70 protein-coding genes and 2 pseudogenes (2 of these 72 cut by a window edge) are annotated in these 115,343 nt (G+C 69.3%); 29 read left to right on the forward strand and 43 right to left on the reverse strand.

The features are described from left to right. The 5 genes and pseudogenes from AOM45_RS04275 to AOM45_RS04285 all read right to left on the reverse strand — a co-directional run. Nucleotides 1-481: the beginning of an XRE family transcriptional regulator gene (locus AOM45_RS04275; RefSeq protein ID WP_030472350.1), read on the reverse strand. Its footprint begins 1,751 nt before the window's first position; the window shows 481 of its 2,232 coding nt (coding positions 1-481); its start codon is at nt 479-481; the stop codon falls past the left edge of the window. 1,058 nt (nt 482-1,539) lie between these two features. Then, nucleotides 1,540-2,583, reverse strand: coding sequence for an ABC transporter permease (locus tag AOM45_RS53995; RefSeq protein WP_428829545.1), 1,044 nt, complete (start codon nt 2,581-2,583; stop codon nt 1,540-1,542). After that, a pseudogene (locus AOM45_RS54000) lies at nt 2,575-3,084 on the reverse strand (ATP-binding cassette domain-containing protein); the annotation flags it as partial. The pseudogene AOM45_RS54000 and the gene AOM45_RS53995, both read right to left, overlap by 9 nt. A gap of 114 nt (nt 3,085-3,198) precedes the next feature. Beyond that, a pseudogene (locus AOM45_RS54005) lies at nt 3,199-3,705 on the reverse strand (FHA domain-containing protein); the annotation flags it as partial. Next, entirely contained in the window at nt 3,702-5,498 is a 1,797-nt protein-coding gene (locus AOM45_RS04285) for a protein kinase domain-containing protein (RefSeq protein ID WP_081902643.1), read from the reverse strand. The gene AOM45_RS04285 and the pseudogene AOM45_RS54005, both read right to left, overlap by 4 nt. A gap of 216 nt (nt 5,499-5,714) precedes the next feature. On the opposite strand from AOM45_RS04285, the gene AOM45_RS04290 reads away from it, so the two are divergent. Both AOM45_RS04290 and AOM45_RS04295 read left to right on the forward strand, forming a co-directional pair. Beyond that, nucleotides 5,715-8,528, forward strand: coding sequence for a tetratricopeptide repeat protein (locus tag AOM45_RS04290; RefSeq protein WP_156094293.1), 2,814 nt, complete (start codon nt 5,715-5,717; stop codon nt 8,526-8,528). Between the two features lie 155 nt (nt 8,529-8,683). Continuing rightward, nucleotides 8,684-9,427: a hypothetical protein gene (locus AOM45_RS04295; RefSeq protein WP_156094294.1), complete on the forward strand. Its 744-nt coding sequence runs from the start codon at nt 8,684-8,686 to the stop codon at nt 9,425-9,427. A gap of 109 nt (nt 9,428-9,536) precedes the next feature. Here AOM45_RS04295 and AOM45_RS04300 read toward each other — a convergent pair whose 3' ends face one another. The 4 genes from AOM45_RS04300 to AOM45_RS04315 all read right to left on the reverse strand — a co-directional run bounded on the left by AOM45_RS04300 (nt 9,537) and on the right by AOM45_RS04315 (nt 15,053). Further along, a complete protein-coding gene (locus AOM45_RS04300) occupies nt 9,537-12,662 on the reverse strand; it encodes a family 78 glycoside hydrolase catalytic domain (protein ID WP_051784524.1) in 3,126 nt (1,041 codons plus the stop codon). A gap of 135 nt (nt 12,663-12,797) precedes the next feature. Further along, on the reverse strand, nt 12,798-13,043 hold the full coding sequence (locus AOM45_RS04305) for a hypothetical protein (RefSeq protein WP_035913164.1): 246 nt from the start codon (nt 13,041-13,043) through the stop codon (nt 12,798-12,800). Next, a complete protein-coding gene (locus AOM45_RS04310) occupies nt 13,036-13,575 on the reverse strand; it encodes an RNA polymerase sigma factor (RefSeq protein WP_201779885.1) in 540 nt (179 codons plus the stop codon). Before AOM45_RS04310 ends, AOM45_RS04305 begins: the two co-directional genes overlap by 8 nt. After that, the gene (locus AOM45_RS04315) at nt 13,572-15,053 is read right to left on the reverse strand and encodes a sodium:solute symporter family protein (RefSeq protein WP_051784526.1); all 1,482 of its coding nucleotides are present in this window, start codon (nt 15,051-15,053) and stop codon (nt 13,572-13,574) included. Before AOM45_RS04315 ends, AOM45_RS04310 begins: the two co-directional genes overlap by 4 nt. Nucleotides 15,054-15,170: 117 nt before the next feature. Here AOM45_RS04315 and AOM45_RS04320 point away from each other — a divergent pair, with 117 nt between their 5' ends. The 3 genes from AOM45_RS04320 (at nt 15,171) to AOM45_RS04330 (ending at nt 17,881) form a co-directional block, all read left to right on the forward strand. Continuing rightward, a complete protein-coding gene (locus AOM45_RS04320; protein WP_030472359.1) occupies nt 15,171-15,371 on the forward strand; it encodes a DUF3311 domain-containing protein in 201 nt (66 codons plus the stop codon). Further along, nucleotides 15,368-15,697, forward strand: a complete 330-nt coding sequence (locus AOM45_RS04325) for a hypothetical protein (protein WP_030472360.1) — start codon at nt 15,368-15,370, stop codon at nt 15,695-15,697. The genes AOM45_RS04320 and AOM45_RS04325 overlap by 4 nt, the downstream gene beginning before the upstream one ends. A gap of 87 nt (nt 15,698-15,784) precedes the next feature. Then, nucleotides 15,785-17,881, forward strand: a complete 2,097-nt coding sequence (locus AOM45_RS04330; protein WP_035913166.1) for a carbon starvation CstA family protein — start codon at nt 15,785-15,787, stop codon at nt 17,879-17,881. On the opposite strand, the gene AOM45_RS04335 is transcribed toward AOM45_RS04330, so the two are convergent. After that, nucleotides 17,873-20,581 carry an AfsR/SARP family transcriptional regulator gene (locus AOM45_RS04335; RefSeq protein WP_063757162.1) on the reverse strand — a complete coding sequence of 903 codons (2,709 nt, stop codon included), beginning with the start codon at nt 20,579-20,581 and terminating at the stop codon, nt 17,873-17,875. The two genes, AOM45_RS04330 and AOM45_RS04335, sit on opposite strands and share 9 nt — an antisense overlap. Nucleotides 20,582-20,653: 72 nt before the next feature. Between AOM45_RS04335 and AOM45_RS04340 the strand changes: the two genes are divergently transcribed. From AOM45_RS04340 to AOM45_RS04350, 3 genes are read left to right on the forward strand one after another with little or no spacing between them, the layout of a single operon-like run. Next, the gene (locus AOM45_RS04340) at nt 20,654-21,043 is read left to right on the forward strand and encodes a RidA family protein (protein ID WP_081902645.1); all 390 of its coding nucleotides are present in this window, start codon (nt 20,654-20,656) and stop codon (nt 21,041-21,043) included. A gap of 13 nt (nt 21,044-21,056) precedes the next feature. Continuing rightward, nucleotides 21,057-22,610 (forward strand): PPE domain-containing protein, encoded by a 1,554-nt coding sequence (locus AOM45_RS04345; RefSeq protein WP_030472364.1) that lies wholly within the window; start codon nt 21,057-21,059, stop codon nt 22,608-22,610. After that, nucleotides 22,607-23,377, forward strand: coding sequence for an ESX secretion-associated protein EspG (locus AOM45_RS04350; protein ID WP_030472365.1), 771 nt, complete (start codon nt 22,607-22,609; stop codon nt 23,375-23,377). Before AOM45_RS04345 ends, AOM45_RS04350 begins: the two co-directional genes overlap by 4 nt. Nucleotides 23,378-23,413: 36 nt before the next feature. On the opposite strand, the gene AOM45_RS04355 is transcribed toward AOM45_RS04350, so the two are convergent. From AOM45_RS04355 to AOM45_RS04380, 6 genes are all read right to left on the reverse strand, one after another. Further along, the gene (locus AOM45_RS04355) at nt 23,414-25,279 is read right to left on the reverse strand and encodes a DUF1996 domain-containing protein (RefSeq protein WP_030472366.1); all 1,866 of its coding nucleotides are present in this window, start codon (nt 25,277-25,279) and stop codon (nt 23,414-23,416) included. Nucleotides 25,280-25,503: 224 nt separating this feature from the next. Beyond that, entirely contained in the window at nt 25,504-27,765 is a 2,262-nt protein-coding gene (locus AOM45_RS04360; RefSeq protein ID WP_030472367.1) for a cellulase family glycosylhydrolase, read from the reverse strand. Nucleotides 27,766-27,938: 173 nt separating this feature from the next. Continuing rightward, on the reverse strand, nt 27,939-30,701 hold the full coding sequence (locus tag AOM45_RS04365; protein WP_063757163.1) for an immunoglobulin-like domain-containing protein: 2,763 nt from the start codon (nt 30,699-30,701) through the stop codon (nt 27,939-27,941). 158 nt (nt 30,702-30,859) lie between these two features. Beyond that, nucleotides 30,860-32,137, reverse strand: a complete 1,278-nt coding sequence (locus AOM45_RS04370; protein ID WP_030472369.1) for an ABC transporter substrate-binding protein — start codon at nt 32,135-32,137, stop codon at nt 30,860-30,862. A gap of 20 nt (nt 32,138-32,157) precedes the next feature. Beyond that, nucleotides 32,158-32,370, reverse strand: coding sequence for an ROK family protein (locus tag AOM45_RS04375; RefSeq protein ID WP_156094295.1), 213 nt, complete (start codon nt 32,368-32,370; stop codon nt 32,158-32,160). 565 nt (nt 32,371-32,935) lie between these two features. Then, a complete protein-coding gene (locus tag AOM45_RS04380; protein WP_059362212.1) occupies nt 32,936-50,476 on the reverse strand; it encodes a hypothetical protein in 17,541 nt (5,846 codons plus the stop codon). Between the two features lie 2,323 nt (nt 50,477-52,799). On the opposite strand from AOM45_RS04380, the gene AOM45_RS04385 reads away from it, so the two are divergent. After that, a complete protein-coding gene (locus tag AOM45_RS04385) occupies nt 52,800-53,216 on the forward strand; it encodes a hypothetical protein (RefSeq protein ID WP_156094296.1) in 417 nt (138 codons plus the stop codon). Here AOM45_RS04385 and AOM45_RS04390 read toward each other — a convergent pair. Next, nucleotides 53,213-54,919: a WXG100 family type VII secretion target gene (locus AOM45_RS04390; protein ID WP_051784527.1), complete on the reverse strand. Its 1,707-nt coding sequence runs from the start codon at nt 54,917-54,919 to the stop codon at nt 53,213-53,215. The genes AOM45_RS04385 and AOM45_RS04390 overlap by 4 nt on opposite strands. A gap of 13 nt (nt 54,920-54,932) precedes the next feature. Continuing rightward, complete coding sequence (locus AOM45_RS04395) at nt 54,933-55,457, reverse strand: YbaB/EbfC family nucleoid-associated protein (RefSeq protein WP_236703120.1); 525 nt, start codon at nt 55,455-55,457, stop codon at nt 54,933-54,935. A 202-nt stretch (nt 55,458-55,659) separates the two neighbouring features. Between AOM45_RS04395 and AOM45_RS04400 the strand changes: the two genes are divergently transcribed. Beyond that, nucleotides 55,660-56,958 carry a jacalin-like lectin gene (locus AOM45_RS04400; protein ID WP_030472377.1) on the forward strand — a complete coding sequence of 433 codons (1,299 nt, stop codon included), beginning with the start codon at nt 55,660-55,662 and terminating at the stop codon, nt 56,956-56,958. Here the strand turns inward: AOM45_RS04400 and AOM45_RS04405 are convergent. Then, nucleotides 56,955-57,569 (reverse strand): hypothetical protein, encoded by a 615-nt coding sequence (locus AOM45_RS04405; protein ID WP_051784528.1) that lies wholly within the window; start codon nt 57,567-57,569, stop codon nt 56,955-56,957. The genes AOM45_RS04400 and AOM45_RS04405 overlap by 4 nt on opposite strands. Nucleotides 57,570-57,616: 47 nt before the next feature. Between AOM45_RS04405 and AOM45_RS04410 the strand changes: the two genes are divergently transcribed. Next, entirely contained in the window at nt 57,617-58,276 is a 660-nt protein-coding gene (locus AOM45_RS04410) for a TetR/AcrR family transcriptional regulator (protein WP_201779886.1), read from the forward strand. Nucleotides 58,277-58,283: 7 nt separating this feature from the next. Here the strand turns inward: AOM45_RS04410 and AOM45_RS04415 are convergent, their stop codons facing one another. After that, complete coding sequence (locus tag AOM45_RS04415) at nt 58,284-59,798, reverse strand: discoidin domain-containing protein (RefSeq protein ID WP_030472380.1); 1,515 nt, start codon at nt 59,796-59,798, stop codon at nt 58,284-58,286. A 148-nt stretch (nt 59,799-59,946) separates the two neighbouring features. On the opposite strand from AOM45_RS04415, the gene AOM45_RS04420 reads away from it, so the two are divergent. Next, a complete protein-coding gene (locus tag AOM45_RS04420; RefSeq protein WP_030472381.1) occupies nt 59,947-61,398 on the forward strand; it encodes a family 43 glycosylhydrolase in 1,452 nt (483 codons plus the stop codon). 51 nt (nt 61,399-61,449) lie between these two features. Here AOM45_RS04420 and AOM45_RS04425 read toward each other — a convergent pair whose 3' ends face one another. Further along, nucleotides 61,450-62,457 (reverse strand): LacI family DNA-binding transcriptional regulator, encoded by a 1,008-nt coding sequence (locus AOM45_RS04425; protein ID WP_030472382.1) that lies wholly within the window; start codon nt 62,455-62,457, stop codon nt 61,450-61,452. A gap of 253 nt (nt 62,458-62,710) precedes the next feature. On the opposite strand from AOM45_RS04425, the gene AOM45_RS04430 reads away from it, so the two are divergent. Together AOM45_RS04430 and AOM45_RS04435 are read left to right on the forward strand one after the other, a co-directional pair. Beyond that, complete coding sequence (locus tag AOM45_RS04430) at nt 62,711-64,945, forward strand: rhamnogalacturonan lyase (RefSeq protein ID WP_236703123.1); 2,235 nt, start codon at nt 62,711-62,713, stop codon at nt 64,943-64,945. Nucleotides 64,946-64,956: 11 nt separating this feature from the next. After that, nucleotides 64,957-65,952 carry an SGNH/GDSL hydrolase family protein gene (locus AOM45_RS04435; protein ID WP_030472384.1) on the forward strand — a complete coding sequence of 332 codons (996 nt, stop codon included), beginning with the start codon at nt 64,957-64,959 and terminating at the stop codon, nt 65,950-65,952. 21 nt (nt 65,953-65,973) lie between these two features. On the opposite strand, the gene AOM45_RS04440 is transcribed toward AOM45_RS04435, so the two are convergent. From AOM45_RS04440 to AOM45_RS04460, 5 genes are all read right to left on the reverse strand, one after another. Continuing rightward, nucleotides 65,974-67,128, reverse strand: coding sequence for a right-handed parallel beta-helix repeat-containing protein (locus tag AOM45_RS04440; RefSeq protein ID WP_081902646.1), 1,155 nt, complete (start codon nt 67,126-67,128; stop codon nt 65,974-65,976). A gap of 212 nt (nt 67,129-67,340) precedes the next feature. Next, entirely contained in the window at nt 67,341-69,104 is a 1,764-nt protein-coding gene (locus AOM45_RS04445; protein ID WP_030472386.1) for a rhamnogalacturonan lyase, read from the reverse strand. Between the two features lie 167 nt (nt 69,105-69,271). Further along, nucleotides 69,272-71,950, reverse strand: a complete 2,679-nt coding sequence (locus AOM45_RS04450) for a cellulose binding domain-containing protein (protein WP_030472387.1) — start codon at nt 71,948-71,950, stop codon at nt 69,272-69,274. 181 nt (nt 71,951-72,131) lie between these two features. Beyond that, entirely contained in the window at nt 72,132-74,972 is a 2,841-nt protein-coding gene (locus AOM45_RS04455) for a glycoside hydrolase (protein ID WP_051784529.1), read from the reverse strand. 1 nt (nt 74,973) lies between these two features. Continuing rightward, on the reverse strand, nt 74,974-76,386 hold the full coding sequence (locus AOM45_RS04460; protein WP_030472389.1) for a BNR repeat-containing protein: 1,413 nt from the start codon (nt 76,384-76,386) through the stop codon (nt 74,974-74,976). A 241-nt stretch (nt 76,387-76,627) separates the two neighbouring features. Between AOM45_RS04460 and AOM45_RS04465 the strand changes: the two genes are divergently transcribed. The 6 genes from AOM45_RS04465 to AOM45_RS04490 all read left to right on the forward strand — a co-directional run bounded on the left by AOM45_RS04465 (nt 76,628) and on the right by AOM45_RS04490 (nt 84,951). Beyond that, nucleotides 76,628-80,293 carry a glycoside hydrolase family 2 TIM barrel-domain containing protein gene (locus AOM45_RS04465; RefSeq protein ID WP_236703125.1) on the forward strand — a complete coding sequence of 1,222 codons (3,666 nt, stop codon included), beginning with the start codon at nt 76,628-76,630 and terminating at the stop codon, nt 80,291-80,293. 275 nt (nt 80,294-80,568) lie between these two features. Beyond that, complete coding sequence (locus AOM45_RS04470) at nt 80,569-82,101, forward strand: amino acid adenylation domain-containing protein (protein WP_051784531.1); 1,533 nt, start codon at nt 80,569-80,571, stop codon at nt 82,099-82,101. Next, nucleotides 82,098-83,330 (forward strand): FNR domain-containing protein, encoded by a 1,233-nt coding sequence (locus tag AOM45_RS04475; protein ID WP_030472392.1) that lies wholly within the window; start codon nt 82,098-82,100, stop codon nt 83,328-83,330. The genes AOM45_RS04470 and AOM45_RS04475 overlap by 4 nt, the downstream gene beginning before the upstream one ends. A 10-nt stretch (nt 83,331-83,340) precedes the next feature. Further along, nucleotides 83,341-84,114 (forward strand): enoyl-CoA hydratase/isomerase family protein, encoded by a 774-nt coding sequence (locus AOM45_RS04480; protein ID WP_030472393.1) that lies wholly within the window; start codon nt 83,341-83,343, stop codon nt 84,112-84,114. Then, on the forward strand, nt 83,996-84,631 hold the full coding sequence (locus AOM45_RS04485; protein ID WP_308202519.1) for a sigma-70 family RNA polymerase sigma factor: 636 nt from the start codon (nt 83,996-83,998) through the stop codon (nt 84,629-84,631). Before AOM45_RS04480 ends, AOM45_RS04485 begins: the two co-directional genes overlap by 119 nt. Then, nucleotides 84,628-84,951, forward strand: coding sequence for an anti-sigma factor family protein (locus AOM45_RS04490; RefSeq protein WP_030472395.1), 324 nt, complete (start codon nt 84,628-84,630; stop codon nt 84,949-84,951). Before AOM45_RS04485 ends, AOM45_RS04490 begins: the two co-directional genes overlap by 4 nt. Nucleotides 84,952-84,971: 20 nt before the next feature. Here AOM45_RS04490 and AOM45_RS04495 read toward each other — a convergent pair whose 3' ends face one another. The 8 genes from AOM45_RS04495 to AOM45_RS04530 form a co-directional block, all read right to left on the reverse strand. Continuing rightward, on the reverse strand, nt 84,972-85,685 hold the full coding sequence (locus AOM45_RS04495; RefSeq protein ID WP_236703127.1) for a cupin domain-containing protein: 714 nt from the start codon (nt 85,683-85,685) through the stop codon (nt 84,972-84,974). Further along, entirely contained in the window at nt 85,679-86,560 is an 882-nt protein-coding gene (locus tag AOM45_RS04500; RefSeq protein ID WP_030472397.1) for a DUF6807 domain-containing protein, read from the reverse strand. The genes AOM45_RS04495 and AOM45_RS04500 overlap by 7 nt, the downstream gene beginning before the upstream one ends. After that, nucleotides 86,542-87,624, reverse strand: a complete 1,083-nt coding sequence (locus tag AOM45_RS04505) for a Gfo/Idh/MocA family protein (RefSeq protein ID WP_030472398.1) — start codon at nt 87,622-87,624, stop codon at nt 86,542-86,544. Before AOM45_RS04505 ends, AOM45_RS04500 begins: the two co-directional genes overlap by 19 nt. After that, nucleotides 87,621-88,928 (reverse strand): ABC transporter substrate-binding protein, encoded by a 1,308-nt coding sequence (locus AOM45_RS04510; RefSeq protein ID WP_035913172.1) that lies wholly within the window; start codon nt 88,926-88,928, stop codon nt 87,621-87,623. The genes AOM45_RS04505 and AOM45_RS04510 overlap by 4 nt, the downstream gene beginning before the upstream one ends. Before the next feature lie 15 nt (nt 88,929-88,943). Further along, a complete protein-coding gene (locus AOM45_RS04515; RefSeq protein WP_030472400.1) occupies nt 88,944-89,852 on the reverse strand; it encodes a carbohydrate ABC transporter permease in 909 nt (302 codons plus the stop codon). After that, the gene (locus AOM45_RS04520; protein ID WP_030472401.1) at nt 89,842-90,765 is read right to left on the reverse strand and encodes a carbohydrate ABC transporter permease; all 924 of its coding nucleotides are present in this window, start codon (nt 90,763-90,765) and stop codon (nt 89,842-89,844) included. The genes AOM45_RS04515 and AOM45_RS04520 overlap by 11 nt, the downstream gene beginning before the upstream one ends. Nucleotides 90,766-91,015: 250 nt before the next feature. Beyond that, the gene (locus tag AOM45_RS04525) at nt 91,016-92,899 is read right to left on the reverse strand and encodes a phosphatase PAP2 family protein (protein WP_030472402.1); all 1,884 of its coding nucleotides are present in this window, start codon (nt 92,897-92,899) and stop codon (nt 91,016-91,018) included. A 115-nt stretch (nt 92,900-93,014) separates the two neighbouring features. Next, the gene (locus AOM45_RS04530) at nt 93,015-94,985 is read right to left on the reverse strand and encodes a hypothetical protein (protein ID WP_051784532.1); all 1,971 of its coding nucleotides are present in this window, start codon (nt 94,983-94,985) and stop codon (nt 93,015-93,017) included. Nucleotides 94,986-95,320: 335 nt separating this feature from the next. On the opposite strand from AOM45_RS04530, the gene AOM45_RS04535 reads away from it, so the two are divergent. The 5 genes from AOM45_RS04535 to AOM45_RS04555 are packed head-to-tail and all read left to right on the forward strand — an operon-like array spanning nt 95,321 to nt 103,686. Beyond that, the gene (locus AOM45_RS04535) at nt 95,321-96,277 is read left to right on the forward strand and encodes a carbohydrate ABC transporter permease (RefSeq protein WP_030472404.1); all 957 of its coding nucleotides are present in this window, start codon (nt 95,321-95,323) and stop codon (nt 96,275-96,277) included. After that, entirely contained in the window at nt 96,267-97,103 is an 837-nt protein-coding gene (locus AOM45_RS04540) for a carbohydrate ABC transporter permease (RefSeq protein WP_030472405.1), read from the forward strand. The genes AOM45_RS04535 and AOM45_RS04540 overlap by 11 nt, the downstream gene beginning before the upstream one ends. A 29-nt stretch (nt 97,104-97,132) precedes the next feature. Beyond that, the gene (locus tag AOM45_RS04545; RefSeq protein ID WP_030472406.1) at nt 97,133-98,434 is read left to right on the forward strand and encodes an ABC transporter substrate-binding protein; all 1,302 of its coding nucleotides are present in this window, start codon (nt 97,133-97,135) and stop codon (nt 98,432-98,434) included. A 4-nt stretch (nt 98,435-98,438) separates the two neighbouring features. Next, entirely contained in the window at nt 98,439-102,545 is a 4,107-nt protein-coding gene (locus AOM45_RS04550) for a glycoside hydrolase family 38 N-terminal domain-containing protein (RefSeq protein ID WP_201779887.1), read from the forward strand. Between the two features lie 40 nt (nt 102,546-102,585). Further along, complete coding sequence (locus tag AOM45_RS04555) at nt 102,586-103,686, forward strand: aldose epimerase family protein (RefSeq protein WP_030472408.1); 1,101 nt, start codon at nt 102,586-102,588, stop codon at nt 103,684-103,686. A gap of 17 nt (nt 103,687-103,703) precedes the next feature. On the opposite strand, the gene AOM45_RS04560 is transcribed toward AOM45_RS04555, so the two are convergent. Both AOM45_RS04560 and AOM45_RS04565 read right to left on the reverse strand, forming a co-directional pair. Next, nucleotides 103,704-105,704, reverse strand: a complete 2,001-nt coding sequence (locus AOM45_RS04560; protein WP_030472409.1) for a neutral/alkaline ceramidase — start codon at nt 105,702-105,704, stop codon at nt 103,704-103,706. Between the two features lie 25 nt (nt 105,705-105,729). Further along, nucleotides 105,730-106,590: an EamA family transporter gene (locus AOM45_RS04565; protein ID WP_236703128.1), complete on the reverse strand. Its 861-nt coding sequence runs from the start codon at nt 106,588-106,590 to the stop codon at nt 105,730-105,732. 68 nt (nt 106,591-106,658) lie between these two features. Here AOM45_RS04565 and AOM45_RS04570 point away from each other — a divergent pair, with 68 nt between their 5' ends. Next, on the forward strand, nt 106,659-107,549 hold the full coding sequence (locus AOM45_RS04570; RefSeq protein WP_081902647.1) for a LysR family transcriptional regulator: 891 nt from the start codon (nt 106,659-106,661) through the stop codon (nt 107,547-107,549). Here the strand turns inward: AOM45_RS04570 and AOM45_RS04575 are convergent. After that, nucleotides 107,500-108,234 carry a DUF1963 domain-containing protein gene (locus tag AOM45_RS04575; RefSeq protein ID WP_030472412.1) on the reverse strand — a complete coding sequence of 245 codons (735 nt, stop codon included), beginning with the start codon at nt 108,232-108,234 and terminating at the stop codon, nt 107,500-107,502. The genes AOM45_RS04570 and AOM45_RS04575 overlap by 50 nt on opposite strands. Nucleotides 108,235-108,284: 50 nt before the next feature. Continuing rightward, nucleotides 108,285-109,730: an argininosuccinate synthase gene (gene argG / locus AOM45_RS04580; RefSeq protein WP_030472413.1), complete on the reverse strand. Its 1,446-nt coding sequence runs from the start codon at nt 109,728-109,730 to the stop codon at nt 108,285-108,287. Between the two features lie 330 nt (nt 109,731-110,060). Between argG and AOM45_RS04585 the strand changes: the two genes are divergently transcribed. Continuing rightward, nucleotides 110,061-110,807, forward strand: coding sequence for an NPP1 family protein (locus AOM45_RS04585; RefSeq protein ID WP_236703130.1), 747 nt, complete (start codon nt 110,061-110,063; stop codon nt 110,805-110,807). 3 nt (nt 110,808-110,810) lie between these two features. Here AOM45_RS04585 and AOM45_RS04590 read toward each other — a convergent pair whose 3' ends face one another. Next, nucleotides 110,811-111,482 (reverse strand): TetR/AcrR family transcriptional regulator, encoded by a 672-nt coding sequence (locus AOM45_RS04590; protein WP_156094298.1) that lies wholly within the window; start codon nt 111,480-111,482, stop codon nt 110,811-110,813. A 93-nt stretch (nt 111,483-111,575) separates the two neighbouring features. Here AOM45_RS04590 and AOM45_RS04595 point away from each other — a divergent pair, with 93 nt between their 5' ends. Then, the gene (locus AOM45_RS04595; RefSeq protein ID WP_030472416.1) at nt 111,576-112,301 is read left to right on the forward strand and encodes an SDR family oxidoreductase; all 726 of its coding nucleotides are present in this window, start codon (nt 111,576-111,578) and stop codon (nt 112,299-112,301) included. Beyond that, nucleotides 112,301-113,173, forward strand: coding sequence for an SDR family NAD(P)-dependent oxidoreductase (locus tag AOM45_RS04600; RefSeq protein ID WP_030472417.1), 873 nt, complete (start codon nt 112,301-112,303; stop codon nt 113,171-113,173). Before AOM45_RS04595 ends, AOM45_RS04600 begins: the two co-directional genes overlap by 1 nt. Nucleotides 113,174-113,264: 91 nt before the next feature. Here AOM45_RS04600 and AOM45_RS04605 read toward each other — a convergent pair whose 3' ends face one another. The 4 genes in view from AOM45_RS04605 to AOM45_RS04620 are tightly spaced (at most 23 nt apart) and all read right to left on the reverse strand, a layout consistent with a single transcriptional unit that may run on beyond the window. After that, nucleotides 113,265-113,984, reverse strand: coding sequence for a polysaccharide deacetylase family protein (locus tag AOM45_RS04605; RefSeq protein WP_030472418.1), 720 nt, complete (start codon nt 113,982-113,984; stop codon nt 113,265-113,267). Next, a complete protein-coding gene (locus tag AOM45_RS04610) occupies nt 113,981-114,478 on the reverse strand; it encodes an MOSC domain-containing protein (protein WP_030472419.1) in 498 nt (165 codons plus the stop codon). The genes AOM45_RS04605 and AOM45_RS04610 overlap by 4 nt, the downstream gene beginning before the upstream one ends. Next, nucleotides 114,457-114,954 carry a peptide-methionine (S)-S-oxide reductase MsrA gene (gene msrA / locus AOM45_RS04615; RefSeq protein ID WP_035913179.1) on the reverse strand — a complete coding sequence of 166 codons (498 nt, stop codon included), beginning with the start codon at nt 114,952-114,954 and terminating at the stop codon, nt 114,457-114,459. The genes AOM45_RS04610 and msrA overlap by 22 nt, the downstream gene beginning before the upstream one ends. Before the next feature lie 23 nt (nt 114,955-114,977). After that, nucleotides 114,978-115,343, reverse strand: the end of a protein-coding gene (locus AOM45_RS04620) for an AI-2E family transporter (protein WP_081902648.1). Its footprint extends 780 nt past the window's final position; only the last 366 of its 1,146 coding nucleotides appear in the window; its start codon lies off the right edge, out of view; it ends in the stop codon at nt 114,978-114,980.

Below are 115,343 nucleotides of genomic sequence, written 5' to 3' on the forward strand. Positions count from 1 at the left end.
GCGCCTCGGCTGCGTGTCCGCCCAGATCGAGATAGGCACACCCGTCCGGGAACGAATCCGCCACGGTCCACGCCGCCTGCAGCGCGAGTGCGGTCTTGCCCGCACCCGCGAGTCCGGTCAGCGCACAGGCGACACCGCCCTGCTCGCCGGAGAGGAAAGCGGTGATGTGCGCCAGCTCCGCGGAACGGCCGACGAAATGCCGTGTGGACTGCGGCAGCCCGCTCATGGTGGCGGCCAGCTGACCCACCGACCGCTTGCGCGGGCGGTCACCGGCCAGTTCCACCAGCGCGCCGTTCGCTTTGAGCGCGTTGTCGCAGGCCTGCGCGAACTCGCGGTTCACCACGGCACGGCCCGTCTCGACCTTGCTGAGATAACCCTTGCTGTAGTGGATCAGAACGGCGAACTGGGACTGGGACAGCCCCGCCGAAAGGCGCAGCCGCCGCAGCTCACCACCGAAAAGGGACAACTCCGCTACTGCCATGGATTGATGATGCCTCACCCGACAGTGAGAAAGAATACCGTTGGAGGTTCCGACCGGAAGCTTCACCCGGCGGCCGGAACATCACCGCCCCGCTCAGATCAGGACGAGCACGAGCTGGAGGAAGTCAACGACGAGGACGAAGTGCGTGTGCATGGCTCTGTTACCTCCTGGGTCGCCGAGGAAGGCTGCGGAAGTGACGTGGAACCGAACCAGGCGCCGAGGACGAGTCCTACGACGAAGGCCAGCACAACAGTTCTGCACAACGCGGAGACCGACATGAAAATGTTCATCTCACACCTCCACCTGCACCCACTGACCGCTCTTGTTCCTCTTCTTCATCAGCTTTTGCTGACACCAGAAGCTTCGCTCGTCGGCAGACCGGAAAGAAGTGGTTTCCCGTGACCAGGATCAGCGGGAAACCCTGGAAACAGACGCTGAACAGACTCTCGGATGCTCCCCGCGGCAAGAGATGCGGGTCGGCCTCGGCACCTCGACGCCGAGCCCAGGACGAGCGCGACTCACTCGTGCAGGACACGGATCTGGCAGGTCGGAGGCTCTCGGCTCGCCAGGACCGTCATACCTGTCCCGTGGCGACCTCGTCCTTCTCGTGGCTTGGCTGACCACCGCGACCAGCGCACCGAGCCCACCCTGCGTGGCGAACCAGGGTCGATCGACCTTTTCCAAACAACAGCACGGCGCACGTAGGGTGGCGACCAAGCGAACAAGTGAGTTTCAGGGTGCGTCCGCGACGCCTGGATCCATTTCCCAGGAACTGGAACAACAGCACCGTGTCGACGAACTGCCAGTAACGACCCTAAAGGCGAAACGGTATGCACGCAGCCGCTCACCTAAGGTCATGAACATGAATTCTTCGTGCGCTCTTCACTTTCGCGATCACGGAAGCGATTCCGCCCTGCGCAAACGTCAAGGTGCCACACAAATCATTTGTTTTTGCACGCCAGATTCACCCAGGACCACCCTACTGGCACTGCCCCGAAAGTAACGTCCGCGATCCCACTTCAAATCTGTCCTGCGGAATCACTTCAACCGAAAGAGGGTCACTCAGGCCGGAGCCGGCCCACTCGGCGCACGAGCAAAACGGCGAGCGGAATCGCCATCACGAGCAGGACACTTGTGGAGAGCAACCACCACTGCGGCTCGTGGAGCCACAACGGCTCCGCCGGCACTCCGGGCACGCGCGAACGAACGTCCACAGTGGATGCCCCGGCGGCGTACCCCCATCGCGCAGGCGCCAGCCAGGACAGTTGCTCCAGCACCGGCCGATCGGTCACCGGGATCATCCCCCCGCACAACACCAATTGCGCCATGACCAGCACGACCAGCAACGGCATGACCTGCTCGGAGGACTTCACCCATGCCGACACGACCAGTGACAGCGCGCAGGACGCGAAGGCGGTGAGCCAAACCGCCACGATCAGTTCGACCGTCTGGTGACCGAGCAGGACGGCGTCCGCCGGCCCCGGTTTCACCGCCAGCGTGCCGACCACCAGCAGAACCGCCTGCACGGCAACGATGAAGCCGAACACCAGCAGCTTGCTCAGCCCGTACGCGGGCGGCCGCAATCCGGCCGCACGTTCGCGCAGGAAGATCGCCCGCTCCGCGACGATCTCCCTTGCGCCGCAAGCGCCGCCGGTGAAAGCCGCGCCGACGAACAGCAGCACGAGCATCTGCGTCGGTTCGGTGGGATCGGCCGCTCCCGGTGGTCCCAGTCCTGCCTCGCCCGGCACGGCCATTGCGAGACCGGCGAGCAACAACGGGATGAGCAGGAGAAACGCCGCGTAGCCGGGATCGGCCAGGATGAGCCTTGTGTGCCGAGACACCAGCGTCGAAAGCTGGCGCCACACCGTTCTCGGGGTGGTGGCGGCCGGTGGTCCGCTTGTGGCTGTCCGCCGTTGGGGAGCGCCGGCCCTGATGGGTGCCGGCCGGCCCGCGGCAGCTTCGAAGATGTCGGCCCAACTGGCCGCTCCGAACCGGATGCGAAGATCGTCGGGAGCACCCAGGAAGAACGGTACGCCGCCAGGCGCCAGCACCAGGATCCGGTCGCATTGAGCGAGGTTGTCGGGGTTGTGGGTCACGACCACGACTGACCGTCCCGCGTCCGCGACAGCGCGCAAGGAGATCATGATCTGCTTGTCCAGCCATGGATCCAGACCAGAGGTCGGTTCGTCGAGCAACAACAACGGTGGCGATGTCAACAGTTCCATCGCGATCGACACGCGTTTCTGCTGTCCTCCAGAGAGCCGACGCACCGTGGTCCGCGCTTGCGAGGTGAGATCCACCTGCTCCAGCGCTGCGGCAACTACGTCGTCGCGTTCACGCCGCGTGGTGTCGGCGGGCAACCTGAGCTTCGCGGCGTAAGCGAGTACGCGACGTGCACTGAGCCGGACGTGCATCACGTCCTTCTGCGGTACGACGCCGATCCGTTCACGGACTGCCGGGTGCTCGTGCACGTCGAGCCCGTCGTACCTGACGTGACCGTGCGTGGGCACGAGCGTACCGGTCAGCACCTTCAGCAACGTCGACTTGCCCGCGCCGGACGGACCCACCACCGCGACGAGTTCACCTGGCCGAACGTCCAGCGACACTCCGGAGAGCAACGGCTTGCCGCTGGGCAAGGTGAACCCGACGTCGTCCACAACCAGGTGTTGCTTCGCTTCCGGCAACGGCGTGAGCCCGACCGGTGTGACCAGAACGTCCGTGGAACCGAAGGTGAGCACGTCGCCACAGGACACCACGGCGTCGGCCGCGAGGGGTTCGCCGTTGTGCAGTACCGGATTCGCGCTGCCCAGATCGGACAACCGCCAGCCGTCGCCGCTGTACCGCGCGGTCGCGTGCCGCCGTGACACCATCGGGTCAGCGAGCACCAGGTCGTTGCCGGCCGCCCGGCCGATGCTGATCACGCCGCTGGGCGGTCCGGCGGTACCGCAGCGGAACACCACCACCACCGCGTCCGCCAGCCGCACCACGAGCTCGCCGTCGATGCGCTGCTCATGCACCTGGCGCCCATCCACCCAGGTACCGCCGGAGCTGCCGTGGTCACGCAGCACCCATCCGTTGTCGTACTCGACCCGCAGGTGGTTGCGCGACACCGCCGGGTCGTCGACCACCACGTCGCTCGCCGCACCGCGCCCCACGAGCACCTTCACTCCCGGCGGGAACGTCCACGACCGGCCGCCCGACGACACCTCCAACTCGGCTGTCACCGGGACGTCGTCGTGGTCGTCGACACCGTCGAGGCCGCGGGCAGCCCGGAGGTGGGAATCTCCCTGGCCAGGCCCAGCAACTTCGCCTCTCCGAGGGCGAACGTGCTCGCCCCGCACGTCTTGTCACCGCTCGTCACCTGGTACTGGAACTTGAGCCGGAGAACGCCGGTGAGATCGAGATCAAGTGGAACGGTCGAGCCGAATCCGACCGATGTGCTGGAGATCAGTCTGCCGTCGGCCAGCACCTCGAGCTGGACCTTCAACGCGGTGCTCTCCGAGTTGTCACTGATGCCCGCGGAGGCGACGAACCTCCGGTAGCCCTTTGAGAGGTTGTACTCGGCGGCATACGTCCTCGTCGCGCAGTAGTAGGAGCCAAAGCTCGTACCGAGTGAATGCACGTACTGCTTGCCCCCCATACCAACGACGAACGCATCTCCCGACGTACTCCAGCTCCCGGATGAAAGCGGCTGCGAGTCGAGGTGGACAACCACCCCGATGCGAGCCACAACCAGCTTCGCGCTGTCCCCGACTGGTTGCCCGGCAGCAGGTTCCTGGCTGAGCACCGAGTCCGGCGCCGCCTTCTCGTCGACCTGGTCGACGATCTCCACCTTCATCGACCTGGGCAACGCGTCCTTCGCCGCGCTGACGTTCTTGCCGACCAGGTCCGGCATCGTGGTGATCCTGACCTCGCTGGAGGTCGTGGTGGTCAACTCGGTGGTCGTCGTGGTGGTTCTGCTCCCACCGGTCGGAGTCGCGGCAGCCGCGCCGTTGCCGGAACTGTTCTCCTTTGCTGACATCAACGCGTAGGTACCACCCGCACCGCCCAGCAGAACGGCGATCGCGGCCAGAACGGGGAGGACTCGGCTTCTGCGTTTGGCAGGTGCGGAGTTGGAGGTGTTCGGCACGCGCAGCACCGTTTCGTTGTCGTTGCCGTGATTCAACGGGATGGCCGCGGGTGGCAGGTCGAGACGGGTGCCGACCGGCGCGTTCACCAACCGCGAGGAGAGGTTCAGCAGCACCGCAGAGACGAGTTCCGCTGACTGCGGCCGCATCGCGGGGTTCTTGTGCAGCAGGTTCGCGATGACGTCCCACAGCTCGTCCGGAACGCTGTTCGGCCGCCCGGGGGCCTTCTCACAATGGTCGCGCAACACCTGGAACACCGAGTCGCCCACGAACGGCGTGACACCGCAGCACAGTTCGTACAGGACGATCCCGAGCGAGTAGAGATCGGCAGCCGGGGTGACGTCCTTGCCGTCGACCAGCTCGGGCGCCACGTAGTACGGCGTGCCCGCGAGCATCGTGCTGCGACCGACCTTGGACGCGTTCGCCATCTTGGAGATGCCGAAGTCGGTGAGCCTGGGCGTGGAGGAGTCCATGAGGACGTTTTCCGGCTTGACGTCGCGGTGCACGAACCCCGCCAGGTGCACGCTGTGCAGGGCGTCCGCGATGCCCGCGCCGATGCGGGCGACCTCGGCCGGCAACAGCGTGCCCCCTGCGGCGTTGAGGGTCGTGCGCAGGCTGCCGCCCCGCACGAGGTCCATCACGATCGCGGCCGTGTTGCCCTCCACCACGAGATCGTGAACGGCGACGAGGTGCTGACCCCGCAAGCTGGTCAGGATCGCCCGCTCCTGGTGGAACTTGGCGATGAAATCCGGATCGTCGACCAGGTCGGGACGCAGCAGTTTGAACGCGTAAGGCGTGCCGCCCTCGTCCACACCCTCGTACACCTGGCCCATCGCGCCGGAACCGAGGAGCTCGCCCAGCGTGTACCGACTCCCCAAAGGTCGCCTCATGCGCCGAAACCTCACTTTTCCCGTGAATCGTGAACGACGAGCGTAGGCGTCCACCCCCAGGCCGTAGTTGACAGAACCGGGACAGTTCCCTGTCGCATTCTGCGGCGCGCTGAACCCTCAACCCAGCGGATTCATCCAGGACAGAAAAGTGACAATTCCTCGGTGGAAGCACGACAACGCCGGTCATGTGCGCGGGGCGACCGATACCGTTCTCGCGTGGAAGCCCGTTATGACGTGTTCCTGTCGTTCAGCGGCGACGATCGGCCGCGCGTCATGGAGCTGTACGAGGCACTGAAGGTGGATGGACTGCGTGCGTTCATCGACGAACGCGGCATCCGGTACGGCCACGGCGTCTCCGCGGAGATCACGACGGCGCTGCGCGGCTCGAAGACGATGCTCGTGTACTACTCGGCTTCGTTCCCGCAGCGGTCGGCGTGCCAGTTCGAGCTGCGGTACGCCTACCTCACGGCGTTGCGCGCGGGTCAGGTCGAGCAACGGATCCTGGTGGTCAACCCGGAGGATCCGGCCACGGACCACCTGCTCCCGCTGGAGCTCAGCACCAACCGGTATGTGAGGACCTGGCAGTCGAAGCGCGAACTCGCCGCCCTGGTGGCGCTGGTCCGGCAGAAGGCGCAGGCGCTGGACGGCCCGTTCCCCGGCATGGACTTCGGCGCTCCGCCACCGGTGCACCACCGGAAGTTCGAACCGACGGTGAGCTTCGTCGGCCGGTACCGCGATCGGTGGGCGCTGCACTCGGCCCTGCACCGCGGCGACCACCCGCTGATGAACCCCGTGACAGGACCACAGGTGGCTTCGCTCACCGGGATGACCGGCATGGGCAAGACCTCGCTCGCCAAGGTCTACGTGCACGACTACGGGTTTCTTTACCCCGGTGGCATCTACTGGACCGACCTCACCGGCGCGACCCGTCACGCCGACCGGGTGCGGGCGGTGCACACGGCGCGCCTGCGCGAGCTCGCGGAGCACGTCGACCGCCCACCGGGTGGCTTGACCCGCCGTCAGCTGCTCGGCTGGTGGAGCCGGTACCTGCAGGACCGGCCGGGTCACAAGCTGTGGGTGGTGGACGCGGTACCGCCGGGCACACCGGACGACGTGATCGCTGAGCTGGTCCCGGACGTCCACGCCGTGCACACGTTGCTCATCGGGCAGCAGGAGCTCTCCCACGGCATCGCCGCACCCGTGCGACTCGGCGGTCTCATCCCCGAGGACGGCCGCGAGCTCTTCGAACAGCACCATCCTCCGGTGGGTGACGAGGTCGACGCCGTGAAGACGGTGGTGGCACGCCTCGGCGGACACCCGTACGCGATCCGGTTCGCCGCGACGGGGGCTCGGGGCCGGCACGGGCTCTGGCACCTGCGCGACCGGATCGACCACCTGACCTCCGACGCCGGGGTGCTCGACCGCGCCCTGGCGATGACCCGTGAGGTGGTCGAACACCGGGACGGTCCCGAACGCACCGTGCTCGTCCTGTCAGCGGTCTGTGCCGCTGAGCCAATACCGGCGGCGTTGATCAGGGAGGTCGTCGGGGCGCTGGAACCGTTGGCGCTCGCCCGCACGGCCGCGGTGCTGACCAAGCTGGACCAGGACCGGCTAGTCACCCAGGAAGACACGTCGTGGCAGGTGCACCAACTGGTGCGCGAGGCGATGTCGCAGAGCGCCGGCCAGGACGAGCTGGGCGCGGTCGCCGTGGTCGCGGCACGTCAGCTGCTCGCACTGGCCAGTACGGGCACGGCCGATCTGGCTCCGCACGCACGCGCGTTGCTCTGCCGAACCACGTCGTCGCCCGACCTGTCGATATCGCTCAACGAGCTGGTGGCCGCCCATCACGACGAGCGCGGCGAGCCAGGCCTCTCCGCACCGTGCCACGAGAACCTGTACGGCTGGCAACCCGACCGGCTCGACCACCTGTACGCCGCGGCCAGGGCGTGGTTCGCCGCTGGACAGCACGACAAAGCACTGGCACACGCCGACAAACTCGCCGAACTCGCTCCGGACGATCTGACGGCCATGCGGGCGGAGCACGTCCAGGCCTCCGTGCTCGACGCCAGGACCAGGCACCGCGATGCCGAACCGATCTGGCAACGGCTGGTCTCGGGTCCCGCACTGGCGAGCGCGCCGCCAGAGGAGCAGATCGCGGTCCGCACCGGCCACGTGCGCAACCGCCGTGCGCGCGGCTACTTCGCCGAGGCGAAGGATCGGGCCAATGCGCTGCTGGCCGAGATGGGCGACCGGTTTCCAGAAGAGGTGGTGCCCGTCCGGATCGAACTGGCCGCCGTGGGGATCGCGACCAACGACCGCATCGGCTCGCGTGCAGCCCTGCAGGAGATCATCGACCACTACCGTCGACGAGGTCTTCCCGGACACGTCAACGCCATCGAGGCCGTCATGCTCCTGCACGAATCCCAGCTCGAGGTCTTCATCCTCGAGGCGCTTCCTGGCGAGGAGGTGTGGACGCAGGCCGAACTCGAGATGCGCAAGCTGGTCGCAGACCTCCGGCGCGACCTCGGCCTCGACAACCCGAGAACGCTGATAGCAACAGTCGCTCACCTGCGGGCGATGGTCGGCCAAGGGGCTCCCCGCCGGGTGCTCGACGAGTATTCGGCGCTTCCCTCCGAGCTCGCCGGCCACCTCGGCACAGATCACCGGCTGTACCTGCGCGCGGTCTTTCTCCTCGGCCAGGCCCGTGCGCAGAACGGCGAGAACCAGAAGGCGTTCGACAACTACAGTCACGCACTGGCGGGTCAGGAGCGCGTGCTCGGCCCCGGCCATCCGGAAACGCTCAGAACCCGGTACGAACTCGCCGTCCAACGGCTCTTGCTGGGCGATCGCGCAGGCGCCAAGCGGGAGTTCGACGCGGTGCGCCGCGACATCGCGGAGAAGGTCGGTTACCGCAACGACCTCTACGGCCAGGCGCTCACGGCCGGGGTGTTGGCGAGCTTCCTGCCGAGCAGCGCGGTGCGCGCGTTCGACTGGCTCGGGCGGCACCTCGACAAGAAGCGCGAGTCCTGATTTTGTCATGTTTCTTTCAACTTTTCCGGAAGTTGACATTCTTGGCCACCTGGAAAATAACGTTCTCGCGCAACCCGGTAACAACTCCGATGCCACAGTCGACATAGCGCTCAGAAAACCCGAGTCTATTGAGGACGACCTGGCCGGAGGGAAGCATGACCGTATCGACGCACCAGCTCGTGTGCGAGCTGAAATCGTTATGCCGCGGTCGTGGCGTACAGGCCCCTGGTCTCGAGAAACACATCGGCCCGATCTTGCGCACCGCAATTGCGTCCGACGAGCGCGACGGCGCGGAAACGAGCAGGGAAAAACTGCGGACGTGGGTCGACGGCCTTGTCCACGTGCTGCCGGACGACCTGCGACTCATCGTCACCACCGCGCTCGGCATGAACCCGCAAGCGCAACACCTGTTCCTCACGCATCGGCTGGACTGGCTCGCCGACCGCTCGCACAGGGACGCACGCACCGTCCGCCGCAGACTCGACGATGGATTCGAACGCCTCGCCGAGGCAGCACTCCGGCCACGGCGGCGGCCACGGGAAGAGTGGTACATCGCCCGCATCCGCGTCGAACTCCTGCTGAACGAGTCGCCACCGGCCCGCGTCGAACACTGGACGGTCGTGGCCCTGCGCGATGGCGTGGACGAGTTCAGGCTTCCCTGCACCACCGACGTGACAGTGTTGAGCGGTGCGCTGAAAGGAGAATGCGGACTGCGTTTCCGGAAACCGCTGCGCGCGGGCGAGACCCAGGAATTCTGTGTGCGAGCACCCCTGTCAGCACCCGTGAGTTACGCCTTGCGTTGTGAACGCTTCGACCTGATCGTGGCCGACGAGTCCACGAACGACCTGCCAGCGCCTCGTGACCCGAACCAGCGGACGTGGGCGACGGCGAACACCTGAGCGGTTCCGAGTGCCGGGATCGCGACGAGCCGCCGTCCACAAAGGACTAGTCGCCCACTGACCAGATCCGCAGCAGACCGTGGCGGCGTCCACGGTCTGCTGCCCGGTCTCAGGAAGCCGGTTCGGCGGTTGCAGCCGCCAACGCGCTGCCTCCCCCGGTGAACTTCCACCGTCCGTGCGGAACGTTCACCACCGAGAACCCGCTGGAGTGCGGCACGTGCACCTGCGCGGTGGATCCCACCGGCACGTCGACGGTCAGCCGCAGCCGGCCGTCGACCTTGGCCCACGCCACGGCGATGCGGCCGCGCACGCTCTCGAACTCGAGCCGCGCCCACGACAGTCCCGTGGTGGCGTTGGGCCGCACGGTGAACGTCCGGTAGCCCGCGTCACCCGGCACCAGACCCGCGACATGTTCGTACAGCCATTGCGCCACCGTGCCCTTGAAGTAGTGGTTGCGCGAGCGGGTGCCGGTGTCCCACATCTCCCACATCGTGTCCGCGCCGTTCGCGAACCAGTGTCCCCAGCTCGGATACGAACGCTCGGTGGCCATCGCGTGGGCGGTGCCGGCGTGTCCGTTGTCGCTCAACGCCTTCAGCAGCACGCTGGCGCCGAGGCAGCCGACGTTCACGTGGTTGCCGTTCGCCTTCACCTCCGCGGCCAGCCTGTCCGCCACGGCCTGGGCGGAACCGGCGGGCACCATGCCGAACGCCAGCGGGATCGCGTTGGACGTCTGCCGGTAGTCCGGGTCCTTGGCTGTGCGGTAGTAGCCGCTCGGATCGAGGAACGCCTTGTTGAACGCTGCCAGCAAGCCTGCGGCGACCTCGCGATAGCGCGGAACCGGCTTGCCGATCGCGTCACCGAGTTCGGCCGTGTGCAGGAGGGCGCGGTAGAGGTACGCCGTGGCGGTGAGCCGGGTGTCCTCCGGTGGCAGGCCGCCGGTGCCCGGTGCCAGGAAGTCGCCGAGCGCGGTGACGGCCAGCCCGTCGCTGAGCCGTCCGATCTCCCAGTCCAGGTACCGGGTGAGCACCGGCCAGTGTTGCGCGGGCAGGCGGTCGTCGCCGTAGATCCGGTACATCTCGCGCAGCACGAACGGGTAGACGGTCGTCCACTCCGGCGCCGGGGCGAGCTCGCGGTAGCCCCAGCCACCACTGGGCACGATCACCGGCAGCTGGCCGGCCTGGTCCTGGCTGTCCGCCAGGTCGCCGAGCCACTTGGTGAAGAACTTCGCCATCCCGAACTCGGCGAGCATCGACGGCGCGCCGACCTGCGCGTCGCCCGTCCAGCCGTTCTTCTCGTACGTCGGGGTGTCGGTGGGGATGCCGTGCAGGTTGTTCAGGACGGTTCGGCGCATCGCCGTGTCGTACTGCTCGAACAACGGCTCGGAGCAACGGAACGTGCTCACCTGCGGCACGTCCGAGTGCACCACGCGGCCGACCAGCTTCGGCGCCGTGGTCAGGCCGGTGACCTCCACGTACCGGAAGCCCTTGTACGAGAACTTCGGTTCCCACGTCTCCTCACGGCCGGCGCTGACGTACTCGTCGAGCTGGATGCGGTTGCCGGTGACGTGGCCGTTGTCCATGTGCACGGTGCCGTCGGAGTTCAGCGTCTCGCCGTGCTTGAGCCGGACCACGGTGCCGGCGGGCGCGTTCACCGTCAGCTGCGTCCAGCCCGCCATCGTGCGGCCCATGTCGGCCACGAACACGCCGGGTTTGGGCGAGGTGACGGTCGGCGTGACCGACTCGACCACGCGGATCGGTTCGTGCTCCTGGGCTTTCAGCGTGCCCTTCGGCGCGGGCCTGACGGGTGCGGTCCGCCACTTCGAGTCGTCGAAACCCGGCTTGGTCCAGTCGCGCGGGGCGAGCCGGGCGTCGTAGGTCTCCCCGGTGTAGAGCGAGTTCGAGAGCGTGGGGCCGTCGGTCAGGCGCCACGACTCGTCGGAGGTGATGGTCGTGCGGGTGCCGTCGGGGTGGTCGATCTCCAGCTGTGCCAGCAGTTTCGGCTCGTCGTGCCACGGCGGGCGCTCCCAGTGCCACACGTTCGGCGTCTTCATGCCGTAGAAACCGCGGCCCAGCGTCACGCCGATCGCGTTGCGGCCGGGGCGAACCAGCGCCGTGACGTCGTGCGTCGCGTACAGGACGGTGTTGTCGTAGTCGGTGAAGCCGGGATCGAGGACGCGGTCACCGACGCGGCGGCCGTTGATCTCGGTCTCGTGGTAGGCCAGTCCGCTCACGTAGAGCCGCGCGCGGCTGACGGGCTTGGTGAACCTGAACTCCTTGCGCAGCAACGGTGCCGGCTGCTCCCCGACGGAGACCTGTGAACCCCACGGTCCCTGCCCGTACGGGTCGAGCACGGTCGCGGCTGTCCATCCGGAGTCGTCGAAATCCGGTGTCTGCCAGCCCGGCTGCTCGGTCTCGGACACCTTCCAGCCCGGCCCGGTGACGAGTTGGCGCTGACCGCCGGGAAGATCGACGACGAGCTTGAGCAGGAGCCCGGCCGGTCCGGGAGACCGGTTCGTCGCCCGCACCGCCAGCACGATCCGCTTGCTCACCAGGCGCGTGACGTCGGCGCGTTGGCCGATCTTCCACACGTCGACCTGCTCGGGGACGTGCAGCGCCTCGGAACCGTTGACGTACAAGGTGAAATCGTCGTCCGCGGTCGCGACCAGCTGGGCGCGCACCGCGTCCGCCGGGAGGTCGAGCGCGGTGCGGAACCAGCGGCTCTCCGGCGGTGTCGAGGCCGACCAGATCCACGACGCGCCGTCGAAGCCGATCGTCGTGTCCGGTGCGCCGACCCACCGCGCCTGCCACGGCGTGCCGAGCAGGGCGGTCTCCCACCAGTGGTTCGCGCTCCACGCCGAGACGCGGTTCGAGCCGTCCCACACCCGGACCCGCCAGTGGTAACGCGTGCGCGGCCGCAACGCCGGGCCGGCGTACGCGATTCCGTTGGTGCGATCGCTGTTCACCCGGCCGGACCGCCAGATGTCCGACCGTCCGGGCGCGGTGCCGACCTCGATCTGGTACGCCGTCTGCCGGGCTCCCGTGCCACCCGCCGCGAGCACCCAGCCCAGCCGCGGCGCCGTGACGTCGGTGCCCAGCAACGTCTCCGCGTACTCCACGGTCGTGCGCTCGACCCTCAACCCGCTCGCCCGTTCCCCCGAAGCCCGTGCCACCCCGACCGGCAGCGCCGTCGCCGACAGCCCGACCGCCGATGTCTTCAGGAACAACCGTCGCCGCACGTCGTCTCCACCTTCGTCGCTGGATGAAACGTTTCAATTCCTGAGGCGACAGCCAGCGTGTTGCGCGCGACAACATGCGTCAAGACGTTCGGTGCAAGCCTGTCCACAACCGGACATCGACTTGAAACGCTTCAATCAGCGCGTGTGCGTCGGATCCGTGAAGATGATGTGCTGGTCCGGCCGGGCGTCGTTGAGCGCCCACAGCGCGATCCCGTTGGTCGCGAGCACGACGGCGGTCGCCAGCGACGCGACGATCAGGCGGCGGCGGCGTTCCTTGCGGCGCCACCGCGACTGCACCTCGCGGTACGCGCCGGGCGACGTGGTCACCTCCGAGGCGACCAGGCGGAGGGCTTCTTCCAGCCGTTGTTCGCTGCTAGTCATCCTGCCCCTCCAGCACCTTGCCCAGTTTCGCCATGCCGCGCGCGGTGTGCGCCTTGACCGCGCCCGCGCTGATGCCCATCGCCTCCGCGATCTCCGCCTCCTTCAGCCCCAGCCAGTACCTCAGCACCAACGCCTCGCGCTGCCGCTCCGGCAACGAGCGCAACGCCGCGACCAACGCGCGCTGGTCGTCGCGCACCATGGCCTGGGACTCCGCGGACGCCACGTCCTCCCGCACCCACTCGACGTGCTTGCGCACGACCTGCAGGTGCCGCACGCGCATCCGGACCCGGTTCACGATGACCGCACGCAAATAGGGTAGCGCCGCCTGCTCCGAGCGCAGCCTCTTCCAGCCCCGGTGCAGCTCGCAGAACGCGTCCGCCACCACGTCCTCGGCGTCGGACTCGGCGCCGAGCAGGGTCGCGAGCCGCACGAGCTCCAGGTGGTGCCGGTGGAACAGGCCGGCCAGCGCGGCCTCCCGGTCGGCGTCACGGGCGGCGAGCGCCTCGACGGTGTCCGGCAGGTCCTCGCTCACCGGCGCCACACCGCGCTCACCGCGAACGCGACCACCAGGTTCACTGCCAACGCGATCACCGCCGCGTAGACCTGGACCCCGCCGAGGACCACGACGGCCGAGAACCCGCCGGAGGTCACCAGCAGCGTGCCCGTCAGCATCCCGACGGCCCAGCCGGCCAGCATGCCCGCGGGCGACAGGCGACGCGTCAGGGCGCCGAGCACCACCGCGGGGAACGTCTGCAGCACCCACACGCCGCCCAGCAGCTGGAGGTTGATCGTGTCCTGCGCGGCGAGCAGCAGCACGAACCCCAGCGCGCCGAACTTCACCAGCAACGACACGAACCGCGCGATCGACGTCTGCTGCTTCGGGGTCGTGTTCGGGTTCACGTACTCCACGTAGACGTTGCGGGTGAACAACATCGCCGCGGCGACCGACATGATCGACGCGGGCACGAGCGCTCCGATCGCCAACGCCCCGAACACCGCGCCCGCGGCCCAGCCCGGCATGAGCTGGGTGATCATCGTCGGCACCGCCAGCTCGGCCCTGCCCTGCGCCACGACCACCCCCAGCGCGTGCGCGGCCACTCCGAGCAACGCGAACAGGCCGAGCAGCGCCGTCCACCCCAGCAGCGCCACGGAGTTGCGGCGCAGCACCTGCTCGCCCCGTGCCGCGAACGCCGCCGTCAGCACGTGCGGGTACATCAGCAACGCCAGCGCCGAGCCGACCGCGAGCGTCACGTACGCCGTCGACAGCCCCGGATCGAGGTGGGTGGTCACCACGCCGCCGTCCACGCCCGCCGACACCAGGTCCGGCGGCCCGGTCGAACGCCGCTCGGCCTCGGCGAACAGCCGGTCCGGCGGTCCCAGCAACACCATGATCACGACGATGGCCGCGAACACCAGCACGCCCTTGAGGAACCCGATCACCGCCGCCGCGCGCAGCCCGTTGCGGTAGGTGGCGACCGCGAGCACGGCGAACACCACGCCGAGGATCACGTCACCGGTCATGCCGGCCGGGTAGACGCCGAGCACGGTCAGCACCGTGCGGATCCCCAGCAGCTGCAGGGCCACGTACGGCATGGTCACGAGAATCCCCGTCAACGCGACGGCGAGCGCGAGGCCGGGCGAGTCGTACCGCACCCGCACCACGTCGGCGATCGTGACCGCGCCGACGTCGCGGGCCTCGCGCCACAGCTTCGGCAGCAACCAGAACGCCAGCGGGTACACGATGACCGTGTACGGCAGCGCGAAGAACCCGATCGCACCCTCGGCGTAGACCACACCGGGCACGGCGACGAACGTGTACGCGGTGTAGATCGTGCCGCCCATCAGGAACCACGTCGTGACGGTGCCGAAGCGGCGCCCGGCCACCGCCCAGTCCGTCGGCGTCGGCAGCACGTCGGCGCGGTAGAACCAGCGGGCGGCGACCGCCACGGCCGAGGTCAGCACGAGGACGGCCGCGAACGTCAGCAGCGCGGGCACGTCGACTCCGGTCACGACTCGTCCTCCTCGTCGGGCACCGGCGCAACATACGCGAGAAAAAATTCCGCGTCTGTGTAAACCGAACGCGTCACCCGCGCAACTCATGGGAAACACGCTCGAGGAGGTGCGAAGGTGCGGCTGCGAAGTTCGAGGCCTGCCACGGTCGTCCTGCTGGTGCTGCCCTGCCTCACGGCCATGGCGGTGCCCCTGTACGCACGGGCCGAACCCCGCCTGGCCGGCGTTCCCTTCTTCTACTGGTACCAGTTCGGATGCCTCATCGTCACCGTTCTGTGCCTGTCCGTGGCGTTGTGGCTGCACCGGGAGACCACGTGACGTTCCTGCTGGACACGTTGGCCCGCAACGCACTCCGTCCGCACGAGGTGGTCGTCGTCGACTGGCACGTCACCGGACTGTGCTGCGCAGACTCCGGTGAGTTCTCCGTGCGCGTGATGAGCCGCGGCAAACTGCACCGCAAACTCCGGCCTGTCGACGCGACACCGCACGACGCCGTCTACGCCCATCCCACGGCTTGGGCACACCTGGCCGCTAGGGACGTCACCGTGAGCTGCCGCCGCATCGGCCCGATGCGCTGGTTCACCACCGATCTGCCACCGGACGCGGGCCTGCGCGCCTGCATGGGACGCCTACCGCCGGCCTGACCTGACCCCACCCCCAGTCGAACCGACCGCGAGCTCAGTGCGGCCGGCCGGATTCGTGCACCCTTTTCAACGCTGACAAGGAGTTTCATGAACAAGACCAGGTTGCGATCCGTCCTGGTGTGGACGGTCGTCGCCGTGATCGGCGCGGTCGCCTGGGCGGTGCTCGCACTGTCCAGAGGCGAGAACGTGTCCGCGGTCTGGCTCGTCGCCGCGGCACTCGGCTCGTACGCGATCGCCTACCGCTTCTACGCCAAGTTCATCGCCAAGAGGGTGCTGAAGGTCGACGACACCCGCGCCACCCCGGCGGAACGGCTCGACGACGGGGTGGACTTCCAGCCCACCGACCGTCGTGTCCTCTTCGGACACCACTTCGCCGCGATCGCCGGCGCCGGCCCACTCGTCGGTCCTGTGCTCGCCGCGCAGATGGGGTACCTGCCGGGCACGATCTGGATCATCGTCGGCGTGATCTTCGCCGGGGCCGTGCAGGACATGGTCACGCTGTTCTTCTCCATGCGCCGCGACGGCAAGAGCCTCGGCCAGATGGCCCGCGACGAGATCGGGCCGATCGGTGGCGCTGCGGCGCTCGTCGGCGTCTTCGCCATCATGATCATCCTGCTGGCCGTGCTGGCACTGGTCGTGGTGAACGCGCTGGCGAAGTCGCCGTGGGGCACGTTCTCGATCGCCATGACCATCCCGATCGCGCTGTTCATGGGTTTCTACCTGAGGGTCATGCGGCCCGGCCGGGTGGTCGAGACGAGCGTCATCGGCGTGGTCCTCCTGCTCATCGCCATCGTCGCGGGCGGCTGGGTGCAGACCTCCAGCTGGGCCGGATTCTTCACGCTCGAACCGAAGACCCTCGTGCTGTGGCTGGTGGGCTACGGGTTCGTGGCGAGCGTCCTTCCCGTGTGGATGCTGCTCGCCCCGCGCGACTACCTGTCGACGTTCATGAAGATCGGCACCATCGTGCTGCTCGCGGTGGGTGTTCTGGTCACTGCGCCCGTTCTCAAGACGGAGGCGTTCACCGAGTTCGCGTTCAGCGGCACCGGACCCGTGTTCACCGGGTCGTTGTTCCCGTTCGTGTTCATCACGATCGCGTGCGGCGCCCTGTCCGGCTTCCACTCGCTGATCGCCTCGGGCACCACGCCGAAGCTGATCCAGAAGGAGTCCCAGGTCCGCCTGATCGGCTACGGCGCGATGCTCGCGGAGTCGTTCGTCGCGGTGATGGCGCTGATCGCCGCGTGCATGCTGGATCCAGGCATCTACTTCGCGATGAACTCCCCCGCCGGTCTCGTCGGCACGACCGTGCAGTCGGCGTCGGCGGCCGTCACCCAACTCGGCTTCACCATCACCCCGGCCGAGCTCCAGGCAGCGGCGGCCGCGGTGCAGGAGAGCACGCTCGTCGCCCGCACCGGTGGCGCGCCGACGTTCGCCGTGGGCATGTCCGAGATCTTCTCGGAGTTCCTCGGCGGTGACGCGATGAAGGCGTTCTGGTACCACTTCGCGATCATGTTCGAGGCGTTGTTCATCCTCACCACGGTGGACGCGGGCACCAGGGTCGGCCGGTTCATGCTGCAGGACGGCCTGGGCAACGTGTGGAAGCCGTTCGCGCGGGTGTCCTGGCGGCCGGGACTGTGGATCTGCAGCGCCGCCGTCGTGCTCGCGTGGGGGTACTTCCTCTACGCCGGGGTGAGCGACCCGCTGGGCGGGATCAACCAGCTCTTCCCGTTGTTCGGCATCGCGAACCAGCTCCTCGCCGCCATCGCGCTCACGGTCTGCACCACGTTGCTGATCAAGAGCGGCCGGGTCAAATGGGCCTGGGTCACCGGCATTCCGCTCGCGTGGGACGTCGCGGTGACGCTGACGGCCAGCTGGCAGAAGGTGTTCAGCTCCGACCCGAAGCTCGGTTTCTTCGCGCAACGGGAGAAGTACGCCGACGCGCTCGCCCAGGGCAAGCTCCTCGCACCGGCCAAGAACACCGACCAGATGGAGGCGATCATCACCAACTCCACTGTGGACGGTGTGCTCGCGGCGGTGTTCGCGTTGCTCGTGATCGTCGTGATCCTCGACGCGATGCGAGTGTGGCGCAAGGCTCTTCTCGGCCCGACGCCACCCACGACCGAAACGCCTTACGTGGCATCGACTCTGCCGGCACCACCGAAGCTGGCAGACCTCACCTCACGATGAACGGTGTTCGGTGCGCCGGGTCTCCGAGTCCGAGGCCCGGCGCGACGCCGGCAGCTCCACCACGCCGAGCCGGCGGTGGATCGACCTCGCCGCCTCGCGGTGCGCAACCGCCGACTCCTCGTCACCCTGCAGCTCAGCGATCACGAGGTGGAACAACGCCACGTGCCGCAGGTCCCTGACCCGGTCGGCCAGGCACAGGCCGTCCTGGAACGTCCGCAGCGCCGCGTCGGTCTGGCCGGTCGCCCGCAGCACGGACCCCGCGGTGTAGAGCGCTGCCGCGTGCGCCGCGGACAGCGGCAGGCTCGCGTGCACCTCCAGCGCCTCCCGTGCGGGCACGAGCGCCTCGGCCGCCTTGTTCTGGCACAGCAACGCGTTCGCCAGCCGGTCGAGCACGGCGGCCTGTGCGCGGAGGTCACCGGTCGCACGGGTGATCTCCAGCGCCTCCCGGATCCGTTCGCGGGCGTCGGCGAACCTGCCGGTCACCGCGAGGCAGTAGCCGAGGTTCGCCCTGGCCATGCCCTCGATCTTGCCGCTGGCCAGCCGCACGGCGCGTTCGGACTCGCGCACGGCGTCCTCCAGCTCGCCCAGGTCGGCGAGTGCGGCGCCCTCGCTCACCAGCAACCGGGCCTCCGCCTCCCGGTCGCCGTGAGCGGCCGCGAGACCCGTGCGGCACACCTTCACCCGGTCGACCAGGTTGCCGTTCTGCGCGTAGAAAGCGTCGAGGCACAACGCCAGCTGCCACGTGCGCCGCTGGTCGCCGACCTCCAGCAGCAGCCGCAGGTTGTGCTCCTCCAGCTCGAACCACTCCATCGCCGACCGGTAGGACGTGAGCTCCGGGAAGCTCACCGGGCGGTGCACCGGAGTGGTCACCGGCTCGGGTTGTTCGGACAGCAGCGCGCGGGCGGCGTCCGCCACGTGCAGGTAGTAGTCGAGCAGCCGGTCCACGCTCTCCTGGTTGTCCTCGCCCGCGACGAGCTGCCGGGTGAACAGGCGCACGAGGTCGTGCCGCACGTACCGGTCCGGTGTGGACTCGTGCAGCAGGCTCGCCGACGCGACGGTGCGCAGGTGCGTGCGCGCCGTCCCCGCGTTCACGTCCAGCAACGCGGCCGCGGCGTAGCTGTCGATGTCGGTGCCGGGGTGCAGGCCGAGGCTGCGGAACGTCCGCGCCGCGCCTTCCGGCAGCTCCCGGTAGCTCACCGCCAGCGCCGACTGCACGCCGCGGCCCTCCTCGGGGAGGGTGAACGCCGCGAGCCTGCTCTGCTCGTCGCGCAGCTCGTCGACCAGCGCCTGGATCGTCCACCGCGGACGGGACGCCAGGCGGGCGCTCACAATGCGCAACGCGAGCGGGAGGCCGTCGCACAGGCCGATCAGCTCCGCGACCGCCTCCGGTTCCGGCTCGGTCCGGTGCCTGCCGAGCCCCGCCGCCAGCAGCTCACCCGCGGTGCGGCCGTCGAGGGTCTCGACGCCGAGCACGACGGCACCCTCGGTCACCACGAGGTCGTCGAGGCCGTGCCTGCTCGTGACGAGGACCAGGCAGCGCGGCGAACCGGGCAGCAGCGGCCGGACCTGCTCGACGGACCGGGCGTTGTCCAGCACGACGAGCATCCGCCGCTGGGCGAGCAGCGACCGGTACTGGGCGGCGAGCGCGTCCAGGCCGCCCGACAGGCGCACGTTCTCCACGCCGAGCGCGCGCAGGAAACCCACGAGCGCGGTCTTCACGTCGAGCGGCTTGCGCTCGGCGAACCCGCGCAGGTCGACGAACAGCTGGCCGTCGGGGAACTTGTCCGCGACCCGGTGCGCCCACCTCAGGGCCAGGGCCGTCTTGCCGACGCCGGGCGGACCGGCCAGCAGTCCGATGCCCGCGTCGGCGAGCAGACCGTCCAGCACGGACAGCTCGGTGTGGCGGCCGACGAAGCCGCGGTGCTCGTGCGGCAGCTGCGCCGGTGCCTGGACGGACGTTCGCGACGGACGCGGGGACGGGTCGTCGGTCAGCACGGCGTGGTGCGCGGCCCGCAGCTCGGGACCGGGGTCGACGCCGAGTTCGTCGGCCAGCTGCGCGCGCGTGCGTCCGAAGAGGTCCAGCGCCTCCGCCTGCCGTCCGGTGCGGTGCAGCGCGAGCATCAGTCTGGCCACGAGCGGTTCACGCAACGGGTGGTCCGCCACCGCCGCCCGCAGGCTCGTCACCGCCTGCCCGGCGCGGCCGAGCTCGACCAGCCGTGCGCCGAGCTCCTCGACGGCGGTGAGCCGCAGCTCCTCGAGCCGTGCCTCGTACGCCTCGTGCAGCCGTCTGCCCGGCACGTCCGCGAGGAACGGCCCCCGCCACAGCTCCAGCGCCGAGGTCAGCCTCTCCGCCGCCGTCTCGTCGTCGGCCTGCCACGCACCGGCCACCAGGTCCTCGAACCGGAACACGTCGACCTCGTGCCGTTCGCCCACGAGCGCGTAGCCCGGTGCGCGCGTCACCAGGTCCAAGGTGGATCCGAGGAGCTTGCGCAGCTGGGCGACGTGGCCCTGCAACGCGGCCTTCGCCTGCGGTGGCGGGGCACCGTCCCACACGAGCGACAGCAGCCGGTCGCCGGAGACGACGCGGTTGAGCTCGAGCGCCAGCGCCGCGAGGACCGCACGCCGCTTCGTGGCGGCGAGCAGCAGTGGCTCGTCGCCCGCCGGCACCAGCTCGACCGTCCCGAGGAGGTTGACACGCATCGTGGTGAACTTCCGTCAGCAACATTGGTGGCACGTTGGCCGGGCGTTGGCGGGTGCGCCAATGCTCGGGCCATGTACCTCGTGGACTCGCAGTCGCCGCCGCCTGCCGATGGAGAGGCCGTCGCTCTTAATAACAGCGTCACCTCCGGGCAAGTTACGCTCGACCCTGCGACAGGCGAGGAACTGCGCAAAACCCTCCGCGAGCAGATCGACCAGGTCGACTCCTGGCTGGAGCGCGCGGGCAGGCTCGCACGCCCCGCGCCGTTGGGTGCCAATCCTGTCGGTCAGGCGATGACTCACAAGTTCGAACACCGCGCCGACGGTGAAGTTCACTCATTCGTGAATGTGATGACGGCCTATCGCACCGTTCTGGAACAAACGCACGAGGCGGTCAGCACGGCGATCCGCAATTACGTCCAGGTCGACACGGACGCCACGACCGACATCAGCAAGCACGGCTGAACGAGAGGCTGTCATGCTCCCGGAGAACGACCTGGTGCTGCGCGACACCCAGAACTGGGCCGCTCGCTCCCACCGCGAGCTGTACGACTCGGTCCACCACTTCAACGATCCGGGTCAGGCGGGCGAGATCGGTTCCGAGTGGGCCCAGTTCGGCGCGGAGCTCACCGAGTCGGCGCAGCTCATCACGAAGCGCGTGGCGGCGAGCGAGTCCGGCTGGACCGGTGAGGCCGCCGAGGGCGCGCGGGCCGCGATCCGCAGGCTCGCGGAGTGGATCACCACGACCGCGAAGACCGCCGTCGAGGTCGGTGACAGGGTCGCCGCCCAGGGCCGGATCATGGCGACCGCCAGGGCCACCATGCCGGAGCCGCCCACCTTCACCCTCGACGCCGCCGCGCGCGGGCAGGGCGACCCCGGGCTCGCGGGCTTCACCGCGTCGGCGGCCGACATCCAGGCCGCGAGCGAGAAGGCACGCGCGGCGCACGAGCAGGCCGTGACCGTCATGGAGACGATGGAGAAGCAGTCGCACGAGATCGACGCCTCCACGCCCGCGTTCATCCCGCCGTACAACCCGGTGACGGGCAAGGCGGAGGAGCCGCCGCAGCCGATGATGCTGCGGTCGTCCGACGGCCCATCGCTCAGTGGCGCCTCCGGTGCGCCCGTCGTCGGCACGCAGTCCACTCCGGACTCCAGCGCACCGCCGTCTCCGAGTGGCGCACCGCCCGTGGCTCCGGCCGCGACGTACTCCGGTCCGTCCGGGAGCCCCTCGCCGGAGATCCAGCAACCCTCGTACCAACCGGCCGCGCACCACTCTCCCGGTGACAGCACGGCCGTGGCCGCCGCGTCGGCGCCCACGGCCGTGGCCGCCGCGTCGGCGCCGAGCTACCAGCCGCAGAGTTACAGCGCTCCGAGTGCGGGCGGGTACTCGGCACCGGCGGAGCAGCGGCCGGCGTCGTACGGGGTGCCGCCGTGGGCGCCTCCGCAGAGCGTGCCGCGGACCAGCACGTCCGGTGCCGCACCGCGCACCTCGACCGGCACGTCCGGCACCGCGCCGCGCACGTCGACCGGCAGGCCTGGTGCCGCGCGTCCCGTGCCGAACGCCGATCCGCACTCGCCGGTGCGCCCGACCACCACGGGTTCCACCGGCTCCGGCGGCGCGGGCGGTGGTGCGCGTCCCGGCGTCCCCGCGGGGCCCGGCGGCTCTGGCGGGTTCGGTGGCGGTGCGGGACGTGGTGGCTTCCCCGCAGGTCAGTTCACCACCGGCGGCCAGTCCGGTGGCGCGGCGATGCAGGCTGGTGGCGCCGCGGGCGTCACCTCGCAGGGCCGCGGTCCCGTGCCCGCCGGAGGGGTCGGGCCCGGTGCCGCGGCGGCGGCCGGCGCGGGCCAGGGAGCGGCCGGCGGACCCATGGGCGGTCCGGTGTCCGGCAAGGGCGAGGAGGACAAGGAGCACCGCGCGGCGTCGTACCTGATGGCCGGTGACCTGTTCGAGGTGCCGGGCGAGAACCTGCCGCCCTCCGTGATCGGCGGCGCCAAGCCGAAGAAGAAGCCGTCGCCGGAGCCGTCACCGTGATCGCGCCGGACTTCACGCTGACCCAGGCCGAGCTCGCCGTGCTGTGGCGGCACCACGAGCTCGGCAGGCTGCCGTACCCGCTGGACGTGCCGGCTTTCGGTGCGACCGAGTCCGAGCGCAGGAACATCGAGCACGACGTGCGCGACGACCTCGCGAGCCGCGGCCTGCTGTACGACCAGCACCTGGCCGCGCTGCTGCACCTGCTGTCCGAGCACGACGTCGCGGTGGACGCGGTCGGCCACTACGACCGCACGGTGCGGGCGCTGGCCGTGTCGACCGACGACGAAGCGGCGCTGGTGGTCATCGACGGCGACCAGGTCGGGGTGATGGAGATCCGGCCCACGGGCCTCGCCAGGACCGTCGTGGAGGTGCTGCCCGACGGTGACGCCGGGCCGGGCGCCGGGTTGTCGGTACCGCTCGACGCGTTGCAGACGGCCGTGCGGCTGCACGAGGACGCACCGGAGTCCGAAGACCCTTGGGGCGCCGACGAGCTCGACGAACGTCAGGCGCTCGAGCAGGCGGGTCTGTCCACTCAGGACGCCACCGTCGTCGCGGAACTCGCGGCGGGGAGGGTCCGCGGTGGACAGTTCGGGGTGAGCCGCGTCAGCACGCAGCTCACCGCCGACCGGGCCCACGTGGTGATCAACTGGTTCGACACGGCCGAGGGCCGCTACCTGATGGTCAGCGAGAACGGCTGGCTGAGCCTCGCCCCCGCCGACAACGAGCGCATCGCCCACCGCATCGACTCGGTGCTCACGACGGTGTGAGGTGGCGGTGCGGGAGGCACCGCCACCTCAGTTCGCTCAGGAGCACTTGCGCCCGTCGTTCACGCACTTCACGATCTGCGCCATCGTCTGGTCGGAGTTGACGTTCGCGTAGTCGTTGTGGTCCGAGAACGGGTTGTGGTTCTCCTCCGGGAAGGCGTCGAGCTGGTACTGGCCCTTCTCCTGGACGTCCCGCGGGATGTTGTAGGAGATGCTGATCCGCAGCTGCGGGATCGCCTTGAAGCCGTTCGGGCACGCGCCGCTCTTCTGGTCCGCGAACCGGACGTGGTCGCGGTGGTTGGCGCTGTCGGTGTTCTTGCCGTCCCAGCACCCGGCGAAGTTGTGCACGCGCATGACCTGGCTGCCGTTGGGGCAGATGACGTACTTGTCCGACAGCCGGTCCTCGAACCCGCTGCAGGTCCACGTGGCACGGGCGTTGGCGGGACCGCGGCTGGTCGGCTTCGCGTCACCGACGATCATCTTCAGGAACTTCGGCATCGCGGTGACCTTGCTGGTCGCGTTGCCGCGGTACTCGATCTTCACCTGGGCCGGGCGGACGATCTTGCCGTTGTTGCCGACGAGCTCCAGGTCCTTGCCGGACGGCGCGGCCAGCGGCGGCGTGGTGTTGGCACCACCGTTGTTGTTGCCGCCGTTGTTGTTGCCGCCGTTGTTGTTCCCGCCGTTGTTGTTCCCGCCGTTGTTGTTGCCACCGCCGTTGTTGTTGCCACCGTTGTTGTTGCCGCCCTCGTTGTTGAGGGCACACGGGGCGAGGCGTTCCAGGCCCTGCGGCCTCTGGGCGTTGCGGCCGATCGCGATGGCGATCCGGTCCAGCGTCGCGACCCGCTTGTCCTTCAGCGGCCCGAGAATCGCGTTGTTGATGAAGTTCGGCCCACCCTGTCCCTTGGTGGTCACGATCCGCTGGTTGGCCTCGGCGATCTGCTTGTCCAGCAGCGCCAGGTTGCGGTCCACCTCTTCGACCGCCTGGTCCGGGATGCCGGGCAGTTCGCCGCGCACCGACGGGCACTTGACCGTGGGCGTGGCGTTGTCGTCCTTGTTGCCCTGACCCTGAGCCTGTTCCAGTGCCTGGCCGGAGAACTTCTTCGGCTTGTTGTGGTCACCGTGGCCGGCGCCGCCGTGACCGAAGCGCAGGTCGCACTCGACGAGCGAGGTCAGGTTCGGCTTCTTGGCCGAACGGCCGATGGAGATCGCGATCCGGTCGATGGTCGCCACGCGCTTGCTGCGCAGCGGGCCGAGGATCGCGTTGTTCACGAAGTTCGGGTCACCGGGGTTCTCGTTGCGCGCCACCCGGTCGTTGGCTTCCTTGATCTGCTTGTCCAGCAGTTCGAGGTTCCTGTTGACCTCGTCCTTGGCCTGCTGAGGCACCGCGGGCAGCCGGTCCTTGACCGACGGGCAGGCGATCTCGGCGGGACCGGCCTCCTTGACCTTGTCCGGGTTGGAGCCGGACGAGTTCACGTTGGCCTTCGGGTTGATGCGCACGACCGGCCAGAAGTAGGACGACTTGTCCCCGTTCTTGCAGGTGGTGTCCGAGTCCTCGAGGCTCTCGTCGGTCGAGTCGGCGCTGATCGACAGGTTGCCCACGAAGTCGTGGACGTGCTGTGCGCCGTGCTGGAGACCGGGCTGCGCGACCGGGTTGTCTGCGCTGAACTTGCCGTTCTCGTTGGTGCCGCAGTCGACCGTGAACACACCGCTGGCGCCACCGTTCTGCACCTTCGGGTTCACGACGTTGGCGGCCACCTTCTCGATGGGCACGAACGCACCAACTGGCGCCGGGTCACCGTTCTTGGCGGCCAGCGCCACGGTGGCGGTACCTGCGGCCACCACGGCCACCGCCGCCAACGAGGCGATCAGGCGGAACTTCCGTCTGTCGGCTTCGCGGTGTGTCATTCGTCCTCCTCGCTCATGCCGTGCATGATCAGGAGTACGTGCGAGACGGCTACTCGGATTAATTGAATCTTGTACGTCTTACTTCGGTAAGAACTTGACGCCCGTCCTGGTAGCAAGCGCTTCCCGCCCAAGGGGCCGCGAAGATCACTCTAACCGCATCACGTGGTGACTTCGGGTGACCGACAACGCCGGTCACCCGAAGTCACCGCCCGCGGTGCGCGGGGTCAAACGGTCGTGCAGGTGCTCCCGTTGAGCGTGAACGAGGCCGGCGCCGGGTTCGAGCCGCTGTACGTCGCGTTGAACCCGACGTTCGCCGACGCGTTCGGCGCCAGCGTGCCGTTCCACGTCAGGTTGGTCGCCGTGACGTTCGCGCCGGACTGGGCGAAGGTCGCGCCCCAACCGGGCGGGGTGACCTTCTGGCCGCCGGGGAAGCTGAACGCCAGCGTCCAGCCGTTGACCGTGCTCGTTCCCGTGTTCGTGATGGTCACGTTCGCGGTGAACCCGTTGCCACCGCCCCAGTTCTGGGCGGAGTAGGCCACCTTGCACGTGCCGGGACCGCCGCCCGCGCTCGTCGTCGCCGAGACGATGCCCGAGTTCGCGGAGACGTTGCCGGCGGCGTCCTTCGCCCGCACCTGGTACCGGTACGTGGTCGACGGCGTCAGGCCGCTGTCGGCGTAGGTCGTCGACGCCGCCGAGCCCACCAGCGTGAACGCGCCGCTGCCGACCGCACGGTACACGTCGTAGGCGGTGACACCCACGTTGTCGGTCGAGGCCGTCCAGCTCAGCGCGAGACCGGTCGACGTCACGACCGAGGCCGTCGGTGTGCCGGGCGTGGTGGGTGGTTCGGAGTCGCCACCTCCGCCGCCGAAGATGGTCGCCTCCTTCGACGTGGCCCGGACACCGTTGGCGCCGTTGAGGAACCGCTCGCCCCACGGCGTGAGGCTCGCCGGGTTGAAGGAGTTCGTCATGTCGAGGTAGGCGACGTCACTGCTGTTGCCGCTCCACGACCAGCCGAGGTAACCCAGACCGCGGGCCTGGGCCTGCGCCATGATCGTGTCCTCGTCCGGGTTGCCGTCGCTGTGGTTGTGCCCGAACTCCCCGACGACCAGAGGCAGTCCGGCCGACTTGAACGCGTCGAAGTACGCGTTGATCTCCGCGGCGGTGTCGTACACGCCGTACATGTGGATGGAGAACACCGTGTTGCGCTGCGGGTCGGCGTTGAAGACCGAAGCAGCGTTGTCCCGCATGATGTTGCCCCAGTCCTGACCCCACATCGGCGCGTCGGCCATGATCAGGTGTTGCAGCCCCGCACTGCGCAACCGGCTGATCGCAGTGCTCGTCGCGCTCGCCCAAGTGGCGCTCACCGTCGCGTTGTTGCCGAACGGCTCGTTGCCCAGGTTGATGACGACGTAGTTCTCCTGGCCCTTCAGCGCGTTCGCCACGCCGACCCAGTACGTCGCCGCCTGGTCCAGCGTCGCCGCACCGCTCTGCTCGCCGTAGCCCGTGGTGTCGTGCACCTCCAGCACGCAGATCATCTTGTTCTGCTTGCACAACGAGATGACGTTCGTGACCTCGGAGGCCGGCGTCGGGCCCCACCGCTGGCCGCTGCCGAGCACGACGCGCACCGTGTTGGTGCCGAACGACTTCATGTCCGCGAACGCCCTGTTCTGCGTCGGGTACCAGACGTAGGCGTGGTTCACGCCGCGCATGACGAACGGCGTGCCGTTGGCCTCGACGACCCGCGTTCCCTCGACGTGCAGGCCGGCGGTCGGGGTGCTACCGCCGCCGAGCGCCGCGACCACGGCCGGGTACCAGCGGCTCTCGATCTTCTGGATGCCGGTGGAGCTGTTGGGATGCACGCCGTCGGTGGTGTCCGCCGACGTGCTGAAGCCCGTCCACTGGTCCACGACGGTGATCGGTGAGGCCGCCGTGCTGTTCGCGCGTGCCCAGCCGGGAATCGCGGCGTTGAGGTCGACCACGCGTTGTGCGCAGGCCGAGCAGTTGGACGGGTTCATCGGGATGATCTGGGCCACGACCAGCTTGATCGACGGGTTGCTCGCCCGCATCTGGCCGAGCATCGTCGTGTAGGCGTTCAGGATCGTGGCGGCCGGGATGTTGTTCCAGACGTCGTTGGTGCCCAGGTGCATGAGCACGACGTCCGGACGTGCGGACGACAGCCAGCCGGGAAGCTGGTTGTCCCGCACGATGTTCGTCGCCAGGATCCCGCCGTGGCCCTCGTTGTCGCCGTCGTAGGTGAACCCGCAACCCGGTGCCGGGAGCGAGCCGACGAAGTCGACGTCGGTGTGTCCGGTGTCTTGCAGGTGTTTCCAGAGCAATGCCCGCCAGCAGCCTGGTGAGCCGGTGATGGAGTCGCCGAGTGCCATGATCCGCGCGGGCGCGGCCGCACCGGCCGGGACTGGAGCGATGACCGCACAGGCCGCCAGGAGCAGGCCGGCCACCACCGCTCGGAGAAATCGCCAGGTCAAAACGACCTCCTGAGGATGTCCGACAGGGGGAATCCGATTTCCGGGAGCGCTCCCAGAAATCGGACTGTAACCACGGCGAAATCCCCTGTCACACCGCCGAGTGGCCCACTGCCAGTGCCTGTCCGATGCGGACAGGCCCACGACATCGGTTTGTCCTGTGGACAAACCTCCTCTCACCGCCGAAGCGCGGCGATCTCCTGCGCTGAAAGAACCCTGTTCCACACGGTCAGGCTGCGCATCTTGCCCTTGAGGTACCGGCCGGCGAAGTCCGACGTCTTGATGTCACGCGGAATTCTCGTGACGCCGTCCACCCGCGCGAATTCGACGCTGTCGTCGAACACGCGAGCAGTCCCGTTCGACAACGTGTACGTGATGGTGTGCCAGGCCCCGCGGGGCAGAGCGAGTCCGCTGTCGACGTGGAGGTTGCCGATGTCCCACAGGGAGTACAGGCCCTGCTGCGCCGGGTCGACCCACACCCGGACGGACACGGTCATCGCGTCGAGTCCTGCCGTGAGGTTGTCCGGCAGGCGGAGATGACCGTCCGTGCCACCGAAGACGAGCCCTGCCGACGAGCGGCTGACGTCACCCTCGATCGTTGCCGTGCGGCCGTTTCCGGACAGGTCGGCGACGGCCGGCCCCGCGCCACCGCGCAGGTCGTAGTCCGCCACGACGCCCTTCTTGTTGGCGCGCACCGGCGGTGGGCCCTTCCTGAGCCGTTCGAGCTCGGCCTTGGAGACCGGCAGCACCGTGCCGTGACGGGGTTTCGCGGGCAGCTGGTACTCCGCGGGGATCGACCAGTTCGGGTTCGCCAGCGAGTCGGTGACGAACGGGAGGTACCCGCGACGCGGCGTCTCGTCGAGGAAGGCGTAGAACTTCTTGCCGTCGTTGGACTTGAACACCGTCGGACCCTCGACCCAGTCCGTGCCGAGCCCGGTGCGGACGCAGTCGTCGACGAGCTCCCAGTTGCGCGGCCCGGAACCCGGCAGGTCCACCGCGCGCAGGTCCTTCGACCGCTCCAGCACGACGTCACGCGCGCACGACCCGATGACCTTCTCGTCGGTGGTGAGGCGGTAGTAGTACTCGCCCTCCTTGAGAACGGTGGAGTCGATCACGCCGCGGCCGGGGTCGTTCCAGACCTGCGGCGGGGTGAAGGTGCGGAAGTCGCGCGTGGTCGAGTACATCATCCGCGGATACGTCGGACCGGCGTGGTTCGCGTCGCCGGGCGAGTACAGGTTGGACGCCCAGTAGACGACGTAGGCGCCGATCAACGGGTCGTACGTCGCTTCAGGAGCCCACGTCATGCCGGCCGCGGGGTCCGAGACCGGGACGTGCCGCTGGTCCGACCACGTGACGAGGTCCGTCGACTCCCAGATCTCGAGGTGCCTGCTGCCGTGACGCATCGCCGCGTCCCAGCCGCGACCGCCGTTGATCTGGAGGTCGGTCGCGAGGAGGAAGAACCTGTCGCCTTCGGGGCTGCGGATGATGAACGGGTCGCGCACACCGGTCTCGCCGTGCTCGGACCTCAGCACGGGACGGCCGCCGTTGAGCTCGTCCCAGTGCAACGGGTCGTTGCCGCGGCTCACCGCGAAGTGCACCTGTTCGCTGTCCTGGTTCGCCTCACCGGTGAAGTAGGTGAACAGGTAGCCCTCCATCGCCGCGTTCGCGGGCAACGGCAGGACGGTGAGCGTGAAGTAGCGGGTGGCGCTGGTGTAGCCCTTGGTCGCCCGCACGGAGAGCCGGGCGGTGCGCGGCCGCGACCCGTGCGGTGGCCGGGTCACCTCGCCGGTCGCGGTGACGACGCGGGGATCGCTGCTCTGCCAGGTGAACGCGACGTCGCGGGCGCCCTTCGCCGGGAGCGTGATGTTGCCCCGGACCGTGTCCTCGTCGTGGATCACGATGTTCTTCAGCGCGTTGTCGACCTTCTGACGGTCGGTGTCGTCTTCCGGCACCGTCACGGTGAAGTCGCGCTTGGCGGTGTACCCGGCGTAGGTGGCGGTCGCGGTGAGCGTCACCGTCGCGTCGCCCGTGCGTGGCGCGGGCCGGGTGACGACACCGGCCGCTGACACCACCGACGGCCTGCTCGACTCCCAGGAGATGGCCGAGCCGCCCGCGGCCTTGAGGGGAAGCTTCAGGTCGTCGGTCCTGGCCGACGTGTCCCCCAGGTTCACCGCAGCGACATCGGCGGCAGGCCTGCCCGACGCCGTCGTCTTGCCCAGTTCGCGCGCCTCGCCCGCGCTCAGCGCACGGCCGTACAGGCGGAAGTCGCGTACCTTGCCCTTGAGGTAGCGGTCGGACGGGTGGACCGAGCGCCCGAGGTAGTTGGCCGTGGTGGTGCCGTCGCCTAGGGAGCCCGCGGTGGTGGTGACGCCGGTCTTCCTGGCGACCTCGACACCGTCCTCGTAGAGAACCGCGGTGCCGCCCGCCAGCGCGTAGGTGATCGTGCGCCAGCTGCCGCGGGCGAGGCTCCGTCCACTGTCGACAGTCTGTTCGGTCGACCAGTCGCCGCTCGCGATCGACGCGCGGAACTGGTCACCCGTCGCGAACAGGTAGCCGTTCCCGGTGTTGGCCACGGTGTTGCCGAGACCCCAGACGAAGTACGGGACGGACTGGTCGGCGGCGAGCTCGACCTGGACCGAGACGGTGACGTCGGCGAGCCCGCGGATCACGTTGTCCGGCAGGCGGACGTGACCGTTCACACCGCCGAGACGGAGGCCTTCCGCGCCCAGCCAGGTCGTGTCGCCGCTGAGCGTGCCGTGGCGGCCGAAGCCGGAGCTGTCGGTGACCTCGGTGCCGGAGGGCTGGGTGAGGTCGTAGTGCACGACCAGGCCGTCGTCGAGCGTGGCGGCCGAGCTGGTCGTGACGGAGACCGCGAGCCCAGCCGCGGTGAGGGCGACGGCGACGAGCGCCGACGTGAAGGTGAGATGACGCAAGGACATGCCGGCCTTTCCCGACGGGCGCACGTGCAAGCGCCCAGCACAGGGTTCAAAAGGGGAACACGCGGACAGTCCCGGAAGTGAGCGCCAACATAGCTGGCACTCGATAGGTCGTCAATGAACCGGAGGGCGGGGCGGGAGCTCCCCCGCCCTCCGCGAGGTCATTTGCCCAGGTTCTCCAGCGACCGCTGGGCTGCTGCCAGGCCGTCCTTCGGCGTGATGACGCCGTCGCAGATCTCACCGATGATCGTCCCGAACGCCTTCTGCATGCTGCCCCACTCCGGCGTCATCGGTGGCGCGTAGGCGAACTCGGCGGACTGCTTGAACGCGCCCATGTTCACGTCACCGATGGCCCACGCCGGGCGCAGGAAGTCGTCGCTGTCCTGCACCTCGCGGTTGGCGGGGGCGTCCTGGCCGTTGGTGGCGATCGGCTTCTGTCCCTCGGCGGTGGTCAGGAAGTCGAGCACCTTGAACGCGAGCTCGGGACGGGTGCTCGACTTCGTGATCGCGAGGCCGCTCTGGAACGAGATCGTCGCCTGCTTGGTGTTCTTGAACAGCGGCGAGATGCCCCACCGCACCTGCGGGGCGTCCTTGAGCGAGGCGATGTTCCAGAAACCAGTCATGATCATCGCGGCGTTGCCCTGCGCGAAGAGCTGGTCGGGGCTGCCGACCTTCAGCGCCTCGTAGTCCTTTTTGGACGGAGCGACGTGGTGCTTGTGCACCAGATCAGCGTAGAACTGCATCGCCTTGACGTTCTCCGGCGAGTTGATCACCGGCTTGCCGGCGTCGTCGAGGACCCTGCCGCCGTTCTGCAGCATGAACGCCATCCACCACGGCCACCAGTCGCCCGCGGCGAACCCGTAGCGCATGGTCTTGTCGCCGTCCTTGATCGTCAGCTTCTGGGCCGCCGCCAGGAAGTCAGGCCACTTCCAGTCGGCGGTCGGATACGCGACGCCGTCCTTGTCGAAGAGATCCTTGTTGTAGTACAGGACCATCGGCCCGTTGCGGTCGGGCAGCGCCCACGTCTTGCCTTCGCGGTCGTAGGAGTGCGCGGCGCGTTCGCCGAACCTCGCGACCAGGTCGACCTTCTCCGTCTCGATGAAGTTGTTGAGCGGCAGCAACTGGTTCTTGCTGCTGTAGCTGTGCACGGACTCGTTGACCTCGATGATGTCGGGCGGGTTGCCGTCCGCGATCATCTTCCCGATCTTCGAGCCGTAGTCGCCGTCCTTGAGGTGCAACAGCTTGACGTTGACGCCCGGGACCCGGTCACTCGCCAGGTCGACGCGCTGCTGGTAGGTCTTGGCGTCCTGCTCGCTGCCCCAGACGGCGACCGTCACCTCGGGTTCGGGCGCCGGACGTGGCGCACCGGCGGTGCAGCCGGTCATGACCAGACACGCCACGACCGCGGACACGGCTCTGAACGGGCGGAGTTGCCCCATGGATCGATCCCCTCGGAAGTTCAGTCGAGCAGGTGGGTTTCGAAGGCGAGCACGGCCGTGCCGAGGGACACCGGGTTGTCCTGGTGCCTGCCCAGCACGGCGGTCGCCGCTTCGAAACAGGGTGCGAGCGCGTACTCCTCGATCACCGGGGTGACCGCGGACAGGAGAGGCTCTCCGAGCACGCCACTGACCCACCCGCCGAACAGGATCAACTCGGGGTTGAGCACGTTCACGAAGCCGGCCCGCACTCCCCCGCGTCGTCCGTCGCCCCGCGCACCAACCGCCCGCCGTCCACGATGCCCCTCACCACCGAGGTGCCCAGGTCGACCACGATCATGTCGTCCCGGTCGTGTGCCGCACCGCCTCGTACACCTGGTGCCGCACAACGGCAACGACGTCGAGAACCTGCCCGACCACAACCTCCGGCGCGCTCTCCAGTGCTGGAAACCCGTTTCCGGGCCAGCCGCGCCATGGTCTGGTCGAACAACTCGGCCGTCACGTGCGTCTTGGTGACGTCCACCCCACCACTGCAGAAGCTCCGCACAACCTCGACGCGGTGAGCCCGCCTCAGATCGCCCGAGTGCTTCAGTCGCATGAACCTGTTCCTGAGTACTGCGCTCCGATCGGGCACAGTACGTGATCTTCATTCTTTTTAGAAGAGGTTCTTTCAACGGTCAGCAGAAGTGTGATCAGGGCGCCCACCAGGATGTTTGCTTCGTCAACGAAGAGTTGGCAGGTGTTTATGGAAGACAACTCTGCGTAGGCATCGCGCGTTGTTCACTGGGCCGATCGGCTGATCTACTGGTGCGGCCGGTAGGTGGCCTGCCCGTTCACGACGACGAGATCGACCTCCACGGAGCCCTGGCTTTGCCCGCCCAACGGCGCGAGCACGACAGGCGGCCCGCCCTGGTGGATCACCACGTTGACACCGAGGTGCGTGGCGATCAGGTGCCCGAGCAGGTCGCGCGCGTTGCCGGCACTCCTGTTCTCGTCCGGGTCGGGCCGCATGCTCCAGTTGACGTTCTCGACCAGCGCTCCGTTGAGGTGCACGGGCAACATCGGCCGGCCGGCCGCGAAGTCCGCCGCCGCGCCGGCCACGCTCGGGTCGTTGGCGCCCCGGTTCACCACGTGCTTGCGCAACGCGGCCGCATCGTTTTGCGTGAGGTGCGCAACGGCGGCGTACAGCCCGTTGGGCGTGACCGACGGCGGCGCGGGCCGCGTGAGCACCTCGTTGGCCACGTGCCGCAGCGCCTCGCTGGTCGGGCTCTCGACGTCGTCGTCGAGCATCACCATGTCGACGAGTTCCTGCCGCAGTGCCGCGATCCGTTGCTCGCTCAGCGGCCCGAGGCCGGGTTCGAGCGCGGCACGGTGCTGCCGCGCCAGCTCGGTGAACCCGCTCGCGGTGTCCGTGCCGTCGGCGGCGAGGAGCCCGGCGTCGGTGAACACCTGGTACAGCCACATCGCCTGAGCGGACGTGTCGTTGTCCGGCGCCGGGCGATCGGCGATCACCTCGGCGAGCGGCGGCGGCCCCACGATGTCGGCCAGCGCAGCCTGCTGAGCGAAGTTCGTCGCGCGGTTGTACCCCTTGTCGTGGTTGAAGATCTCCGCCGCCAGCAACTCAGGATTCTCCGCGAGGCTCGGAGTGTTGCCGATCGTGTCCCACAACTGGTGCGCCCAGCTGCCGAACGCCGCCGTGTCGAGGTCGGCGAACAGCTCCCGTTGCGCCGTCTCGATGATCGGGCGTTCGAACTGCCTGATGAACGCGTCGGCGACATGGTCGACGCCATGCTCGGCGATGAGCCTCGCCACCTCGTCGGTCCGGGTGTGCAGGACGACCGAAGCACGCAGCAGGTGCAGCCCCGCCTCCGACTGCACGTACTTCCGCGGATCCGAGCTCAGCACGGACTCCACCGACCTCATCAACGGCGAAGCGTCGGCCATCGCGGAGGTGGCCAACCCGGAGAGCTGGTCGTCCAGAGGGGGTGGCGGGTCGGAGGTTTCCGCGGAGTCGTCCGGGGCGGTAGACGCTTCCGCGGGGCCCTCCGGTGCAGCGGAGGATCCCGGGGAGTCCTCCAGGGCAGCAGAGGTTTCCGCCGACTGCTCCAAGCGGACGCGGAGATCAGCGGCATTGGCGCGGCCCGGCGCCACCTCGATCTCCACCGCCGCCTCGAGCGCCAGCAGTTCGGCCACGTGTGCGGCGTGGTCGCCGGTGATCTCGACGACCGGCGCCGGGAGTCCCTCCGCCGCGCGGGTGGCCTGGAGCTCCGTGAGCCGTTCGGCCAACCTCTCGACCGCGACCAGCTGCTGGAACGTCAGAGACGTGCCGCCAGGAGGGAAGTCCAGCGACAGTTCGAGTTGCGGGGCGGGCGCCGCCACTGGTGACGCAGGCGTGGACGGCTCAGCCGGCGATGCGGTCGGTTCTCCCGGCGACGCGGAAGCCTCCGTCGGCGGAGGCGGAGGCTGCGGTGGCGGCGCGTTGAACCGGCTCACCTCCTGGTCCACCGCCGCCTTCGCCTCCCACCACGCCCGTTGTGCCTGCGCCGCCTCCACCCGAGTCCGCCCCACTTCGGCCTCGGCCCGCGTGACCTCCGCCCGCAGGTCCTGCTCGGCCCGCACCGCCGACGAGTGCAGGGCTCGCGCGGCCTCCGCGGCCACCTGCGCCTGTCGCAGGTCCTCCTCAGCCGCCCGCACCGCGTCGTCAGCGGCCTCCTGCCGAGCCTGGGCCGTGCCGAGATCGCTCGCCAACTCGGCGTGGCGGTCCCTGGCTCTGGCCGCCAGCTCGGCGGCCCGCGACGCCGCGGCGAGCGCGTCCTCCCGCGCGGCGCTCTCGTCGAGCTGCTCGGCCAACGCCACCTGCTCGGCCAGCGCCGCGTCCAGCTCGGTCTGGTAGACCGCGTCAGCCCCTTCGTCCACAGCGGACTGAGCGCGCGACACCGCCTGCTCCGCCTCCGCCTGATGGCGTTGTGCCGCAACAAGGGCGGCACTAGCGTCGGCCACGGTGCGGTCGGCGGTCTCAACCTCGCTCTGACGCGTCGTGACCACGGCGAGCTGAGGCGCGACGGCGTTGATGACCTTCTGGGCGGCGTGCCGGGCCTGGTCCGCGGCGACTTCCGCGCTGCGCCAGGCCTTCGCGGCGTCGTGCACACCGGTTTGCGCCGTGCCGAGGTCGTCCGGCAGAGCTCTTCCCAGCGCGGCCGCGGCGTCGGACTCGAACATGCGGACCTGTGCCGCGCCCGGAACGCTCACGTCCACCACGCCGACGCGGCCGCGGCCCAGTGAGGCCACGACGCGGTACTCGACGTCGTAGGCGACCAGTCCGGTGCGGCCCTCGGCCTTGACCATCGACGACGGGTTGTGCGTGGAGCCGCCCGACAGTGCCGCGCTGTCCTCGGCCGCGTGCCGGATCTCCACGCCCGCGACGGAGACGCCGACGTCCGGTTTCGCCGACGTCACGCCACCGGGGCCGAGCGCCACGGCCAGGTCGCCGGTCTCGCTGTGCTTGGCATCGCTCGACGTGCTGCTCGCCACCGAGCGCGGCAGGAACACCTGCACTCCGTCGCTCAGCGCCTCCAGCCGCGGGTTCACCAGCTTCGCGTACACCTTCACCTGCGCGTGCTGGCTCGTCGTCAGCGACGCCTCGTGCAGGCCCGGCACCTCGAACGCGCCGTCCAGCATGCCGGGAAGGTTGGGCTGCAACGACTCCAACGCCAGGCCAGACCGCAACGCGTTCAGCGCACCGGTGCCCTTGCCGGTGAGACCGCTCCCGGCACCGGCACCCGCCAACGCGCGCACCGCCGCGTCCTGCAGGATCTGCGCGCCACGCAGGTTCTCCACCGACGCGAGCGGTGGCAGCACAGCGGAGGTCTCCTGCCATTCCCGCACCGTCCCCGGATCGCCGTCCTCGGCCGGCCGGGTCGTGACGTGAGCGGCGAACGGCGTGTGAGCGGACGACGTCTTCTGGTTGTCGGCGTGCACGCGGACGGACATGTCGACCTCGCCGCTGGTCGCGCGGCCGATCTCCCTGCTCCCCTTCTCCACCACGAGCTCGAACGTCACCGGCACCGTGTAGCGGACAGCGGGCCCGGAACCCACGCGCAGCTGCCCCTGCTGCTTGGTCGTCGACGTGGTCGTGGAGTGCGAGTGCGTCTGGCCCGCGTTCACGGCCGCCGAGCCGCCGACGTTCGCGGACAGGTTCGCGTCACCGGTCTTGGGCAGCGCCGCGCCGGGCACCTTCAGCCCGGCGCCCCAGCCGGTGGCGCCCCCGGCCGTCTCTGAGACCGCGAGGACACCGGTCGCGGTGTGCTCGATCTCCACGCCGTCGTTGACCGCACCCTCGAACACCGGCGTGCCGGGGACGGCTTTCAACGTGACCTGGTAGGTGTCCTTGCCGAACACGCCGGGGTCGTGCACCAGTAGTGGCACGCCGCCGTCCAAAGCGCTGTCCACCAACGCCTTCACGCTCGCGTCCGAGGTGAGGTCCGTCAACCGCCGCAAGTTGTTCATCGAGTCGTCGAGCACCGACTTCGGCAACAGGTTCTTGCCCAGCTTGCCGAGGTTGTCCCGCAGCTGCGGCACCAGCGCCGACAGATCCGGCGCCCGCTCGACCACGCCCAGCCCGAGCGCGCCGGGCTCGCCGGGGCGCAACGTCGACGGTGGCGCCATCGTGCCCTGCTCCACCGCAACGGCCGCGCTCTCCACGGCGGGCAGCACGCCCATGTCGCGCGCGACGTCCTCGCTCACCCGGACGAACACACCGCCAGGCAACGTCACGACGGATCCCGCGACACTGGACGAGCCCTTGCGGACGGTGTTGCCCGCACGGCTCTCCCCGACGACCGTCACCTGGGCGTCCAGCTGCACCAGCACGGTCCGTCCCGTCGCCGGCGTGACCTGGTTGCGATCGACGCTGCCGCTGGTCTCCGTGCCGGTGGTCTTCGTCTTCGACCACGGCGTCCACCTCGCGGCGCCGCCAAGTGCCGTCGAGCCGACAGCGCCCTGCGTCGGCCTCATCGGCGTGTTCAGGCCCGCCGTGACGTCCACGGAACGGGAGTCCGTCCTGCTCTCCCCCGCCTTGAACCCACCGGTGTGCGCGGCCTCGAAACTCGTGTCGTCCGAAATGGACACCAGCTTCGGGTTGCTCAGTCCCACGGCCATGCCGACCGCACCGGTCCGGTCGGCGACCCGGCGGCCGTACTTCATGCCGCTCTCGGTCATGCCCTTGCCCACCAACGTCGGCAGGTTGGCCTTGATGCTCTCCGGACTGAACAGCTTGTCGATCCGGTTGCGGGGCTCGGTTCCCGGCACCGTCAACGCCGTGTCACCGCTCGCGCTCAAGGCCGCGATCGCCGCATCCCGCACCGCTTCGGTGTTCGCCACCGCCTCCACGTGCAGGAACGGCCACGCAGGCGGCTTCGGCGCCGTCAGCAACTGCTGGATCGTCGGTGGGTTCGCCAGCACCACGGGTGCCGCCGCAGGAGCGGGCGCGAACGCCGCCGGATCGGACGACATCGCGGAACCGTCGGACACCCAGAGGTTCACCTTGCCGCTGATCTCGGGCAGGTTCTGGCCCGTCTTCGCGACCGTCTTCGGCTTCGGCACCTGCAACCACGGCGATCCGGGCGTCAGCCGCTTCACCCACGCCCGGTTGCGGCTGAACTTCGTGATCTCCACGTCAAACGTCACGTCGTGCTCGAACAACTGCGCGTTCGGACTGCCACCGGTGAGCCGCGTGGTGCCCACGGTGGGCCCGGCCGTCGTCTTCGTCGCCGTGGTGCTGCTGTACTTCGCCCCGACCGACGGCGTCGGCGTCGCGCTGGTCTTCTTGTTGCTCGCCGGAACGGCGACCTTGGCCTCGACGCCGACGCTCCAGCGCTTCTGCGTCGTCGTCGCGCTGTCCAGCTTCGGTCCGGTGGACGCGGAGCCGCGCACGCTGCGTGCGTCGGCCTGGCCGAGGTGCACGGGGTTCGCGACTCTCGCCTTCACCGTGACGTTGACGAAGTCGTTGGTGGCCAGCCCTTGCCGCTTGAGCTGCACCTGCACACCGGCGCCCAGCAGACTGTCCATTTGCGACTTCAGCGCCGCCGGCGACAGCTCGGTCGCGAGCATGCGCTGGTTCGCCAGCTGGTCCGCCAGGTCCTGCATGTTCTTGCCCGCCCTGCGCGGATCGCTCGTGGCGTCCGCGAACGACGGCAGGAACTTCTCGAAGCCCGCAATCCCGCGCAACGCCCCCTCGACCTGGCTCTGCACCTCGGCGGCAGGCGCGAACGCACCGACCTTCACGGCGCCCGCAGCCGCCGCGCTCGCCAGGTACGGCGGCGGAAACTTCGGTTCCGCGGTCGGCGTCGCGAGGCTCTGCGCGGATCCGGGCGGTACCGGCAGGTTCGCCGCGCCCGCTTCCGGGACGCCCGCACGCAGGTAGGCGGTGGCGTCCACGCCGATCGTGGTGCCGTGCGGCGTTTCGAACTCCAGCCGCACCTTCGTCCGGTACAGCCCCAGATCACCCTTGACCTGGATGCCGGTCCTCGTTGACGCACCCGTGCCCGCGCTCGACGATTCCGTGGTGCGGGCCGAATAACCGGCGCTGACGCTGGCCGAACCGCCGACCTCGTTCTTCACGGAGGCGCCGCCGCCGACCGCGACACTCGCGTCGAACCCGCTCTTCGTCGCCGCGCTGACACCCGTGCTGATGGCCGCCGTCTCGTGCAGCCGCAGGTTGATCGACGAGGTGGTGCCGACCAGCTCAGCACTCACCGGCACGGCTCGCATCCGGACCACACCGCCACGGCTGCCGTGCGGACTGCTCAGATCCGGCGACACGACCCAGCCGTTCAGCGCAGCACCCAGGTTGTCGCGGATCGACGTGGGCGACAGGAACTCCTGCAACGCCGTCCGCCCCGGCGCCCCCAACTTGGTCACACTGGGATGCAACTGCCGCGCGATGTCCTCGAACGCTTTGGCCGAGTCGAGATCGGTGACGGCCTCCGGCGCGGGGTGTTCGAGCGTGCCCGTCCACGGCACCTCGGTGAGCCCCGGATCCGCCGGCGTGAGGGAGTCGCCGGGAACGCGCAGGCTCACGTCCTGTGCCACCACCACGGGTTCGCCGACCCGGTTGCCGCGCGCGTCGGTCAGCGTGACCTCGTACGTCACCGGCACCTTCGCGTCGAACGCGGCTTCACCGGAGCGGATCATCCGCTGGTCGGTGGTGGACGTGCCCGTCGTCGTGCTCGTCACCGGCCGCGCCAGGGCCGCCCTGCCCGCCACCGTGCCCTGCGCCCCGACCGCCATGCCGACCGATACCGCGCCACCGACGTCACCGGCCGTGCCGATGGTCCCGGTCTGCGACGTGGCCGTGCCGCTCACCGCGGCGAAATCGATCTTCGTCTTGGGCGCGAGGACGCTGTCGGTCCCGGTGCCGAGCGTGGCCTTGACGCCCGCCTCGAACCAGTCCTTGCCCACCTTGATCTGGAAGGTCCTGCCCTTGCCCAGGAACGACTCGAAGTTCTGGCTCAACGCGGGCGCGATCTGGTCGACACCGCGCGGAGTGACACCTCTGCGCTGCGGCAGCAGCCCGTTGACCGCCTGCGTGATCTCGCGGCCACCGTTCACCTCGACGGTCGAGACGGTGCCGAGCGCCGCGCCGTCCTGGAAGAACGGCGGCAGCGCACGTGACGGCAGCACCGGAGCGGGCCGCGTCGGCTTCGTCACGGCGTCGTGAGGCCTGCTCCCGCTCGCGGTGGCGGCGTCGTGCGAGTCCAGCCGGGTGTCCGGCACCATGACCTGGCTGGTGGCGGTGCGTTCGATCAGCCACAGGTGCCGCGGCCGCAGCCCGGCGGCCTCGTGCACGTCCGCACTCATCATGCCGTCCTCGTGCACACCCGACCGCTGCTCGTGCGCCAGGAACACCCGCGACTGGTCGCGGTACTCGTCCGGAACACCGAGGTAGTGCACCGTCTCGTGGGCGAGCACGGCGGGACTGGCGGCCGGGTTCCAGTGCGTCTGGTCGGTGCCGGTGTCGCCGACCTCGATCGTGGTGTGCGCGTCCGCGGGGTTGTCGGTGAACTCCAGGTTGACGTGGAACTGGTCCCCACCCGGCAGCCGGAAACCCTTGTTCAGCAACGAGTTCACGCCGTCGTGGGCGTTGGTCCGCACCTGCTCGAGCACGGCGGGATCGGCGGACCGCAGGTGCACCTTGACGGTGTACTCCTGCACGAACCTGCCGGGGCTGGTCTCGATCCGCCGCAGGTCGTAGCGGACGAGCCCCTGGTAGGACCGGACGTTGGACGGCGTGCTGTCCGTGGTCACGTCCGCGACCTCGGTGTCGACCGTGCGCACGTGCGCACCGGCGCGGCGCTCCGCCCACACCTCCGGCGACACCGGATCGCTGGGCGCGAACCATTCGGCGGTCGCGGCGGGACTGTGCCGCCACGACTCGTCGTCGATGACCTTCTTGTCGCCGCGCGGCGCTTCGGTCACCTGCGGTGCGCTGTCACGAGGTCCGTGGTCCGGGGGCGCGGGCCGGGTCGGTGAAGTCGCCGCAACCTGCGAGGCAGCCGTGGTCAGTGGGGCAGCCGTGGTCGGCGCCGTCGGCGTGACCGTCGCGACCCCCGGAGCTGCTGCGTTGAACCGGCCGACCTCCTGGTCCACTGCCGCCTTGGCCTCCCACCAAGCCCGCTGAGCCTCCGCCGCCTCCGCCCGAGTCCGTTCCACCTCCGCCTCGACGACGGCGATCTCGGCCCGCACGTCCTGCTCCGCCCGCACCACCGCGTCGTGCGCCGACCGTGCCGCGTCCAGCGCGGCCTCGGCCTGCCGCAAGTCCTCCTCCGCTGCGAGCACGGCACCCTCGGCGGCCGCGTGGTGGGCCTGCGCGGTGCCGAGATCGATCACGACCTCGCTGTGCAGATCCCGGGCCCGAGCCACCAGCTCGGCCGTCCGCGCTGCCGTGGCCAAGGCGTCCTCGTGCTCCCGAACGGCCTGCTCACGTGCCGCCACGGCGAGCTGCGAGGCGAGCTCGGCGTTGAGCTCGTTCGCCCGCAGGAGGTCCGCCGCCTCGTCCACCGCGATCTGTGCCCGCGACACCGCCTCACCGGCTTCGGAGCGTTGCCGTTGTGCGGTTTCCAGCCTGGTCGCAGCGTCCGCCACACCCCGTTCGGCGGTGGACAGCGAGTCCGCTCGCGCGGTCACCTCCGCCAGCCGCGGCGCCAGCGAGTTGATGGTCGTCTGGGCCGAGTGGCGTGCCTCGTCAGCGGCTACTTCCGCGGCACGCCACGCCTTCGCCGCGTCGTGCACGCTGGTCTGCGCCGCGCCGAGGTCGTCGGGCAGCGGACGGCCCAGCGCGGTTTCGGCGTCGGCCGCGTGCATGCGGACCTGGGCCGAGCCCGGCACCACCAGGTCGACGACGCCCGTCCTGCCCTTGCCGAGGTCCGCGACGACGCGGTACTCGACGTCGTAGCTCACGAGACCCGTGCGGCCCTCGGTCTTGAACGCCGCTGACGGGTTGTGCGTCGTACCGCCCGACACCGCGGCGCTGTCCTCCGACGCGTGCCGGCCCTCCACGCCGCCGGCGGAGAACCCGAGGTCCGGCTTCTTCGACGTCACGCCGCCCGGTGCCACCGCGACCGACACGTCGTGGGACTCGGTCTTCTTGGCCTCGCTCGACATCGCGCCCGTGGTCGACCGGGTCGTCGACACCGCGACGCCGTCACTCAGCGCTTCGAGCCTGGGGTTGACGAGTTTCGCGTACACCTTCAGCCGGGCGTGCTGGCTCGTGGTCACCGACGCCTCGTGCAGGCCTGGCACCTCGAACGCGCCGTCCAGCATGCCGGGAAGGTTGGGCTGCAACGACTCCAGGGCCAAACCCGACCGCAAGGCGTTCATCGCGCCGGTGCCCTTGCCGATGAGACCGCTCCCGGCACCGGCACCCGTCAACGCCCGGACAGCCGCGTCCTGCAGGAGCTGGGCCCCGCGCAGGTTCTCCACCGAGGCGAACGGCGGCAGCGCAGTCCCCTGCCACTCGCGCACCCGCTCGGGAGTCCCCTCCTCGGCAGGCCGGGTCGTGGACGACGGCGTGGACGTCGCGGGCGGAGAAGCCGTGGTCTTCTGGTTGTCTGCGGGCACGCGGACGGACATCTCGACCTGGCCGCTGCTCGCCCGGCCGATCTCCTTGCTCCCCTTCTCCACCACCAGTTCGAACGTCACCGGCACCGTGTAGCGCGCGGCAGGGCCGGACGCGGAACGGGTGTGACCGACCTGTCTGGTCGTCGACTCGGTCGTCGACCAGGACTGGGCCTGGCCCGCGTTCGCCGCCACCGAACCGCCGACGCTGGCGGACACGTTGGGATCGCCGGTCTTGAGCAAACCCGACGCGGGCACCTTGAGACCGACGCCCCAGCCGGTCCCGCCGCCGCTCGTCCTCGTCACGACCTGCGTGCCCGTGGACGTGTGCTCGATGTCGATGCCGTCGTTGACCGCACCCTCGAACACCGGCGTGCCGGGGACCGCCCTCAACGTGACCTGGTACGTGTCCTTGCCGAACACACCGGGATCGTGCACCAGCAACGGCACACCGCCGTCCAAAGCGCTGTCCACCAACGCCTTCACGCTCGCTTCGGACGTGAGATCGGTGAGGCGCCGCAGGTTGTTCATCGAGTCGTCGAGCACCGACTTCGGCAACAGGTTCTTGCCGACCTTGCCGAGGTTGTCCCGCAGCTGCGGCACCAGGCCGGACAGGTCCGGCGCCTGCTCGACCAGCCCGAGTCCCAGCAACGTCGACGGCGACGCCATCGTGCCCTGCTCGACCGGCGGCGCCGTGCTCTCGACGGACGGCAGCACACCCATGTCGCGAGCGACGTCCTCGCTCACCCGGACGAACACCCCGCCCGGCAACGAGATCACGGACCCCGCCCGGCTGGTCGAGCCCTTGCGGACGGTGTTGCTCGCGCGGCTCTCACCGACGACCGTCACCTGGGCGTCCAGCTGCACCAGCACGGTCCGGCCGGTGGCGGGCACGACCCGGTTGCGGTCCACGCCACCGGTCACGTCGGCGCCCGTCGTCTTCGACTTCGACCAGGGCGTCCACTTCGCGGTGCCGCCCAGCGCGGTCGACCCGACGGCGCCCTTCGTGGGCCGCATCGGCGTGTTCAGCCCGGCCGTCACGTCGACCGAACGGGAGTCCGTCGTGCTCTCCCCCGTCTTGAACCCGCCCGCGTGCGCGGCTTCCACGCCCACGTCGTCCGAAATGGACACGAGCTTCGGGTTGCTCAGTCCCACCGCCATGCCGACCGCACCGACCCGGTCGGCGACCCGGCGGCCGTACTTCATGCCGCTCTCGGTCATGCCCTTGCCCACCAACGTCGGCAGGTTGGCCTTGATACTCTCCGGACTGAACAGCTTGTCGATCCGGTTGCGGGGCTCGGTTCCCGGCACCGTCAACGCCGTGTCACCGCTCGCGCTCAAGGCCGCGATCGCCGCATCCCGCACCGCCTCGGTGTTCGCCACCGCCTCCACGTGCAGGAACGGCCACGCAGGCGGCTTCGGCGCCGTCAGCAACTGCTGGATCGTCGGCGGGTTCGCCAGCACCACGGGTGCCGCCGCAGGAGCGGGCGCGAACGCCGCCGGATCCGTCGACAGCGTCGAGCCGTCCGACACCCACAGGTTCGCCTTGCCGGTGATCTCCCGCAGGTTCACCCCGGTCTTCGCGATCGTCTTCGGCTCCGGCACCTGCAACCACGGCGAACCCGGCGTGAGCCGCTTGACCCACGCGCGGTTGCGGCTGAACTTCGTGATCTCCACGTCGAACGTCACGTCGTGCTGGAACAGCTGCGCGTTCGGGCTGCCGCTGGTCGACCGCGTGCTGCCCACGGTCGGTCCCGCGGAGGTCTTCGTCGCGGTCGTGCTGGTGTACTTGGCGCCCACCGATGGCGTCGGAGTCGCGGTGGTCTTCTTGCTGATCGCGGGGATGACGACCTTGCCTTCGACGCCGGCGCTCCAGCCCTTCTGGGTGGTGGTCGCGCTGTCGAGCTTCGGCCCGGTCGAGGCCGACCCGCGCACTTTGCGCTGGTCGGCCTGTCCGAGGTGGACCGGGTTGGTCATCCGCGCCTTCACCGTCACGTTGATGAAGTCGTTGGTGGCCATGCCCTGTCGCTTGAGCTGCACCTGCACACCGGCGCCGAGCAGACTGTCCATTTGCGACTGGAGTGCGGTCGGAGAGAGCTCGGCCGTCAGCTTGCGCTGGTTCTCCAGCTGGTCCGCGAGCGCCTGCATGTTCTTGCCGGCCTTGCGCGGATCGCTCGCGGTGTCGGCGAACGACGGCAGGAACTTCTCGAAGCCGGGAATCCCCCGCAACGCCCCTTCGACCTGGCTCTGCACCTCGGCGGCAGGCGTGAACGCACCGACCTTCACCGCACCCGCGGCCGCGGCGCTCGCCAGGTAGGGCGGCGGGAACTTCGGCTCGGGCGTGGGAACCGTGAGCTCCGTCGACACGTCGGGCGGCACCGGCAGGTTGGCCGCGCCCGCCTCCGGCAGACCCGCGCGCAGGTACCCCGTGGCGGTGACCGGGATCGTGGTGCCGTGCGGGGTCTGGAACTCCAGCCGCATCTTCGTCCGGTACAGCCCCAGATCACCCTTCACCAGGATGCCGGTCTTCACCGTCGCGCCCGTGCCGGCGCTCGACGACTCCGTGGTGCGCGCCGAATAGCCGACGCTGACGCTGGCCGAACCGCCGACCTGGCCCGAGACCGAAGCACCACCACCAACTGTGACGCCGGCGTCGAACCCGGTCTTCGTCGCCGCGCTCAGTCCCGTGCTGATGGCCGCGGACTCGTGCACCCGCAAGGTGGCCGACGCCGTCGTGCCGACGAGCTCCGCGCTCAGCGGCACGGCCCGCATCCGGACCACACCACCACGGCTGCCGTGCGGACTGCTCAGATCCGGCGACACGACCCAGCCGTTCAGCGCAGCACCCAGGTTGTCCCGGATCGTCGACGGCGACAGGAACTCCTGCAACGCCGTCCGCCCCGGCGCCCCCAGCTTGGTCACACTGGGATGCAACTGCCGCGCGATGTCCTCGAACGCCTTCGCCGAGTCCAGATCGGTGACGGCCTCCGGCGCGGCGTGTTCGGGAGTCTTCGTCCACGGCGTCTCGGTCAGACTCGGGTCCGCCGGGGTGATCGCGACCAGATCGCCGGGGATCTGCAGCCCCACCTCCTGCCGCACCGAAACCGGGGCGCCGACCTGGTTCCCGCGCGCGTCGGTCAGCGTGACCTGGTAGGTGACCGGCACCTTCGCGCCGAAGGCCTCGTCGGTGGAGCCGATCGCCCGCTGGTCGGTCGTGGACGTGCCCGTCGTCGTGCTCGTGACGGGCCGGGCCAGCGCGGCCTTGCCCGCCACCGTTCCGGTCGCGCCGACCGCCATGCCCAGCGTGAGCGCACCACCGACATCGCCCGCCGTGCCGATGGTTGTGGTCTGCGTGGTGGAGTTGCCGCTCTGCGCGGTGAAGTCGACCTTCGTCTTGGGCACGAGGTCGCTGTCGGCCCGCATACCCAGGGTGGCCTTGACGTTCGCCTCGAACCAGTCCTTGCCGACCTTGATCTGGAAGCTGCGCCCGTTGCCCAGGAACGACTCGAAGTTCTCGGTCAACGCGGGCGTGATCTGGTCGAGGCCGCGCGGGGTGACGCCCGCGCGTTGCGGCAGCAGGCCGGCGATGGTCTGGGTGATCTCCGGTCCGCCGTTGACCTCGACGGCGGCGATGGTGCCGAGCGCCGCGCCGTCCTGGAAGAACGACGGCAGCTCGCCCGCCACCGAGGCGTCGCGGGCGGAGGCGAAGTCGTCCTCGGTGAACGAGGCGTCGTCAGCGGACAGGAAGCCGTCCGACGCAAGGGAGTCGGAGTGCTCGAGGATCGGTGGCAGGCCGGAGGTGCTGGGGCCTGCGGGAGGTGCGGACGGGGTGGGCGGAGCGGGAGTCGTGTCGGCATCCGGCATCGCGCTCGCGCCGGGAGCCGTGCTCGCATCCGGTGCCGGGCTCGCATCCGGTGCCGGGCTCGCATCCGGTGCCGTGCGGGGCGCCGAAGCTGGCGCGGGGGCAGGCGCAGCGCCCGGTTCGTTCAGCCGCGTGTCGGGAACCATCACCTGGCTGTTCGCGATGCGCTCGATCAGCCACAGGTGGCGGGGCAGCACCGCGGCGTCGGGCAGGTAGAGGTCCGCGCCCATCATGCCGCCGTCGTCGGTGTGCACGCCGGAGCGGGACTCGCGTTCCAGGAACACCCGCGTCGCGTCGACGTACTCGTCCGGGGCGCCGAGGTAGTGCAGCACCTCGTGCGCGTACACGCCGGGCGTGGCGGTGGGGTTCCACTCCAGCTGGTTCGAGTGGACGTCCTTCACCTCGACCGTCGTGTGCGCGTCCGCCGCGTTGCCGGTGAACTCGACGTTGAGGTGGAACTGGTCACCGCTGGGCAGCCGATAACCCTGGTTCAGCAGGGAGTCCACGCCCTCGTGCGTCTTCGCGCGCACCTGGTCCAGCACGGCGGGATCGATCCCCGTCGCGGGCTTCAGGTGCACCTTGACCGTGTACTCCTGGACGAACTGCCCAGGGGCGACCTCGATCCGACGCAGGTCGTAGTTGACCAGCGTGCGGTACATCGAGACGTTCGACGGCGTGCTGTTCGTGGTAACACCGGCGATCTCGGTGTCCACGGTGCGCACGTGCGCACCGTCGCGGCGGTCCTTCCACGCGTCCGGCGACACGGGATCGCGCGGCTCGAACCAGTCCGCCGTCGCCGCTGAGCTGTGCCGCCACGACTCGTCGTCGATGGTCTTCTTCTGTGACACGAGCTCGGGCGCCGTCCGTGGTGGGTGCACCTTGCCGTCCGGTCGCTTGAGCTCCCAGTCCACCCGGACGTCGGCGCCGGTCGTCCTGCCGGGCACGACCTGGACGTCCACGAGCCCGCTCAGCCTGGCGCCGAGAACGCTGGTGACCGCCGCCGCGCGCGGGCCGGAGACCTCGACCTTCGGCGGCAGGTAACCGAGGTCCGCGCGCCTGGTCACCGCGTCCACGAGGCTGTCGGCGAGCGTGCGCACCTGAGCCGACTGCTGTGGCGTCAGTCCGGTGACACCGGGCGCGAAGTCGAACGCCAGCTCGACCGGCGCGGTCCGCGGGGCGGGCGCGGTGGTGGGGCTCGTGCTGCCGAGCCGGGTCTGGTGCTCCCGGATGGTGTCCGCGTCGCGGAACATGTCCGCCAGCTTCGCCATCTTTTCGCTGGCGTCGCTGTTCCTGGTGTACTCGAAGTGCCTGCCGTCCGGTGTCTTCGTGATCCCGTCCTGGCCGGCATCGAACCGGTTCGTGAACGAGTTGGGTCCTTTGTGGACCTCGCCGTCGCGGTCGACGTAGCTGCTGTGCGTGGTGTAGGAGGAGAAGTCCGCCTGGTAGTACTGGTGGAACTCCTCGAACAGCTTCTTCGCGTTCTCCGGCCGGGCCTGCGGGTCGATCTTGGCGGCGAGGTCGTTGAGGAACGTGAAGGTCTCGTCGGCGGTGATCTTGTTGCGCAGGTAGAAGCCGAACGGGTCGGAGTCGACGATCGCCCTGGCGGCCTTGAAGTCCCTGTCGTTCTCCCACAGCCCGCGGTAGCGGTCCATCATCTCGACGGCGAGCTTGTGCTCGGGTTCGCGGTCGTGCTGCCCCTGGCCGTCGCCGAACTGGTTCTTGGCGTTGACCTTCTCGATGTCGTGGAACAGGATCGCCTTCGCCAGCGCGTCCACGGGCAGGAGCCGCGTGTCCGGGTTCTCGTTCGCGGTGAGATCGAGGTACTGCCCGAGCACCATCTGCGCGTGCTCGTAGAACGTGTAGACGCCCTTGGTGCCGGGCGCGCGGAAGGGCTCCTTCTGAACCTTGGTGGCGACCTCGTCGAACTTCCGGTCGAGCTCGGGATGCCGGCTGATCAGCTCCTTGACCGCCGCCTCCGGGTCGCGCGTCTCCCCGATGATCGCGCTCAGCTGGTCGCCGGTCTGCCGTTGTGCGGCGAGTTCGGCCGGACGCTGCTGCTTCCACTCGTGGAACGAGTTCGGGAACGGCGTCTCCCCGTACGGACGGGTGTTGAAGTCCAGACCGATGCGCTCGGCGTCGGTGGACATCAGCGCGCCGATCTCGGCCTGGGTGGCGATGCCGGGCACCTTGGCCATCAGCGCGTCGACCGCGGCCCGGTCGACCGGGTCGAAGACGAACCCGGCCAGCTCGTGCTCGGCGCGCGTCCTCGCGTCGTGCGCGACGGCGTCGGCGATGGCGTTGCGGAAGTCCTGGTCCGCGAGCGCCAGCGCCGGGTCGTTCTTCAACGCGCTGCTGATCGCGGCTTCCAGGTCCGGCAGCACCTCGTTCTGCACCACGGCCCGCAGCTCGGCGGGCTGCGTGCCGGCGAGGTCCTTGCCGGTGAACGAGTTCAGCGCCCCGCTGACCGCCGGGCCGAGCACCTTGTTCTCGGCGACGTCGGCGATCCGGGCGGTGTCGAGGTGAGCGTCGACCGAGGGCAGTTCCAGGCCTGCCATGCGCTGCACGACGATGTCGCCGAGCACCTTGACCCGGTCGCCGCTGAGCCAGCTCCCCTTGGCGCCGCTCCTGTCGGCCGCCACGACCTCGGCGAGCGGGCCGAACTCGTCCTTCAACGCCTGGAGCGCCGGGCCGTCGATCTTCTCCGGCACCTTCCTCGCGACGACCTCCCCGAGCACCGCGGTGAGCCCGTCGACTTCAGCTTTGAGCACGTCGCGCATCTGGTCGCCCAGCGCGTTCGCCACGTCCTGGCGGCTCTGCTCGTCGAGCAGCGCGAGGTCCGGGTGAGCCGCGACGTTCTCCTTGAACTTCGCGACCGTCACGTCGACCACCGCGGCGTCGAAGGTCTTGAGCTTGCCGCTCTTCGGTTTCACCCCGTTCTTCATCACCGCGTGCATGTCTTTTCGGGAGGTCACACCGGACTTCATGTCCTTGACGGCCTTGTCGACCGTCTTCGGCAAGTCCGCCACGGCCTGCGGCACGACCTTCTCGCGCAAGGCCTTCTGGAACACGGCCTCGTTCACGCCCGGCGTGTCCGCGTGGGCGAGGTGGTCCCGCAGCGCCGGTCCGCCGGTGGACAGCACGTCGGTGACCTTGCTGACGTTGGCCGCGGCCGGTCCGACCTCGTTGAGGAACTGGTTGAGCCGCTGGGTCCGCGCCTCGAAGCTGGTGTCGTCGGGCGGTGCGACCGCCTTGCCGGGGTTGGGGATGCTGTCGGCGTCGGGTTCGATGAGGGCGTCGGGGATGCGGATGTCCTGTGTGGACTGAATCCACGTGAGGTGGTGTTCCCGCAGCTTGGTGGCGATCTCGTGCAACTTGTGGGCGTCGTTGAGGAACTTGGCGTCCCACTCGCCGTTCTTCATCGCCCACTTGAACCAGGGGTCGTAGTTCTTGCCCAGGGCGTCGCTGCGGAAGTCGGGGTCCAGCCCGACCCGCTCGTACAGCTCCGCCACGGGCACGACCCTGCCGGCCAGGGCGGGGAAGTCGAAGTCCTCGTCGGGATTCGACGGATAGCTGATCAGCGACCCCGGCACGGCCTCGTTCATCAGCTCGTCGAGCTCGGCGCCGCCGACGCCGAACTGGTTGGCCTCACCGCGCACGTCGACGTTGAAGGTGGGGACGTCGGTGACGGCCTCGACCGTGGCGCTGCTGGTGATCCGGTTGAACGTGTCCAGCGGCACCAGGAACGACCGCAGCACGGGCCGCTTGAGCGCGGACGACGGATCCTTGGGGTTGATGGGCCTGCCGCCTTCGGCCTGCTCGTACTTCGCCAGCCACTGCAGCGCCCGCAGCGGCCGGCCACCTCCGGCCCAGAGCTGGGAATTGTTGCCGGGATTGACGTTCAGCGCACCGGTGTGCGGATCCTGCTGGATGTCCTTGAAGGGCGGCTGGGCGGCGCTGAGGTCGGCAGGGTTCACGACCGCGGTGTAGAGCCGCACGTGGTGTCGCCCCGCGATGGTCTCGATCTCGAACTCCCCGCGGTGCAAGGCGTGCCACTCGTCGCCGACCCCGCGCTTGGTGGGCCCGGGGTACGACACGCCGGGCCGTCCGATGTGGACTGTCTCCTTAGTGGCCTGGTACCGCACCTCCCCGTTGGCGTTCGTGGTTTCGACGACGTGCACCGGCCTGCCGGTGACGGGCCCGAACGAGGTGAACCGCCCGTCCTGTCCGAGCACGTGAACCCTCGCGTCGGCGGTCCTGGCGATGTCGTCGAAGGTGCCCGTGGCGCTGGGCGTTGGACCGTTGGGGTCCAGCGTGGTGGCGATGGCGTTGGCCAGGCTGGTGTGCTCGTCGGTGCCGGGCACGTCCACGGGTTCCAGACCGTGGAGTTCGAGGGCGAGGTCGACCGGGGTCGGCTGGGTCTCGGCGGTCCGGCTTTCGTTTTGCTGCTTCGGTTTCGTGGTGTTGGTGGGGGCTGGCGGGAACAGTGCTGCCGCGGCGATGGGCTGGGCTGGTTGCGGAGTGACGGACGGAGCTGGGGCGCCCGCCTTGGCCGGGGACGGCGCGGCCGTTGGCTGGGGGCTGGTCGGCTGTGGCGCTGGTGGGGCCGGCTTCGCCGACGGCTGTGCACCTGTCGGGGCCGTGGCAGGTCCTGGCGTTCCGCTGGGGGCGGCTGGCGTCGAGGGAGTCGTGTTGGGGGCGGCCAGGCCGCCGGTGCGGGTGGCAGGCGCGCTCGTCGTGCCGGCAGGTGTGCCTGGTGTGGTGCCAGGAGTGCCTGCTTTGGTGCTGGGCGTGGTGCCAAGGGCGGTGGTCGGGCCGTTGGTTACCGCGGGCCCTCCGGATGGTGCCGGCTTGCCGCCAGGGACCGCAGGCGCACCGACTGGTGCCGGCTTGCCATCAGGTACCACTGGCTTGCTGGCTGGCGCTGGCTTGCCATCAGGAACCACCAGCCCACCGGACGACGCGGCCTTGTCACCAGTAACCGCAGGCCCACCCGCTGGCGCTGGCTTGCCGTCAGGAACCACCGGCCCACCGGTTGGCGCCGACTTGGCACCGGGAGCACTGGGGTCAGCGCCCCTCTCACCGACGGGGACGCTCGCCTTGGCCTCGGGCCCAGCCGGCGCGGCACCCACTCCCTTGCCGCCCAACGGCCCGCCGGCCCTCACGTCGGCAGGAGCGCCCAGAACCTTGCCACCGTCGGAGGCGCCGGTCCGCGTGCCCCGCACGTCCGGCCCGGCGACCGTCGACGTGCCGGATCCCGCAACCCCGCCCGACCCAGCAACATTCCCAGGTCCGGCCACCTTGCCCGCAGACCCCGAACCGGCTTTCTTCTCCCCCACCGGACCACCCGCGACCGACGGCGCGTTCGCCGCCACCGGACCGCCAGTTCCCGCCGATCGGCCACCAGGTCCGCTCGTCTGCGACCCGCTCCGTTCTCCGGGCACGCCGAGCCCACCGGGCGAGGCGCCTCGATCGCCGGACGCAGCGGGCTGACCACCAACACGAGTTCCGCTGCCGCCAGAGGAAGCGGGCGCACCACCGACGGACGGGGTGGCAGCCTTGCCGGCACCTCCGCCACTCGTCACCGGCGACGGCTTGGCGCCATCTCCAACGGTCCCCTTGCCAGGCGCCTGCGACACCGAGGGCCCACCAGCAGCCTTGGCCGCACTCGAACCGCCCGAGACCGTCGGTGCCGGCGAGACAGCGGGTCCGCCCGACCCGGCACTCTTCGCCGCACCGGCACCCGGACCGCCCGCAACCGTCCCCGGCGCGGACACCGCAGGACCGCCGGTCCCGGCACCCTTCGACGGACCAGCACCCACGCCACCAGGGATCGTTGGTGCCTTCGACGCGACCGGCCCACCCGGAACAGCACCCTTCGCAGAACCCGCACCAGGTCCACCCGCGACCGTCGGCACCTGCGACACCCCGGGCCCGCCACCAGCAGCGGTCCTCGCCGGACCAGCAGCCGGACCACCGGGGACCGTCGGCGCCTTCGAGACGGCAGGCCCACCAGACGCAGCAGCACCCTTGGCCGGACCAGCACCCGTCCCACCAGCGATGGCCGGCGCGGCCGACACGCCAGGCCCACCCGGCGCGGCAGCCTTCGAAGCACCAGGGCCAGTACCACCTGGGATCGTCGGCGCCTTCGACACCCCAGCACCACCGGGCCCCGTCCCCTTCACAGGACCAGCACCGGTACCGCCGGCGATGGTCGGGGCCGCCGACACGCCAGGCCCACCGGGACCCGCGGCCTTCGCCGGACCAGCACCCGTCCCACCGGCAATCGTCGGCGCGGCCGACACCCCAGGCCCACCCGGTGCAGCGCCCCGAGAAGGACCAGCGCCAGTGCCACCCGCGATCGTCGGCGCCTTCGACACAGCCGGCCCACCAGGCGCAGCACCCTTAGCCGCACCGGCACCCGAGCCACCAGCAATCGTCGGCGCGGCCGACACCGCAGGCCCACCAGGCGCAGCGCCCTTGGCCACACCGGCCCCCGAACCACCAGCAATCGTCGGCGCCTTCGAGACCACCGGCCCACCAGGCGCAGCACCCTTCGCCGGACCAGCACCCGAACCACCAGCGATCGACCCGGGCTTCGACACCACAGGCCCACCCGGCCCGCTCCCGCGCGAAGCCCACGTCGCAGGCCCACCCCGCGGCGGCTTCGCGTTGGTGGTCGGGTCGACGCCCTTGAACGTCGAGGCGTTGTGCGTGTCCGCGTCCAGGGAGGTGGCGGCCGTCGCCTTGAGTCCCGACTGCACCTTCCCGAACGCCTGGGCGCCCGCGTCGGCCTGGGCTACGGCCCTGTCGTTCGACGCGTTCAGGGACGGCACGGCGAACAGGCCGATCGGGCCCAGCGAGTTCGCGCCCAGGTTCAGGCCCCGCAGGCCCGACGAGATCGACGACAGGCGGGACTGCAGGTCTCCGGCGCTGCTCTGGAGACGCTGCATCGACGAGTCGTTCATGGAGAAACCGGTGTTGCCGGTGGGCCCCGAACTACTTCCGACAGGAGAGGGAGCAGCCGGGGTCGGCGCCGGATTCGAGGAAACGGACGGGTTGGGGTTGACGTTCCCCTTGGCCATTGCCGGTTCTCCAGGAGACGACTAGTGCTTCACGGTGGGGCTGGACGTGTCCGGGGCATCCGACGAACCCGAACCACCGAAGGCGCCCTTCAGCGCATCCGTGTAGCCGGTCGACTCGTTCACCTTGCGGGCGTATGCCAGCGGATCGTCCACATCGGACGGCTCATAGCCAGAACCGGAACCAGAACCCGAAGCCGCAGCCGCGGCCTCGCCCGCCGCTTTGGCCTCGGCCGCGGCGGACTCCAGCGACTTGCCCGCCGACCGGGCCTCCCGTGCCGCCTTCTCGGCCGCCGCGACGTCGGCGTCCGAACCCGATTCGAACGCGCGGGCGTTGGCCTCGGCCGCTGCCGCGTTCTTGGCCATGAAGTCGACGTTCGCCTTCTCGTAGGCCTCGTTGGCGGCCCTCGCGGCATCGTTCTTCGCGGTCACCGCCGGGTCCGCGGTGGTGCCGGTGTACTTCAGGTAGTCGTCGTAGGCCTTCTGCGCCGCCTCGTCCGCGGGCTTTCCGGCCTGCAGGGCGTCGTAGCTGGCCTTGGCGGCGTCGCTCAGCTCGCGGGTCTCGCGGGCCACGTTCTGTGCCGCGGTCACGGCGTCAGCACGGGCGGCGTCGTATTTCGCGTCCGCCGCGTCGTACTTGGCTTTCGCCGCGTCGTAGGCGGCCTGGTTGCCGGAGGCCGCAGCGCGGTTGACCTCGTCGGCCGCGCGCCGGACGTCCGCGGCGGCGGACTGGGTCTTGTCGCCTGCCGCGGACAACGCGTCGTTGGCCTTGCCCACGTCGTCGGCCTGCTTCGACTCCGCTTCCTTCGTGGTCTGGTACTTGGCCGTGGCGTCCGCGGAGACCTTGGTGGCCTCGTCGACCTTGTCCTTCTCGATGTCGTCCTGGACGGCCTTGTCGACCGCCTTGTCGACGCCCTCCGCGGCCTGGTACTCCGCGTAGCTGATCTCGGCGACGTCGGCCGCGTTGTCGAAGCGTTCCCAGTTCTTGCCGAGCTTCTCCATGACGTCGTCGAGGTTGCCGACCTTGCCCATCAGCTTGGACAGCGCGGAAATGACGCGCTGGATCTTCGACCCGAGCGTGAGCGCCAGCTCGGCTGCCTCGCGGCCGATCTGGGCGGCGGCGTAGGCCAGCGAGCCGCCGAACGTGAAGATCGCGCCGAGCAGGCCGATCGCGGCGTTGGCGATCACGGAGCCGACGAACTGGGCGATCGCGTCGCGGACGACGTCCCGCAGCACCGAGACGAGCGTGCCCATCATCGCCACGACCTTGGCCTTGCCCTCGACGCCGTCCGCCAGGCCGTCGAGCTCCCTGCCCATCGTGTCCATGCTCGTCTGGAACTTCTCCGACGCGGCACCGGTCCAGCCGTCGAACGTCGCGAGGCTGCGGCGGTGGTCCTCCGCCAGCACCCGCAGCTCGGCGGCTTTCGCCTTGGTCGCCTCGACGTTGGCCTGGATGTCCTCCGGATCGCCCATCACCTCGTCGAGGGCTTCCTTGAGGATGCTGATGTGCTCCATCAGCCAGCCGAGACCGGCGCCCAGCAGGGAACCGAACGGGTCGAGCACGAGCGAGACCGTCGAGGCCACCGCGCCGATCGCGTTGAACGCGAGGTCGAGCTCGCTCTGGGCCTCCCCGGTGATCGAGTCGATCAGGCTGTCGTAGGCCTCGATGAACAGCGTTCCCTTGTACTTGCTGTCCTCGTCCATGTTGACCAGCAACGGGTCGTCGCTCACAGCAGTTCTCCCGTCACCACGGCTGGTTGTCGTCGTCGTCTTCGTCGTCCGCTCGTCGAGGCGCACGGGCCTGACGCGGCTCGGAAGCCGCAGCTGCGGCAGGCGCGGCAGGCGCGGAGGCCGGTGCGTCGTCCTCCTCGATCCGTTCGACGGCGTGCTCCTCCTCCGGCTCCTCGCCGAACTCCTCCTCGACGACGTCGGTGATCATCGCCATCGCCTGCGTGCCCTCACCGATCGGCCGGAACGCCTCGATCACCTGCGTCGCCGCGTTCTTCTGCGCCTGCCGCGCGGTCTCGAGGATCAGCGCCGTCAGCCGGGGCGCGCCGAGCTCGACCGCCCGGTGGCCCAGCTGGAGGTTCATCAGACCGCCGTTGGGTCCGACGGTGACCTTGACCGCGCCGTCCTTGCTGGACGCGGTCCCGGAGACGCCCGCGAGGTTCTCCTGCACCTCGGCGTTCTTCCGTTGCAACTCGGCCGCCCGGGTTTTGAAGTCGTTGACCCACGCGTACGGATCCAAGGCAGCCTCCAATAGCGACACCAGTGCACTGTGGAGTGCACTTGATCTCGCCAACGGCGGACCAACGTCACGCCAACGCGAGCCGTCGAGACGAAGCCGGGCTCGAATTCGACGTCGAATTCGACGTGAGCCGTCGGACGACCCCTTTGTGAGCGATCACAAGTCCTGGATCATCGTGCCGCGTTCCCGTGTTGCGAACGCTCCAACCCCTGCGAGGAGCACCATGCGACGATCCACCCTGCTCGTCATCCCCGCCGTTTTGGCGTCGCTCGTGACGCCGGCGGCCCACGCGGCGACCGGCGGCACCTTCGAGGTGCTGACCTACAACGTGGCGGGCCTGCCGGACGGCCTCTCGTCCGGCGACCCCGCCGTGAACACCCCGCTGATCAGCCCGCGCCTGGCGCCCTACCAGATCATCAACGTCCAGGAGGACTTCAACTACCACGCGGCCCTGTACGCGGGTGACAACCACGCGTACCGCACGCCGACGAGCGGCGGTGTGCCGTTCGGCAGCGGCCTGAACACGCTGTCCCACCTGCCCTACAGCGATCTCGAACGCACGAAGTGGTCGTCCTGCAACGGCACGGACTGCCTGACGCCCAAGGGATTCACCTACAAGCGGATCAGGCTGGCCGACGGCGTGCACGTCGACCTCTACAACCTGCACCCCAACGCCGGCACGGAGAACGCCGACCTCGCCGCGCGCCGCTCGAACATCAGCCAGCTGTCCCGCTTCATCGCCGCGAACTCGGCCGGCAACGCGGTCATCGTCATGGGCGACACCAACACCCGCTACACCCGCGCCGAGGACAACATCCGCGAGCTCGTCACCACCAACGGCCTGACCGACGCGTGGGTGCAGCTCGAACGCGGCGGCCAGGCTCCGGCGGCGGGTGCTCCCGCGGTGCTGTGCGACCCGGCGGCGCTCACCGACGCGTGCGAGGTGGTCGACAAGATCCTCTACCGGGGCAACCGGCAGATCACGCTGACCGCGCGGGACTACCGCAACGACAACGCGGCTTTCGTTGACGCGCAGGGCAAGCCGCTGTCGGACCACTACCCGGTCGCGACGAGGTTCGACTGGTCCGCCGACGACAACATCAGGCTCAGCGCCGAGTCGGGCGGCCCGCACGGCACGCCGTTCACCGACCTCGCCGCGGTCGACCTGGGTGCGGTGCGCACGCTCACCCTGCGCGGCGGCAGCAGGCTCGACCAGGTGTCCTTCACGCTGGCCAACGGCAGGACGTTCACCCACGGCGGCAACGGCGGCACGGCGACGAGCCTCACCCTCGAACCGGGCGAGCACTTCGTGTCCGCGAAGTTCAGCCAGGGCCAGTACAACGGCCACACGCGGGTCTTTTCGGCGTCGTTCACCACGAACCGCGGGCGCACGCTCTCCGCGGGCCAGCAGACCGGCGAGACGATCACCGCGACCGCACCGGCCGGGTGGCGCCTCGCGGGCTTCACCGGCCGGTCGGGTGACGAGGTCGACCGGCTCGGCGCGATCTTCGTGCCCGCCTAGGACCCAGCCGAGGGAACGAGCACACCGCTCGGGCGCGGACGCAGCGAACGCACGCCGACCATCACCAGCCAAGCACTCCACAGCAGGTAACCGGCGAAGTTCACGACGTCCGCGCCCGGCACGTGCAGCGGTGTCAGCACACCGCTAGCGATCATCACGGCGGACGGCCAGCCGAGCCACGGCGCGATGCCGAGGGCACGCACGACAGCCACCGTCCACGCCGCGGTGAACAGGTAGCCGAGCGTTTCGCCGATCACGACGCCCAGCACGAGGTTCAGCGTGTCGAACGTCGCCGGATCGGTCACGTGCGGCACCAGCAACGGCCATCTGAGCAGGCCGACGACCTGCACCACCGCCGCCGTGACGCCGAGCCAGGCGGTGCGCCGGTGCAGGAGCAACGCGAGCGGCGCGAGCAGGGCGGCACTGAACGCCAGCAGGGCGAACTCGCTGCCGATCACCCCCGCGTTCGCCTGGAACCGGGCCATCGCGTCCGGCTCCAGCAGGATGTCCGGGTAGTCGAAGGAGGCGCTGAGCAGCGCAAAAGACGCGTTCGCGGCGACAACGGCCGTGAACGCCAGAGCAGCGATCGATCTCTGTACAGTGTCCAGCATTCCCTGAGTCTGTACGCTGTACAGAGATCGAGTCAAGGGGTGTGCCCGTGAAACCTGGTCCCAAGCGGTCGCTGTCCGAGGAGGCGATCGTCGGTGCCGCGCTGAAGCTGCTCGGCGAACGCGGTGGCGACGCCGTGTCGATGCGGAGCATCGCGGGCGAGGTCGGGGTCGCGCCGAACGCGATCTACACCTACTTCCCGGACAAGGCGGCGGTGCTGCGCGCCGTCGTCGACCGGCTCGTCGGCGAGCAGAGCCTCGACGTGTTCGCTGATCGCACCGTGCCGTGGCGCCGGCGGATCCAGGAGGTCGCGCTCGGGCTGCGGGCACGGCTGCTCGACCACCCCGGCGCGACGCGGCTGCTGCTCGGCGCGCCGATGGACGGGCCGAAGGCGCTGGAGTTCGGGGAACGACTGCTCGACGTGCTCGCCGAGGCGGGACTGTCCGAAGAGGACGCGGCACGGGCGTCCTACACGCTGATCGTGTACCTGCTGGGGTCGATCGCGCTGGAGGCGGCGGAGCTCGACCCGGCGAAACCCGCTCCCCCGGAGGAGGAACGGGTCGCCGAGCGGCGCAAGGGCTTCGAAGCCGTTCCCGCACAGGCGTTTCCGCGCACCGCCGCGAGCGCGGACGTGATGGCCGCCTACATCTCGACCGATCAGTTCCTGTGGGGACTGGAGAGACTGGTGGACGGGCTGGTCCGCGGCTAGCCGCGGATCAGTGCTCCAACAGCGAAACGCTGGTGCGGTAACCGGAGTCGCCGACGTACGGCACCGGACGCCCGATCCCGATGGTCACGTTCACGTCCTTCCCCGTGATGTCACCGGTCGGGAAGTAGCGGCTCGGGATCAACCCTCCGGGGCACCAGCTGCGCGGGTTGCTGGTGGTGTTGTTGCGGAAGATCCCCGGGTTGCCGTCCGGGCTGTACTGCTCCAGGCTCGCGCAGTCCACCGCCGTCGAGAACGACCCGACCCTGGTTCCGTTCACCGACACGGTGACCGTGGTGTTCGAGTACTCCTCGCCGCCCGCCGCCGAGCCGTAACCCGCGATCACCAGCGCGATGTCGCCGCGGTTGCCGGAGGCCGTGTGCCTCACCGGGCCCGCGGTGATCGAGTTCGTGGTCTCCCGGACGCCTGAGATCATCCCGGTGACGTCGTGGTCCCGCGCGGTCAGTTCGACGCTCGACACCAACGACATCGAGTACCTGAAGCCGATCGCCCTGAACTCCGGAGTCACCTCGGGGTGCGAGTCGCAGGGGTCGCCGCGGTACGGGTTGGAGCCGCCGCCGATGCCGAGGTACACGTCCTTGCCGGGGTCGGCCAGCGCGCCGGCGTACGGGCCGAGGTCGGCGTCCGGGAACGTGTAGTTCGCCTTGACGCCGCGCCAGTAGTTGCTGAACGGCGTGATGAAGTCCTGCAGGGTCACCCTGGGCGTGGTCGCGGTCGGTGTGGTGCCCTTCGGGACGGCGACGTAGAACACCGTGCCGATCCGGTCGTAGTTGTCGCACTGCGCGTGATAGCTCACCCGCACCCGCAGGTCGTCACCGATCAGCGCCTTCTCCGCGTCGGTCAGCTTCCTGGCGAACTCCGTGCCGCGGTTCCACATCAGCACCCCCGCGGGCGGGGTGTAGCCGACCGGGTCCTCGCTGGTGTAGATGCCGAACTGCGGGATGCGGTCGAACACGGTGATCACTCCGCCGCCGGGAGTGCCGCTGCTGGTGCCGTACACCTCGAACTCGTAGATCCGCGCGGCCTGGTCGGTGCTCTGGGTCGGCGTGGTGACGAGGAGCTTGGCGTAGCGGGCGTTCGTGGCGGTGATCGGATGCGTCGTCGTGTCGGCGGTGTTGTTGGTGACGGTCACCGCGGTGGTCCAGGTGGTGCCGTCGGCGGACAGCTGAACGCTGAACGCCTTGGTGTTGTAGACGGCCGGCTCACCACCGGCACCGGCGTGCCTGACGGTGAAACCGGTGACCGACGCGGGCACACCGAGGTCGACCTGGAGGTACTTGGTGGAGGCCGTCGAGCACCACTTGTCGCTGTTGCCACCGGAAACGCTGCCGTTGACGGCCTTCTCCGGCCCTTCGGTGCCCGCGCAGGCGGCGGAGCCCGTCGCCGGTCTGTTGAGCGCGAGGTTGGTGTCGGCCGCGGTCGCGACCGGCGGGACAGCGGTCAGGGACAGGGTGAGCACGCCCAACGACACGATCGTCCGGAGTGCCTTCAGCTGAACTGTCATGCGGCCCGATGCTGCCGAGCGGTTTCCGGCTCGTGGTAGACCCGATCGGCTGCCGAAATCCACACACGTATGTGAACGCTCACCGCACGTTCGACACGGCGTTCGACAAAGCTTGTCAGTCAAGAAAACGTTGGGTTACGGTTCGCCGATGGCGTCCGTTGTTAGCGATAACAAGCTTGGCCGAGTCGCAGCGCTGGTGCTGGCCGCGGTGATCTGCGTCGTCGGCCTCCCGGTACCGAGCGCCACCGCTTCCCCGGCGGTGCGGTACACGAACCCGATCGCCGAACGGCGTGCCGATCCGCACATCTTCAAGCACACGGACGGCTTCTACTACTTCACCGCGACGGTTCCGGAGTACGACCGGATCGTCCTGCGCCGCGCGACCACGATCCAGGGACTCTCCTCGGCGCCGGAGACCGTGATCTGGCGCAAGCACTCGAGCGGTGAGATGGCCGCGCACATCTGGGCGCCGGAGATCCACTTCATCAACGGCAAGTGGTACGTGTACTTCGCCGCCGGGCGCAGCGACGACATCTGGCGCATCCGGATGTACGTGCTGGAGAGCTCGAGTGCCAACCCGGTGACCGGGACGTGGACCGAACGCGGCCGCATCACCACGCCGTGGGACACCTTCTCGCTGGACGCCTCGACGTTCGTGAACAACGGCGTGCGCTACCTGCTTTGGGCCCAGCAGGAACCGGGCATCTCGACGAACTCGAACGTCTACATCGCCCGCATGGGCGCGAACCCCTGGACGATCACCGGCACGGTCACCCGGCTGACGGTGCCGACCCTGGCCTGGGAGACCCGCGGATACAAGGTGGCCGAAGGGCCGACGGTGTTGCAGCGCAACGGAAAGATCTTCCTGACGTACTCGGCCAGCGCCACCGACGCGAACTACTGCCTCGGCCTGCTGACCGCCTCGGCGTCGGCGGACCTGCTCAACGCCGCGTCGTGGACCAAGAGCCCCAACCCGGTGTTCACCACCAACGACGCCACCGGCCAGTACGGCCCCGGCCACAACTCGTTCACGGTGTCCGAGGACGGCCAAAGCGACGTCATGGTCTACCACGACCGCAACTACCGCGACATCAACGGTGATCCGCTCAACGACCCGAACCGGCGCACGCGCGTACAGAAGGTCTACTACAAGGCCGACGGCACACCGGACTTCGGCATCCCGGTCGCCGACGGCCCCGTGCCGGTCCGGCTCAAGGCCTACAACACCACCAGCTTCGTGCGGCACTGGGAGTACCGGGCGAAGCTGGAGGCGAACGTGTCGCCGCTCGCCGACTCCCAGTTCAAGCTCGTCCCGGGCCTGACGGGCTCGGACACGGTGTCGCTGGAGTCGACGAACTTCCCCGGCTACTACCTGCGTCACCGCAACAACGAGCTCTGGGTCGAGCGCAACGACGGCAGCGCGTTGTTCCGCAACGACGCGAGCTTCACCCAGCGCGCGGGGCTCGCCGCGAGCTCGGCGGTGTCGTTCGAGTCGGTCAACTTCCCCGGCCTCTACGTGCGCAACAGCAACGGGCTGATCAACCTGCAGGCGGTGAGCGACGCGCAGGGCCGCGCGGACGCGACGTTCGTGCTGGAGTAAGTGCCATCAGGCCCGACCCTGTCAGGCCCGGTGCCATCAGGCCCGGCCCTGTCAGGCCCGGCGCAGTCGGGGCGCGGTGCTCGCGCGCCCCGACAGCTTCGGCGGCAGCAGCGTCAGCGGTGCCGTGGGATGCCCGTTCAGCCGCGCCACCAGCAGTTCCGTCGCCTGCCGCCCCAGCTCCTCCGCCGGCAGCTGCACCGACGTGAGCTGCATCTGCTCCGCCAGTTCGTCCGGGCAGATCGCCACCACGGCCACGTCGTCGGGAACCCTGCGCCCCAACGCGCGCAGGCTTCCCGCGATCCAGCCGAGCGCGGCCTCGTTGTGCACGACGAGCGCCGTCATGGCCGGTTGGGTGCGCAGCAACGAACGCACGGACGCCAGCACGGACTCGTAGTCGTCCTCCGCGGGCATCGCCGTCGACGCGATGCCCCGTCGCATGGCCGCGGCGCCGAACCCCGCCATCGTGCGTTGCGCGTAGCCGGTGTTGCGCTGGTACACGACGCTCGGGGCGCCGAGGAACCCGATGTAGCGGTGGCCGAGGTCCGCCAGGTGGTCGACGCATCGCGCTCCGGCGGCTTCGAAGTCGAGGTCGACGCAGGTGAGTCCCTTGGCCGCCGCCGGGCGTCCGATGAGGACGGACGGCTGTGCCATCTGCCGCAGCAACGGCACGCGCTCGTCGTCCAGTTCGACGTCCATCACCAGGAAACCGTCGACCTGGGCGCTGCCGGCCACCCGGCGCAGGCCTTGCGCACCCTGGTCCGCCGTCACGAGCAGCACGTCCATGTCGTACCGGCGAGCCGTGGTGACCGCCGCCGTCACGAACCGCATCAACACCGGCAGGTGCACGCCGGGACGCAGCGGCAGCACCAGCGCCACCACGTTCGCTCTGCTGCTGGCGAGGGCTCGCGCACCGGCGTGCGGGTGGTAGCCCAGCAGCCGGATGCTCTCCCTGACCTTGGTGCGGGTCTGCGGTGAGATCGACCGCTTGCCCGTGAGCACGTAGGAGACGGTGCTCGGCGCTACGCCGGCATGCCTCGCCACATCCGCGATGGTGACCACGTCGGCACCTCCGTGTGTTGAAGCGTTTCGACAACATTACGAGCGGAGTACGACCTCCGCTCACCCCCGATGGTGGGAACGTGCACATTGACGGTTGACAGTCTGGGAAACGTGCCCGGTTCGACTTGTTCGACAGTGTTCGCGTCGAACACAGCGCTCGATTCGACGGTTCGACTGGAAAACGCTTTCCACATTGTGTGCCAACGCATTCAGACGCTTGCGCCGCGTGCTGAGACGGGTCATCGTAGCCGCCGTGGACCTGCGAAGAAGCGTTGTGCTCCCGCTGACGGTCACCGCCGTCCTCACCGGGCAGCTGCCCGCTTCCGCGCACCCGTCGTCCGGCGAGCACCTCGACCGCGGGCTCGTGGCGGCCACCGCGGGCGATGGCGTGCACCTGAGCTGGCGCCTGCTCGGCCGGGAGGCCACCGGCGCGACGGCCACCGGGCTCGCGGGACCCGGATTCGCGGTCTACCGCAACGGAAAACGCATCGCGACCGTCACCGACAGCACCACCTACCTCGACACCGGCGCGGAACCCGGTGCGCGGTACCAGGTCGCACCCGTGCGGCGCGGCATCCCGTTGGGGCGGAGCAGGTCCGTCACCGCCTGGGCGTCGTCGTACCACGACCTGCCGCTGCGCAAGCCCGCGGACGGCGTGACGCCCGCCGGTGAGCGCTACACCTACTCGGCCAACGACGTCAGCGTCGGCGACGTGGACGGCGACGGGCAGTACGAGTACGTCGTCAAGTGGGATCCCAGCAACTCCAAGGACGTGTCGCAGGTCGGCTACACCGGACCGGTGTACCTCGACACGTACCGGCTCGACGGCACCTTCCTGCACCGCATCGACCTCGGCGTGAACATCCGCGCGGGCGCGCACTACACCCAGTTCCTCGTCTACGACTTCGACGGCGACGGGCACGCTGAGCTGATGACGAAGACCGCGCCGGGCACCCGTGACGGCCGCGGCCGGTACATCACCATGCCGCGCGAGGACGTCCGCGCCGGGTACCGCAACACCGACGACTACAGGCTCAGCCCCGAGGGGTTCCGCACCCACCTCATCGAGGTGTTCCGCGGCTGGGACAAGCATCCCGAGGTGGTCGCGGGCCGGTGGCCCGCGACGCTGGAGCAGGCGTTCGGCATCGAACCGCGCTACTCGTACCCGTTGTCCACAGAGGACGCCACGGCGCTGGTGGACCACTTCATCGACGTCTACGCGCCTTCCCGCAGCGCGAACAACAAGCTGCGCCAGTTCGCCGGGTTCGTCGTCGACGGCCCTGAGTACCTGACGGTGTTCGACGGCGCGACGGGACGCGAGCTGCAGACGGTCCGGTACGAACCCGGTCGCACCGACGACGGGCTCATGTGGGGCGACTACGCCATGCCCCGCATCGAACCGGGCAACCGCGTCGACAGGTTCCTGTCCGGAGTCGCCTACCTGGACGGCGAACGTCCGTCCGCGATCTTCGCCCGCGGCTACTACACGCGCTCCACCGTCGCGACCTACGACTGGGACGGCAGACGGCTGAAGAAGCGCTGGCTCGTCGACAGCGGCTGGGTGCCGATGACGAACCCGTTCCGCGACACCCCGCACGGCCGCGACGGCACCAGTCCCAGCCACGCCAAGCTCACCACGCAGGGGTCCCACTCGTTGAGCGTCGCCGACGTGGACGGCGACGGCAGGCAAGAGATCATCTACGGTGGAGCGACGCTCGACGACGACGGTTCGCTCGAGTACAGCTCGGTCGGCGTGCTGCCACCCGGCAGCGTCGATCCGGGAGCCGCGGTTCGGGTCGGTCACGGTGATGCCCTGCACGTCACCGACATCGACCCGAACCGCCCCGGACTCGAGATCTACATGGTCCACGAGGGTGCCCGGTACGCGCCGTACGGCTACGCCCTGCGGGACGCGCGCACCGGCGAGACGATCTACGGCGCGTACTCCGGCATGGACACCGGCCGCGGCATGGTCGGCGACGTCCGCCCGGACGTGCGCGGTCTCGAGACGTGGGCGTCCATGCCGAACGGCTCGGACTCCGCCGGCATCTGGAGCGCGGACGGCCACCAGCTCGAAAACCGTTCCCCCGGAACGAACATGAGCATCCGCTGGGCGGGCGACCTGACCACGCAGATCGTGAACGGCGCCCAGGACGTCACGCCCACCGTCGACGACTGGCGGCGCGGCACGCTGCTCACCGCCACCGGCACCCGCGCCAACAACGGCACCAAGGGAAACCCCTCGCTCGTGGCTGATGTCTTCGGTGACTGGCGCGAGGAGCTGGTCATGCGCACGCAGGACAGCTCGGCGTTGCGCTTCTACCTCAGCACCGAACCGACGAACCACAAGATGTACACGCTCATGCACGACCGCCAGTACCGCGTCGAGGTCGCCCGCCAGCAGACCACCTACAACCAGCCGTCGTACCCGAGCTTCTACTTCGCCTCGGACGTCGACTGGTCGCGCGTCCCCCTGCCCTCGCGCTGAAAGGTGTCACCGTGAAACTCCTGGTCGCAGCAACGGTTCTCGTCAGCAGCGTCGTGATCACACCGGCGGCCTCCGCGGCGAGCGCGCCCAACGACCCGAACGTGAGGTACTTCGGCCGCTGGAACACGAGCTCGTCGAGCGCCTACGTGTCCGAGTGGGCGGGCGCCTACCTCGTCGTCGGCTTCACCGGACGCACCGTGAAGCTCAAGCAGCGCCGCACGATCGACTTCTTCGTCAGCATCGACGGCGGCCCGGACGTGGCGTACAAGAACGTGAGCGGCACGGTCAACCTCACGCCGGCCCCGCTGGCCGCGGGCAACCACACCCTGCGCGTCTCCTACCGCCCGATCGCGGGCTCGTACAAGGGCGACGCGGTGTACCAGGGCATCGAGATCGACAGCGGCGCCCGCACCTTCGCCCCGGCCGTGCCGTCGAAGATCATCGAGTTCGTCGGCGACTCCATCACCGTGGGTCAGCAGTCGTCGAAGCAGGCACTCACGGCCTACGGCTGGTTGACCGGCGAGAAGCTCAGGACCGGCCACACCCAGATCGCGGTGGGCGGCGCCTGCCTGCATCCGGCGGCCGACGGCTGCCTGAGCATGCGCGAGGGCTTCCTGCGCACCGGCCTCAACCTGGACGCGCCCGCCTGGAACTTCGGCCGGTACCAGGCGAACGCCGTCGTGATCAACCTCGGCACGAACGACGTCGGCCACAGCGTCACCAAGGACCAGTTCCGCACCTCCTACGTCACGCTGCTGCGGCGCGCGCGGGAGAAGTACCCGACGGCGGCGATCTTCGCGCTCGGCACGTTCCGCAAGCGGTACCTGCCGGAGACGCAGGCGGCGGTGCAGACGCTGGTCGACGGTGGTGACCGCAACGTCCAGTTCGTCGACACCACGGGCTGGATCGACGAGGCCGCGGACACCACCGACAACGTGCATCCCAACGACCAGGGGCACCGCAAGATCGCCGACCGGCTGGCTCCGATCGTCGGCGCGAAGATCTGAGCGACCACCCCCGCAACCGCGCTAGAGACTGACCAGCTTGCCGCCCAGCGTCACGCGCAGCTTGCCGTCCGAGGCGAACGACCAGCCCAGCGCGCCGGTGAAGCCGGAGCAGCGGGAACCGTTGGTGCCCAGCCAGAACTGGTTGGTGCTGTCCGCGTTGCCGGCGGTCTTGTCGTTGGAGCCCTTGCTGCTGCGGCACGACGTGTTGCCACGGAACACGGAGCTGCCCGTGTCGAACGAGAAGTTGCGCTCGTCGTTGTCGATGCTCAGGTTGTTCGACACCGTCATCGCGCCGGGGTTGCGGTTGTAGGTGAAACCGTGCTTGCCGTTGTCGAACGCGATGGTGCGCCGGACGACGTGCGGCACGGCGATGTCCTCGCCGCCGAGCTTGAAGCCGTTGCGGTCGCCGTTGCCGGCCTGGCCGCCGTTGCTCAGCGTGCCGTTCTTGTACGCCAGGGAGTCCTCGATGGTCACCGGGCCGATCGCGCCGGTGTCCGACTTGGTGTAGAGGTCCCAGCCGTCGTCGATGTTGTTGTGCGACACGGCGTACCGGAAGACGTTGCCGGGGCCGACGGTCAGCTTCGCGGCGAACCCGTCCGCGTCCTCGCCGTCGGAGTCGCGGTTGTCGTGCGACTCGGCACTGAGGACGAGGTTGTTGGCGGGCCACTGGTTCTTCGGCGTGTCGGACGCGATCCGGGACAGCTGCAGGCCGGTGTCGCGGTTGTACCTGGTGATCGTGCGCTCGATGACGTTGTTGCTGCCGCCTACGAAGATGCCGTTGTCGCCGGCCCGTTCGACGATGAGACCGTAGACGTGCCAGTACGAACCGTTGACCGCCAGCCCTCGGTTCGCCGGGTCTTCGGTCTGTGCCGAGAAGTTCAGCACCGGCTTCTCGGACTGGTAGGCGGTCAGCTTCTTGCGCGCGCTCGCCGTGCCGTTGTTCGTCGGCGGGATCGTGACGGTCTTGGCAATGCTGTACGTGCCGCCGCGCACGTAGATCGTGCCACCCGCGGCGATCCGGTTGATCGCCGACGTCAGCGTGGTCGGGTCCGAGATCGTGCCGGTCGCACCGTCACGACCGGCGGGCGACACGTACAGGACGCTGTCGGCTGCGGAGGCCGGTAACGGCAGCGCCAGGACCACGGCCAAAGCCGCGCCGAAGTACTTTGATTTCATCAGGATTCTCCCGAGACGCGAATTGCAGGGTTTCGCTCCCGAGCAAGCTAACTCACCTTCTTTCGGCGACGCAATGAAAGACACGAAGATTCACAACGGTGAACAGAGTGCAATTCACAAATATAAAACGCCGAAAACACCGTGGACATGCCGAATTCGCGGACGGGCAGACCCGTCCGCGAATCTCGGTGTTCAGTTGTCCCGCGAAACGATCAGGGCGAGGCGAAGCTCGGGTGCGGCGGCTGGTTGTAGGCGGTGTTCTGCCACGCCACCGCCTCCCGGTACTGCCGGTCCTCCATCAGCGAGGGCCGCCGGATCGTCGTCGGCTCGGTCGTGGAGTAGATCCGCAGCGCCCGGCTGTCCGAGGTGCGCCAGATGACCTCCTCGCGCCAGTCGCCGAGGATGTCGGCCTGCAACGCCGGCGTGGACTTGGTGCCGTTGTTGGAGGCCACGCCCGAACCGGTGAGCAGCCGCGTGTCGCCGTTGGGGCCGTACTTGTCGATCGTGGTGCCGTTGAGCAGCTCGCGCTGCGCGTCGCCGTCCCACCAGATCACGAAGTTGATCGAGCCCGGCTTGCGTGCCGCGACCTGGGCTCCGGTGGTCGCCGACCGCAGCCCGCCGACCGACGCCGACCACGCCTCCGCACCGGGGTTGCCCGCCCAGATGTCCGCGGCGACCGCCCGGCCGTTGTCGCAGCCGCACGTCGGCGCGCTCCACAGGATCTGACCCGTGCGCGCGTCACCCATCCAGTGCGCGACCTCGTTGGTGTGCTCGGACGACTTGAAGACCTCGAGCCCTGGCCTGGACGGGATGAAGTCGCCGACGTGCAGCGCGTCGCCGTGGTGGGTGTTGTTCTGCCACAGGCCGCGGCCGTTGTCGTCGATCGCCATCGAGCCGTAGATGATCTCGTCACGGCCGTCGCCGTCCACGTCAGCCACCGACAGCTGGTGGTTTCCCTTGCCCTCCCAGGCCGACCGGTTCGACTGCGCCGCCGAGTCGAACGTCCAGCGCTGGGTGAGCTGCCCGCCGCGGAAGTCCCACGCCGAGATCACACTGCGGGTGTAGTAGCCGCGCGCCATGACGATGCTCGGCCGCGACCCGTCCAGGTAGGCCGTGCCCGCGAGGAAGCGATCGACGCGGTTGCCGTAGCTGTCGCCCCACGACGAGACGTTTCCCCTTGGTGGCACGTAGTTCTCGGTGTCGAGCACCGCGCCGTCCGTGCCGCGGAACACCGACAGGAACTCGGGCCCGGCCAGGACGTAGCCGTCCGCGTTGCGGTGGTCGGCGTTCGCGTTGCCGATCACCTGCCCGGTGCCCGACCGGGTGCCGTCCGCGGTCTTCACGGCGATCTCGGCCCTGCCGTCGCCGTCGTAGTCGAAGACCTGGAACTGCGTGTAGTGCGCGCCGGCGCGGATATTGCGTCCGAGGTCGATGCGCCACAACCGCGTGCCGCTGAGCTTGTACGCGTCCAGGTACACGTTGCCCGTGCGGCCGGCCTGCGAGTTGTCCTTGGCGTCCGCGGGATCCCACTTGAGGACGACCTCGTACTCGCCGTCGCCGTCCAGGTCACCGACCGACGCGTCGTTCGCCACGTAGCCGGATCCCGGGCTCTGGATCGGCACGTCCCTGCTGGTCGCCAGAGTGCCGACGGACCGCGTGGCCGCCGATTCCACGCCTCCCCCGCTCACCTGACGCACCGAGTAGGACGCGGTCGCGGGCGCTCCCGCGTCGAGGTAGCTCGTCGCCGTCGTCACCGGCGCGCGGTTGACCTTCACCCCGTCGCGGTAGACGTTGAACGCCACGTCCGCGGCGTCGGAGCCGAGCAGCCGCCACGAGACGAAGTTGCCGTCGCCGTGGACCGACCGGATGCTGACGAGCCCGCGATCCGGCCCTGTTCCGACCGCGAGCGCGGGAACACCGCCCGCGACGAGGATCGCGGCGAGCGCTGTCCCGAGCGCTCGCGTGATCTTTTTCATGGCCCTCGCCCTTCTACGAAATTGAAACGTTTCATCACGAGGAACATTAGCGTCGAATAAATCGAACACAACGCGATCGGACCTTCGACCGAATTCGACGACGAAAACGGGTCAGGACCGCTGTGAACGTGCACAGCGGTCCTGACCCGCGGTTGGGCGATCCTGGATCACGGCATCGCGCACGGCCGATCGTTGAGCGTGAACGACACCGGTTTGGTGTTCGTGCCCGTCCAGCTCGCGGTGAACCCGAAGCCGACGGTCCCGTTCGGTGCGATGTCCTTGTTGTAGCCCTGGTCGGTGACCGTCACCGCCACACCGGTCTGGGTGTGCTTCCCGTTCCACAGCTGGGTGATCACCTGGCCGTTGGCGAACGTCCACTTGAGAGTCCAGCCGCTGATGGCCGTCGATCCGGTGTTGGTGATGTCGACGCCGCCCTGGAATCCGCCCTGCCACTGGTGCGGCACGGTGTACTTGACCGCGCACCCCGTCCCCGGCGGCGGACCCGTCGTGGTCGTGGTCGTCGTCGTAGTAGTCGTGGTTGTGGTGGTCGTCGTCGTTGTGATGGGCGGAGTTCCGGTCATCTCACCGAGCACGACACCGCGGCCGTTGGTGCCGAGGTAGACGCGGCCGTACACCCGCGGGTCACCGGTGATCGCGTCCCCGATGTTGCCGTACTGGTGGCGGTCGTCGTTGATCCGCACCCAGCTCGCGCCGGTGTCGTCCGACCGGAAAACGCCCTTCACCCCAACGGTTTCGCCGATCAGGTACAGCGCGGGATAGGTGCGTCCGGCCCCGGCCTTGCCGAAGCCGATGTTCAGCGAGCTCGCCACCCCGGAGACCTTCGCGAAGCTCGCGCCGGAGTCCGTGGAGCGCCACAGCCCGCCCGTGCCGGTGAGCCAGACATCGCCTTCCCTGCCCGCCACGGCCTTGAACCGCGCCGAGTCCGGCAGCCCGCTCGCGGCCGTGGCGGTGAACGTCGCGCCACCGTTGGTGCTCACGTAGAACTTCCCGGCGGAGAACCCGTAGAACTTCATCGGGTTCACCCGGTCCGACTCCACGACCGCGCCCGCCGGGATGCCCGTCGAGGCCGTCCAGGAGTTGCCGAAGCCGACGGAGTAGTGCACAGCGGCGCCTGTGGGACTCCAGACGAACCTGCTGCCGTTCGCCGCCGCGGCCACCGTGCCGCCACCGGTCACACCGCCGGGTTCCTGGCCCTGGAACCAGTTCGCGCCGCCGTCGGTCGAGAACGCCACGCGGTTGTCGTTGGGCCTGCTCGACTTGTCGAAGTCACCGACCCGCACCATCGTCGCGGGGGTCAGCTCGGCGAAGTCCAGGCTGCGCGTGGTGGTGAAGTAGGGCTGGGTGAACATCCTGGCGGGCACCGCGTCCAGCCGGTCGTGCCGGAAGCCGCCGATGTCGCCGAGCGCGCTGATCAACGGCGCTCCCGACGGCGGGCTGATCAGGTCGTTCACCGCGGTCTCCTCGAGCCCGGCGGCCATCGGCCTGATCGTGAACTGGGTGCCGCGGTCCCACGCCGTGAGGTCGGTGGTGCCGTAGATCGTCGCGCCCGTGCCGTACATCATCCGGTCGGAGTTGAACGGGTCGATCTCCACCGACTCGGTCATCCAGCCCAGCTTCGGGGACACCTCCGGCGGTGCGGGGTTCGCGCCGAGGTCGAGCCACGGCGAGGCGCTGATGTCCATCTTGTAGCGGAAGCTGCGGTTCGGATAGCTGGTCCAGTCCCAGATCCGCGTCCAGGTGGCGCCGTAGTCGGTGCTGCGGAAGAACGTCACGTCCGGCCACCACGCGATCTGCGTGGCGACGATGAGCGTGCCGGGCTTCTTGCGGTCGACGGTCAGGCCGCTGTAGCCGAACGTGTTGTCGGCGCTGGTCGACGGCACCGGGCTGATCCGCGTCCACGCGCCGGTCGCGGTGTTGAGCTTCCAGACGTCACCTTTGCCGCCGTCGTAGGGACCGCCGGTGTCGCTGGTGGCGAGGTAGAGCGTGTCGCCCTGGAGAACTCCCTTGTGCGGCAGGAAACCCGTCGGCTGCCCGGCCACCCGTTCCCACGTCGTGCCGCCGTTCGTGCTGCGGTAGACGTTGTTCTCCTTGTCCGCGACACCCACGTAGATGGTCTGCGTCGCCGAGCCGGCCGATCCGGTGCGCGGGTCGAACGTCACCCACAGCACGCCCTGGTTGTCGGTGAGATAACCGTTGGGGTCGTTGGGGTCCTGGACGTAGTTGCCCGCGTTCGGGAACGCCGTGACCTTGTTCCAGGTCGCGCCGAAGTCCGTGCTGCGCCACAGGCCCTTGCCGCTGGGCGCGCCGAAGTACAGCACGCTGTTGCGGTTCGGGTCGATCGCGAGCCGCTCCCCCATGCCCCGGCCGGGCATGTTGCCGCCGAGCTTGAACGGCAGTGGCGTGGCCTGCCAGGTGGTGCCGCGGTCGGACGAGCGCAGGATCGCGCCGTTGTTGGGGTCCCAGCTGTTGGTGTACATGCCGGCGGCGACGTACACGCGGTTCGGGTCGACGGCATCGGTCGCGAGGCTCGCGACCCCGTTGAGGCCCCAGTTGTCGAGTCCGACGTGGTCGAGCAGCGGGATCCACCTGTTCGTCTGCGGGTTCAACCGGTACGCGCCACCGATGTCGGTGCGCGCGTACACCAGGTTCGGTTCGCTCTGGTTGAACACGATTCCGGGGACGAACCCGCCGCCCGCTATTTCGACGTTGCCCCACGAGTAGGTCTCGGCCGCGGCCGCGGAACGGTCCGCGCCCGCCGCGTGTACCACCACGACGAGCGCGGCCGTCGTCACCGCCGCCAGTGCGCCTGCGAGAGCTCTCCGCATCGAGAAATCCCTTCTCGGCTATTTTCGCGAAGTGTCCGGCGGCGCTCTCCTCAGTTCAATCAGCACTGACATTTTCGAGTCGATTCGACCGCTGTTCGTGGTCGAATTACACTTCCGGGTGAGCCACGCGGGGAGCTTTCGTACGCTCCTGCCGTACGGGAGGGCCCCGCGTGCGGCCAGATCAGGGGCTGGGGGCTTTGGCGAACACCTCGATCTCACCGAGGGTGAGGTAGCCGGACGGACGGGCGTTCAGCACGACCCTGGCTGCGGTCGCGGGAGGTGAGGGGTTCAGCACCACGTCCGTCACCAGGCCGGTGACCTCGACCTCGCCGCTCGCGTCGGCCCAGGTGCCGTCGGCCGTGCGCACCTGAACCTTGAGGCTCTTGGCGATTCCACCGTCACCGTCGCGGTAGGAATGCACCGCGACCCGCGTGAGATCCCGTGCCTTCTGGAAGGTGAACGTGATCGTGTCGGACGGATTCTTCGTGCCGGACCTCCAGTTCGACCACGCTTTCTCCTCTGTGACGCCGTTGCGCAGGCGGTCCGCGGAGTAGCCGGACTCGGTGTACGTCGCCGCGACCGTCGCGTCCGGTGCCGCGTTCACCTCGACGGGTTCGGTGACCTCGACGACGGCCGTGGCGGCGACGGTGCTGCCGTCGACGACCTGGGCACGTCCGTTCACCGTGACCGTGCCGACGTGGTCGAACACCGCCGCGTCCCACGTGACGGGGAGCTCGGCCTTGCCGCCACGCCTGCCGATTCCCGTGACGGTGACCGGAAGTTCCGGCCGTCCGCCGACGTAGGTCCTCGCACGGGCGGGCAGGGTCGAGGCGATCGTGTCGACGGTGACCACGGCCAGCGCGGAGTGCTTGCGCCCCAGCACGTCCGTCGCCGTGCCGTGCACCCGCACGGTGCCGGGGCGTTCCCACATCAGGTCCGGCGGAACGTTCCACACCACCGGCAGAGCGCCTCGCGGCCCGTCCGGGTGCACCGGTGTCACGGTCTGCGGCAGCACCGGCCGCAGCTTCGGCACCGTGAACACGGCGGCGTCCTGGGTCCGCAGCACGGTTTCGTCGACCGGGGTCCACCGCTGGCTCGCACCCGAGGTCGGGGTCTTCGCGGCCACGGTCTCGCCGGCCGCCTCGATCAGCGTGCCGGTGGCGGCGTTGACGAACGTCCAGGTGCCCTCACCGGTCGTGGACATGATCCACTGCGCGGCGGTGTCCCCGGACTGCAGGACGACGGCCTCACCCGACGCGGCCAGCCGGGTACCGGTCACCGCGTTGACGATCTCGTAGCGCTCCCGGTTCCCGTTGCCGTGGCCCAGCTTCCGCACCGACCACAGCTGTCGCGCGCTGGTGGTGTCGGTGGTGCGCAGGACGGCCTTCGACCAGTCGTCGGACGGCGTGATCGACTTGCCGCCCGCACCGATCCGGTACACGTGACCGGGCTGGACGAGCGCGGCGTCGCCGGACACCCCGGCCACGCCGTCGACGAGGAACGTGGTGACGGACTTCGCCGGAACCGCGAGCGTCGCGGCCTTTCCTGTGACTGGTATGGGCTTGCCGCGTACGAGGGCACCGGCCGCGTTCGTGACGACGGGTGTCACCTTCGCCAGCGGTGACACGAGACCGAACCGGGAGAGGTCGAGGGTCACCGTGCGTTCGGTGTTGCCGTTGTTCACGTGCACCACGGTCGCGTCCAGGCCGAACCGCTTCACCGCGGCGACGCTGGACGGATCGTCGGTCTTGACGAACCTGTCCCCCGGCCGGACGAAGTGGGTGAAGTTGCGGATGGTGTTGAACTTCGAGTTCGTCCTGATCGGGCAGGTCTCCAGGGTGTCGGAAGCCGTGCAGTCGAACGGGACGTGGACGCTGCCCCAGTTCTTGCCCGCGGCCTGCTGCGGGATCGAGTCCTCGATCGGCTGCCAGAACACCCAGGCCGACGGTTCGAGCTCGCGGATGTCCTCGAGCATCCGGGTGGCGATGCCCAGACCGGGTTCCATGCCGGTGTAGTCGGTGGTGCCGTTGCCCCAGGTGCCCTCGACCTCGCTCATGTAGAGCTTCTCGCCGGCGCCCTTGGCGATGTCGCGCACGCTGGTGCGCTGGCCCGTGCCGTAGGTGTGCACGTTGAGCTGGTCGATCACGTCCCGCGCCGGGCCGTAGCCGTTCCAGTTGCGCACGAACGTGCCCGGGTTGGTTTCGTCCATTGCGGACACTTTCACGCGCGACCGGAGCTGGTCGAGCGCACGTCGCGTGGCGAGCAGAACCTCCTGCTGCAGCTCGGGTCCGGCGTGCGCGCCCTCCTGACGTCCACCGGTCGGCTGGCCGTCCGGGCCGAGCTGCGTGCCCCAGTAGTTCGTGTTGGGCTCGTTCAGCGGCGCCAGCGTGTCGAACTTGATGCCGTGCGAGCGTTCGATGTGCTGCGTGACGCGCGCCAGGTAGGTGGCGAAGTCGTCGACGCGGTCCCGGCGGATCTGGTCGGTGTTCGCGTCGAAACCGCCGGAGACGTACCCGCTGACGGTCTGGAACCACGGGGGCGAGTTGCTGAACGCCTCCCACTTCGTGACCTTGCGCTTGACCTGGTCGATCCACCAGCGCTGGTTGGCGTCGGCGTCGAGGTTCCAGTGGCCGGGGTTGTCCGCGCGCCACCAGTCCACGTCGGTGCGCGTCGTGCCGGGAGGGGCTTTCCAGAAGCCCTCCATCGTCGCGCCCCTCTTCATGTAGTCCTGGCGGACGTCGGGCGCGTTGCCACCGCCGATGTTGTACCGCGCGATGTTCAGGCGCAGGCCGTCGTCACCGAACAGCAGGTCGACGAGCTTGCGGCGGATCGGCTCGGGATAGCCGCCGGTCGCGTTGGCGAACCAGACCAGGCTCGTTCCCCAGCCCTCGAACTCCGGCTGCTGGTAGGACGGGTCGATGCGGACCGTGATCCCGTTCTGCGGCAACGGTTCCGCGGCCGCCGCGGCCGGGACGGTGAGACCGGCCGCGACGAGAGCGGCGGCGAGCAGGAGTCTCGCCACGTCAGGCCCCCAGCCGGAAGTCGGCGACGCGGATCGGGGACGGCGTGGTGCCGCTGGACGTCTGCTGGTACTGCACCGACAGAATCCCCAGCGACGCGACACGGGACGTGTCGACGTTGACCTCACCGAACGCCTGCAGCGACGGGCGGTCGAACACCGTCGTCCAGTCGGTCCAGCCGCTCGCCTTGCTCGCCGCCACGATCCTGCCGCGCGGCATCACCAGGTACGCGTTGTCGTTGCGGTCGAGCACGATCTTGGTGCGTTGCGTGTGGTTCGGCGCGATCGGAACCTCCATCTTGGTCCACTTGCCGTCCGCACCGCGGAAGACGTGGAACGTGCGGCCGTACTGGGCGCGCTGCTGCGCGTAGTTCGACACGCACTGGGTGAACCGGCCCGGCACGTAGCTGATCACCACGTGCGGGCGGCCGTCGGCGTCCACGGCCTGGCTCTCCTGGTTCATCAGGCCGTGGTTCGGGTCGAGCGGGTCGACCACCAGGCCGGGCGAGTTGACGGTCACGGGGCTGGACCCCGTCGTGCCCACCGCGGTGCCGGCACCGTTGCGCCACGTCCGCCCGCGGTCGTCGCTGTAGACGTAGCCGGTGTCGTGGTTGGTCAGCCCGCCGGAGTTGCACAGCACGCCCGTGTTGCCCTCACGCCAGGTGAAAGCGGCGTGCAGCCGTCCACTCCGGTCGTAGTTCAGGCCGTGCAGGTACATGTTGCGGGTGTTCGACACGACGCCGTTCGGCCCGGTGTACGACCCGGTCGCGGACGACCAGCCACCGAGTTTGCTCCACGTGCCGCCGGAGTACTCGGCCAGCTCGTTGACGCCGTTGCCCGAACCACCGGTGCGGTAGCTGAACTGCAGCCTGCCCTCAGGCGTCACGACGAACTGCGGGTACGTCATCGACCCCAGCTCGACGCCGCCCAGCGTCCGCCCGACCGCGCCGAAGGACTCCGCGGTCCACGGCTGCGCGCCGATCGCGAGGCCCGGCTTGGAGCGGAAGTAGAACAACCGCGTGTTGTGCGTGTCCATCGCGACGTGGATCGTGTTGTCCTGCGGGGAGATCCCGATGGAGATCACGTTGTGCGAGTCGTCGACGCTGAGCTGGTGCGGCAGGACCACGGTCTCCCACCGCGTGCTGCCGAGGCTCCGGCGCGCGATCACGGCGTTGCGGCTCCCGGTGTACCACGTGGCGTACTGACGCCCCATGTACGTCACGATCGCGTCCTGCTGGAACGAGTTGTTGTTCACCACCCCGTCGTACGAGACGAAGTACAGCGCCGACGGATCGAGCAGCGTGTCGCCCACGAGGCTGACGGTCGGTGCCGCCAGGGGTGCCGCGTTTCCGGGCACTGCCACCGACGCCAGCAGCACCGCGGCCGCCAGCACGACCGGCGCTGTTCTGCGTTTCATCTTGCACGTCCTCTTCGTCGAGGGGGCCTGCTGATCGGCAGCGTGCAGTCGAACAAAATCGAACGCAAGACAGTCGTCGTTCGATAACACCGCTCGAACCTGTGAAGGGCGTGGACCTCGCGGCCCCTTGTCGCGTTCGACCGCAATCTGTTCACTTGTGTTCATTTCTGTCTGAACATGGAGGTTCAGCGTGCGGCGCGCGATTGTTCTTGCAACAGTCATGTTGGTTGCGGCAGGTTCGATGACCCCGATCGCCGCCGCCGTCGATCCTCCGCCTGACGTGCACACCTATCTCGAAGATCCGCGCAAGATCGCCGAGGGACAGGAGCCGCACCACGCGTTGCTGCTCCCCCAGGCCGACGTCGCCGGGGCCGTGCGCGGGGACGAGCGCACGCCGTTCACGCAGACGCTCGACGGCAAGTGGCGGATCTCCATGGCGGACAAGCCCGCCGACGTTCCGGCCCGGTTCTACGCCAACGACTACGACACGTCCGGCTGGCGCACGGTCACCGTGCCGCACACCTGGCAGACCGACGGCCTGGACCACCCGATCTTCCGCAACATCGCCACCGAGGTGCAGCCGGACGACCCGCCCCGCGTCCCCCGCGACGTCAACCCGACCGGCGCGTACGTCCGCGACTTCGACGTGCCGGCCAGCTGGACGAAGCGCGAGACGTTCCTGCGCTTCGAAGGCGTCACGTCGGGCTACTTCGTGTGGGTCAACGGGAAGTACGTCGGTTACGACCAGGGCGGCTACACCCCGGCCGAGTTCGACATCTCCTCCGCGCTGCGGCCCGGCCGCAACAAGGTCGCCGTGCAGGTCCACCGCTGGAGCGCCGGTTCCTACCTGGAGGACTACGACCAGTGGCGCTACAGCGGGATCTTCCGCTCGGTGTCGCTGTACTCGACGCCCGCCACGTACATCCAGGACGTCACGCTCAAGACCGATCTGGACGCCACCTACACCGACGCGACGCTCACCGCGGACGTCGAGCTCGGCCACAAGCCCGGCGGCACCACCGGCACGCACAAGGTCACCGCCAGCCTGCGTGACGCCAAGGGTACCGAGGTCGCTTCGGCCGGCCAGGACACCGACGGCAGCACGGCCCGGATCACGGTGCCGGTGCGCAACCCCGCCAAGTGGACCGACGAGACGCCGAACATCTACACCGTCGTGCTGACGCTCACCGCGCCCGACGGCAAGGTCACGCACATCACCAGTGACACCACCGGCTTCCGCAAGATCGAGATCAAGAACAAGACGCTGCTCGTCAACGGCAAGCGCGTGCTGTTCAAGGGCGTCAACCGCGCCGAGACCGACCCCGAGCACGGCCGGCACGTGCCGCGCAAGGCCCAGGAACGCGACGTGGCGTTGCTGGAGCAGCTCAACGTCAACGCCGTCCGCACCTCGCACTACCCGAGCGACCCGTACTTCTACGACCTCGCCGACAAGGCCGGCATCTGGATCGACGACGAGGTCGACATCGAGACCCACAACCACGAGAACTGCTCGCGGTGGTGCCAGGCCAACCAGCCGGAGTGGCGCGACACGTTCATGGACCGCATGATCGGCATGGTCGAGCGGGACAAGAACCACCCGAGCGTCTTCCTGTGGGACACGGGCAACGAGGCCGGGCTCGGCGCGCACCACTACGAGATGGCCAAGTGGGTCAAGGCCGCCGACCCGTCACGGCCGATCTACCACCAGTCGAACAACCCCGACGGTGACGCGCCGTTCGCCGACGTGTGGGGCCCGCGCTACCCGTCGCCGGAACGGTTCGCCGAGCAGGCGAAGAGCACGACCAAGCCGTTGATCTTCGGCGAGTACGCGCACGCGATGGGCAACAGCCTGGGCAACTTCCGGGAGTTCTGGGAGATCATCCGCGCCAACCCGCAGACCCAGGGCGGCTTCATCTGGGACTGGGCCGAGCAGAACATCAAGCAGAAGACCCGCATCGCGCCCGACACGTCCGGCAACAACATCACCGCGATGCTCGCCGGGGCGCCGAAGCTCGTCGACGGCCACCGCGGCAAGGCGTTGTCGTTGTCCGGCCTGGACGACTGGGTCGAGGTCTACCGCGACCGCAAGCTCGACATCACCGGCACGGCGCTGACGCTCGACGCGTGGGTCAAGCCGGGCAGGTGGACCGGCCAGTTCCCGATCATCGCCAAGGGCGACCACCAGTGGACGCTCAAGATGAAGAACGAGACGACACTCGAGTTCTTCATCCACAGCGGCACCTGGCGGGCCGTGCAGGCGAAGGTGCCGGCCGACTTCTACGGCAAGTGGCACCGGGTGAGCGGCACCTACGACGGCACCGCGCTGCGGCTCTACCTCGACGGCGCCGAGGTCGGCACGCTGCCGTTCACGGGCACGATCGACTACTCGGCGGCGGACGTGAACATCGGCCGCGACTTCGAGATGTCGTGGAACGACCCGTCCACGGTCGGCCTGCTGTCCCGCGGTGACGTCGACGACGTGCGGATCTACGACCGGGCGCTGTCTGCGACCGAGCTCAACGCCGCCACTCCGGTGGGCGGTGCCGTGCTGGCGCTGGACTTCGACAGCGTGCAGGAACGCGGCACGCACTTCGCCTACGGCTCGACGCTGTCCGGTGTGGACGGTCTGGTCAACACCGACCGCACGCCGCAGCCGGAGACGCTGCAGATGGCGTGGGCGCACCAGCCGATCCGGTTCGCCTACTCCGGCGGCGCGCTGTCGGTGACCAACGAACGGCAGTTCACCGGCACCGACGACCTCACGCTGCGGTGGCGGGTCACCGAGGGCTCGCGGACGGTCAAGAGCGGCGAACGGCCGTTGCGGGTCGCGGCCGCCACGACCGCGCCGATCTCGTTGCCGGTGCCGGTCAACGACGCCGACCGCGAACGGTTCCTGACCGTCGAGACGGTCCAGCACGGCGGGCACGTGCTCGCCCACGACCAGTTCCCGCTGGGCGGCAGCCGGGTGCCGGGCCTCGACAAGGCACCGCTCGACTGGCTCGTCGTGTTCACCCACGAGGACGCGAACAAGGTCACCGCGTCCGCCGCCGGTACGACCTACACGGTCGACAAGAAGTCCGGTGTGCTCACCTCCATCAAATCGTGGGGCAGGGAGCTGCTCGCCAGCGGCCCGAAGCTCGACGCGTGGCGCGCGCCGATCAGCAACGAGACGTACACGTGGGGCCGTGCCGAAGGCGAGGACTGGCGCAAGGCGGGCCTCGACCGGCTGGAGACCACCGTGGCCGGCGTGCGGGTCGAGAAGGACGGTCTCAAGACGACCCGGATCGTCGTGGACAGCAAGGTCGCCGCGCCCGGCGTGACCGGGGCGTGGTTCGACCAGACGATGGTGTACTCGGTGGACTCGACCGGTGTGCTGCGGCTCGGCCACCGGGTGACGCCGCAGGGTTCGATGCGGACACTGCCCTACCTGCCGCGCATCGGCGTCCAGCTGTCGGTTCCGGACCGGTACTCGGAGTTCACCTGGTACGGCCGGAAGGCGGAGAGCTACGTCGACCGCAAGGACGGCACGCCGATCGGGGTGCACTCGAGCTCGGTGGCCGACCAGTACGTCGAGTACCACCGTCCGCAGGACCACGGCAACCACACCGACACCCGGTGGGCGCTGCTCACCGACGGCCGCACGTCCGGCCTGCTGGTGTCGGGCGCTCGCGAGGTCAGCGTGATGCAGTACGACGACCTCGAGCGGGCCGCGTACCCGTTCATGTTGCAGCGCAACAAGGGGTACTTCACCCTGCACGCCGACCACGCCGTGACCGGTGTCGGTGACACGCCGAACCCGGTGCGGCAGCGCAGCCAGGTCCGTCCCGACTCCACCTACGAGTACACGCTCACGCTGCGGCCGCTGACGTCGCAGGAGGCCTGGTCGGGTAAACCGGCGGGTGCCTGATGGGAAGGGGTGGCCCCGGATCTCCGGGGTCACCCCTTTTTCGCGCGCGGCGTCCGTCCGATGTGGACTTCGCGGGTTTCACACGAACGGACAAGTGAACACGAAGTGCTCGCCGCGTTTCTCATCTTTCCACCGTCCAGTAAAGAGTCCTTGTGGCACAACGGGTTCGTCCGTTCGACAGCGGTTCGACGACGGTTCGACAGGGCGTGAACAAACTGAGGGGGTGTCTCGTTCAGAACGGGTGACCGCGCTTCGCTCATGGAAGGGCACCCGCAGTGAATGCCGTGTTCCAGGACTCCGCCCTGCGCGATCTGCCGCCGGTGGACCGCGCCTTGTTCCAGTCGTTCGGCGCCGGACCTGTCCGGACACCACCGTTCCACCACATCCACCACGCCGTGGAGAAACAGGCGTTGCTGCATCCGGACCTGACCGCCGTGGAGCATCTCGGCGAGTCCGTGACCTACGCCGAACTGGACCGCAGAGCGGAACTGCTCGCCGAGTTCCTCACCCGCGCCGGAGTGCGTCCCGGTGACCGCGTCGGACTGTTCCTCACCAGGTCGATCTCGATGGTCGTCGGCATACTGGGCGCGCTCAAGGCAGGTGCGGCCTACGTCCCACAGGACGTGCGCATCGCACCGCAAGTCCACTTGCGACACATCGTCCGCACCGCGCGCATCGACTTCGTGCTCACCACCAGCGAGCACGAGCCCGCGCTGCCCGAGAACCTCGGCACGATCATCGCGATAGACCGTGTGCCGCACTCGGACGACTTCCACCGGACCATCACCGAGGACTCCGCGATCGCCGCCGTCATCTTCACCTCCGGCACGACGGGACGTCCGAACGGGGTGCAGGTCACGCACGCCAACCTGTGCAACGTCCTGCTGACCGCGCCCGGATGCCTCGGCGTCAGGCCCGGCACCAGGGTGTCGCAACTGCTGAACATCGCCTTCGACATGGCGATGTGGGAGGTCCTCGGCACGCTGGCCCAGGGCGGCACGCTCGTCGTCCGCGGCAGCGACATCGAGGCGACGGCGAGCACGGTGGACGTGGTCATCGCCACGCCCAGCGTGCTGGCGTCGCTGGATCCCGTCGTGTGCAAGGGAGTTCGGACGGTCGCGGTGGCCGGTGAGCGCTGCCCTCAGTCACTGGCCGAGTCGTGGGCACGGCATGCCACCTTCCACAACGCGTGCGGGCCCACCGAGGTCACGATCGTCAACACGGTCCAGCGCTACGAGCCCGGCGGCCCGCTGACCATCGGCAGGCCCGTGCCGAACACCACTGTGTACGTGCTCGACGAGGACCTGCGGCCGTGCCGGATCGGTGAGGTCGGCGAGATGTGGGCGGGTGGTGAGTGCGTGACGGCGGGATACCTGGGAGATCCCGAGCTGACGGACGCGCGCTACCGGCCGGACCCGTTCCTGGGCGGTGACCACCTGATGTTCCGGACCCGCGATCTCGGGCGGTGGACGCGCGACGGCCAGCTGGAGCACCACGGCCGCACCGACGACCAGGTGAAGGTCCGCGGGTTTCGGGTCGAGCTCGACGCCGTGACGTCGGCGCTGGAGGGCGCGGTGGACTGCAGCCGGGCCACGACGTTGCTGCACAACGGCAAGCTCGTCGGGTTCATCAGCCCGGCCAGCGCGGTGCCGGAGCAAGCCCGCAGGGCAGTCGCGGAACGGCTGCCGTACTACTGCGTGCCCACGCTGATCGTGCCGGTCGACACGCTGCCGACGACGGACCGCGGCAAGGTCGACCGGCGGGCACTGCTGTCGCGTTTGGACGGACAGAAGGAAACGGTGGCATGACCTCAGTTCACGCCGTTGCGCTCCCGCCCGCCGACCGCTCGTGGCGCACGCTCCTGCGCCGCCGGCCGTTCACCCACCACAACCGGCTCGTCGCTCTCGTCGTGCTGGTCAACCTCGGTTTTCTCGGGTGGTGGAGCGGTGACACCGACCGGGCCACCGCGCTGGTGGTCGCCAACCTGACGCTCGCCGCCCTCATCCGCCAGCAGCTCGTGATCAACCTGCTGTTCTGGCTCGCCACCAGCGCGCCGAAGCACTGGCCGTTGCGGATCCGCTGGACGCTGGGCAAGGTCTACCACTTCGGCGGCCTGCACGTCGGTGCGGCGATCTGCGCCACCGCTTGGTTCCTCGTCGTCGCGGCCACGACGAGCGGACCGCCGTTCGTCCTCGCGCTGACCTGGATGATCACGGCTCTGCTCGTGACGCTGGTGGTGCTGGCGCTCCCCCGCCTGCGGGCCAAGCACCACGACCTGTTCGAGCGGGCGCACCGGTTCGGCGGCTGGTCGGTGCTCGTGCTGTTCGGGGTGCTGGCGGCGGTGTCCAACCCGGTCTTCCTCTGGCCGCTCGCCGTCGTGGTGGCCAGCGTGGTCCTGCCGTGGCTGAGACTGCGGCGGGTGCCGGTGCACATCGTCAGCCCGTCACCGCACGTCGCGCTCGTGTCGTTCGACCACGGCGTCACGCCGTTCGCGGGCTCGTCGACGACGGTGAGCCGCAACCCGTTGCTGGAATGGCATTCCTTCGCCAACGTCCCGGCGCCGGGCCGCAGCGGTTTCCGGCTCACCATCTCCCGCGCGGGCGACTGGACGGCGAAGTTCATCGCCGACCAGCCGAGTCACGTGTGGGTCAAGGGCATCCCGACCGCGGGCGTCGGCAACATCGACAAGCTGTTCACCAGGGTGGTGTGGGTCGCCACCGGCAGCGGCATCGGCCCGTGCCTGCCCCACCTGCTGGCCGGTGACACGCCGTCGGTGCTGGTGTGGTCGACCCGCAACCCGCGCCGCACCTACGGGGACGCACTCGTCGACGAGATCCTCGGCGTGCAGCCCGACGCCGTCGTCTGGGACACCGAGAGCCAGGGCAAGCCGGACCTGGTCGCGCTCGCGTACGACGCCTGTCGGCGGTTCGACGCCGAAGCGGTCATCTGCATCTCGAACAAACCCACCACGTGGCACGTCGTCGAGGAGCTGGAGTCGAGGGGAATTCCGGCCTACGGCGCGATCTGGGACTCGTGAGGAGACCACTGTGGACTATCAGACGCTCGTACTCGACGAGCACGACGGCGTGCTGACGGTGACGGTGCACCGCCCACCCGCGCGCAACGCGTTGTCCCAGCAGACCCTCTCCGAACTGCGCCACCTCTTCAGCCACCTCACGGGACCGCGCGCGGTGCTGCTCACGGGGTCCGAGGGCCCGGCGTTCATCGCGGGCGCCGACATCCGCGAGATGGCCGCCATGACACCGGAGGAGGGCGAGGCGTTCGGTGCGCTGGGCCAGGAGGTGACCCGGCTGATCGAACGGTTCGGAGTACCGGTGATCGCGTGCGTCGACGGGTTCGCGCTCGGCGGCGGCTGCGAGATGGCCATGGCGTGCGACTTCGTCTACGCCACCCGCAAAGCGGTGTTCGGGCAGCCGGAGGTCTTGCTGGGCCTGATTCCCGGCTTCGGCGGCTGCGTCCGGCTGTTCCGCCGGGTCGGTGTGGCCAAGGCGCGCGAGCTGATCTACTCGGGGCGCCGGGTCGACGCCGAGGAAGCCTGCCGGCTCGGGCTGGTGAACGCGGTGTTCGACACCCGCGAGGAGATGTTCGCCGCCGCCCGCCTGGTGCTGGCCGACATCGCCGCCAACTCCCCCACCGCGGTCGCCACCTGCAAGTCGGTGATCAACGAGGTGGACGGTCTCGGTGTCGACGACGGTCTGCGCGTGGAGCTCGACGCGTTCCGGCGGACGTTCACCACCGACGACATGCGCGAGGGCACAGCGGCCTTCCTGGCCAAACGCACGCCGGATTTCCGGCACTAGGCGGTGCGTCATCAACGATCACAGCACTCTGCTGCGCGCACTGCACGACGGTCACGCCGACGCGCTCTGGCGTTACGCGCTCCGCCTCACCGGTGACGAGCAACTCGCCGAGGACGTCGTCCAGGAAGCCCTCCTGCGGGCGTGGCGCAATCCCTCGATCCTCGAACAGGGCATCACGGCGTCGAAGGCGTGGCTCTACGCCGTGGCGCGCAACTTCGCCATCGACGAACGCCGCAGCGCCCGTGCCCGCTGGGAGATCGGGTCGGCCCGCGTGCCGGAACAGTCCCGGTGCGACCAGACCGACACGACGCTCGACTCGTGGCTGATCGCCGACGCGTTGTCCCAGCTCAAACCCGAGCACAAGGTGGTGATCGTGCGGGCGTACTTCCGGGGCGAGTCGATCGCGGAGCTCGCCGACGCCCTGGAGGTGCCGCCGGGAACGGTGCGGTCGCGCCTGCACTACGGCCTGCGCGCGCTGCGGCTCGCGCTGGAGGAGAACGGGGTGACCGGGCGGTGACGTGCCCGTACCGCGAGTGGGACGTGGCGTACGTGCTGGGCTCGCTGCCTCCCGGTGACCGGCAGGTCTACGAACGCCACCTCGCCCTGTGCCCGCCGTGCGAGCACGAGGTGGGCCGGCTCGCGGGCACGGCGGGTCTGTTGTCCCGCGTGCCCGCGAAGTGGGCGGTGGAGTCGCTCGAACCGGCCGCGGCCGTGCCGGCCACCGTGCTGCCGCGGCTGGCTCGGGCGGCGCGAAGACGGCGTCTCACAGTCACGGTGACGACGATCGTGGTCGCCGCCGTGCTCGGAGCGGTGCTGGCCTTCGTCCTGTGCCCGTGAAGCCTTCAGCCCCAGCAGACTCAGTCGTGCGGCGACTTCCCCTCGGACGGGTCGTGCACGTCGAGCCGCCCGCACATGCCCAGCCGTTGCGGCCCCTCCGACCGCATCACGTGGATGTCGGCCTCGGCGAGGTGCCCGAGGTCGCCGTCCCGCAACCGGTCCAGGTGTTCGCCGGTGCGTTCGGCCGACGCCAGCGCACCGGCCCGCCACCGCTTCTCCCACGCGTCCAGCGACTCCTGCTTCAGGGCGAGGCCGGCGGCGTAGAACTCGTCCAGCGCCGCGTGGTCTCCGGCCTCCACCCGCTGCCGCAGTTCCAGGAACCCTTCGAGGGCCAGGTCCCGGCGGCGGCGCGCGGACTCCTCGTCACCGGCCTGCGCCCGCACGGCGTACCCCTCCGCGTCGGCCAGGACCGGCGCCGGGAACGTGAACACCGCGTCACCCGCCTCGGGGAGGCCGCTGTTCTGCATCATCACGATGATGCGCAGGTCGCCGTCGTTGACGAGGCGGTGGATGGTGCCGGGCGTGAACCACGCGACCGTGCCCTCGTGCAGTGGCGTCTCGGCGAAACCGCGGCGGGTCAGGGTCTGCACGCTGCCCCGCCCGCCGACCACGTAGTAGCACTCCGCGCAGGTGAGGTGGACGTGCGGCGATCCTCCGCACAGCCCGTCCACCGTCGGCCAGTCGTAGACCCGCAGACCGGAGATGCCGATGCCACCGGGGAACGGCGTCACCACGGGTGAGTCTCCACATAGGACTCCAGGTGCTCGCGGTCCCACTCACCGGTGGCCACGACGAGCCGGTACCGCAGGCTCAGCGACTCGCCCGCGGCCACCTCCACGGTGTCGAAGAACGCGAACGACGGGTTCACCGCCGCGAACGGCGTGGAGCGCACGAACCAGTGGGTGTTCTTGTTCTCCGGGTGGTCGATGAACAACAACGTCGACGAACGGTCCACCTCGTCGTGCTGACCGACGAACGCGAGCCACCGCGCCGCCTTGCCCATCATCTCCTGCCCGGAACCGCCGTCGGCGGTGATGACCGTGCCCTCGGTGAACGAACGCGGGCCGCGCCAGAAGAAGCCGGTGTAGCCCGCGAGCTCACGGCCGTTGGTCGTCGGGCTGCCGAAGACCAGCGGTTCCGAGCGGAGGTTCTCCAGCGTGGTGGCGAACTCCAGCGTCCACGCGTCGTCCTCGACGTCGCGCACGGTGACCGACCGCGACTCGCGCACCCAGTTCTCGCCGGCCTCGGTGAACCAGGACAGCGTCTCCTCGAAGCCCGAGTCCGTGGACGTGAACTCGTCGTGCCGCATGCTGCCGACGTTCGGCAGCGCCACGTACCCCTGGTCGCGCAGGTACGTGTTGCCACCCCAGAAGTTCTCGCCCGACACGTCGGTGGCGGTCATCTGCACGCCCTTGTGCCAGCGGTGGTCGTGCGGCCGGAACGCCGTCACCACGTCACCGGCCAGGGTCCGCACGGGGTGCAGGTACGGCTTCGGGCCCTCGAACGCCGGCGTCGACGGCCGGTGGACGTAGGTGAAGAGCTCGACGTCGCCCACCGACGCGACGAGCACCTCGTCGTCGTGCCGAGTGATCACCGGGCGTTCGCCCATGGGGCACCGATTCCTTCCATCGTCGCGTAGAACGGGCTGTCCGGCCCGATCTGACCGGCCTTCACCGCGGTTCCGGTGAACGCCGAGGCGTACAACGCCGCGATGAACTCCATGGTGTTGCGCGTGTCCGCCATCGTCACCGGCGGCGTCTCACCACTGTCCAGGGCGTCGAGGAACGCCGCCAGCTGACATCCGTGGCCGCTGACGACCCCGGACTGCTCCTCCCGCCAGCGGTCGGCGACGTCGTCGTGACCGGGCGCGGGCGTGACGGTCCAGTGGGCGTCGGTGTAGCCGTAGAGGTGCTCGACCTCGACCGTCGCGTGCTCGAAGTCGAACCGCAGCTGCGAGGTCTCCCTCGGCGACAGCACCGAGTTGATCACCGACGCGACCGTGCCGTCGGCGAAGGTCACCAGCGCCATCGACACGTCCTCGGTCGCGACGTCCCGCGCCTGCCTGGCGGCGATCGCCCGGATCTCCTGCCAGGGGCCGAGGATCGAAAGCATCATGTCGAACTGGTGGATGCCGTGGCCCATCGTCGGACCGCCGCCCTCGCTGTCCCACGACCCGCGCCACGGCACGTCGAAGTAGGCGTCGCCGCGGTACCAGAGGGTGTCGCTCTTCGCGACCATCGACCGGCCGAGGAGACCTTCCGCCATCATGCGGCGCAGGCGGACCGCGGCGGGCCCGAAGCGGTGCTGGAACACCGTCGCCACCCGGCCGGCCGAGTCGCGTTCGGCCGCGATCAACGTGTCGATCTCGCTCAACGACAACGCCGGCGGCTTCTCCACGAGCACGTTCACGTCGGCGGCGAGACTTTCGAGCGCGAGCGGCACGTGTGCGCGTGGCGGAGTGCACACGTGCACCACGTCCAGTTTCTCCGCGTCGAGCACCGCCGCGAGGCTGGGGTAGACGCGCGGTCCGCCCCACTCATCGGCGAACGCGTTCGCCCGTGCCTCGTCCACGTCCACGACGGCGACGAGCTCGATCCGCTCTCCCGCCGCCCGCAACGCCTCGGCGTGCGAAGTCGCGATCGCACCCGTGCCGACGATGGCCGCGCGCCTCACTTCGCCGCGTCCACTTCGGACTGGACTTCCTTGATGAACGACGCGGCCGCCGCGTCCGGCGTGGTGCGGCCGAACAGGACGTCCTCGGTCTTGCGCTTGAGGATCGCGTCGAGGGTGCTGGCACCCTTCGGGGTGATCCGGGGCGGGTCGCTGACGGGCACGGTGTCCAGGTACTCCTTGGCTGCCTTGTCGGTTTCCTTGAGCTGGCCCGCGATCGCGTCGCGGATCTTGAGGTTCGCGGGCACGCCGCGTTCGGTCAGCAGGATCTTGGCCGCTTCCTCGTCGTTGGCGAGGAAGCTCACGAACGCGGCGGCCTCGGCGGGGTGCTTGGACCGCGACGACACCGACCAGAACATCGACGGCTTGTAGTAGGCGCCGGGCTTGCCCTGCGACTCACCGGGCAGGCGCAGCAGCTTCAGCTTGGCGCCACTGGCCGCGGTCAACGCGGTCAGCTGGGTGTTCCACCAGAAGCCGAACGCCGCGGTGTTGGTCGCGGTCGCGGACTGGTTCAGCCCGGCGGAGGCCTTCTCGATCGTCACCGACGGCGGTGCGGCCACCCCGGTCTTGGACAGGTCGAGGATGTACTGCCAGTACTGCGTGGCGATCTCGGGCGGCAGGACGACCTTGCCCTGCTGGTCGAACAGCGACTTGCCCTGCTGCCGCGCCCGGATGCTCAGCCCGGCGGTGTCGTTGATGCCCGGCGACTGCACGCCGAACACCTGGCCACCGCCGGCCTTGGAGACCTGGTCACCGATCTTCTTCAGGTCGTCCCACGACCACTTGGTGTCGTCGGGCACCGGGATGTCGTACTTCGCCAGCAGGTCGGTGTTGACCATGATCGAGTACATGCCGAGGCCCACCGGCAGGCCGTACTGCTTGCCGTCGACGGCACCGGTCGCGAGCGCCTTCTGGTCGAAGTTCGCGGTGTCGAGGTGTTTCTTGGCCTCGTTTAGGTCGAGCAACGCGCCGCGCTCGGAGTAGGAGGCGATGTACAGCTCGTCCATCTGCATGATGTCCGGCGCGTCGTTGGCCGCCATGGTGGTGGCGAGGCTGTCCCAGTAGCCGTTCCACTCCTTGAACTCACCCTTGATGGTGATGTTCGGGTGCTTCTTCTGGAACATGTCGATGACCTGCTGGGTGCGCTTGTGCCGGTCGTCCGCGCCCCACCAGGTGAAGCGCAACGTCACCGGCTCCGCGGTCAGGTCACCGCCGGCCTCGGAACCGGACCCGCAGGCCGCCAGCATCGACGCGGTCAACGACACCAGGACCGTTAACGCGGTGCGACGGCGAACCCCTTTGAGCATGTCCATTCCTTTCGGCTACTTGCCCCCGGTCGTGGCGATCCCCTTGACGAGGTACCGCTGGCCGATGAGGAAGGCGAGGAAGATCGGGACGAGCGACACCACGCTCATCGCGAACTGGGAACCCCACGACGTGGCGACCGTCGAGTCGACGAACGAGCGCAGGGCGACGGGCACCGTGTACATCTCCGGGTCCGTCAGGTAGATCAGCTGGGTGAAGAAGTCGTTCCACGTCCAGATGAACGTGAAGATCGTCGTGGTGGCCAGCGCGGGTTTCATCAGCGGCAGGACGATCTGCGCGAAGATCCGCGGGTGACCGCAGCCGTCGATGCGGGCGGCCTCGTCCAGCTCGCGCGGCAGGCCGCGGATGAACTGCACCATCAGGAACACGAAGAACGCGTCCGTGGCGAGGATCTTCGGCACGATCAGCGGCAGGAACGTGTTCACCCACCCGGCCTGCGAGAACAGCACGTACTGCGGCACGATGATCACGTGCACCGGCAGCATGATCGTGCCGAGCATGATGCCGAACCACCACCGCTTGCCGCTGAAGTTCAGCCGGGCGAACGCGTAGGCCGCCATCGAGCACGACACCAGGTTGCCGATGATGCAGCCCAGCACCAGGATCGTCGAGTTGAGCAGGTACGTCCCGAACGACGGGTTGAGGGCGTTCCAGCCCTCGGTGTAGTTCTCGGTCTGCAGGCTGTCGAGGATCAGGCCGGGGTTGCGGAAGATCTCGTCGCCCGGCCGCAGCGAGCTGACGATCATCCACAGCACCGGGTACAGCATGATGAACCCGATGACGACCAGGCCCAGGTGCTTGGCCGGCACGATCAGCCGCCGCCGCAGGGAGGTTCGGGCCGGTGGTGGTGTCACCGGCGGTGCCGGGAGCGGGGCCGTCGTTGCTCGGCGCACATCAGTCGTCATAGAACACCCAGTACTTCGCCGCCCAGAAGTTGATCGCGGTGAACGCCGCGATGATCAGGAGCAGGAACCACGCCAGCGCCGACGCGTAACCCATGTCGAACCGGCTGAATCCCTGTTGGTACAGGTAAAGCGTGTAGAACATGGTCGAGTCGGACGGTCCGCCCGTGCCGCCGGAGACCACGAACGCCTGCGTGAACGACTGGAACGCGTGGATGATCTGCAGCACCAGGTTGAAGAACAGGATCGGTGACAGCAGCGGCAGGGTGATCCGCCAGAACTGCGACCACTTGCTCGCGCCGTCGATCGCGGCGGCCTCGTAGTAGACCGCCGGGATCTGCCGCAGACCCGCCAGGAAGATGATCATCGGTGAGCCGAACGTCCAGACGTTCAGCACGATCAGCGTCGACAGCGCGGTGTCCGGGTCGGAGATCCAGCCCCTGCCCTCGATGCCGACGAAGCTCAGCACCCGGTTGATCAGACCTTCCGCGCCGAAGACCTGGGTCCACAGCACCGCGATGGCGACGCTCGACCCGAGCAGTGAGGGCAGGTAGAACGCCGAGCGGTAGAACGCGAGTCCGCGCAGCCCGCGGTCGAGCAGCAGCGCCACCCCCAGTGCGCAGGCGAGCTGCAGCGGCACCGACACGAGCACGTAGGTGAACGTGACGCCCAGCGCGTTGTGCAACCGTTCGTCGCTGAAGATGCGGGCGAAGTTGTCGAATCCGATGAACTTCGGCGGCTGGATCAGGTTGTACTTGGTGAACCCGAGCAGGAACGACGCGAGCACGGGGCCGACGGTGATGAAGATCAGTCCGGCGAACCACGGCGCGAGGAACCAGAACGCCGCCTTGTTGTCGCGCTTGCGCACTTGGACGCCGCCGTGCCGCAGCTGGCGCAGTTCGTCTAACGCGCTCATGAACCCCTGACCCCATCGGCTGGAAAACGCTTTCCGGAGTCTGCATCGGGGGTTCGCGAGCGTCAAGCAAGGTCGTCGAACAGCGTCGAACGGCGTTGTCGAACGGAGACGCCTCGTTCGATAACAGTCCTTTGTGGACCGAGCGCTGAAGTCGAGCCGACCGGGCATACCGGTCACACTGTTCGGCGCGAAAAGCACGTTCAGGCCATGGGCGGCCCCAACGTGCTTTTCGCGCCAAAGACAGCAGGCGCTAGTCCAGGACGCGCACCGACAGGCCTGCCAGGCCGTAGCGCGCCTCCACCCGGTGCCCGCCACCCGCCACCGTGATCTGCGCGAACCTGCCGACCAGCACCGGCGCCGCCAGCACCGGGACGACGGCACCGGCAGGCACGTTGTCCAGCGTGATCTCCAGGGTGCTGCCGCTGCCCAGCGTGATCGGGCGGCCCGCGGTCAGCGGTGCGCAGCCACCCTTGCGGGCCGTCACCGCCAGCACCGATCCCGAACCCTGCCGATAGCTCCGCACGCGGACGGCGTTGTCCAGCCGCAGCGTGCCCGATCGCAGGTCGACGTCTCCCTTGCCCAGCGCGGAAGCCGACGCGGCCACGAGCGTGCCGCCCTCGACGCGGGTGGCACCGGTGTAGCTGTTGGCGCCGGCGAGCGTCAGCGCGCCGCTCCCCCGCTTGACCAGTCCGCCGCGGCCGCCGATCGCGTTGTGCCAGGTGTCGGCGGCGTGGAAGCCGCCGCGGTTCGCGTCCATCTCGACCCGCACGTCCGCGTCGAACGCGCCGAAGCCGTCGGCCGCGGCGAACAGGTTCAGCCGGCCCCACTGCTCCGTTCCGTCGAGCAGCGCGTGCCCGGACGGCAGAGCGGTGGTGCGCAGGACCTCCCGCCGCTGGTTCGCGGTGAGGTAGGGCTGCCTCGTCTCCAGCAGCACCTCGGCGCCCTTCGGCACGGTCATCGGCACCCGCCGCCCGGTCCTGGGCAGCCCGTAGGTGAGCAGCGGCGCGACGAGTGCCGCGTTGGCCTCGCGATCGGCGTACGGGTCGGTCGCGGTGTCCGCCGAGTGCGCGTACTCGAACACCTCCGCGCCGGCGTGCTGGCGGAAGTACTCGCTCGCCTGCGTCCTGGCGGCGGCCTTGAGCGCGGCGTTCTGCGGGTCGGCGAGGGTGGCGGCGGTGAGCGCCGTCGCGAGGATCCGGCCGCCGATCACGTCGGCCGGGGAGTGCATGCCCGCCACGATCCGCATGTCGGCCAGGTCGAACGCCCTGGTCACCAGCTCCTGGAACCGTTCGGGGACCGCGTAGGCCAGCGCGAGGCACGCCAGGTGCAGCGCGTTGGTGTGGCCGCTGGGGTAGCCGCCGTCCTCGGCCGGCTTCGTGCTGCGCTGGCGCAGCAGCTGCGGCGCGACCACCACGTCGCTGCGGTACACGGGGTAGCCGAAGTCGTCGGTCTCACCGGTCGGCACGACCGTGCTCTCCGGGCTCAGCCGCCACGGACGCGGGTACTGGTAGGCGAACTTCGACGGGTTGCCGGAGGCGAACGGCCCGCGCACCGTGTTGACCAGGGTGACGACCTGCCCCAGCGCGGAGTCCGGGGAGCCCGCACCGAGCGCCGATCCCGCCGGGGCGTCCGGCGGCAGCTTCTCGTCCACAGTGGACGGCGGCGTGCCGTCCGGCGCCTCGGTGATGCCCGTGACGGCCTTCGCTCCCGCCTTGTAGAGGTCGGCGAGCGGGCCGAGGCCTCCGATGGCGGCGTAGCTCTGGTGCTGACGGTCCACGATGAACGCTCGCTTGGCCTGATCGGCGGTGCGCGCCCTGGTGATCCGCGCGCAGTGGCGGACGTTGGCTTCGAGCACGTTCCGGTTGAGCACGACTCCGTTGTCCCAGCTGGTTCCGGTGCGCCAGAGGTCCTGCATTCCCGAGAGGACGCGGACTGCCGCGTTGGTCTCCGGCGTCTGGTTGGCGAGCACGTTGGTGCGGTAGGAGTCGACGAACGGCGCCGCGCCCGTGGGCAGTTCGGCGGCGTTCGCCTCGAGGGCCCGGTCCAGTGCGGTCGGGCCGATCAGCAGGCCGGCGGACAGCATCGCCGAACGACGCAGCAGCGTTCTGCGGTCGAACCCTTCGGCGGTGGTCATGTTAACGCTCCCAACAGTCCTTCAGGGACATGTGTGGCGGCACAGGGATTGTGGTGCACAATACGCAGCGAAACGGGAACGTACTCGAATTCGGGGTGATGTGAGCGTTAACCTTTCACGGTGTGCCGACGCGCAGCACCGGCTCGCCCGCGATGTCGCCGGCGGGATGCCCGACGAGCGCCGTGAAGAACGGTGTGCGCACGAGCACGCCGTCCGGGGCCTCCTCCGCCGACACGTCCAGCGCGACGGGCTCGGGGCCGTAGCAGAGCGCGAAGACCGCGCGTCCGTGCGGCGAGTCGAAGATCGGATCGGCCAGCACGTGGTTCGTCGCGATCACCCGCCGCCAGCCCGCGTCCGGGTTGCCGTAGCCCCTCGGGTCGTCGCCCAGCCAGAACGACAGCTGCTCCAGGGTCATCTCCGCGGTGCGCGCGCTGTTGAAGTACGCCGGGCCCTGCGGCGGGTTCTCGACCCGCAGACCAGCGGCCGCACTCAGCGCGAGCCCGCCGGCGAGCAGCGTGCCGCCGGTGGTGAGCGCGCGCCAGGGTTCGGCGAGGTCGAACGGGCTTCCACCCGGTTCGCCGACGGTCCGGATCCGGCACTGCCGCTGCCCGTCGGCGCTCGCGTAGGGAAGTCCGGCGAGGAAGGCCAGTTCGGCGCTGACGGGCAGCGCGGACCGGTCGAGCACCGCGATCAGGTGCAGGCGTTCGCCGTCGGTGACGTACAGCTGCTGCACCGGGAGCATGACCTGGTCCCACGACACGACCGCCTTGGTCACCAGCTTGGCGCCGAGACCGTCACCGGTGACGTCCCGCACGCGCGACGGGCCGAGCGGCCGGGTGAGCAGCGTCCTGCGGCCGTCGGCGTAGCGCACCAGCGGCCCGATGCCGTGCTGGTGGTCCACAATCGACTCGATCACCGCGGTGGCACCTGCATCGATCAGGTACGGGGTGAGGTCGCCGGTCAGCGACACCGACGCCCGGCCGTGCCGCAGCGAGTAGCGGGTGTGCACGGGAGCCTCGGCCGGCGCGCGGTACCAGCGGTGCTCGTCGAGGAAGAACCACACCGTGGCGAACGCGAAGTGGCCGCTCGGCAGGCCCGGCGTGGAGGCGTTGTAGTAGGCGACCCGGCGGTCACCGAGGTAGCGGCCGAGCTCGGCCTCGACGCGGCCGCTGAAGAACCTCAGGCCGAGCATGCCCTCACACCCGCTGTGCTGCTCGCTGTAGCGCGGCCCGCCGTAGTCGAAGCCGCGGGCGGACAGCCGCATCTCCAGGTGCCGGGCGATCTCGTCGCCGTCCTCGAGGAAGCACTGCTCCCCGCTCACCTGGTAGGCCCTGGCCAGGAACGTGAGCGAGATGGGCAGGTAGTTCTGGTCGTGCCCGGCGCCGTGCTCGACGGGCAGCCGCAGCCCGCGGTCGACGACGCGGGCGGCCCTGACCTCGCTGTGGTACAGGAACATCGCATCGTCCACGATGGACTTTTCGGACAACAGGCGCCCGAGCGTCAAACCGGCCACCACGGCACCGATCGCCTGGTTCGCCGTCTGCTGCGGGTTGAACATGCTCGCTTCGGTGAGCCAGCGCCAGAAGCCCGTCGCCACGTCGGCGAGCGCGGTCCACTGCGCCTCGGTGATCAGGCCGCGGCCGAACTCCAGCACGTTGACCGCGTGCAGCAGCGCCCACACGGTGCTGGGCCAGTCGCCGAAGGGGTGGTCGCCGGCTTCGAGCACGTAACGGGCGTACGGCAGGCCGCTGTCGCGCACGCGCAGGAACGGCTCGCCGGGGTTGTCGGTCCGGAAGATCCGTTCGGCCAGCACGAAGTCCAGGCCGCGGCGGGCCGCGTCCACCAGTTCGGTGTCGCGCCGGTCACCGCGGTGCCAACTGAGACACAGCAACGACACCACGCCGAGAGCCATGTCACCGATGTCATCGACAGCGGCGAGATCTTCGAGGTTGCCGTCGGGACGCTGCCGTCCGATCGCGGCGGACACGGCCTCGGCGAGCACCGTTCGCAGCGCTTCGTCGTCGTGGGGCAGGTCGTGCACGCTCGCGTGCTGGCTCGGCAGGTACACCGCGGCGGCGGTGGTCATCGGTACTCCTCACGGGTCGCTCGCCCGGGTCGGTCAGCGGAGGTGGGCGTGCGTGGCCGGAGTACTCTTCCTCCCCTTCGTTCTCGTGGGCGATGCGGCTGGGACCCGCCTAGTTGGATGAAACGTAAACTTGTTCACCCACGTGAAGTCAAGTCACAAAACCAGCAGATTCGGTCGGCAACAAGGTTTCCAGAAGATGTTCTTGACAGTCGGCCACCCGGTTCCTACAGTCCCGGAAAGCGCTTTCCAGCTCCCTGGGACGGACCACTGGAACCGCGCCGTGCGTGGCATCGACAGACGACCCGTCCAGCGATGACGTCCCAGGAGTGGCACTCATGTCGGAGAACAGCGGCACCGCCGTGCTCGACCCGCCGGTCGACGACCGGCCGGCAGCAGCACCGGTGCGGCGCAAACGGAAGCGGCACAAGCACAACCTCGCGGGTTACGCGTTCCTCACGCCCTGGCTGATCGGCCTGTTCGCGTTCACGCTGATCCCGATGGTGTACTCGCTGTACCTGTCGCTGACGAAGTTCAACCTGCTCACCGCTCCACAGTGGATCGGCATCGAGAACTACACCCGGTTGTTCTCCGACCCGCGCTACCTGCAGTCCATCAAGGTCACGTTGCTGTACGTCGTGACTTCTGTACCGCTCAAGCTGGCCGCGGCCCTGCTGGTCGCCGTCGCGCTCAACCGCGGGCTGAAGGCGCTGGGCTTCTACCGCGCGACCTTCTACCTGCCGTCGCTGCTCGGCGCGAGCGTCGCGGTGTCGGTGATGTGGCGGCAGATCTTCTCCCGCGACGGGCTGGTCAACCAGTTCCTCGGGCTGTTCGGCGTCCAGGGCGCCGACTGGATCGGCGACCCGCGGTTCGCGCTGTGGACGCTGGTGCTGCTGTCCGGCTGGCAGTTCGGCACGCCGATGCTGATCTTCCTGGCCGGGCTCAAGCAGCTGCCGCAGGACCTCTACGAGGCCGCGGCGATCGACGGCGCCGGCCGGTTCACGGTGTTCTTCAAGATCACGCTGCCGCTGCTGTCCCCCATGGTCTTCTTCAACCTCGTGCTGGAGACGATCAACGCGTTCCAGACGTTCACGCCGGCGTACGTCATCTCGAACGGCCTCGGCGGGCCGATCGACTCGACGCTGCTGTACACGCTCTACCTGTACCTCAAGGGATTCGGCAGCATGCAGATGGGCTACGCCTCCGCGATGGCGTGGGTGTTGTTCGCCGTGATCGGCCTCTTCACCGCGATCTACTTCTGGTCGGCCCGCAAGTGGGTGAACTATGCAGACTAAGAAGAAGCAGGTCCACTGGCGGGCGCACGCCGTGCTGATCGTCGTGCTCGTGGCGATGATCTACCCGATGGTCTGGCTGGTCGGCGCGTCGTTCAAGCCGGAGAACCAGATCTTCAGCACGATGAACCCGCTGCCGCTCGCCTTCACCATCAGCAACTACATCACCGGCTGGACGGCCACCGGCAACTCGTTCACCCTCTACCTGGCCAACTCGCTGACGGTCTCGCTGTGCACGGTGGTCGCGAACGTGGCGGCCTGCTCGGTGGCGGCGTACGCGTTCGCCCGCCTGGACTTCGCGTTCCGCAGGTTCTGGTTCGCGTTGATGCTCGGCACGATGATGCTGCCGTTCCAGGCGACCCTGATCCCCCAGTACACGATCTTCTACCAGCTGAACTGGATCAACACGTTCCTGCCGCTGGTCGTGCCCTACCTGCTGGCCACGGACGCCTTCTTCATCTTCCTGATGGTGCAGTTCATCCGCGGCATCCCGCGCGAGCTGGACGAGGCGGCGGAACTGGACGGCGCGGGGCACGTGCGGGTGTTCTTCAGCGTGATCCTGCCGCTGCTGAGGCCGGCTCTGCTCACCACCACGATCCTGACGTTCATCTGGACGTTCAACGACTTCCTGCGCCAGCTGGTCTACCTGTCCGACCACTCGCGCTACACCGCGCCGCTCGGTCTCAACGCGTTCGTCGACCGGGCGAGCGGCTCCAGCTACGGCGGCATGCTCGCGATGTCCGTCGTGACGCTCGTCCCCACCGTCGCCGTCTTCATCGTCTCGCAACGCCGCCTCGTCGAGGGCGTCGCGACCACCGGCATCAAGTAACGCCTTTCACCGCCAAGAAAGGGATCCACATGTCCATCTCCAGAAGGGGCCTCTTCGGCCTGGCCGGTGGTCTCGCCGCCGCGTCCGTCGCCGGCTGCGGGTTCGCGCCGAGCAACAGCGGTGGCGCGGCGAACAACTCGCTGACGTTCCGCTGGTGGGGCGGTGAAGCGCGCAACAAGGCGTACCAGGCCGCCCTGCAGATCTTCACGCAGAAGAACGGCACCAAGGTCGACCCCCAGTACTCCGGCTACGACGGGTACTTCAACAAGCTCAACACCGAGTTCGCGGGCGGCAACCCGCCGGACCTGTTCCAGATGGACACCGCGCTGGTCAGCACCTACGCCGCCAAGGGCGTGCTGACCGACCTGGGGTCGTTCATCCCGAACACGATCCACATGGACACGCTGTACTCCGCGGTGCGCGGGGCGGGCGTCGTGGACGGCAAGACCTACGGCGTGCCGTCCGGGTCGGGTTACGCGCCGGTGCTGTACGACAAGACCCTCTTCGAGCAGGCCAAGATCCCCGTACCCACCGACACGTGGACGTGGGACGACTTCGGCCGCATCGCCGGTGAGCTGTCGAAGGCCATGGGCGAGGGCAAGTACGGTGCCCTGGACGCGTCCAAGGACGACTCCGGCGCGTTGCAGCCGTGGCTGCGCCAGCGCGGCAAGGACCTCTACAACGCCGAGGGCAAGCTCGCGTTCACCAAGGACGACCTCGCCGAGTGGTTCGCCATGTGGGACAAGCTGCGCAAGGCCAAGGCGATCTGCCCGCCCGAGATGCTGGCGAACACCGACTCCGCGGCCGGCAACCACCCGCTGATCGCGGGCCAGATCGCGATGACCACCGGGTGGGGTCTGGCGCAGATGCAACCGCTGACCCAGCACACGCTCGACATCGTGGTGGTGCCGCGCGGCAGCAACGGCAAGACGGGGCAGGCGCTCAACGGCGGCGTGCTGCTGTGCGTTCCGGTCAAGAGCAAGAACCCGGAGGCCGCGGCCAAGCTGATCGACCTCTTCGTCAGCGACGTCGACGCGATCAAGGCGATGGCCCTGTCGCGCGGCATCCCGCCGTCGTCCAAGGCGCTGGAGGCCCTGGCGCCGTCGCTGAGCGCGGCGGACAAGCGGGACGTCACGTACTCGCAGTACGTCGCCGACGAGGTGGCGAAGGACGGCCTGCCGCCCGCTCCCACCGCGCCTCCCGGCTACAACGACGCCAAGACGGCGCTCGACGCGGCGGCCAAGCAGGTCGCGTTCGGCAAGATGTCCATTCCCGACGCGGTCGCGCAGTACTTCCGCGACGCCGAGGCAGCACTTCAAGGGGCCAAGTAACACCGTGCCGAGCAATCCTGGGGTGGTCGTCGACAGCACGGACCTGTTCGTCGGCCCGGTTTCCGCGCCACGGCAGCTGGTCCGGGTCACCGTGGCGGTGCCGCGGCCCGAACCGGTGTGGGTGCGGATCACCGGGCCGCTGGTCCGCACACCCGAGCCCGTGCGGGTGGCGGCAGGTCAGGGCGAGGTGGTGGCCGAGGTCGGCGTGGTCTTCTCCGCGCCGACCACCGCGGGCACCGCCTATCCGGCGACCGTCCTGGTCGCGCCGGTCAGCGGTGCGCCACCACACGCCTGGGACGTCACCGTGACCGTCGCCGAGGCCGGGTGGACGATGTGGATGGTCTCGCACTTCCACTACGACCCGGTGTGGTGGAACACCCAGGCGGGCTTCACCGAGACGTGGCTCGACCTGCCGGGCGCGCAGGCCAAGCGGATGCCGTTCCAGCTCTCGGCGTTCGACCTCGTCCGCGCGCACCTCGACGCGGCGCGGGAGGACGAGGACTACCGGTTCGTGCTCGCGGAGGTCGACTACCTCAAGCCGCACTGGGACGCGTTCCCCGGTGACCGGTCCGACCTGCGGCGGTTCCTGCGCGAGGGCCGCATCGAGATCGTCGGCGGCAACTACAACGAGGCCAACACCAACCTGACCCACCCCGAGTCGACCGTGCGCAACGCGGTCTACGGCGTCGGTTTCCAGCGGGACGTGCTGGGCGCCGACCCGCAGTCGGCGTGGATGCTCGACGTGTTCGGCCACGACCCGTCGTATCCGGGACTGATGGCGGACGCGGGACTCACGTCGAGCGTGTGGGCGCGCGGGCCGTGGCACCACGTCGGGGCCAAGCGGCACACCGGCGACATCACCAGGATGCAGTTCCCGTCCGAGTTCGAGTGGATCTCGCCGAGCGGCCGCGGCGTGCTGACCGCCTACCTCGCCGACCACTACGTGGCGGGGTGGGACATCGAGCGCAAGTCCACTTTGGACGAGGCGATGGCGGAGGCGTACCGGCAGTTCTCCACGTTGCGCCAGGTCGCGGCCACCCGCAACGTGCTGCTGCCGGTCGGGCACGACCACAACGTGCCGTCGCGGTTCTGCACGGAGATCCACCGCGCCTGGAACGCCAAGTACGTCTGGCCGCGGTTCGTCGTCGGGCTCCCCCGCGACTTCTTCGCCGCGGTGCGCGCGGACGCCTCGGCGCGCTCGGTGACGTTCAGCCCGCAGACCAGGGACATGAACCCCGTCTACACCGGCAAGGACGTCTCGTACATCGACACCAAGCAGGCGCAGCGCGCGGCCGAGGTGGCGGTGCTCGACGGCGAACGGCTGGCGGCGCTGACGACGTTGCTCGGCGCCGGGTACCCCGACCTCGCGCTGGACAAGGCCTGGCGGCAGCTCGTCTACGGCGCGCACCACGACGCCATCACCGGCACCGAGTCCGACCAGGTCTACCTCGATCTGCTGACGGGGTGGCGGGAAGCGGACGACCTCGGCCGTTCCGTCGTCACCGGCGCGATCTCGCACCTGGCGTCCCGCGCGGACACGACCGGGGCCGGCGAGGCGGTGATGGTCGTCAACGCCCTCGCGTTCGAGCGGGACGCCGTCACGACCGTGACGGTCTTCCTGCCGGGTTTCCGCGGCGCTCGCGTCACGGACGCCGACGGCGCGGAGGTCCCCGCGGTGACCGAAGCCGTGGTGCGGCACACGGACGACACCCTGGAACTGACGCTCACGTTCCTGGCCCGGCGGGTTCCGGCGACCGGCTACCGGGTGTACCGGGTGGTCGACGCTCCCTCGACGCCACCGAGCTGGACACCGCGCACCGGCACGGCCATCGCCTCCGAGTGGTTCTCCGTCCAAGCGGATCCGGCGCGGGGCGGGGCACTGGAGAGCGTGTACGACCGGGTCGCCGACCGCGAGCTGGTGCGGCCCGGCGGACTCGCGGCGGAACTGCTCGTGCAGGAGGAGCACTCCGGTCACCCGGTGTGGGGCGAAGGACCGTGGCACCTGCTGCCCAAGGGCCCCGGCACCACCTCGGGCCCGGCCGACGTGCACGTCGAGACCAGCCCCCTGGGCGAACGGCTCGTCACCCGCGCGGTTCTCGGCGACCTGCGGATCACTCAGCACGTGACGTTGTGGCACGGCCTGCCGCGCGTCGAGCTCAAGTCCTTCGTGGACGGTTCGATCGGCCAGGACCGGTTGCTGCGCAGCCGGTTCGCCTTCGACCTGCCCGGTGCGTTGCCGGTCGCCGAGGTCGGGTTCGCCGCGGTGGGCCGGTCGTTCGGCTTCCCGGACGTGGACGCGGCGAAGCACCTGTGGACGCTGGACAGCCCGGCGCACACGTGGGCCGGGCTCTCCTCCACCGTGCGGCTGCGGTTGCCCGACGGCGCGCTGCACGCCATCGGCGTCGCCGAGGTCGTGGCCGAGGACGGGCGGGACCTGGTGGCCGCGCTGGCCGCCAAGGGCGTCACCGCCACCTGCACCCGTCCCGACGGTCCGCGGTACGGCGCGCTCGACGTCGACTCCAACCTGCCCGACGTGCGCATCGTGGTGGGCGACAACGAGTTCACCGCCGCCGTGCTCGACGGCTCGCCCGAGCTCCGTGCCCTGCTCGACACCACCGGCAGGGTCTTCGTGCCCGCCGGACGGGCGCGAGCGGAGCAGTGGGTGCCCGACGCCGACCTGCGCGGGCCGCGCGACCTGCCGGTGCTGATCGTCACCGACGCCGGCGCGTTGGTCGACGACCTCGCCGACGCGTGCGTCGAGGTGGCTGGACCGGGCACGACCGATCCGCTGACCGACCACTCGGTGGCCGTGGTCAACCGCGGCACGCCGGGCTTCGTCGTCGCACCGGACGGCACGCTGCACGTGTCGCTGATGCGGTCGTGCAGCGGATGGCCCGCCGGGGTGTGGATCGACGGCGACCGCCGCCGGGTGCCGGACGGGTCCAGCTTCGCCTGGCAGCACTGGTCCCACACGTTCGAGCTGAGCCTGGTCTCCGGCGCGGGCGACTGGCGTCAGGCCGGGTTCGCGCGCACCGGTCAGGACGTCAACCACCCCGTCCACACCCGGCAGGTGCCGTCCACGACCGGCGATCTCCCCCGTGAGCTCAGCCTGCTGGCCGTGTCACCGCCCGAGGTGCTGCTGACCGCGGTCAAGGTCCGCGGCAACCCGCTGGCATCCGGTCTGGCGGACGACCCCGGTTCCGACCTCGCGGTGCGGCTGTACGAGTCGGCGGGTTCACCGGTGACCGCGTCGGTGACGGTGCACGGAGGCATCACCGCCGCCCACCGCACGGATCTGCTGGAGGAACGGGATCTCGAACCGCTGACCGTCCACTCGGGACAGGCGGAGATCGCGCTCGGCGCGGCGGACGTGGCGACCCTGCGGCTCGTGCCGTCGTCGGTTCCCGCCCGCACGCCCGTCGCACCGCCCGAGCCGAACCACCTTTACACGAAGTACTGGCGCCACAACACCGGACCTGCTCCGATCGGCAACCTCCCGGTGGCGGTGCACGTGACGCCGTCGTTCACGCGCCTGGCCCCCGGCGCCACCGGCCAGGTGCGGATCACGGTCAGCTGCAGCGCCTCCCCCGCCAAGGGACGCCTGGGGTTCACCGACGGCCAGTCGTGGGACTACGACCTGGCGGCCGGTGAGTTCGCCGAGTTCACCGCGGACGTGAAGGCCAGGCCGGGCCGTCACCTGCACGCGGCCCGCGTCCGCGACCACCTCGGCCAGGTGCTGGAGGACACGGTCGAGGTGGTGTCCGGCCACACCACCGACAGGGAGCTGGTGGACGTCCAGCTCAGGGCGGGCGCCCTCCTGCTGGCACCGGGCGAGCACGCGCTGCTGCCGGTGACGTTGCAGAACCGGGTGCAGAGCGAGATCCGCGGCGAGGTGGCCGTGATCAGCCCGTTCGGCACCTGGTCCGGTGACGTCGCCATCGGTCCGGCGACCCAGCCGTTCGTGATCCCGCCGGGAGGCAAGATCACGGTGCCGGTCACGGCCACCGCGGCGGCCACCGCCCGGCGCGGCGCGCACTGGTGGGCGCTGGTGAGGGTCGTGGCGCACGGCAGGCTGCACTACTCGCCGGCCGTGCCGATCAGCGTGAGGTGACCTGGACGAAAGGTTCGACTGTTAGCGCTAACATGACGCAATGAGCCGTTCCGACACCGTTCAGAGCACCGGGACTCCCGCGGTCACCACCGAGCACTTCGGCACGGTCGGTGACACGGACGTCCACCGTTTCGTGCTGACCAATCCCGGTGGCATCACCGTCCGCGTGCTGGATCTGGGAGGCGTGATCCAGTCGATCGACGCGCCGGACCGCGAGGGCGAGCGGGCGAACGTCGTGCTCGGGTTCCCCGACCTCGCCGGGTACGTGGCCAACAACGCGCCGGACGCGGGTCGCGTGTTCTTCGGCGCGTTGATCGGCCGCTACGCCAACCGGATCGCGAACGCGACGTTCAGCCTCGACGGCGAGGCGTACCGCGTCGACGCCAACGAGAACGGCAAGTGCCTGCACGGCGGCTCCGCGGGCTTCGACACGCACGTGTGGCAGGCGGCGCCGTTCAGCGACTCCGACGGCGCCGGTGTCGTGCTCACCCACGTCAGCCCGGACGGCGACCAGGGCTTCCCCGGCCGGGTCGCGGTCGCGGTGACGTACCGGCTCGACACGCGGAACCGGCTGAGCATCAGCTACCGCGCGGAGACCGACGCGCCGACGGTGCTGAACCTGACCAACCACACGTACTGGAACCTCGCCGGTGAAGGCGCCGGCGACGTCCACGACCACCTGCTGACGATCCGCGCCGCGTCCTTCTGCGCGGTCGACGACGCGCTGATCCCGAAGGGCGACCCGGTCCCGGTGGGCGGCACCCCGTTCGACTTCCGCGAGGCCACCACGATCGGCGCGCGCATCGCCGCACCCGACCCCCAGCTGCAGCTCGCGCACGGCTACGACCACAACTGGGTGCTCGACGAGGCAGGCTCGCTCTCGTTCGCCGCACGGGTGCACGACCCGGGCTCCGGGCGGACGCTCACCGTGTCCACAACGGAACCGGGCCTGCAGTTCTACTCCGGCAACTTCCTGTCCGACGAGCTGGTCGGCCCGAGCGGGCCGTACCAGCCGCGCGCGGGCTTCGCGCTGGAGGCGCAGCACTTCCCCGACTCGCCGAACCGCCCGGACTTCCCGAGCACCGTGCTGCGGCCGGGCCAGACCTACCACCAGGAGACGGTCTACGAGCTGCACCTCTAGGTGCTGGTCCGGTCCGGTCAGGAAACAGTGAAGGCCGCCGTCGCTCCCGTGAAGCCGGTGATCTTACCCGTCCAGCCGCTCTTCTCGTCACCGTGGTGCAGGATCCGGTAGGTGCCCGCGGGCGTGTCCGCGGGGATCTGCCAGGTGATCGTCGCGTTCGAGAACGCGATGCCGACCCGTTCCCACTTGTAGCGCGTGGCCCAGTCGCCGTCGTCGGCCACGCGCACCCACTGGCCGTTCACCTGCTGCTGCACTTCGAGGAACGTGTGGTTGCGGTGGAGGTTGTTCTTCGGGTGCCCGGTGACGAACACGGCCGTGACGGTCTCACCGCGCGCATAGGACGACTTGGGCGCGTTGAGGACATCGCCGTACTTCTTGTCGGCGGGCTTGTCGTCGAGCACGACACCGGTCTGCAGGTTGATGTCGGTGAACGGCGGCTTGCCCGGCGTCGGACCGGCGGGGAGCGCGGTACCGGCCTTCATCGACGCCGCGAGCTTGCCGAACTCCTGCTGGTAGGCGGGAGTGGTGTTGCGGCCGAAGATCGTCGAGCCGCCCTCGTACTGCTGCGCGTCGTACTCCTCCGGCGTGGTGACGTACTGGCTGTAGTCGTTGGAGTAGCCCTGGATCAGCACGTTCTGCACGGGCACGCCGAGCTCTCCCGCGACGGCCTTGCGGATGCGCAGGCCCGCGGTGATCGTGACCTCGCCCGGCACCGCGACGAGGTGCAGCTGACCGATGCGGACGATCTGCAGCGGCACGACGTCCGGCGTCGCACCGATCAGGCCCGTCGGCACCACGGACGCCTTCGGGAACTGGCAGTCCCGCAGCCACTGCGGAACCTCCATCTGCAACGGGTCGAACAGCTTCTTCCACGGCGACTGCATGCCCTCTTCGAAACCGGGGATCGCCGGGCCGTCCTCGACGCTGCCCGCGAAGGTCGACGCGCCGACGACTCCGGAGCACGTCGTGCCCGGCTGGCTGTTCGGGGTGAAGCGGCCCTCGACCTGGAGGGCCGACATGTCCACGAACCGCATCCGGTAGTCGACGCCGCCCGACACCGCGGACTGCGGCCCGCGGTAGATCTCCTGCGCCTTGCGGTTCTGGCGCTCGCCGATGATGCGGGCGTTCTCCCACTCGTTCTCGGTCGGGCCGGAACCGGGCTTGAGGTTGAGGTTCGGCGACATGTCACCGGCGTTGGTGTTCGGGAACGCGGCCACGAAGCCGGCGGCGTTGTCCAGGTATCGCACGCCCTTGTCGTCGTGCTCCCACTGGTAGGCCGCGTAACCCTTGTTGTCCGGGCTGATCAGCGTGTTGGCGTTGGTGACCGACGTGTTGTGCGTGGCGAACCAGCTGATCGCGCCGACGTCGGTGCCGGACTGCCGGAACTTCAGCACGGTCATCTGCGGGTCGATGCCCTGCGGGAAGAAACCCTTGTCGGGGTTGCGGTCGAACGCGACGCGCGACCGGTTCACCGACGCGTTCGTGAGCTCGCCGAAGCCGAGGCTGATCGAGCCGGGCTTGAGGTCCTCGTGCGCCTCGACGACCGACTCGGTGATGCCGTCGACCACGGCTTGCAGGGCTTGGGGCTGCATGCCGAGGATCGACAGGTTGTAGGCGAGGTTGTGCGAGTAGCCGCCGGGGCCCGAGTGCGTGTGGGTGGCCGACAGCAGCAGGTTCTCGCGGGTGTAGGTGCTGCCGTACTTGGCCTGGAGCTTGCCGAGCACGCCCTCCTGCACCGCGCGGAAGATCATCGCGAGGTCGGCGTTGACGTACGCGACCCGCTTGTTCGTCGCCCGGTCCACCACGACGTACGCCCGCGACCTCAGCCGCTGCGCGATGCCCGTCGTCTTCTGGTCGAACTTCGAGTAGCCCATCATGCCGTTCTCGGCGGCGGGGCCCGTGACGTCGGAGATGCCCCTGCCCACGAGGTAGGGCTCGGGTTCCGCCCACGCGAACGGTCCGCTGACCAGGGCCGCACCGGCGAGAACCGCGACGAGCGTCAAGATCTTGGTCCGCATGGACACCCCGCTAAGTGAATTGGATTCACATTTCGCGCTGAACGGTAGGTGATCCAGGCCACTGCGAGCAAGTCACTGCGAGTGCGTTCGCGGTGACGACGAGCAAGATTCCCGCCCAATGGTGGAGTGCGAGCTCCTCCCCCAGCACCAACAGTCCCGCGAGCGCCGCGAGCACCGGGTGAACGCTCATCGCCAGCCCGAACAGGCGCGCGGGCACCTTCCTGAGCACGATCACATCGACGGCGTACGGCACGACGCTGCAGAACACGCCGGCGCCGATCGCGTACAGCAGCGACATCCCGGTCAACTTCCCGTGCAGGACCAGCAGCACCGCGACCGGGACGTAGAGCGTCGCGGACATCGCGGTCGCGACGGCGGGCGCCTGCAGCCCGGGCAGCCGTGCGCCGACGAGGCGGTTGAGCAGGATGTACGCGGCCCAGCACGCCGCGGCGAGCAGGCCGAGCCCGACGCCGAGGTAGTCGCTGCTCGGGCCCGGCAGCACCAGCACGTACACACCCACTGCCGCGACCAGCACGAACAAGACGTCCCGGCGGCTGCGCGAGCCTCCCAGCGCGACCGCGAGCGGTCCGAGCACCTCCAGCGTGACGGCCAGGCCGAGCCCGATGCGGTCGACCGCCATGTACAGACTGAGGTTCATCGTCGCGAAGACCAGGCCGAGCCCGATCGTCGGCCACCACTGCGCCCAGGTGAACCTGCGCAGGTCCGGCCGCGCCATCGGCAGCAGCACCGCGGCGGCCACCAGCTGCCGGACCGCGACGACACCGGCCGGGCCGATCGCGGCGAACGCCTGGGCGCCCACCGCGGCGCCGAGCTGGTTGCTGGCCGCGCTCGCGGTCATCGTCGCGAATCCACCGATGCTCTTCACGCTTCGATCCTGCGTCCGCGGCATCGATACGGGAAATGCATGAGCCGTGTCACCTATACGCTGAACGCATGGATCTGCGGCACGTGCGAGCGTTCGTGGCGGTCGTCGACGCGGGGACGTTCACCGACGCGGCGAGGGAGCTCGGCCTCACCCAGGCCTCGGTGTCCCGGTCGGTCGCCGCGCTGGAGGCAGAACTGGGCGTCCGGCTGCTCCAACGGTCGACCCGGCACGTCGCGCTCACGGCCGCAGGCGCCCAGGTACTCGCCGGCGCACGGCGGGTGCTGGACGAGGTCGCGCACCTGCACCGGATCGCCGCGCAGTCGCTGACCGAGCTGCGCATCGGCTACGCCTGGTCCGCACTGGGCAAGCACACCCGGCGCGTGCAGAAGGCGTGGGCCGCACAGCACCCCGGCGTGCCGCTGGTGTTCGTCTACACGAACTCGGTGACCGCGGGTCTCGCCGAGGGCACCGCCGACGTCGCGGTCGTGCGCAAGGCCCTCGACGACCCGAGGTTCGAGACCGCGTTGCTCGGCACCGAACGGCGCTACGGCGTGGTCGCCACCGACAACCCTTTGGCGCGCAAGCGTTCTCTCAAACTCGCCGACTTCGCCCGGTACGGGATCGCGGTGGACGACCGGACCGGGACCACCACCTTGGATCTGTGGCAGCCCAACCAGGCACCGGCCGTCGTCCGCAACACGCGCGGCGTCGACGAGTGGCTGACGCTCATCGCGGCCGGGCAGGCCGTCGGCATGACCTCTGAGGCCACCGCCAGCCTCAACCCGCGCCCCGGCGTGGCGTACCGGGCGGTGGTGGACGCGCCGCCGATCCCGGTGTGGCTCGCGTGGTGGAAGGACCAGCCGCCACAGCACCTCGGTGACCTGGTCACGTTGGCGTGCCAGGCCTACGTCAGTCGATCCACAGGCGGATCGGGTGGTGAACGTCCTTCGGGCAGGTGAAGATGTTCAGGTTCCCCTCCCGCCCGAACTCCCACTCCACGTGGTCGCCGGACGGCTCGTGCGTGGCGAGCGACAACATCTGCCGCTGCGCCGTGCCGCACTCCCGGCATTCGAAGTCCATCGGACCGGTCTGCCACCAGCAGGTCCAGCCGCCGATCTTCGTGCCGCTCGACGTCTCCGGCCAGTCCGCGTCCCGCAGCTCCTCCGGCCGATCGAAGGAGTGGGCGTAGTCGGTGAACCGGATCGGCTCGAGTGCGTTGACCGTCGGGGTGTAGATCTCCTCCTGAACCGGCGGTTCCGGCTCCTCCTCGATCAGCTCGACCACCGAGGCGGAGTCACGCCACACCAGGCGCACGTCCGGGCCGTAGCAGTCGTCGAGGTCGTGGTGCAGCGTGCAGAGGAACACCTGCAGCACATCTGTGCCGGCGGGGAACGGCAGCTCCGGGAAATCGCGCCGGTACAGCTGCACGGCGCCGACGAACGGCATTCCGATGCCCGCGATGTCCGCGCCGGGCACACCCGGCGACTGCGGGTCGTGCCGCGTGCCGTCGCACCACGGCCACGGCTCGTCGATCGGCCACAGCATCGGGCCGCCGATGTGGCTGTCCGCATCCGTCGGGTCGCCTGCCAGCGGGTTCAGCAGCACAGCCGGCCGCGCCCAGCCGCTCTTGTCCTTGATCGACACGGCGCAGAGAGTAGCTTCCGGCCCACGTGCTGGGGCCGGAAGCAGGGAAATCAGTCCGTTCCCGACTCGATCGCCGCCGAGTCGAGCAGCGCGTCGGCCGCCGAGACGGTGCCGCGCGAGGCGATGGCCTCCGCGCCGCCGTCCGGCACCTCGCCGATCAGCTTGGTCGGCTCGACCTGGGCCGCGATGAGCGCCGACTGGCGGGTGCCGACCATGCCGAGGCCCGCGAAGAGCTCCAGCTTGGCGCGCGAGTCCGCGATGTCGAGGTTGCGCATGGTCAGCTGGCCGATGCGGTCGACCGGGCCGAACGCCGAGTCCTCGGTGCGCTCCATCGACAGCTTGTCCGGGTGGTAGCTGAACGCGGGGCCCGACGTGTCGAGGATCGAGTAGTCGTCACCCCTGCGCAGCCGCAGCGTGACCTCACCGGTGACCGCGGAGCCGACCCAGCGCTGCAGCGACTCGCGCAGCATGAGCGACTGCGGGTCGAGCCAGCGGCCCTCGTACAGCAGGCGGCCGAGCTTGCGGCCCTCGTTGTGGTAGGCCGCGACGGTGTCCTCGTTGTGGATCGCGTTCACGAGGCGGTCGTAGGCGATGTAGAGCAACGCCATGCCGGGCGCCTCGTAGATGCCGCGGCTCTTGGCCTCGATGATGCGGTTCTCGATCTGGTCGGACATGCCGAGACCGTGGCGGCCGCCGATGGCGTTCGCCTCCAGCACCAGGTCGACGGAGTTGCCGAACTCCTTGCCGTTGATGGTGACCGGACGGCCCTGGTCGAAGCCGACGGTCACGTCCTCGGTCGCGATCTCGACCGACGGGTCCCAGAACTTGACGCCCATGATCGGCTCGACGATCTCGATGCCCTCGTTGAGCAGCTCGAGCGACTTGGCCTCGTGCGTCGCGCCCCAGATGTTCGCGTCGGTCGAGTAGGCCTTCTCGGTGCTGGAGCGGTAGGGCAGGTCCCGCTCCTGCAGCCACTCGGACATCTCCTTGCGGCCGCCGAGCTCGGTGACGAACTCCGCATCGAGCCACGGCTTGTAGATCCGCAGCGACGGGTTCGCGAGCAGGCCGTAGCGGTAGAACCGCTCGATGTCGTTGCCCTTGTAGGTGGAGCCGTCGCCCCAGATCTGGACGTCGTCGTCGAGCATGGCGCGCACGAGCATGGTGCCCGTGACCGCACGCCCGAGCGGGGTGGTGTTGAAGTACGCGCGGCCACCGGAGCGGATGTGGAACGCGCCGCACGCCAGCGCCGCGAGCCCCTCCTCGACGAGCGCGGACCGGCAGTCCACCAGGCGCGCGATCTCGGCACCGTACGTGCCGGCGCGGCCGGGGACCGTCTCGATCTCGGGCTCGTCGTACTGACCGATGTCCGCGGTGTACGTGCACGGCACCGCGCCCTTCTCACGCATCCACGCGACCGCGACGGACGTGTCGAGACCACCGGAGAAGGCGATGCCGACGCGTTCGCCGGCGGGAAGTGAAGTGAGCACCTTGGACACGTTGAGAATTATGCACGACAATGTATGAGCATGCACGTCCGGGGCCCTGTTAGTTGTGCCTCAGCGACGTCGTCGCAGGTGGTGAGCCACACGGCCGGGTCCGCCGCGAGCCGGGCGAGCGCGGCGTGGAGGTACTTGTACCGCAGCGGCCCGCCTTGGACGAACAGCCGCAGCACAGTGCTCGACGACGTGATCGATTCGGTTGCGCAGCTGTGAAATTGCCGGTCGGCAAAGATTCGGCGAACCACCTAGACGTGAACGCCGTTCATGTACCACCTTCGGCCTCGCAAGCCTCTCCGCAACCCTGCTCCCCCGGAATCGAGGCCGCTGTTGAGGAAACTCCTACCCGCGCTGGCCGGCGCACTCCTGATCACCGCCCTGCTCCCCGGTGTCGCGCTGGCCGACCCGCCGCAGGCCATCCCCGCCAACTTCACGGCGGAGGACGGCAAGTGGCAGCCGGCGTTCGACTACGACGGCGACGGCTGCTACCCGACCCCGGCGATCTCGCCGACCGGTCAGGTGGCCGGGGGCCTGAAGAACTCGGGCGCGCTCAACGGCCAGTGCCACGACAGGTCCGACCTGGACAACACCAACTCCTACAGCCGTTCCAAGTGCAACAACGGCTGGTGCGCCTACCTGTACGACCTGTACTTCGAGAAGGACCAGGCCGTGCCGGGCTGGGACTGCTGCGGGCACCGGCACGACATCGAGCACGTGGTCATCTGGGTGCAGAACGACGTGGCCCAGTACGTCTCGACGTCGGCGCACGGCAAGTTCAACACCTACTCGCGTGACAAGGTGGCCTGGGAAGGCACCCACGCGAAGATCATCTACCACAAGGACGGCGCCAGCACGCACTGCTTCCGCCTGGCCGGCTTCAACGAGCAGGCGGAGAACCACTACGGGGTCTACCAGTACCCCGCGCTGGTCAGCTGGGACCGGTTCCCGGCCGGAGTGCGCGACATCCTCGTGAACGCGAACTTCGGCAGCGCCTCGCTGGCGATCAAGGACAGCGCGTTCAACTACAACCTAGGCAACGCCAAGCCCGCCGGGATCCCGTTCGACCCGAACGCGTAAGGCCTACTTGGCCACGCGGTTCAGCCATTCGGCCAGGAGGGCCCGTTCCGCTGGAGACAGCATCAGGGGCGGGTCCTCCTCCAGTGCCACGCGCAACGCGATCGCGCGGCTCGGGATGTCGGTCGGCTCGTCCGGCAGCACGTCCGTCGTGATCGCCCTGATCACCTGCTCGCGCGAGAACGTGATCAGCTCCAGATCCCGTTCCTCCTCCGGCGTCGCGATCAGCGACAGCACGACACCCATTCCCGCCGCGTGCACGAACTGCGCGGCCTGCTCGACCGGGACCGTCAACCGGCCCACCGCCGCGATGCGGCTGATGATCTCGCGGAGCATCGCGTCCGCCTCCAGCCGCGCCTCACGCTTGCGCGGCTCGCCGTACATCAGCAGGTAGAACGCGGGCCGCGCCAGGCCGAAGCCGATGTGCAGCTCCCAGCCCCGGCGCAGGTCGTCGACCGGGTTGTCGCTGGCGCCCATCGCGTGCTTGGTCGCGAGGTAGTCGGAGAAGCCGTAGGCGGCCACGGCGTCGAGAAGGCCGTCCTTGTCCCCGAACAGCCGGTACAGCGTCGGCGCCTGCACGCCCGCCGCGGACGCCACCGCGCGGGTGGAGACGGCCTCCTTGCCGCCGTCGATCAGCAGCTCGGCCGCGGCCTTCACCAACCGCTCCCTCGTGTCCATGTAACGACGATAACACATCATGGGTAGCGGTGATTCGATATCAGTGCTACGTTGATTGCGTTATCGACGGAAACACCAGCTAGGAGCATCGACATGACTCGCGTTGCGATCGTCACCGGCGGATCGAGGGGCATCGGACGGGCAGCCGCCGAGCGTCTCGCCGCGGACGGAACGGCCGTCGTCATCGTGTACGCCGGCAACAAGACAGAGGCCGACTCGGCCGTCGAGGGCATCAGGGCGGCCGGCGGCCAGGCCGTCGCCGCACAGGCCGACGTCGCGGACGAGGTGGCCGTCGCCGCCGCGTTCGACCTGGCCGAGCAGACCTTCGGCGGCGTGGACGTCGTCGTGAACTCCGCCGGGATCATGCCGCTCGGCACGGTCGCGGACATGGACCTCGAGGTGTTCGACCGGGTCCAGCGCACCAACGGGCGCGGCACGTTCGTGGTGGCTCAGCAGGCCGCGCGCAGGGTGCGCGACGGCGGCGCGATCATCAACGTCTCGTCGTCGGTCGTGGGTCTGCGCTTCCCCCAGTACGGCGCCTACGCGATGTCCAAGGGCGGCGTCGAGGCGCTGACGCTGATCCTCGCCCGCGAGCTGCGCGGCCGCGACATCACCGTGAACGTCGTCGCGCCCGGCCCCACCGCCACGGCCCTGTTCCTGGAGGGCAAGGACGCGGCCACGATCGACACCCTCGCGAAGCAGGCGCCGCTCGAGCGCATCGGCTCGCCCGGCGACATCGCCGAGGTCATCTCGTTCCTCGCGGGCCCGGCCCGCTGGATCAACGGCCAGACCATTCGTGCGAACGGAGGCATCATCTGATGGGCAAGGTCATCGTCGTCACGGGAGCGTCCAGCGGTTTCGGCGCTCTGGCGGTGCGGGCACTGGCGCGCGCCGGGCACACCGTCTACGCGGGCATGCGCGAGACCACCGGCCGCAACGCCCCCGCCGTCGCCGAGCTCGGCGCGTTCGGTGCCGAGAACGGCGTCGACGTCCACGCCGTCGAGCTCGACGTGCAGTCGCAATCGTCGGCCGACGCGGCGATCGAGCTGATCATCGCCGAGCAGGGACGGCTGGACGTTGTCGTGCACAACGCAGGCCACATGGTCACCGGCCCGGCCGAGGCGTTCACACCGGAGCAGTACGCGGCTTTGTACGACGTCAACGTCCTCGGCACCCAACGCGTCAACCGCGCCGCCTTGCCGCACCTGCGCTCACAACGCTCCGGGCACGTCGTGTGGGTGGGTTCCTCGTCGACGCGCGGCGGCACTCCCCCGTACCTCGCGCCGTACTTCGCGGCCAAGGCGGCGATGGACGCGGTCGCGGTCTCCTACCGCGCGGAGCTGCTGCGGTTCGGCATCGAGACCACGATCGTCGTGCCGGGCGCGTTCACCCACGGCACCAACCACTTCGCGCACAGCGGCAGCCCGGCCGACGACGAGGTCGCCGCCGCCTACGAGGAGCTCTATCCCGGCCTCATGGACCAGGTCGGCGCCCGTCTCGCCGAGCTGGAGCCCGCCTGGGCCTCTGTTTCAGCCGTAGCTGAAGCAATCGTGGACGTCGTGAATGCTTCGAAGCCGCCGTTCCGCGTACACGTCGACCCGTCCGACGACGGCGCGGAGGTCGTGAACAAGGTTGCGGACCGGGTGCGCAGCGAGTTCCTGCGCCGAGTGGAACTCGCGGACCTGATCTGACGGCCATGAACAACGCGGACACTGTGGCGGACCGGGTGCGCAGCGAGTTCCTGCGCCGAGTGGAATTCGCAGACCTGATCTAGCAGTACATCTAGCCAGCGGCGAGGAGCGCGGACACGGTCACGAACCGGAAACCGCGTTCCTTCAGCTTCTGGATGATCGGCTTCAGGGCCCGCCGCGTCTGGTCGCGGCTCGCGTACATGGGGTGCAGCAGGATGATCGAACCCGGCTTGGTCTGCCGAAGGACGTCCTGCTCGATCTTCTGCGCGGACGGCGTGCCCTCGGAGTCGGGTTCCACGTCCCACATGATCGTCTTGCGGCCGTGCTCGCTGAGGTAGTGCGGCAACGCGAAGAGCTTCTTGCCGTTGGGCGGCCGGAAGTGGATGTCGCCGCGGTAGCCGGTCTCGCGGATCTTCGCGTCGGTGTCCTCGATCTCCCTGGCCGCTGTGGAGGGCAGCACGCCGACCATCCGCTGGTGGTTGTACGTGTGGTTGCCGATCTCGTGCCCGGCCTGCGCGATCTTGCGGCCGAGGTCGGGGTGCTTCGCGAGGTCGCGGCCCATGAGGAAGAACGTGGCCTGGACCTGTTCCGCTGCCAGGGTGTCGAGGACCTGTTGGGCGCCGGCGGGGTCGGGGCCGTCGTCGAACGTCAGCGCGACGATCTTGTCGGTGGTCTCGACGCGGTCGACCAGTTCACCGAAGAACTGGAAGGTGCGGGAGCTGCTGACGTTCCACAGGCCGACGGCGGCGGTGAGCACCACGACGAGACCGACCGCGGTGATGATCGTTGGCTTGCGGCGCAACCACTTCATGCGCCCACTATGGTCAACGCGGCGACGCCGGCGCGCAGCACCCCGTCGTCGAGCGGCACGCAGCGGATGCCGCCCTTGCCCCGCAACGCCTTGAACGCGCCGGGCGCGATGACCGCGTCCATCCAGGCACACGGGTTCGCCGGCCGGTGGACCTCGAACCGCACCGGCCCGTCACCGGTGTCGAGGCTGAACACCGTGCCACGAGCGAGGGAGTCGACGTCGAACCCGCGCACGACCACGTTGCGCCGTGCCACCAGCGGGTCCACCGGCCACGGGTCGAGCGACTCGGCCGCGATCACCGTGACCGCCGCGTTGCGGTGGGCGGAGTGGTTGAAGTACCGGTCGCCGACGATGCCCAGCCCCGCCCGCAGTTCCACGTGGTCACGCGAAACGGGCCCGGGATCGGGACGAGGGCCGTCCGACGGACGGCCCTCGTAGGCGTGCACGGGTGAGACGTGCAGCGCGACGATCTCTACCTCTCGCCGAGCTGCCATTCCGGCCTCACGTAGTGGCACGTGTAACCGTTGGGGTACCGCTCCAGGTAGTCCTGGTGCTCCGGCTCGGCCTCCCAGAAGTCCGTTGCCTGCGTCACCTCGGTGACGACCTTGCCCGGCCACTTCCCGGAGGCGTCGACGTCCGCGATCGTCTCCTCCGCGACCTGCTTCTGCGCGTCGTCGGTGTAGAAGATCGCCGAACGGTAGCTGGCGCCGATGTCGTTGCCCTGGCGGTTGCGGGTCGACGGGTCGTGGATCTGGAAGAAGAACTCCAGGATCTGCCGGTAGCTCAGCCGGGCCGGATCGAACACGATCTCGATCGCCTCGGCGTGGTTGCCGTGGCGGCGGTACGTGGCGTTGGGCGTGCTGGGGTCGCCGGTGTAGCCGACGCGGGTGGAGACGACTCCGGGGTGGCGGCGGAACAGGTCCTGCATGCCCCAGAAGCAGCCGCCCGCGAGAACAGCCTTCTCCGTCACAGTGGTTCTCCTCTGTTCGGTGTTCATTCAGGAGAACGTTCGGTCTCTGCCGGTTCATCCCCGTCGAGTTGTGACGTATCCATTACGGGCACTGACCTGGCCTCGATGACCTCACCCAGGTAGCGCACCACGACGGCCACCGCCGCGGCAACCGGTACGGAGAAGAACGCGCCCGCGATGCCGTACAGCGACGTGCCCGCGGTGACCACGAGCAGCACGACCGCCGCGTGCAGGCGCAGGCTGCGCGACTGCAGGATGGGCTGCAGCACGTTGCCCTCGACCTGCTGCACCACGATGACGATCACCAGCATGATGATCGCCGTGGTCAGGCCGTTGCTGACCAACGCGACCAGCACGGCCAGCGCGCCGGCGATGAACGCGCCGACGAT

This window comes from Lentzea aerocolonigenes (assembly GCF_000974445.1).
Classification (GTDB): domain Bacteria; phylum Actinomycetota; class Actinomycetes; order Mycobacteriales; family Pseudonocardiaceae; genus Lentzea; species Lentzea aerocolonigenes.

Excerpts from the sequence above, each read along its gene's own strand:
- AOM45_RS04535 (WP_030472404.1), top strand. The coding sequence starts at position 95,321 with ATGTCGGAGAACAGCGGCACCGCCGTGCTCGACCCGCCGGTCGACGAC.
- AOM45_RS04460 (WP_030472389.1), bottom strand. The coding sequence starts at position 76,386 with ATGAAACGCAGAACAGCGCCGGTCGTGCTGGCGGCCGCGGTGCTGCTG.
- AOM45_RS04450 (WP_030472387.1), bottom strand. The coding sequence starts at position 71,950 with ATGCGGAGAGCTCTCGCAGGCGCACTGGCGGCGGTGACGACGGCCGCG.
- AOM45_RS04540 (WP_030472405.1), top strand. The coding sequence starts at position 96,267 with ATGCAGACTAAGAAGAAGCAGGTCCACTGGCGGGCGCACGCCGTGCTG.
- AOM45_RS04510 (WP_035913172.1), bottom strand. The coding sequence starts at position 88,928 with ATGCTCAAAGGGGTTCGCCGTCGCACCGCGTTAACGGTCCTGGTGTCG.
- AOM45_RS04560 (WP_030472409.1), bottom strand. The coding sequence starts at position 105,704 with ATGCGGACCAAGATCTTGACGCTCGTCGCGGTTCTCGCCGGTGCGGCC.
- AOM45_RS04520 (WP_030472401.1), bottom strand. The coding sequence starts at position 90,765 with ATGAGCGCGTTAGACGAACTGCGCCAGCTGCGGCACGGCGGCGTCCAA.
- AOM45_RS04545 (WP_030472406.1), top strand. The coding sequence starts at position 97,133 with ATGTCCATCTCCAGAAGGGGCCTCTTCGGCCTGGCCGGTGGTCTCGCC.
- AOM45_RS04365 (WP_063757163.1), bottom strand. The coding sequence starts at position 30,701 with ATGTCCTTGCGTCATCTCACCTTCACGTCGGCGCTCGTCGCCGTCGCC.
- AOM45_RS04285 (WP_081902643.1), bottom strand. The coding sequence starts at position 5,498 with ATGAGGCGACCTTTGGGGAGTCGGTACACGCTGGGCGAGCTCCTCGGT.
- AOM45_RS04600 (WP_030472417.1), top strand. The coding sequence starts at position 112,301 with ATGGGCAAGGTCATCGTCGTCACGGGAGCGTCCAGCGGTTTCGGCGCT.
- AOM45_RS04500 (WP_030472397.1), bottom strand. The coding sequence starts at position 86,560 with ATGGGCGAACGCCCGGTGATCACTCGGCACGACGACGAGGTGCTCGTC.
- AOM45_RS04330 (WP_035913166.1), top strand. The coding sequence starts at position 15,785 with ATGAACAAGACCAGGTTGCGATCCGTCCTGGTGTGGACGGTCGTCGCC.
- AOM45_RS04590 (WP_156094298.1), bottom strand. The coding sequence starts at position 111,482 with ATGGACACGAGGGAGCGGTTGGTGAAGGCCGCGGCCGAGCTGCTGATC.
- AOM45_RS04420 (WP_030472381.1), top strand. The coding sequence starts at position 59,947 with ATGGCGTCCGTTGTTAGCGATAACAAGCTTGGCCGAGTCGCAGCGCTG.
- AOM45_RS04355 (WP_030472366.1), bottom strand. The coding sequence starts at position 25,279 with ATGACACACCGCGAAGCCGACAGACGGAAGTTCCGCCTGATCGCCTCG.
- AOM45_RS04475 (WP_030472392.1), top strand. The coding sequence starts at position 82,098 with ATGACCTCAGTTCACGCCGTTGCGCTCCCGCCCGCCGACCGCTCGTGG.
- AOM45_RS04465 (WP_236703125.1), top strand. The coding sequence starts at position 76,628 with ATGACCCCGATCGCCGCCGCCGTCGATCCTCCGCCTGACGTGCACACC.
- AOM45_RS04415 (WP_030472380.1), bottom strand. The coding sequence starts at position 59,798 with ATGACAGTTCAGCTGAAGGCACTCCGGACGATCGTGTCGTTGGGCGTG.
- AOM45_RS04530 (WP_051784532.1), bottom strand. The coding sequence starts at position 94,985 with ATGACCACCGCCGCCGCGGTGTACCTGCCGAGCCAGCACGCGAGCGTG.
- AOM45_RS04400 (WP_030472377.1), top strand. The coding sequence starts at position 55,660 with ATGCGACGATCCACCCTGCTCGTCATCCCCGCCGTTTTGGCGTCGCTC.
- AOM45_RS04370 (WP_030472369.1), bottom strand. The coding sequence starts at position 32,137 with ATGGGGCAACTCCGCCCGTTCAGAGCCGTGTCCGCGGTCGTGGCGTGT.
- AOM45_RS04445 (WP_030472386.1), bottom strand. The coding sequence starts at position 69,104 with ATGAAAAAGATCACGCGAGCGCTCGGGACAGCGCTCGCCGCGATCCTC.
- AOM45_RS04345 (WP_030472364.1), top strand. The coding sequence starts at position 21,057 with ATGCTCCCGGAGAACGACCTGGTGCTGCGCGACACCCAGAACTGGGCC.
- AOM45_RS04440 (WP_081902646.1), bottom strand. The coding sequence starts at position 67,128 with ATGAAATCAAAGTACTTCGGCGCGGCTTTGGCCGTGGTCCTGGCGCTG.
- AOM45_RS04555 (WP_030472408.1), top strand. The coding sequence starts at position 102,586 with ATGAGCCGTTCCGACACCGTTCAGAGCACCGGGACTCCCGCGGTCACC.
- AOM45_RS04605 (WP_030472418.1), bottom strand. The coding sequence starts at position 113,984 with ATGAAGTGGTTGCGCCGCAAGCCAACGATCATCACCGCGGTCGGTCTC.
- AOM45_RS04335 (WP_063757162.1), bottom strand. The coding sequence starts at position 20,581 with ATGCGTGTCAACCTCCTCGGGACGGTCGAGCTGGTGCCGGCGGGCGAC.
- AOM45_RS04525 (WP_030472402.1), bottom strand. The coding sequence starts at position 92,899 with ATGACCACCGCCGAAGGGTTCGACCGCAGAACGCTGCTGCGTCGTTCG.
- AOM45_RS04595 (WP_030472416.1), top strand. The coding sequence starts at position 111,576 with ATGACTCGCGTTGCGATCGTCACCGGCGGATCGAGGGGCATCGGACGG.
- AOM45_RS04295 (WP_156094294.1), top strand. The coding sequence starts at position 8,684 with ATGACCGTATCGACGCACCAGCTCGTGTGCGAGCTGAAATCGTTATGC.
- AOM45_RS04340 (WP_081902645.1), top strand. The coding sequence starts at position 20,654 with ATGTACCTCGTGGACTCGCAGTCGCCGCCGCCTGCCGATGGAGAGGCC.
- AOM45_RS04515 (WP_030472400.1), bottom strand. The coding sequence starts at position 89,852 with ATGACGACTGATGTGCGCCGAGCAACGACGGCCCCGCTCCCGGCACCG.
- AOM45_RS04610 (WP_030472419.1), bottom strand. The coding sequence starts at position 114,478 with ATGGCAGCTCGGCGAGAGGTAGAGATCGTCGCGCTGCACGTCTCACCC.
- AOM45_RS04405 (WP_051784528.1), bottom strand. The coding sequence starts at position 57,569 with ATGCTGGACACTGTACAGAGATCGATCGCTGCTCTGGCGTTCACGGCC.
- AOM45_RS04305 (WP_035913164.1), bottom strand. The coding sequence starts at position 13,043 with ATGACTAGCAGCGAACAACGGCTGGAAGAAGCCCTCCGCCTGGTCGCC.
- AOM45_RS04570 (WP_081902647.1), top strand. The coding sequence starts at position 106,659 with ATGGATCTGCGGCACGTGCGAGCGTTCGTGGCGGTCGTCGACGCGGGG.